Raw genomic sequence first — 114,306 nt, forward strand, 5'->3', positions numbered from 1 at the left:
GCAGGTTGCGGCCTGACAGCTGCACGGCCCAGCGCGGGTCCGGCGTCGTCCAGGTGATCGAGCCGTTCAGGAAGCCCTGGGCCGGCGCCTTGTCCTGCGGGCGTTGCAGCGCGTTGAAATAGGCCTTGCCCTGCCATTGGGCGTTCAGGCCCAGGCGCACGGAGCCCGGAATCTCGATCGGCACGTCGTAGGTCAGACCGCCGGATAGGCTCCAACGCGGCGAGTTCAGCAGGCGGTGTCCGTCGGCGTTGACGCCCACCCCGCCGGCGTTGCGGTATTTGTCGTAGACCGCGAACAGGTAGCCGACCGAGGCTTGCAGGCCGAGCCGCTCGGTCGGGCGAACGTCGCCCTCGATCTCGACGCCGTATGTGTGGGCCTTGCCGGCGTTGCCGCGGATCGAATTGCCCGGATAGGCCGGGTCGCTGTAGCTGACCTGCAGGTCCTTGTAGTCGTTGTAGAACGCCGCCAGGTTCAACCGCGCGCGGCGGTCGAACAGCTCGGTCTTCAGGCCGGTCTCGTAGCTGTCGACGTTCTCGGGGGCGAAGGGCCGGGTGGCCAGATCCAGACGCGTGGCGCGGTTGTCGAATCCGCCCGATTTGAAGCCCTTCGACCAGGTTACGTACTGCAGGACCTCGTCGGACCACTGGTACTGGGCCGAGACCTTGGGCGTGATCGCCGAGAAGGTCTTGTCGGCCTGGCCGGCGATCGACTGGCCGACGACCTGGCCGGCCAGGTTCAGCACCTTGTTGTCGAAGACGAAGTTCTTCTTCTCGTTGGTCCAGCGCAGGCCGCCGGTCAGGGAGAGGCGGTCGGTCGCCTTCCAGGTCGCTTCGCCGAACACGGCGTAGGCGTCGGTGTTGGTGATGTTGTGGGCCCGCGCGAAGCTGTAGTTGCCGGGCGTCGTCACCGGGTCGGTGTTCTGGGCGTTGCGGCGGCTGTAGCCGTCGCGCTGCACGAAGAACCGCTCGTGCAGATAGAACAGGCCGCTGGTGAAGGTGACGTCGCCGAAGTCGCCGTTCAGCTGGACTTCCTGGGTGGCGTACTGATCGTTGTAGTGGATCAGGTTCTTCTGGATCAGCGCCGCCTCACCGTCGTTGTCATAGGCGACGGGATTGAGGTTGAAGCCGCCGTAGGCGGTGATCGACTTCAGCTTCAGGTGCTCGGAAAGCTCGTACTGGACGCGCAGGGAGCCGCTGATCTGGTCCAGGTCCTGGACCGGCTCGACCTCGGCGTATGAGCGATCGTTGCGGAAGATTCCGCCCGGCTGGTTCACCGGGATATAGCTGCGCGTGTCGCTGCGGTCGCGCAGGGCGTTGACGGTCAATTGCGCGTCCAGGCGTTCGGTCGGCGTCCAACGCAACTTGGCGCGGAAGGCGTCCAGGTTGATGCGGTTGACGTCGTGGTTCAGCGTCGGATCGAAGGTGACGCCGTCGCGCTCGTGATGGATGTACGAAAGGCTGCCCGACAGCTTGTCGGCGACCAGAGGTCCTTCGATCAGGGCGCGGACGTCGACGGCCCCATAATTTCCCAACCCGACCTCGGCCTTGGCGCGCAGATTCTGGCCGGGATCGCGAGTGATGATCCGCAGGGCGCCGGCGCTGGAGTTGCGGCCGTACAGCGTGCCTTGTGGGCCGCGCAGCACTTCGATGCGCTCCAGGTCGTTGAACTCGACCATCGAGCCGATCTGGCGCGGGATGTAGACGTCGTCGACATAGACGGCCAGCACCGGTTCCTGGATCGGGTCGGCCTCGCCGACGCCGCGCAGGGCGTAGGTCTGGGTGGTGTGGCTGATCGTGACCCGGCTGATGCTGAGGTTCGGGATCTGGCCCGACAGGTCGCGGATATTGTCGATCTTGCGGTCGGCCAGGACCTGCTGGCCGAAGGCCGAGATGGCGATGGCGGTCTTCTGCAGGTCGGTGGCGCGTCGCTCGGCGGTGACGATGACCTGCTCGACCGCGGGGGCGGCCCCGTCGGCGCTGGAAGCCGGTTCGGCGGCCTGGGCCGCGCCGGCCATCGCCAGGCTGGAACTCAAGAGCAGAAGATCACGCGAGCGAAATTTAGGCATTCGACCTATCCCCGATTTATCTTGTAGGGATTTGTCATCTGCGCGATCTGTTCTCAACGAATATAAAATCTGGAAATCGATAGATTTGCTTATATCAAGAACGCTGCGGTTCTATATTTGTGCGGCAAATATCACTTCAGGAACGACGTCAGCCGGTCATCCCACAGCGGCTTGACCTGGACGGCGCTTGGTATGACCTTGGCGGTCGCGAAGGTGTCGGCCACGGCCTGCTGTGAGGCGATCGCCGCCTCGCTGATCGGGCCCAGGATCGAAGGCGAGCTGCGCTCGCGGAACTCCTGCTCGTAATAGGCCTGCTTGACCCCGGTGGCGGCGGCGCGGATCTTGGCCCAGCGGACGCCGTCGGCGTTGATCCAGTCGAACACCTGGCGATAGCGTCGGACGTAGTCGCCGATGGCCTTCAGCCGCTCCTGCTCGTCCAGCGCTTCGGCGGCGGCGGTGATCAGGTAGTTGCCCGACAGGATCCCCTGGGCGGTGGTCAGCACTCGGGCCCCGGCTTCGCGGGCCTGGTAGACGATGACGCCGTAGATGATCCAGGCGTCCAGCGCTCCGCTCTGGAAGGCGGCCAGACCGTCCTGAGGGCTCAGCGCCACGGGCGTGATGTCGGCCCAGGTCAGGCCGGACTTCTCCAGCAGCCGCAGCAGGATGTAGTGCGAGGTCGTGGCCTTCACATAGCCGATCCGCTTGCCCCTCAGCGCCTTAAAGTCCTGGGCGGGCGAGCCCTTGGGCACGAGCACGACTTGGTTGTTCACGTCGCCTTGCAGCACGCCGACGATGCGGACCTGGTTGCCCGGATGGTCGGCCACGAAGATCGGCGGGATCTCGCTCATGCCGCCGAAGTCCAGCGCCCGGGCGTTGATCGCCTCGGCGATCAGGTTGCCGCCGGCGAACTGGGTGCGAGCCAACTTGTAAGGCGGAGCCTGGATCCCCGCCTGGTCGAAGAAGCTCTCGGGATTGCCGCGATAGGTGGCGACCCGCAGGGTCAGGTCAGAAAGGTTGCCGGTCTTGGCGGCGGGTTTGGGCGAGCAGGCGGCGAGACCGGTCATGGAGAGGCCGGCGATCGACACGCCGCCGACCATCAGGCCGCGCCTGGACATCGTGAAACCGGTCATCAGTCGAACAGGTCCGGTTCTTCTTCGGTGACGACGTCCCAATAGGGCTGGAAGGCCCAGAGGCCGCCGGCCTCGCTGCCGACCTGGCTGGCGGTGTGCGCGGCCACCTCGGGCGGCATGGGCTTGGTCGGACCGGCGGCCTCGGCCAGCAGCTGGGTCTGGCAGGCGTTCTCCAGGGCCAGGTAGCGCCAGACGGCGGCCTCGACCGATTGACCAACGGTCAGGATGCCGTGGTTCTGCAGGATCACGGCCTTCTTCGGGCCCAGCGTCCGCGCGATCTTCTGGCCCTCGCTGGTGTCGAGCACCACGCCGGAGAATTCCTCGAACAGGGCGTGGTCGTCATAAAAGGCCGCCGAGTCCTGGGTCAGGGGGTCGAGCAGGCGTCCCAGGGCGGACCAGGCCTTGCCGTACAGCGAGTGCGAATGGGCGGCGGCCACGACATCCGGACGGGCCTCGTGCAGCTGCGAATGGATGGCGAAGGCCGCGCGGTTCAAGCGGGCAGGGACCCTGGCCGGCGGCTCGACGACGCGGCCGTCATGGCTGACCAGCATTAGGTCCGAGACCTTGATCCGGCTGAAGTGAACGCCGAACGGGTTGACCCAGAAATGGTCCGTCAGTTCCGGGTCGCGGGCGGTGATGTGACCGGCGCCGCCCATGTCGAAGCCGTAGCGGCCGAACAGGCGATAAGAGGCCGCTAGGCGCTGCTTGCGATAGAGGCGCTCGGCCTCGACGGTGGGCTGGCGCGGGATCTCGCGGGTCCCGAACTCGGGCAGGACGGTCTCGATCTTGGCGGGATGCGGCGCGGCGGGCGCGAAGCTTCTTCCCTCAAAGGCTTGGGGCGCGGGAATGGCGGTCATGGCGTTGATCTCTCAGTAGCCGCGCGACAGGTCGACGACGCCGGCCAAGGGCGCGCCGGACCGGAAGCGGGCCAGGTTCTCGGCGAACTGGGTCGCCAGGTTGATACGGGTGTCGGGCGTATGCACCGAGGTGTGCGGCGACAGGCGAACCTTGGGATGGCCGTAGAACGGGTGGCCGTCCGGCAAAGGCTCGGGGAAGGTGACGTCTAGGCTGGCGCGGCCGACGCGGCCCTCGTCCAGCGCCGCCAGCAGGGCCTCGTCGTCGATCAGGGCGCCGCGGGCGATATTGATCAGGTGCAGGCCGGGCTTGGCGTGCAGCAGGAGGTCGCGGTTGATGATCCGCTCGGTCTGCGGCGTCGCCGGCGCGGCCAGGACGACATGGTCGCTGCGCTCGAACAGGGTCTTGAGGTCAGCGACGCGCTCGACGCCGGGCACCGGGATCGGGGCGTCCGAGCGGCGCACCGCCAGCACGTTGATCCCCAGGGCCTGGGCGCGCGGGGCCAGGGCTTCGCCGATGGCGCCGAAGCCGACCAGGCCCAGGGTCGAGCCGGCGACCAGTTTCAGCTGCTGCGGCGCCCAGCGCGAGGCCTGGTCGATCCAGATGTCCGGCAGGCGCTTGGCCTCGGCCAGGAGGGCGGCCAGCGCGAATTCGGCCAGGGCCACGGCGGACGAGCCGCGCGCCGAGGTCACGACGGGACCGTCGAACAGCCAGTCCGGATAGAAGTCGATGCCGACCGAAACCAGCTGCACCCAGCGCACGTCGAAGGGCCAGCCGGGCGGCGGGCGGTCGGGCAGAACCCCGCCGGCCTTGCGGAAGGGCGCGGCGACCAGGACCTTGGCCTGGGGCGGCAGGGGCGCGGTCAAGCCCGGCGGCACGGCGACGATCTCGGCGTCGGCGACATGCTGGGCGAAGACGCTGTTGAACACCTCGGGCAACTGGCTGGCGACGATGAGGCGGCTCATGCGCCCAGTCCCGCTAAGGCGGCGCGGCCGGCGCTGGTCAGGACCACGTCGGCCTGCGGCGTGTGGACCCGGCCGCAGAGGACGTCGCGATGGTGGCGCTCCAGCGGATTGGCGCGGGTCAGGCCCGGATTGCCGGTCAGTTTCAAGGCCCTTTCAACGGCCGAAATGGCGTTTTCGGTGACCAGATGCTTGACGAGACTGGCCTCGACGCCGTCGACCTCGCCCCGCGCGGCGGTGTCCAGCAGGACGCGGTTGGACAGCAGCAGGCCGTCGATCTCGCCCACGGCTTCCTGGAACCGCGGCAGGGTCGAGAGGGCGGCGCCCAGGTTGGCCGGCTTGCGGTTGGCCAGGAATTCGACCAGCCAGTCCCGCGCCGCACGGGCGACGGCGTCATAGATGGCCGAGGTCAGCACCGCCGACCATGTGGCGAAGCTGGCCGGATAGGGCGGCGGCGCGCCGACGGGCTGGGGATCCAGGGCATGGTCCAGCGGGACCAGGACGTCCTCGAACACCACGTCATGGCTGGCGGAGGCGCGCAGGCCCAGGTGGTCCCAGGTCTCCTCGATCGAAATTCCGGGGGTGTCGGCGCGGACCAGCCAGCCGCCGACTAGAGGTTCGGGGTCGTCGCTTCGGGCCCAGACCACGAACCAGGTCAGGTTGGTGGAGCCGGTCGAGTAGATCTTGCGGCCGCTGAGCCGCCAGCCTTCGGGCGTGCGGCGGGCGATGGTGGCCGGCAAGCCGCCGCGGGCGGGCGTGCCGAGGTCCGGCTCAACCCGCAGGGCGTTGATCAGGGCGCCGTGCTCGATCGCCTCGCCGATGACGCGCTGCTTCAGATGCTCGGGCCAGCCGGAGCGGCCTTCGACCGAGGCGTGGAACAGGTACTGCATGACCAGGACGAGCGCCGTCGCCGGCTCGCCGCGCGCCACGGCCGAGATCACCTTCAGCGCCGTCGGCAGGTCGGCCTCCAGTCCCCCCAGCCGCGCGGGCGCGGTCAGGGCCAGAAGGCCCGCCTCGTGCAATTGGCGGAAGTTGTCGGCCGGAAAGCTGGCCTCGCGGTCGTGTTGGCCGGCGGTGGCGGCGAAGGCCTTCGTCAGCTCCAGCAGGATCGCATCGAGATCGGGCAGGCGCGCTTGAGCCTCGAAGCGACGGACGGGGGCGTTCACAGCACGACCTCGCCGGTAGGGAAGGCGAGCAGGTGACCTTCGCCATGGGCGGGCCCGGACTCGACGCCGAGCTGGCTCAGCAAGCGGCGGCGGATGGCCTGGAAGCGGGCGTCGAGCGTTCGCGGCCGGTCCAGCGTGATGCGCTCTTCGGCGGCGATACGGCCCTTGTCCAGCACCAGAACCCGGTCGGCCAGGGCGATGGCCTCGTCGACGTCGTGGGTGACCAGCAGCACGGCCGGCGCGTGCTCGCGCCACAGCGACAGCACCAGATCGTGCATCTTCAGGCGGGTCAGGGCGTCCAGCGCCGCGAACGGTTCGTCCAGCAGCAGCAGGCCCGGCGCGCGGACCAGGGCCCGGGCCAGGGCCGTGCGCTGAGCCTCGCCGCCCGAGAGGGTGCCGGGCCACGCGTCGAGGCGATGGCTAAGGCCCACCTCCTTCAGCGCCGCCTCGGCGCGGGCCCGGACGTTGCCGCCGGAAAGGCCAAGGGCGACATTGCGCCAGACCTTCTTCCACGGCAGCAAGCGCGCATCCTGGAACACGACCGCCCGGGCGTCGGGGGTCTTCACGTCCTGCCCCCGGGCAGGGTCGAGCCCGGCCAAGGTTCGCAGCAGGGTTGTCTTGCCTGAGCCGCTGGCGCCCAGCAGGGCAACGAACTCACCCGGGGCGATCGACAGGTCCAGGCCGTCGATGACGGTGTTGTCGCCGAAGCGGCGGACGAAGTTCGAGAGCCGTACGGCGGGTTCGGCGGCCTGCTGGAGGGGGCGGGTGACGGCGGGGCGAGAGAGTCGCGGTTGCGAAACGGCCATGATCATTGCTCCACAAGGCTGGGGCGCCACGCCAGCGCCTTGCGCTCCAGCGTGCGGACAAGGGCGTCGGCGCCGAGGCCGAGCAGGGCGTAGACGACCAAGCAGACGACGATGATGTCGGTTCGCATGAAGTCGCGGGCGTTGTTGACCAGATAGCCCAGCCCGGCCTGGGCGTTGATCTGTTCGGAGATCACCAGCACCAGCACCGCAACCCCCAGGGCGTAGCGCAGGCCGACGAAGAACGAGGGCAGGGCGCCGGGCAGGATCACCTCGCGCACCAGGCTCCAGCCCGAGAGGCCAAAGCTGCGGGCGGCCTCGACCAGGCGCACGTCGACGCCGCGGATGCCGGCGAACAGGTTCAGGTACAGCGGAAAGGTCGCCGAGACGGTGATCAGCAGGATCTTCGGCGTCTCGCCGATGCCGAACCACACGATGAACAGCGGCGTCAGGGCAAGAACCGGGATTGTCCGCTTGATCTGCATCAGCGGATCGACCAGCGTCTCGCCCCAGCGCGACAGACCCGAGATGAGGCCCAGGGTGGTGGCCAGAACCAGGGCGACACCGAGTCCCGCGCCGGCGCGGGCCAGGGAGACCAGAAGGTTGCGGGGCAGTTCGCCCGAGACGGTCAGGGACCAGAAAGTCTCCAGGACCGTGGATGGCGCGGCCAGCACCCGGGGCGGGACCACGCCGGTGCGCGCCCCCAGCTCCCACAAGGCCAGCAATAGGACCGGAGACAGCCAGCGGGCGCGGGCCAGGCTGGGCCAGCGCCATGGCCTAGGTTCAGAAATTCTGTAGGTCGTCGCCAGAGACACTGCGGTCCTCTCTCGTCGGAAACCGTTGCGACGCAAGCGCCGTGGGTCCAGAAAGAAGGACGTTGAATTCCTACTTGATCAATAGACTTATCCTCACAGGCCTTATTAGCATTTCTCAAGAGGACGCCCATGGTCACCAACCTGCCGACCGAACTGCTGCGGAGCTTCGTGGCGATCGTCGACTCCGGTTCGATGCTGCGGGCGACCGAGCGGGTGTTCGTCACCCAGTCGGCGCTGAGCCTGCAGATGAAGCGCCTGGAGGAGACGGTGCTGACGCCGCTGTTCCACCGCGAGGGGCGGCGCCTGGTGCTGACGCCGGCGGGTCAGACCCTGCTGCCGAGGGCGAGGGAGATCCTGGCGCTGAACGATCGCGCCGTGGTGGCCCTGACCGGCGACGCCCTGGCTGGACCGGCGCGCGTCGGCCTCGTGCAGGACTTCGCCGAGACCCTGCTGTCGGGGGTGCTGGCGCGGTTCGCCCAGCTCAATCCCGACACCCAGCTGCAGGTGCGGGTGGCGGGCTCGCCGGAGCTTCTGGGCCTGCTGGAGGCCGATCGGCTGGACGTCGTCCTGTGCATGGGCGCGGCGGACGATCCGCGGGCCGCGCGCGTGGTCCCCATGGCATGGCATGGCGACGCCGCCCTGGCTGAGAGCGACGTCCTGCCGGTCGCCATCCTGGAGTCGCCCTGCCGCTTTCGCGACGCCGCCCTGGCCGCGCTGGAGCGGGACGGGCGGCCGTTCCGGGTGGCTCTCGAAACCCCGAGCCTGTCGGCCCTGCGCGCGGCGGTGCAGGCGGGTCTGGCGGTCACCTGCCGCACAGCCCTGTTCCTGCCCGAGCGCGCGCCGCTGGCCAGCAATCACTTACCGTCGCTGCCCGACGTGGCCTATGTCCAGCGGATCAACGACACCCCGCACGCATCGATCGTCAAGCTGGGGCAACTGATCCACGCCGCGGCGTTGGATCTCTAGGTCAACGCCGCCATCACCGTCTCGGCCACGGCGGCGACCTGGACGCGGATGTCCGGCACGGCGGTGACCTCCCACGAGGTTCCGCGCGTCGCGGGACCAACGGCCAGGAGGGTCGGCGAGGCCTGGCCGGAGAGGTCGCGCAGCCGGTTGTCGTCGTCGACATCGAAACCGAGGCGTAGCGGATCAGGTCGCGCCAGGCCGCGCCGAACCAGGTCCAGGATCAGAGGATCGGTGGAGTTCAGGACGTCTCCGGTCGGACCAGTGCAGTTGATGACCCGGGCCGCGCGGAAGGCGTAGCCCTTGTCCTGACCACGCCCGCGCCAGCGGCACAGGGCGAAGCCGTCGGCTTCCAGCGTCAGGCTGCGGATCTTGCCGGCCGCCAGGACCAGTTGACCGGTGGCGCGCAGGGCGCCGATCCGGCCGGCGACCAGCGGGGCCAGGCGGTGACGGTGAATGTCCCAGAACGGACGGGCATGACGCAGGAAGGCTTGTTTCTGCGGCGCGGACCAGCTGCGCCACAAGGCCTGTGTCGCCGGTCGGATGGCGTCGATCGCGGTACGCCAGCCATGGTCGCCGGCGGCCGTACGCAGCCAGCTGAACGCCTCGAGCGGCGAGAGATCGTTGGCCGGCGGCGTCGGCAGGACCAGCGGCGGCGCGCCGTCGTGCTCCAGCGGCGCCAGGCCACGCCGCGACAGCGCCAGCATGGGGCGGCCCGGTTGCGCGTCGTTCAGCGACAGCGCGACGTCCACCATGGTCAGACCCGTACCGATCAACAGCACCGGACCCGCCGGCAACTGGGTTGCGTCCCAACGCCAGGGATCGGCGACATAGGCCTGCGAGGCGGCGAAGGCCTCGTCGACCCCAGGGGGGCGCGCCGGCGGCGGATTGCCCAGGGCCAGGACAACGGCATGGGCCGTGACCGCCCGTCCCATGGCGCACCGAAGGCGCCAGCCGTCGCCACCCGGCTCGATCCCGACCACCGCGTCCGGCGTGACCACCAGGCGGCCGGCGCCGGCGGCTCCCTCGGCGATCTCGACGACCTGCTGCTGGATATAGCGGCCATAGTCCGCGCGCGTGGCGAAGTCCGCCGGGCCCAGGGCAAGCCTCTCGCGGTTCAGCCATCTGACGAAGTGTTCGGGGTCGTCCGGCCAGGCGCTCATATTGCCGGCCCGCACGTTCAGGCGATGATCCGGATTGTGTGAGGCGTAGGCGGCCCCAAGGCCGACGGGTGTGCGCCGCTCGAACAGGATCACCTTGGCGTCGGCCGAGCGCTTGAGGATGTTCAGCGCGGTCGCCACCCCGCTGAACCCAGCGCCGACCACGGCGATGACAGGTGCTGACCTAGCGCGCATGGGAAAACTCTATAAACTTAATAGGGTTTTCTCGACCATCGCCCGGCATTCTGCAAGTCGCCTGGGCGATCTGTGTTGCGCAGGCGTCGTGGATCGTTCGAAGGTTGTCGGTAATATATTGAAATTGTTATATAAAGCTGCCGATTTCATCGGCGCGGCAGGCATAGCCGCCCGCGCGACGTCTGTCGCGAGAATGGGGCCTCGACAGGCGAGCCACCTTTAGACGGCTCCTCGGAGGCGGCACGGCCTTAGCTTGTGCAAACGCCGGGCGGCGCGTTCCGGTACGACGGATGGTCCGGGCCGGTCTTCCCGCGGCGCGGCGTCATTTCACGAGGAGGCGCACCGCGTTCGTAGTCGTCACCAGGATGCGTGGCGCGGCGTCCTGGGTTTGAACGGTAAGCTCGGCCGCCTCGTTCGTGGTCAGGACCTTGTCCTCGGCGCTCACGAAGGTCGCCGACAATCCCCGGGCCGCCAAAAGCGTGTCGGCCTGGGCGCCCTTCAGGCCACGCACGTCGGGCATGGGCGCCGCGTCGTCGAGGGCCTGGGGAGGCGGTACCGGAAGAATCTTGAAGGTCAGCTTTGCCGCGCCCTGGCCTTGAAAGGCGTAGCGCTGCTGAAAACCCGCGTCGACCGGAGTGACGTAGGTGCGCGCCTGCCCGACGGCTCCGGGCTGGTTCGCGCCGCCAGCGCTGCCGTCCGCGCCGCCGGTTCCTCCGACATGCATCGAGACCTGCACCTCGCAGGTTGTCTCGGGCAGCACGTAGAAGGTGGGGCGGTAGCCAATGGCGCGCAGCGCCTGGACGCCCTCGTCGCCATCGGTTTCGTACATGGCCAGAGTCGCGGCTAGGGAGGCATGGTCGAGCGCAGCCTGGGCTTCGGCGACACCGCGGCCGACTGCCGCGATGACCTCGCCGAGCGGGGTCGCCAGGCTGTCGCTGAGGAAATCGGCTGCATCCTGGGCCATCTCAAGTTTCCTTTTTCACATCGGCGGCGAAGATCACCAGCACCCTCGCGCCGCGCCCGCTGACTGCGCCCGCGACGGGCGACTGCACCATCGCCTGTCCCGGCGCGACGGCCGGGTTGAGCGCGAGCGGGCCCACGCTGGCGTCCAGAGTCAGGCCGACCGAAGCCAGGACCCGCCTCGCCGCGTTCTCGGTCAGTTGGCTGACGTCGGGCACGCGCGGACCGCCCTCGGCGGACGCCGTTTCCCCCGGAAGGAACTCCATCCTGATGTCGCTGAGCGCGCCCGGCGGCACGGTCTTCAGATCTTCCTTGCCCAGCAGTTCTAGGCGGCCGCCGTCGTCCTGCAGCACGGCCTTCGCCGTCACCTGGATCGCCCCCAGGGAAAAGCCGCGCGGCTTCAACGTGGTTTGGGCGTCGTCGAGTTGGCTGGCCACGGTGGTGGCCAGATCGACCATGCCCACCGCCTTTCCGCCAACCGCCGGCCTGACCGTCGCCGCGGCGATCGCCTGTTCCTGCTGGGCGACCGTGGCGCGCAGGCCGGCGATGACGGTCTCCTGGTCATCGATGACCCGGGCCCGGTCGGCCAGCAAACCATCGCGTTCGGCCAGGTCCTTGTCGCGCTGGGCAAGGCGGGTGGACAAGGCCTGAGCAGCCTCCTCGGCGGTCTGGGCGCGCGCGACGGCGACATCGGCCTTGGCGACGACGTCCCGCAGATTGGCGATTTCGGCGTCGCGCTGGACCAGGTCCTTGTCGCTCTGGGCAAGGCGGATCGACAGGGTCTGGACGGTTTCTTCCGCGGTCTGGGCGCGCGCGGTGGCGAGATCGGCCTTGACGGCGAGGTCCCGCAGGTTGGCGATTTCGGCGTCGCGCTCCGCAAGGACCCGGGTCTGGTTGGCGATCAGGGTGTCGCGTTCAGCCAGATCACGGGTGACCGTGCTCGGCGTTTCCGACGCGGCGACCCCGCCCACCATCAGCGTCTCGCCGCGCAAGCCGGCGGTCGCGAAGGTGCGGGGCTGGGCGAAGCGCTCCACCGCCGCGAGGTGCTGGACCTGCCCGAAGTCGACCACCAGGCTTCCGCCCCGGGCGGCGCGCGCGATCGCCGGGCTGACCGACATTATCGCCGCGCTCTCCACGAGCCGGAAGGCCGGGGCGAGGGGGAGGGTGTCGTCCTCGATTGTCCCCGATCCCTTGGCGCGGCCGTCGGCTCCTGTCTTGGCGGTCGATCTGGTCGTCCAGGCGTTGGCCTGAAGATCGAACAGCTGGACCTCCAGGGCCATGCCCGCGACGGGGGCGCCGGCGGCGTCGGCCAGCCGCGCCGACCAGGTGAAGGTCGTGCTCATCCCACGACCTCCAAACCGACGATGGCCCGCGCGCTGAAGGCGCCGATCGACGCAGCGACGGCGACGACGGCGCGCGCCGGCTCGCCGTCGGCGATCGCCAGCGTGGTTGCGGCGCGGCCAGCCGCGTCGGTCCGCAGCAGGGCGGCCGCGAGGCGCGTTCCCGGCTTGCGCGCGAAGCCCGCAACGCCCCGCGCGGCCGAAAGAATGGCCGACGCGCCGTCGTCGATATTGAGTTCCACCGGTTGATCGGCCAGCACCTCGCCCGCGCTGTTGGTCACGGTCACGGCCAGGGACGCCTCGCCGCCGATGTTCTGGCCCACGGCGAAGGCGATGCGCGGCGTCGGCAGGCCGTCGCCAGGCGGCGTGGCCACCAGGCGGCCGCTGATCGTGCTGCTGACCTGCTGATTGCTCGCGCTCGGCGGACGGCCGGTGAACAGCAGGGCCACGGGACGCCCTCCGGTATCGACGCGGGTTTCCATGTCGACCTGGATCGAAAAGTCCAGATAGGGCAATTGATAGCCGCCCAGCGGACGGCCCGCTGGATCGATGCGCGGACCGCTGTTGAGCGCAATCTGGGCTTCACGCACCCCTTCGGCGAGCGCCACCAGCATTTCCTCGATCGAGTTGCCGACGAAGCGGCTTTCGGCCGGCATCAATCGCCTCCCTCGGATTTGTCTCGAGCGTCGTCGGCGCGCTTGGCCTTCAGCCGTTCCAGCGCCCTGTCGCGACGAGTGTCGTCATGGGCTGCGTCAGCCTCGCGCAACTCGCGGACATCCCGCGCCATCTCGCGCATCTGGTCGGCCTTGTCAGTGAGTTCGTCGATCGTGCCGACTGCGACCGCAAGCTTTCGCGCGGTGTCCCGGACATAGGGATCGGCGCGGCCGAGACCGGGAATCCGTTCGCGCGCGCGTTCGACCCAGTCCTGGGGAATGGCTTCACGGGCGGAGTCGAGCGCCCGTCCGGCGGCGGCGTAGGCGCGACGGCCGCGGCTCAGCATGTCGCGAGCCCGTTCCAGTCGGCGATCGAGCGGATCGCCGGGGCCGTTCCGGGGACGCTCGTCCGGCGTCCGCAGAGCTCGTCCGGCGTCGCGCAGCGCCCGGCCGCCGCCGGCGACCGCGGCCAGGCGACGGACCGCCTCGGCGCGCGGATCGGCGTCGCGATCGGCGGCTCCGGGGGACCGTTCGCCCGACTTTTCACTCGTGCGGGGCGGGGTGGGACGCTCGAACATCTCGGGGAGGGACGCCGCGGCGCGCCTGAGGTCCGGAGGCAGGGCGCCGGGCGTCGGGCGCACCGCCTCGCCGGGCGTAGGTCTCAAGAGCGGGTTGGACGCGCCGCGAGGCGCCTCGCCCGGCGTGGCGCGGAGGACTGGGAAGGGGATAGGCGGCGGCGCGACCCGCCCCGCCGGAACGGGCAAGGCCGGGACCGCACGGGCCGCGTCGCGTCCCGCGCTCCAGCGGGCGAGCTCGGCCCGCCGCTGATCCAGCGGTGTCACCGCGTAGCGCGGATCATTCGGCCCGGGCGCGGTCAGGCCCGCCATCCGCGCCTCCAGCGCACGCCGCTCGTCCATCAGCCGCGCCAGCTCAGGCGACAGCGTCGCCGGATCGGGGGACGCGGCGGTGGATGGCGCCGCCGCGATCCGTGTCGGGACGGGCGTCGGATCACGTGCGCGCTTCAGCGCGTCCTTCCAGGGCGCGTCGGACATCAGGGCGTCGGAGCCCGTCGTTGCGCGATGAGCTCGCGTACGCGTTCCTCGAACAGCGCGGGCGCCGGTATCGGCACCACCTTAGTCCTCATGAGGCTCGAGCCCTCGGCGCTGTACTGGTATTTCGCCGCGAAGCTGGCGCTGACGCTGCTGGAGCTTACCGAACCGCCGCCGCCGAACGGCGTCCAGAAGGCGCCGCCCTTGCTCACCGAGCTGCTGCTGCTGTGCTTGATCTCGGTCTCGGACTTGAATGAGATCGACATCTTCAGTTCGATCACGGTGTCGACGAACTGATAGAAGGTCGGCGAGAAGCCCAGCTCCATCAGGCTGTATTCCTGCCCGTCGCCGAACTTGACCAGATAGTTCGTCGACTTCGCGCCGTCGCCCTCCTTCTCTTCGTCAGCCTCTTCGTCAAATCCGGCCATCAGGCGGGCGATGCGCAGGGAGACCAGATCAAGCTGCAACTGCGCCTGGGCGATGCCCACGCCCAGGCGCTGGACCATTTCGGGGAAGGGGACGGCGAGAAGTTCTGTGCCGACGCTCATGGCTTGGCCTCCGTGCGGGGGTTAGGGGGTCACCGGCGGGGCCAGCTTCTTGTCGAGCACGCGGCGGCGGCGCTCGACCTCTTCATCCATCTGCCGACGGATGCGATCCTCGAGGATGGCGGGCGGCGGCAAGGGGACGAGCTTGGTGCGCAGCAGGCTCGATCCCTCGGCCGAGTAGCTGTATTTCGAGGCGTAGGTCGCGTCGACCTGGCTGGTCGTCACCTGGCTGTTGGTGTTGGTGCCGAACCGGCCGCCGAAGAAACCCCAGCCCATGTTGAAGCCGTTGCTCTTGGACGTGCTGGTGTTGTGTTGGCCGTAGCCGGACTCGCTGGTGCGGGTGATCTTGATGGCGATCTTCACCTCGATGATCGTGTCGACGAACTGGTAGAAGGTCGGGGTGAAACCCAGTTCCAGCATCGACAGCCGGGTCGGCACCCGGATCAGGGCCGTGTCCTTGTCGGCCTGGGGCACTTCGTCCTTCTGGGCGTCTATGAGCGCCTTGAGGGCGTTCTTGTCGCCGCCGGTGATCGCCTCGTCGGCGGCGATATAGGCCTCAGCCTCCTTGATGGTCATCATGTCGTAGCCAAAGAAGATCCGGCTGTCGTCGAAGGTCTGTTTGCCCTCGGCGTCGGTGATGACCTTGAGGCCGCCCATCATCTCGGCGACCTCGATGCTGCTGCCGTCGAGCTTGACCTGGCCTTCGGCGATGGCCAGCGCCATTTGGCGGATCATGTCGCCCATGGGGACGTTGAGCAGTTCCTGTCCAATCGCCATCGTATTCTCCTGTCTAGGGTGTGGGCGGAGCCTGGGGCTCGCTCATCTTGCGAAGTATGTTTTCCAGGATTTCCGGGGGCGGCAGGCTGACCAGCCGGGCCGCGATCGAGCTCATGCCCTCGGCGCTGACCGAGAATTTGCGCGCGTAGCTGACGTTCACCGAGGCGGCGACCATCACGAAGCCGGCGTTGACGCCGACCGTCGCTCCGGCCGAGACGCCCAGCTCGGTGCTTTCCGTCATGCTGAAGCTGAGCTTCGCCTCCACCGTGGCCTCGGTGAAGCTGTAGAAGGTGGGCGTGAAACCCAGGGCGATGAGGTTGTACTTTTCCGAGCCGAGTTCGATCTCGGTCGTCGCCATCGCCTGGGCCGTGGCGATGCTGTTGCGGTCGAGCGCATGCTGGGCGTCGGCCACGGCCACGCCCAGCCGCTCGATGATCTGCGGCAACGGCGCGGAGAGCAGCTGCCGGGTGACGGCGGCGGTTTCGCTCATGGCGTCGGCGTCGGAGCAGGGCTGGCTGCCGGCGCCGCCACGAAGGTCTTGATCTCGTCGAGGAACTCGACGGGCGCGGGGACGGCGACGATGCGGGCGGAGATGCTGCTGTTGCCGTTCACCGACTGTTCGAATTGCCGGCTGGTGCGATAGTCGACCGCCAAGCCGACCGCGACCGAAATCTTCGGCTTGTCGGCGCTGGCCGTCGGTCCGGCCGCGATCTTGGCCAGGGCCTTGGTGACGCTGGCGCCCCCGTCGGCCGACAAGGCGATGTCGTTGGCCGACAAGGTCACCAGATTGACGACGACCACGTCCTTGGCGTCGACGAACGTCACCACCCCGCCCTGCCGCACCGCCCGGACGCCGTGGGTGGCGCTGCCGGCGTTGACATCGCGCGCCAGGTTGAAGGCGAAGGCTTCCGGCGTGTCGACGGCAAACGGGCCGCCGGTGGCGACAGCCGTCCCGCTGATCGCCACGGAGGTGTCCGACGCGCCGACCTTGACCGCGGTGGCGTCGACCGCCTGGGCCGCGAAGTGGCGCACGATGATGAAGCCGTTGCCGGTCGCGCCATTGCCTGTCTTGTCCGGGGTTGGCGTCGCCTGCAGTTGGGTCGCGGCGGAGTCGACGACGATCAGCAGATCGTTGGAGTCGGCCAGCAGCACCTCGGCGCGACGGAACTGCTGATTGGCGACCTCGTCGGTGGCGCCCTTGGCCTTCCAACTGGCCTCGCCGCGCGTCTCGACCTTGCGGATCTGGCCGGCCGGGACGCCGTTGTCGGTGAGATACTTGGCGACGGCCTGGGCGCGCCGCTTGCCGAGGTCAAGGTTGCTGGCGTCGGTGAACATCGTGTCGGTGAAGCCGACGACGTCGACATTCGACCCGCTGTCCTTCAGCGTCCGCGCGACCAGGGCGAGTTCTTCGATCGCGGCGGGCTTCAGGGCGGCGCTGCCGGTGTCGAACAGCGCCAGACCCAGAGTCCCGCCGCCGATCGGCAGCGTCGAGCCCACCGGGTCGCGCAGGAGCTTGGCCTTGAAGCCGCCCAGGGCGTTGATCTGGTTGACCACGGCCCGGGCGTACAGCAGCTCGTTGGACTGGCTCTTGACCGTGACGACCTTGCCGGTCGCCAGGGTGAAATCCTCGCTTGTGTTGGCCGTGGGCGTAGCCACGATGCGGATGACGCCGACGCTGGCTTCGCCCGCCGCGTAGAAGGCCACGCCCGTGTCCGTCTTGATCGGGTTCTTGGCGGTGTCGGGATCGAGCTTGAACGGCGCCTTGGTATGCTGGGCGTCGACATAGGCCCGCTCGAACTTGCCGTCCGGCGTGCGCAGAGCCTTGGCTAGCGTCTCCGCCGCCGCCTCAAGGTCGGCGCCGGTCGCGTCGGACTTCTTGCCGTCGACCGTCGCGCTGGCCGGCAGGCTCTTCAGGGTGATCTGGGCTTCCCGCGCGTTGGCGGGCGCCTGGGGACCGCCGCTTCCGAAGCCGAGGTCAAGCTTGCCGCCAATGCCGAAGGCGCTGGCCTCGCCGACCTTCATGGTCAGTTGCATCGACACGGTCAGGTCGGCGTGCTGGTAGTGATAGAAGGGCGGAGACAGTCCCAACTGCAACAGGCTCTTGTCGCCCAGGCCTGGCCGTTTCTCGGCATAGGCCCCCACCTGCGCGAGGCTGTTGATGTCGAGCGCCTTCTGGGCTTCGGCGATCGACAATCCCATGGCCTTGATGAATTCGGCGACGCTCGCATCGGCCAGGATCTGGCCCGGCGTCATCTTCTCGATCGGGTTCTCGTCAGCCATCCATCGGCTCCTTCGTCAGCACGGCCGGTTCCCGGGCGCGTGCGCTGTTGACCGTTTCGGAACGGACCACCCAATAGCCGTGCGTCCGCTGGGCTTGCGCCAGTTGGGCGGCGCTCACGCTCAGGCCGCGCTCGGTCCAGCCGAGCAGGCGGCGGGTCAGCGGCAAACCATCGTCCAGAGCCAGGGCCGCCTCGAGGCTTGCTCGCGCGGCGGTCGTCTCGCCCGCCTTGAGCAGGTTGACGCCCTGGCGCTCCAGAAGACAGGCGCGGTCACGTTGCTGGAAGGCGCTGGGCTCCAGATCGCCAGTCTCGTTGGCGGCGCTGCTGGCCGCCTCGCCCGCCAGGGTCGCGGCCTGGCCGTGCGCGCCCATCCGCTCCAGGCTCTCGAGCACGCAGTGCAGATAGTGGCGGGCGAAGATCTGTGGAGCGCGGACGCCCTGGGCCAGCCGCAGGGCTTCGCGATACTTGGCGAGGGCCTCGGGATGGCGGCCTTTCAGGGCCAGCACCTTGCCGGCCTCGGCTATGCTCGCGTGCAGGCCGTGGACGTCGGGGCGGGTCATTGCGCGGGCTCGGCGAACAGCACCTCGGCGCCGGCGGCCTCTAGTCTGTGACGGAGCAGTTTCGCGCGGGGGCGGGGCATCGGCGCCGTCGACAGCGGCGCCGGGGAGGGCAGGCCGACCTCCGCCAACGCCTCGGGGCGGGCGGACAGGATGTCGAGACCGACGTGCGAGAAGGTTTCCATCTCGGCCCGCACCGTCAAGCCGGCCGCCGCATAGAGCGCCATCCGGGCGGAGACCGCGTCGAACGCGATTCCGACTTCCACCGTCACAGGCAGGGCGTTGCATATCAGGGGGTAGTCCTCGAGCGGCACGCCCGCGAGCGCCTGAAGTGCGCCGGCGCTGGCACCGGTTGCCGGCGCCGCCGTCAGGTCGAGGGAGACGCGCAGGAAAGCCTGGTTGACGACCTGAACCCGTTCCGGCGCCTTCAACCGCCGCCACAGGAGGTCGGCCTCGGCGCGGCCCAGGTCGAAGATCGTGGCCGAGCCGCCAGGCGTAACCACGGCGTCGACCGGCAGATGCGGGCGCAGGACGCCGATCTGCAGAGCGGACAACTCGCTGGCGAACAGCGCGAACCGGGCCTCGTCGGGGCGGCTGGCTGTCAGCCGCGCCGAGCCGGCGGGGAGGGCGGCGTCCAAGGCGCGAACGGTCGCTTCGGTGACGGAGCCCAGGATCACGCCGGGCGGCGTCAGCAGCAAGTCTAGCGCTTCTTGCGGGCTCATGCCGAGGAAACGGCCGAGAACCTGGCCGACCTCGTCGGCGCGCGCTGGGTCGAGCAGTTCGCCAGCCAGGTCCAGGGTGGGGCTGCGTGCGATCGGGGCGCCCGCCGGGATCACTTCGACCTCGACGCCAAGTGTTCCGATGATGGCCGCCAACCGCGCCGCGTCAGGACCGGGAAGGCCAGCCAGCAGACGGGCCGGCGCGCGATAGAGGGCGTCGACGACCGTTTCGATCGGCAGTTCGAGCGCCTGGCTCAGCACCGAGGCCGCCCGAGGCGACGCCGCGCCGATGCCCACGACGAGCACGTCGACGGCCTCGTGGGCGATGCAAGGAGGACCTGCCAGCTCCATCACAACACCCCTTCCAAGGCGGGTTACGACACTCAATTTCTCGCGGCGCTTTTGGTGTCGAATGGACTCGTGTCAGAGTTGCAAGGCTTTGTAAAGCGACCGACGCGTTCAGCAACTCAAACTTGCGTATTGAGCCATAACATCCATGGGTGAGGCGGGCGCGGGCGCGAAAAGAGGTCGCTTGGCGAACCGACGGCCGCTGCTGTCGCCGCGAGGATCGCCCCGCGGGCGAGGCACGGTTTTCATTTCCGCGACAAGCCGCGTCAAAGAAGGAAGCGTCGGTCCCCTCCCGAGCAGCGGTTCGGCGGGGCGGTGGGCCCTCGACCGCTGGCTACGGTGTTTTCCAACGAAGCGGGCGCCGGTTCGTCGTCGGAAAATGCGTCAAAACAAATATCTAAAACGCCGGCCTGACACAGTCAGGTCCGGAAAAGCTCTAGGCGTCCAGCCGCACGGGGCTTTCGGAAATCGGCTGAAGCGGCGCCTCAATGCGGCACACAAGCCCGGTCGGGGCGAAGTCCAGCGCCACCGCGCCGCCCAGGTCCTTTTCGACGCTCACCTTGATCAGGCGAGAACCGAAGCCGGCCTTGGTCGGTGGCGAGACGGCGGGCCCGCCGGTCTCGCGCCATTCCAGGACCAGCATCGGTTCAGGGCGCTCGATGTCGAAGGTCGCCCATTGCACGTCCAAGCGGCCGTTGGGCGTCGAGAGCGCGCCGTACTTGGCTGCGTTGGTGGCGAGCTCGTGGAGGACCATTCCCAGCGCCAGGGCGTGGCGGGCGGGCAGCCGGAGCGATGGGCCGACCAGCGTGACCTGTTCGGCCGGATAGGGCGCCATCTCCTGCGCCAGAAGGTCGCCGATCTCCGCCGCCTCCCAACTGGCCTGCGTCAGCACGTTGTGGGTGGCCGACAGCGCCATCAAACGGTCCTCGAAGGCCCGCCGAAACTCGCTCAGCGAGGCGGCGCCCCGCGCCGTCTGGCTGGCGATCGACTGGATGGTGGCGAGGGTGTTCTTGACCCGGTGATTGAGTTCGTTGGTCAGCAGGCGATGGCGTTGTTCACTGGCGGTGACGGCGGCGAACGCCTCATGCCGATCGGTGACGTCCAGCACCACGCCGATCATCCGAACCGCCCGGCCGCGCTGATCGTAGATCACCTTTCCACGAACATTCACCCAGCGGTCCTGCGCGAGCAGCTGGTATTCGTGGTCGTAGTCGCCGCCCGTGCGCTGGGCGCTCTCGACGGCGCGATCGCGGCGGGTCCGGTCCTCCGGGGAGAGGGCGCCAAGCCAGTGCTCCAGCGTCAGGTCCTCGTCGCCGCGCAAATCAAACAGCGCCTTGACCTGACTGGAAGCCTGCAGCGACTGACTGCGCAGGTCATACTCCCAATAGCCGACGCCGCCGGCGTCAAGGGCCTGAAGGATGTTGCCGCGCTGGTCGTAAAGCGAGGCCATGATGGCCAGGAACAGGACGAGCAGGGTGCCGGCCGCTACGCCGACACCGAGCAGGAACGGCGGAACGCCCATCGACGCCATGGACGCCGCGCCTGGAATAGGCGTGAGTTCAAGCGCGGCCATGGCGGTGTAGTGCATGCCCACGACGGCGACGCCAAGCAGGCTGGCGGCGAGCAGGCGAGAGATCGCCGTCCTGGGTTGGCGCGCGACGAAGAGGCCAATGGTGGAGGCGACGATGGCGATCGCCAGGGAGAGCGCGACGAGACCTGGACGATAGTCCAGGGTCATGGCGGTCCGCAGGGCGGCCATGCCAACATAGTGCATTGCGCAAATGCCCAGGCCCATGGCTGCACCAGCCAACAGCACATGACCCGACCGTGCGCCGGGCCGGGTCGCGGCGATGAAGGCGCCCCAGGTCGAGCTGATCGCGAGAACGAGCGAAAGGGCGGTCAGTCCTGGCGCGTAGACCACCGGCACGCCGGGGTCGAAGCCCAGCATGGCGATGAAGTGCATGGACCAGATCGACAGCCCCATGGCGATGGCCGCCGTGCTGGTCCAGGTCAGCCTGGCTCGCCCCAGATGAGTTTGGACCCGGCTGGCCAGGTCGAGCGCCACCCAGGAGCCGAACACCGCCACGAGCAGGGAAAGGCAAACAAGGGTCCAGTCGTGATGATGGTGGTGCAGAATGGCGAGACTCTCGGCCAGGCGTCCTTCTGACGAGTAGAGGGCTGCAGGGCGGCGCTGCTGGCAAGCCTGAATTTTCCACGGGTTCAATCGGAGCGTGGATTTCAGCGGGTCTTGTCTCGGCCGCGGCGCTCGGTGACCGCCAAAGAGGGAAGCGCCAAGACCACCGAAACGACGGTCCGGCCGCAAACGGCTTGTCGGTTGACTGGAGAGGCCTTGAATTTCCGCCGCCAGGGGACGAGGGGGATGAGCGCGTGGCGCGTAACGCCCTTGGAGATCGCGTTGCGGCCCATTACGGCCCTTCGCTGCACGCCATCGTCAAAGGGCAGTCATGCGTCAAACGGGTACGGCGTTCGATCGCCGTCGATTCCTGCAATCCTTCGCCGTTCTGGGCGGCGGGGCCGCTTTGGCGAGTCTGTTGCCCGGCTGGGCCCGCGCCGCCGGGCGTGGCGATCACGGCGACGAGCATGGCCAAGGCCCGCCGGCGCTCTCGGGCGAGGACATCAGGCTGTCCATCGGCCACACGCCCGTCATGGTGGACGGCGTGAGCGCCCATGCCGTGACGATCAACGGCACGGTTCCTGGACCTCTGATCCGGCTGAAGGAGGGCCAGAACGTCCGCCTGTCGGTGACCAACACGCTGGACGAAGAAACCTCGATTCACTGGCACGGCCTGTTGTTGCCCTTCCAGATGGACGGCGTGCCCGGCGTCAGCTTCCCTGGCGTCAAGCCGGGCGAGACCTTCGTCTATGAGTTCCACGTCCGGCAGTCGGGGACCTATTGGTACCACAGCCATTCGGGTTTGCAGGAGCAGATGGGCCACTATGGACCCATCATCATCGACCCGGCCGGCGACGACCCGGTGGCCTTCGATCGCGAGCACGTCGTCGTCCTGTCGGACTTCACCCGCTTGCACCCGCATCAGATCTTCAAGAAGCTCAAGCAGCAGGCCGGAGCCTTCAACTACCAACACCAGACCATCGGCGGCCTGATCGCCGGCCGCGACCAGACCCTGGCCGAGCGCTTGGACTGGGCCAGGATGCTGATGGACCCGACCGACATCTCGGACGTCACCGGCGCGGCCTACACCTTCCTGATCAACGGCCATGGGCCCAAGGACAACTGGACCGCGCTGTTCTCGCCAGGCGAGCGTGTGCGCCTGCGGTTCATCAACGCCGCGGCCCAGTCGGTCTTCAACGTCCGCATCCCGGGTCTGAGGATGACCGTGGTCGCCGCCGACGGTCAGCACGTCCGTCCGGTGCAGGTGGACGAATTCCAGATCGGCAACGCCGAGACCTATGACGTCATCGTCGAGCCGGCCGAGGACAAGGCCTTCACCATCGTCTCGGAGTCGGTCGACCGTTCGGGCCTGGGGCGCGCCACGCTGGCGCCCCGGCCGGGCATGAGCGCCGACGTCCCACCGCTACGGGGGCGTCCGCTGACGACCATGCGGGACATGGGGATGGACATGGGCGGCATGGACCACGTCGCCATGGACCACACGGCCATGAGGCATGACGCCATGGCCGCGAGCCCACCGCCCGGCCTGGCGCCGCCCAGAGCGCGCGGAAGCGACATCATGGGCAAGGCGGACATGGGCGGCATGGATATGTCCATGCGTAATCCCGAGAACGCGCCGCAGGTCAAGCTGGGGCCAGGGGTGCAGACGATCGCCCCGATGCCTGTGGACCGCACCGGCGAGCCGGGGCAGGGCCTGGAAAGCGTCGGTCACCGGGTGCTCGTCTATCGCGACCTGGCGGCGCTGGAGCCCAACGCCGATACCCGGCCGCCGCAGCGGTCGCTGGAAATCCATCTGACCGGCAACATGGAACGGTTCATCTGGGGATTCGATGGGCGCAAGTTCAGCGACCGGCCGCCGCCCTACGCCTTCCGAAGCGGCGAGCGGGTGCGGGTCACCCTGGTCAACGACACCATGATGGCCCACCCGATCCATCTGCATGGCCATTTCTTTGAGCTGACGTTCGGGCCGGCGGGACATCTGCCGCGCAAGCATACCGTGATCGTCCTGCCGGGCGGGCGCGTCAGTTTTGACCTCACCCCCGAGACCGGCGACTGGGCCTTCCACTGTCACATGCTCTACCACATGCATGCCGGGATGTTTCAGGTCTTCAGCGTGCGCGACACCCCAGGGGAGGACGCGCGATGAGGCCCTCGCTGATCGCCCTTTTTACCATGCTTTGGGCTGGCCCGGCGTTGGCCCAGCACGCTGGCCACGACATGAGCGCCATGCCGGAGACGGCCCAACCACAAACGGCGCCGGCGTCGGTCAGCGCGGATCCGCACGCGGGACACGACATGTCCGGCATGGCCAATCCGAGCGCCGCGCCGCGGGATGGACAGGTCCAAGCCATGGGACCTCCGCCGCTTCCGGACCATGAAACCCCCGCGCCGACGCCGCCCACCGATCATCTGGCAGACAGGGTTTTCGATCCCGCCGCCATGGATCGCGCCCGCGCCGTGCTGCGCCAGGAGCACGGCGGCGCACAGGTCTCGCAGGTCATGGCCAATCTGCTGGAATACCGGGCGCGCTCGGGCGGCGACGGCTACCATTGGGATGGCGAAGCCTGGTTCGGTGGCGACCTCAACCGCCTCGTCCTCAAGTCCGAGGGCGAAGGTGATCGCCATGGCGTCGAATCCGGCGAGATCCAGGCGCTCTACTCCCGCGCCGTCGGTCTCTATACCGACCTGCAGATCGGGGTGCGGCAGGACGTCGAACCCAAGTCGCGGACCTACGCCGCAATCGGATTCGAGACACTGCTGCCGTATTGGATCGAGGCTGGCGGCGCGCTCTTTCTGTCCAACAAGGGGGATGTCCTAGGACGAGCGGAGGGGGCGATCGATTGGCGTCTCACCCAGCGCCTGATCCTGCAGCCGCGCGCCGAGCTCAATTTCGCCGCCCAGGATATCCCCGAGACCGCAATCGGATCGGGCCTGTCCGACGGCGAGCTGGGCTTGCGGCTCCGCTACGAAGTCCGTCGAGAATTCGCGCCCTATGTCGGCGTGGCTTGGACCAGACGCTTCGGCCGCACCGCCGACTATGCGCGAGCCCAGGATCGCGAGGTCTCCGACACGAGTTTCGTCGTCGGCCTGCGCGCCTGGTTCTAGCCCGCCGCCGCGAACCCGCTGCCGGGCAGGAACGAGGCGCGGCGGTGAGGCGGCGGGTCGTCGCTCACGACCCGCCGAGCGCGATCCCAGGCTCAGGTCGCCAGCACCTCGGGATCGGTCTTGGAGGCCGACCCTTCGCCGCGACGGTCGTCCTTGATCCGGAACCACATGGCGTAGAGCGGCGGCAGGAAGGCGAGGGTCAGGATGGTGCCGCCGATGGTGCCGCCGATCAGGGTGTAGGCCATCGAGGACCAGAACACCGAAAGAGTCAGCGGGATGAAGGCGAAAACCGCGGCCAGGGCGGTCAGGATGACCGGCCTGGCGCGCTGAACCGTGGCCTCGACGACGGCGTGGAAGGGATCAAGACCATCCTCCTGGTTGGTGTGGATCTGGCCGATCAGGATCAGGCTGTTGCGCATGATGATGCCGGCCAGGGCGATCAGGCCAAGGATGGCGTTGAACCCGAACGGCTGGTGGAAGATCAGCAAGGTCGGCGCGACCCCCACCAAGGCCAGGGGCGCGGTCAGCAGCACCATGAACATCGCCGACAGTGAGCGAACCTGGAAGATCGTCACCACCATCATCAGGATGAACATCAGCGGGAAGACCGCGGCCAGGGCGACGTTGGCCTTGGCGGCCTCTTCGATCGACCCGCCCATCTCGATCCTGTAGCCCGCCGGCAGCGCCGCCTTGATCGGCTCAAGCTGCTTGAGCACCTGGGTCGAGACGTCGGGCGGCTGCAGCCCCTCGTCGATGTCGCCCCGCACAGTGATCGTGGTCAGGCGATCGCGGCGGCGCAGGATCGGATCCTCCATGCGGATTTCCGCCTTGCCGATCTGGTCGAGCGGGATCCGCTCGCCCGCCGCCCCGACCAGGGTGAAGGCGCCGAGCCGGGACGGGTCCAGGCGATCCTGGCCGCTGGTCCGCGCGACGACCTCGACCGAACGGATGTCCTCGCGCACCTGGGTGACGGGAACGCCGGTCAACAGGAACTGGAGCTGCTGGGAAGCGTCGCTGGAGGTGAGGCCGAAGGCGCGCAGCCGGTCCTGGTCGAGCACGAAGTGAACGGTCGGAACGCGCTCGCCCCAGTCGGTATTGACCTGGCGCATGCCTTCGTTGCGCAACATCACGCCCTTGACCTGCTCGGCGATCTCGCGGACGCGGTCGGCGTCCGGACCCATGACGCGGAAGGCCACGGGGAAGGGCGAGGGCGGACCGAACACGATCTGGGTGGCTCGGATCTTGGCCCCCGGGATCGTCCCCGAAGCGGCGAATTGGCGCAGGCGTTTCTTTAGCGCGTCGCGGGCCTTTTCGTCAGGCGTCAGCACCACGATCTTGGCGAAGGACGGGTCGGGCAGTTCCGGCGAGATCGCCAGGAAGAACCGCGGCGCGCCTTGGCCGATATAGCTGGTGAAGATCTTGGCCTCGGGCTGCTTGCGCAGCCAGGCCTCGACCTGGCTCACCGCCTGGCTGGTCGAGCTGATGCTCTGTCCCTCGGGCATCTGCACCTCGATCAGCACCTCGGGACGGTCGGAGAGGGGGAAGAACTGCTGCTTGACCCCGCCCATCATCACCACGGCCGCGACCATGGCGGCGCCGACGCCGGCGGCCACCTTGAAGCGGTTGTCGATGGTCCAAACGACCAGCGAGCGCAGCCGGCGATAGCGCGGGGTGTCGTAGATCGCGCCATGTCCGCCCTCGACCGGCTTGATCTTGGGGATCATCAACACGCCGAGATAGGGGGTGAAGATCACCGCCACGAACCACGAGGTGATCAGGGCGAAGGCCACGACCCAGAAGATGTTGCCGGCGTATTCGCCGGCCGTGGACTTGGCGAAGCCCACCGGCATCAGGCCGATGATCGTCACCAGGGTGCCGGCCAGCATCGGGGCGGCGGTATGGCCCCAGGCGTAGGTGGCGGCCGTGACCCGGTCCTTGCCTTCCTCCATCTTCACCACGATCGTCTCGATGATGATGATGGCGTCGTCGACCAGCAGGCCCAGCGACAGGATCAGCGCGCCCAGGGTGATACGGTCGAAGTCGCGGCCCGTGACCAGCATGATCACGAAGACGCCAGCCAGGGTCAGCGGCACGGCCATGGCGACCACGATGCCGACCCGGAAGCCCAGGCTGATCAGGCTGACGACGATGACGACCGCGAGCGCCACGAAGAACTTCAGCATGAACTCGTTGTAGGCCTCGACGATGTTCACCGACTGGTCGGTGATCTTGTCGAAGCTCATGCCCAGAGGCATTTCGGAGGCGATCGCCTTGGCTTCCCTGTCGAGGTTCTTGCCCAGCTCCAAGCCGTTGTAGCGTTCCTTCATCACCACGCCGAGCACGATGGCCGGTTCGCCGCCGTTGCGGATCAGGAAGGTGGCGGGATCCTCATAGCCGCGCTTGACCTCGGCGATGTCGCCCAGTTTGAGGGTGCGGCCGCCAACGGCGATCGGCGTTTCCTTGATCTTCTCCAGGCTGTCGAGCGCCCCGTCCAGACGGATCTGCACCTGGGGGCCCTGGGTTTCGATCGAGCCGGCCGGGGTGACCAGGTTGCGGTCATTGAGCGCGGCGAACAGCTCCCTGGGGCTCACCCCCAGCGTCGCCAGGCGGGCTTGGGTGAACTCCACGAAGATTTTCTGCGGTTGCTCGCCGATGATCTGGACCTTCTTGACGCCCGGCACGTGCAGCAGGCGTTGGCGCAGGGTCTCGGCCTGGCGCACCAGCAGGCGCTGCGGCTCACCCTTGGCCTTCAGCGCGTAGAGGGCGAAGGTCACGTCGCCATACTCGTCGTTGACGAACGGACCCAGCACGCCGCGCGGCAGATTGGGGGCCTCGTCGGCCATCTTCTTGCGGGTCTGGTAGAATTGCTCCTGAACCTCCTTGGCCGGAATCTGGTCCTTCAGCGTCAGGGTGGTGAAGGCCAGGCCGGGGCGCGTGAAGGTCTCGGACCGATCGTACCACTTCAGCTCCTGCATCCGCTTCTCGAGCGGCTCGGCCACCTGATCCTGCATCTCCAGTGCGGTGGCGCCGGGCCACGCGGTGACGATCGTCATGACCTTGATCGAGAAGCTGGGGTCCTCGGCGCGGCCTAGCTTCATGAAGGCGAAGGCGCCGGCGAACGTGATCGCGACGATCAGGAAGAGCGTGATCGACCGCTCGCGGACCGCCAGGGCGGAGAGGTTGAGGCTCATTGCGCCGCTCCGGCCTGGATGCGGACGCGCTGGCCCTGGTGCAGCATGTGGGCGCCCAGGGCGACGAAGCGCTCACCGCCGGCGAGGCCGCTGGAAATCGTCGCCGTCTCCGCCCCGATCGCCGCCAGGCGCACGGGCCGCCACTGGACCGTGGAGGCGCGCGGCTCGACGACCCAGACGCCCGGTCCCTTGCCCGCGTCATAGATGGCGCCGATCGGTGCTTCCACGCCGCCGGATCCCCGATCTGCGCCCTGCGGGGAGAGGGCCACCACCACGGTCGAGCCCAGCGGCGCCTGGGCGGCCTGGCCGTTCAGGACATACTTGGCTTCGTAAGTTCGGGTGCGAGGGTCCGCGGCGTCCGACAACTGCCGCAGGCGCGCCTGACCGGCCTCGGCGCCGTCGGAGGCGAAGGCCTGGGCCAGCGAGCCCAGCGCCGGGCGAACGGTCTCTGGCAGGGTGATGGTCGCCTCCCGAGGTCCAGCCTGGGCCAGGCGCACGACCGGCTGACCGGCGGCGACCACCTGGCCGGGCTCGGCCAGGGTCTCGACCACGACGCCGTCGGCGTCTGCGACCAGGACCGCATAGCCTGCGGTGTTGCGCGAGACCCGGGCCTGGGCCTCGGCGGCTTCCAACTGGGCCTTGGCTGCGTCGGCCGCCGCCTTGGCTTGGTCATAAGCGAGGGCTGAAACCGCGCCGGCCGAAACCAGGCTGCGATAACGCTTCTCGTCCGACGCTGTCTGCACGGCACGGGCGCGGGCGGCCTCCACCAGTTCGGTCTGGGCTGAAACGGCCAGGGCGTAGTCGGTCGCGTCGATGCGCATCAAGGCCTGGCCGCGACGGACGGTCTGGCCGGCGTCGACCAGCCGCGCCACGACCTTGCCGGCGACGCGGAAGCCTAGATCGCTTTGGACGCGCGCCGTGACGACGCCGCTGAACCTGCGCTGGCCGTCCGTCGCGGGACTGGCCACGGCGACCCGCACCACCGGCGGCAGGGTGCGAGGATCGTCTGCCCCGGATTTGCCGCCGCAGGCGACGAGTGGCGTGAGGCCGGCCAAAAGCAGGGCGGCGGCGAGGGGACGAGGCGACATGGCTTAAGGGTCCTGCCTTGGCGGAAGAACCTTAGCTTGGTGTTTAGTGACCAATCTGTCAACTCGTCACCTCGTTTTAGGGGGCAAGGCTCCGCAGCACCAGATTGATGGCCTTGGTCGGCGCGTCGGGCAGGTCGTCCAGGTTGTGCCTGAGCATCAGCGGGTTCATGAAGCTCTGCATGACCAGCAGGATCGCTTCGCAGACCTCGTCGATCGGCGTTTTGCGCTCGAACTCACCCGTCTCGCGGCCTAAGAGAATGATCTCCTTCAGCAAGGCTTCGGATCGTTCCAGATAGGCCAGGGCCGACGGCCAACGTTCCTCGGCCGAATGGGCGGCGATGTCGTAGAGGAGCTTGTCCTGGAAGAAGAGCTCGGCGCTCGTGGCCACTATACCATTGAAAAAACGCCTTAACTTCTCCGAGGCGGTCCTGCCGTCGGCGATCCCGGCCTCACCCGCCGCCAGCACCTTGTCCAGGCACTGCACGCAGATCGCCTGGCCGATCGCCTGCTTGGAGTCGAAGAACTTGTAGATGTAGGCCTTGGAGAAACCGATCGCCTTGGCCAGGTCGGCGACCGTGGTCTTGCCATAGCCGAAGCGGCTGAAATGGGCCTCGGCCGCGGTGACGATCTGATCCCGGACGTCGTGTTCGAGGGGGCCTCTCTGGCCGGCGGCGGGAGGCGAAGAGTCGATTGTGCTCATGACAGCACGCTAACATCGGACGTCTCGATTGACAAACTGGTGACGATATTAGAATTTAGTCACAACCAAGTTTCGTCATTCGTAGCGAGTGGTCCCATGCGCTCCGCCGTCTTCCCGGTTCTTTCCATCGCGGCCAGTTCCGCCCTGTTCGCCGGATGCGCGGTCGGCCCAGACTATGTCGCGCCGAAGATCGCCTCGCCGCGGGTCTTCATGGGGGCCAAGGCCGTCGAGGCCCGGTCGGCCGCACCGGCGACGAGCGCATCGACCGATGCGTGGTGGCGCGGCTTCAACGATCCGGTGCTCGACCGCCTTGTCGATCGGGCCTTGGCGCAAAACCTTGATCTGGCTCAGGCGGGCGCGCGGGTCGCCCAGGCGCGGGCGGGCGTGCGCGCGGCGACCGCGGCCCTGCTGCCGTCCGCCTCGGTCCAGGCCAGCGGCGCCAAGGTTCACGCTTCGACCCAGACCCCGACGGGGCGACTTCTCGCCGCCACGCCGAATTTCGACCGCGAGGGCGAACTCTACGAAGGCGATCTGGTCGCCGGCTGGGAGCTCGACGTCTTCGGCGGCGGCCGCCGCGATCGCGAGGCGGCCCTGGCGCAGTACAGAGCGGCTGAGGCCGGGGTGGCCGCCGCGCGCCTGGCCGTCGCCGCCCAGACGGCGGACACCTACGTGTTGGTTCGTGGGCTGCAGGAACGGCTCGCGATCGCGCGCGGCCAGGTCGAGACCCAGACGCGGCTGGTCGAGACGGTCCGCCTGCAGCGCGAGCAGGGCGTCGCCGCGGACCTGCAGCTGCAGCAGGCCGTTGGCGCGCTGGAACAGACGCGCGCCAGCCTTCCCGTCCTCGAGGAGGGACTGGAGGCGGCGCTCAACGCCATGGACGTCATTCAAGGCGCGCAGCCAGGAACCTATCGGGCCGAACTGGCCACGGTGACGGCCATTCCCACGGCGCCCGGCCTTGCCGACGCGGGAGGCCCCGCCGAACTGCTGCGCCGTCGCCCGGACCTCGTCGTCGCCGAGCAACGGCTGCGCGCCAGCAATGCGCAGGTCGGTTCGGCGATTTCGCAATATTTCCCGAAGTTTTCGCTCAGCGGCCTGGTGGGCACAGCCACCACCAGCAGCAGCGCCCTGTTCGAAGGGCCGGCCAACCAGGCCCAGGGCGTGCTTGGCCTGCGCTGGCGATTGTTCGACTTCGGCCGCGTCGGCGCCGAGGTGGCCGCGGCGCGCGGCCAGAAGGCGGAGGCTCTGGCCGCCTACCAGCAATCGGTTCTGCGCGCGACCGAGGACGTGGAGAGCGCCTTCTCCAGTCTCGTCAAGCGCGAGAGCCAGGAGCGCACCCTGGCGGCTGGCGAAGCGTCACTGGCTAAGGCCAGAGCCGCCTCGCAGGCCGCCTACGGCGGCGGCGTTGTCAGCCTGATCGAGGTGCTGGACGCCGATGCGCGCCTGCTCGCCGTCCGCGACGCCAGGGCCCAGGCTCGAACGGAAGCCGCCCGCGCGGCGATCCGTTCCTTCCAGGCCCTGGGCGGCGGCTGGCGCGATCCTTCCGGCGCGGACGCTGGGTAGAGACGCCACGGCGTTCGGCGCGCTTCGCTACAAGACACCATCGATCCTGAGCGCGATCCCGAACGGATGCAGGGCGCCGTCGGGCAAGGTCACGTGCAGGCCCGTCCGGTCTTGGCGCAACGGCAGGGGCGTCTTGTCGCCGGCCAGGGTTACACGCCGCACTGGACCCTTGGCGTGCCCGCCGTCCTTGGCCAGGCTGCGGACCACGACTTGCCCGCCCTCCGGTCGCCCCAAGGTAATGGCGTATAGCGCGGCGTTCTTGGTGGTGAACCGAATGTCCTGCGGCGTGAAAGGCTTCTGCTTGCCCTCGCTGAACATGCCGGCGGCCACGGCCGTCGGCCCTTCGCCGAAGATCGTCCAGGGGCGTGTCGCGTAGATGGCGTCGGAGAAGCGACCCATCCAGACGCCGATCTCCTCGACGATCCGCCGCTCCTCGGAGTCGATCGTTCCATCGCCGCGTACCGGAATGCTGAGCAGCAGATTGCCGTTTTTCGAGACAATGTCGCAGAGCCGATGAATGACCTCGGCCGCGGGCAGATAGCGCTTCTCCTCGAAGAGGCGCCGATTGTAGTGCCAGTCGCCGATGCAGGTGTCGGTCTGCCAGGGCTCGGGGCTGATCTCGCTGCGCATGCCCCGCTCGACGTCGGCGACGATGCCTGGGCGATGGGCGTCGTGGGGCTTGATGTTGATTACCGCGTCGAGTTTCCCGCGCCACTGAAGCGACGCGTTGTAGTAGTGGGCGGCGATGTCCAGGCCCGCCTGTTCGAGCGGCAGGTCGAAATTGTCGAAATAGACGAGATCGGGCTTGTAGCTGTCGATCAAGTCCTTGCACCTCAGATACCATTGGCGCGTGAAGGCTGGATTGTTCAGCGGGGCCTTTTCGCTCCAGACCCGATCGTTGGCTTCGTGCCATTTGTTGGCGTCGGCGATCGTGTCGAAACCGTCGGGCAACGGCATGACCGGGCCGCCATAGAGCTGCTGCGGATCCAGCCCCTCCCACCATTTACCGCGACCGTCCGCTGCGAAGCGCTTGAAGGCGTCGTAGCGTTGCCCCTTGCGCGGGCCCTCGGGGTCGTAGCCGTAAGCCGTCTGGAACCAGTGCCAGGCGTGGGCGGAATGGTTGGAGACGCCGAAGCGCAAGCCCCGCTTGCGAGCGGCCTTGGCCCACAGGCCGATGATATCCTTCTTGGGACCCAGGCGGACCGCGTTCCAGTCGTGGAACCTGGACTGGTAGGCGTCGAAGTTGTCGTGATGGTTCGCCATGGCCACGAAGTATTTCGCGCCGGCCTTGGCATAGAGATCCAGCAGGTCGTCAGGATTCCAGTTTTCAGCCCGCCATTGGGGATAGATGTCCATGAAGCCGGTATCGGCCGGGTGGCCATAGGTCTTCAGGTGATGGTCGTAGGCGGGCTGGCCGGGCATGTACATGCTGCGGGCGTACCAGTCGCCCGCTTCCGGCACGCATTGGGCGCCCCAGTGGGCCCATAGCCCGAACTTGGCGTCGCGAAACCAGTCCGGCGTTCGATATCCAGCCGCGAGCGAATCCCAGTTGGGCTTGAACGGGCCCTTGGCGATCTGGTCAAAGCCTGTCGGGACCAGGTCCGAGGCCAATGCGGGGGCGGCGCCGATCAGGCTGGCTGCGGCGCTGCCCTGGAACAGCGCACGTCTTGTCGGCGTCATCGTTCCTCTCCCTTGGTTTTTATCCTTGAATAGAATTTCAAATATGATTTGTCTGAGTTGTCAAGGCGCGGGCCGAGGCCCAGGGTGCGTTCAAGCTTTGTCATGTGCAAACCACCCGGCGCGCGCCGTTCCAAATGTGCGTTGATGACGCCTGTGGGGGGAGCCTTGGCCAGGCACACCGAGGTGCGATATAGTCAGACAATATCTCTTGATGACGCTATCGGTCGGCTGTAGCTCTTGCGCCATCAGATAAAGGAAGGGCGTTGCCCCCAGGCATTGCGCCCCTTCTGCAGGACGCCGAGGAAGCCCAAATGAACAAGAACTTGAGCCGTCGCGGCTTGCTGGGCGCCTCCGCGGCGCTAGGTGCGGCGCTGCCCGCCGTCGCAGCGACCAAGCCGGCCCCGAAGCCGCCGGCGGCGAAGAGGCCGCTCCTGGCGCCGACTCCGCCGATGGGCTGGAACAGTTGGAACAGCTTCGCCACGACGATCAACGAAGCCCAGACGCTCGAGCAGGCGACGATCATGGCTCGCGAACTGCGGCCCGCCGGCTACGACATCCTGACCGTCGATATCCAGTGGTACGAGCCTGGCGCCAGCAGCTATACCTACGCCGCCAAGCCGGTCCCGACGCTGGACGATCACGGCCGGCTGCTGCCCGCTCCGAACCGCTTCCCGTCCAGCGCCGACGGCAAGGGTTTCAAGCCGCTGGCCGACCAGGTTCGCGCTCTCGGCCTGCGATTCGGCGTTCATCTGATGCGCGGCGCCCCGCGCCTGGCGGTCGAGCGCGGCCTGAAGGTCCTGGGCACGAACATCAGCGTGGCCGACATCGTCGACAAGCACAGCACCTGTCCGTGGAACCCCGACATGTACGGGGTCGACATGAGCAAGCCGGGCGCCCAGGCCTATTACGATAGCGTCTTTGCATTGCTGGCGTCGTGGGGCGTGGACTTCGTCAAGGTCGACGACCTCAGCCGTCCCTATGACTCCCACATGGCCGAGATCGAGGCGATTCACCGCGCCATTGGCCGGACCGGCCGACCGATGATCCTGTCCATGTCGCCAGGCGAGACCCCGGTCGTGCGCGGCGCCCACGCCCGCCAGCACGCCCAGATGTGGCGGATCTCGGACGACTTCTGGGACGATTGGAGGATGTTGGACGCCCAGTTCACCCGGCTGGAAAACTGGTCGCCCTACATGGGTGACGGCGGCTGGCCCGACGCAGACATGCTGCCGTTGGGCCGCTTGGCCTTGGGCGAGCGCGACACCAAGTTCACCCCCGACGAACAGCGCACCCTGATGACGCTGTGGTCGATCGCCCGCTCGCCGCTGATCATGGGCGGGGACCTCCGCCACCTCGACGCGCCGACCAAGGCCCTGCTGACCAATCCCGAGGTCATCGCCGTCAATCAGGCTTCGCGCGACAACCGCCCGCATTTCGTCGAGGACGGCATGCGCGTCTGGACGGCCAAGGCGAACAATGGCGACGCCTATCTGGCGCTGTTCAACACGGGCGAGACGCCGCGCGAGGTCGGAGTCGATCTGAAGATCGTCGGCTTGCCGGCCTCGGCGACGGTGCGGGATCTCTGGACGGGCCGCGATCTTGGCAAGGCCGCGGGGCGCTTCTCGGTGCAGTTGCCTTCGCACGGCGCCGGCCTGTATCGCCTTGGCTGAAGGCGGTCCTGATGGGGAGCGAGCACGGCCGTGATGGCCAACTCGCTTCCCATTCGCAACTCCGCTAGGCTGCGATCATGCAAAGACGAGGACCGAAGGGGGAGGGGGCGGAAGGCGTCACGATCGTCGACATCGCCCGGGAGGCGGGCGTTTCGATCAAGACGGTCTCCCGAGTGATCAATCGCGAGGACGGGGTCGGGCCGGAGGCTCGCGCCCGGATCGAGGCGTTGATCGCTCGGCTCGGCTATCGGCCCAACGTGGCCGCTCGCCTGCTGTCCAGCCGGCGCAGCTACCTGATCGGCGTGATCTTCCTGAGGATGGGCGCCTACCATTATATCGGCGAGATCCAGGCGGGCGCGATGCGCGCCTGCCGCCGGGCCGGCTACCAGCTGGTGGTCGAGCAGGTCGGGGAGGGCGTCGACGGCGCCCGCGAGACGCTGATCCAGACCCTGCGCGCCGGCCGCTTCGATGGCCTGATCCTGACGCCGCCCGTCTGCGACGATCCGGAACTGCTCAACGTCGTCGAGAGTCACGGCCTGGCCTATGTCCGCATCGCGCCCGGCGGCGACTTTGGCCGTTCGCCCTATGTGTTCATGGACGACATGTTGGCGGCCCGCCAGATCACCGATCGGCTCCTGGACCTTGGCCACAGGCGGATCGCGTTCATCGACGGACCGCCGGAGCACACCGCCGCCACCCGCCGCCGCCACGGCTATCTGGCCGCCTTGGGCGCTCGCGGCGTTACGCCCTGCGCCGACTTGATCCAGTCCGGAGACTTCGAAAGCCTCTCCGGCTTTGAGGCGGCGGAGCGGTTGCTGGACCTTTCCGATCCGCCGACGGCGATCTTCGCGGCCAATGACGGCATGGCGGTGGGCGTCCTAGCCGCCGCCGCCAAGCGCGGGCTGTCGGTGCCCGGCTCGCTCTCTGTTGTGGGATTCGACGACAGCCCCGTCGCGGCGTCGGCGTGGCCGCGATTGACGACGGTTCACCAGCCCGTAGCGGAGATGGCGGAGGCGGCGGCCGACATGCTGATCGATGGTTTCGGAGACAAGCGATTCCGTGGCCGAACCCTGGTGCGGCAGCTGGACTACCGTGTCGTGGACCGCGCCTCGACCGCTTCCCCGCGTAAATCTACTTCTGGGTTGTAGTACTTCGTTGCCGTGTGCGGCTGAATCCTAGAAGTACAACTCCAAGATCCCCTTAATTCGGGAACTAAAATTCCAGACAGCGGTGTCTTTGAAAAATCGATAGACAACGTTGTCGTAGCGTGATGTCTAATTAAGACAACGTTGTCGTACGCATTCAGTGCATTGCGATCATGTCGATCAAAGCCCCGGGACAGGGGCGGAGGAAACAATCGGTCGTCGCTCGCGACGTCCGTCAGGAGGCCGGTTCACCGGCCGACGCATTCGCGTCGGCTCCGGACGGCCTCGCGCAGGAAAGGGGAACAACATGCGCATCATGCTTTTCGCTTCGACCGCGGTGGCGATCGTCGGGCTTCACGCGCCGACGGCGTACGCTCAGGATACAGCCCAGGTTCAGCTCGACGAGGTGGTGGTCACCGCCCAGCGTCGCAGCGAAAATCTTCAAAAGACGCCGCTGACCGTGTCCGCTGTGACCGGCGAGAAGCTGGAGTCCCAAGGGATCAAGTCGGTGGTCGACCTGGGCAGCCAGGTGCCGGCCCTGCAGATCACCTCCAGCGGCGGCGGCGCGGCCCAGATCTTCCTGCGCGGCATCGGCAGCACCAACACCACCGAGGTCGGCGACCCGGCGGTGGCGTACCACATCGACGGCATCTACATCGCGCGCTCCACGTCGGTGGGCTCGCTGTTCTACGACATCGACCGGGTGGAAGTGCTGCGCGGCCCGCAGGGCACGCTGTACGGTCGCAACGCCACGGCCGGCGCGATCAACGTCATCACCAAGAAGCCCAAGCTCGGCGACTACGAAGGCTATGGATCGGTGGACGTCGGCAACTACGGCGCCCTGACCACCAGCGGCGCGGTCAATATTCCGGTCGGCGAAACCCTGGCGGTGCGCGCCGCCTTCCAACAGAGCCGTCACGACGGTTATGTCACCGCTCTCAACAGCGGTCCGGGCACGGGCGGCAACGATCGCTACGACCAGGACGATAAGTCGGCGCGGGTGCAGGCGCTCTGGAAGCCCAGCGACGTGTTCTCGGTACGGCTGACCGCCGACTACCTGCACCAGGGCGGGGCCGGCGGGGGCGACCAGACCTACGGCACCGCGCGGGTGACCGGCGATCCGTGGACCTGCAACTGCTCGGTCAACCTCTATCGCAACAACCGGTTCTTCAGCACCGGCGGTGAGGCCAACTGGGACCTGGGCTTCGCGACCCTGACCTACCTGATGGGCTACAACTTCTCGCGCCTGGACCGCAACGGCGAGAACGCCAGCACCGGCGCGCCCAACTACTTCAAGGGCAAGGACCACACCTGGTCGCACGAATTGCGGCTGGGCGGCGAGACAGGCGACCTGAAGTGGGTGGTGGGCCTGTACCGCTTCACCGAAGACAACAATGTCGACTTCCGGGTGTTCCTGGCGACCAATTCCTACCTGTCCTTCATCCAGCCGGAAGTGACGGCGGAATCCTGGGCGGCGTTCGGCCAGGGGACCTATGCGGTGACGGACCGCCTGCGGCTCACGGCGGGCCTGCGCTACACTGAGGATCAGAAGGCTCGCAACGGCGGCACCTTCCTGACCAACGCGGCCGGCGCCATCACCTCGACCGTGGTGCTCAACGTCGCCGACGCCAAGTGGGACGCCACCAACTGGAAGCTCGGCGCCGACTTCGACCTCACGCCGGACTCGATGCTCTACGCCAATGTCGCCACCGGCTATAAGGCCGGGGGCTACTTCGACGGCGTCGGCCAGAACACCTACGAGCCGGAGAAGATCACCTCCTACGAGGCCGGGGTGAAGAACCGCTTCCTCGACAACCGCCTGCAGTTGAACGCCTCGGCCTTCCTCTACGACTACAAGGACTTCCAGGTCTCGGCGGTCGGGGTGATCGCCGGCCAGAACGCCACGGTCACGCTGAATGCTGACAAGGCGCGGGTCTATGGCCTGGAGCTGGAAAGCAACCTCGTGCTGACCGAGCACGACCGGATCGACGCCACGCTGGGCTGGATCCACGCCGAATACACCGACTTCGTGCTGCCGCTGGGCGACGCCTTCGCCAACAACAACACCAACGCTTCGGTGGTGGGCTGCTACACCGCCAACTTCGCCGCCGCCGCCCCGCGCTCGACCGATTTCTCCGGTTGCCGCATGGCGCGCACCCCGGCCTGGACGGTGAACTTCGGCTATCAGCACGTCTGGGATCTGTCGTTCGGCGGCACGCTCACCGGACGCGTCCAGACCCACTACGAAAGCGGCAAGAACCTCGAATATCACGGCTTCGCGCAGAACCATCAGGACAGCTTCACCAAGAGCGACGTCAGCCTGACCTACGCCAGCGCCGACGACCGCTGGACCCTGCAAGGCTATGTGCGGAACATCGAGAACGAGGACGTCCGCACCGCTTCATCGCCGAACGCCACCACCGGCCTGGCCACGAACGGCAACGCGGACTTCTACGCGCCGCCGCGCACCTACGGCGTGCGCCTGGGCGTGACCTTCTAGATCACCACCTGTCACCCCCGGCGGACCTGCCCGCCGGGGGCTTTCTTCTTCTTTGAGCGTCCGCATGCCCCAGCTTCGCCGCCTGCTCCTGACGATTGCCGCCGTCGCTCTGGGGCCCGCCGCCATCGCTGCTCCCGCTCAGCCCCTGCTGGGCTCCCGTAGCGGCGCAACGATCGTGGCCGACGGGCTGAAGTTCCGCGACCTCGACCGCGACGGGAAGCTTTCGCCCTACGAGGACTGGCGGCTGGATCCCGACCGGCGCGCCGCCGACCTGACCGCCCGCATGACGCTGGACGAAAAGGCCGGCGCGATGATGCACGGCACCGTACCGGCGAGGGGCCCGCTGGGCGTCGCCGGGATCGGCGCCGGCTACGACCTCGACAAGGCCGCGCCGCTGATCCAGTCGCGCCACGTCGAGACCTTCATCACCCGCCTGTCGGGCGCACCGGCGACGCTGGCCGAGCAGAACAACGCCCTCCAGGCCCTGGCCGAGGACACGCGCCTGGGCATACCGGTGACGATCAGCACCGATCCCCGCAACCATTTCCAGTTCACCGCCGGCGCCAGCGTGACCTCTGGGGGCTTCTCGCAATGGCCCGAGGCGACCGGCCTGGCGGCGATCGGCGATCCAGCCCTGACCCGGCGCTTCGGCGAAGTGGCCCGGAAGGAATATCGCGCGGTCGGCATCCACCAGGCGCTGTCGCCGATGGCCGACCTGGCCACCGAGCCGCGCTGGTCGCGGATCAACGGCACGTTCGGCGAGGACCCTGTACTGGTCGGGACCATGGTCAAGGCCTACGTCCAGGGCTTCCAGGGCAGCGACACGGGTCTGGCGGCCGACGGCGTCTCGGCCGTGGTCAAGCACTGGGTCGGCTACGGCGCCTCGGCCAAGGGCTTCGACGGCCACAACCACTATGGCCGCTACGCCGTGTTCCCGGCTGGCCAGTTCGACCAGCACGTCAAGCCGTTCGACGAGGCCTTCGCGGCGGGCGTCGTGGGCGTTATGCCGACCTACGCGATCCTCCAGGGCGTCACGCTCGACGGCAAGCCGCTCGACCCCGTCGGGGCGGGCTTCAGCCGGCAACTGCTGACCGACCTTCTGCGTGGCGAGCACGGCTTCAAGGGCCTGGTCATCTCGGACTGGGCGATCACCAACGACTGCGGCCAGACCTGCCGGAACGGCTTTCCGACCGGTCAGGCGCCCAATTTCGAAGGATTCTCCACCGCTTGGGGCGTCGAAGGGCTGAGCAAGGTCGACCGCTACGCCAAGGGCGTCAATGCCGGGCTCGACCAGTTCGGTGGGGTCGAGGACACCGCCGAACTGGTCGCCGCCGTCCGGGCCGGCAAGATCACGCCTGCGCGGATCGACCAGTCGGTGCGTCGCATCCTGACGGTCAAGTTCGAGCAGGGCCTGTTCGAGAGCCCCTATGTCGATCCGAAGGCCGCCGAGGCGGTCGTCGGGGCGCCGGCCTTCGTCGCCGAAGGCCGCGCCGCCCAGAGCCGGGCGCTGACGCTGCTGGAGAACCGCAACGGGCTGCTGCCTCTGAAGGGCGCCGGGCGTAAGGTCTGGCTGATGGGCGTCTCGGCCGAGGTCGCCAGGGCCCACGGCCTGACGCCGGTGACCGACCTGGCCCAGGCCGACCTGGCGATCATCCGCACGGTGACGCCGTTCCAGACCCTGCACCCGAACTACACCTTCGGCAGTCGCCAGCATGAGGGCGACCTGTCGTTCAAGGACGGCGCCGCCGACTACGAGGCGATCAAGGCCGCCTCGGCCAAGGTTCCGACCATCGTCAGCGTCTATCTCGACCGCCCAGCCATCCTGACCAACGTCAGGGACAAGGCCACGGCCCTGGTCGGCGATTTCGGAGCCAGCGACGACGCCCTGCTCGACGCGCTGACCGGCGTGGTCGCGCCGCGAGGTCGCCTGCCGTTCGAACTGCCCTCGTCGATGGCCGCCGTCGAGGCCCAGGCCGAGGACGCCCCTCACGACTCCGCCAAACCGCTCTATCCGATACACTATGGCCTGACCTACTAAGGAACGCGCCCCATGCACCGCCATGCCCTGATCGCCTTCGCAGCCGCCAATCTCGTGTCGACCTCGGCCTTCGCCGCGGATCCCGTGGTCAAGACGACCCACGGTCCCATCGCCGGCCGGCAGGCCGACGGCGTTGACGCCTTCAAGGGCGTGCCGTTCGCCGCGCCGCCCGTGGGCGAGCTGCGCTGGCGCGCCCCCCAGCCGCCCGCCGCCTGGACGGCCGTGCGTTCGGCCGCGGCCTACGGCCCGGACTGCATGCAGAACCCGTTCCCCGGCGACGCCGCGCCCCTGGGCGTCAAGCCGGCGGAGGATTGCCTCTACGCCAATGTCTGGACGCCCGCCGGGGCTGAAAAGGCCAAGGCCAAGCGGCCGGTGATGGTCTGGATCTACGGCGGCGGCTTCGTCAACGGCGGCTCCTCGCCGGCGGTCTATTCCGGCGATCGCTTCGCGCGCGACGGCGTGGTGCTGGTCAGCTTCAACTATCGGGTCGGGCGCTTCGGCTTCTTCGCCCACCCGGCCCTGACCGCCGCGAACGCCGACGGCGGGCTGCTGGGCAACTATGCGCTGCTCGACCAGATCGCGGCGTTGAAATGGGTGCGCGACAACATCGCCGCGTTCGGCGGCGACCCGGGCAACGTTACGGTCTTCGGGGAATCGGCCGGCGGCGTGTCGGTGCACGACTTGCTGACCTCGCCGCTGGCCAAGGGGCTGTTCCACAAGGCGATCATCCAGTCGGGCGGCGGCCGGCCGAGGCTGCTGCCGACCCTGCCGCTGCGGGCCGCCAATGGCGAGCGCTCGGCCGAGAGCGCGGGCCTGGCCTTCGCCGCCAAGGCCGGCGTCAGCGGGGAGGGGCCCGAAGCGCTGGCGGCCCTTCGCGCCCTGCCGGCCGACGCCGTGGTCGACGGCCTGAACATGGCCACCGCGGGCACCCCCACCTGGGGCGGCGGGCCGATGATCGACGGCAAGATCCTGGCGCGCGAGCCGCTGGCCGCGTACGCCGCCGGCGCCTGGAGCAAGATGCCGGTGATGGTCGGCGCCACCGGCGCCGACGGCTTCTTCTTCGGCGGGACCCGCGACCAGGTGTTCGCGCCGTTCGGCGACCAGCGCGCCGCCGCCGAGGCCGTCTACGACCCGACCGGCAAGGAGGACATCAAGGTCTACGGCTGGAAGGCGGCCGGCGACCGGATGTTCATCGAGCCGTCGCGAAAGATCGCCCGCACCCTGTCAGCCCAGGGCGCGCCGGTCTGGCAGTACCGATTCTCCTATGTGGCCGAAAGCCAGCGCAAGGACTGGTGGGGCGCGCCGCACGCCACCGAGATCCCGTTCGTGTTCGACACCGTCGACGCCCGCTATGGCGCGGCCCTGACCCCGGCCGACGCCGCGGCGGCCAAGGCCGCCCACGCCTACTGGATCGCCTTCGCCGCCAAGGGCGAACCGGAGGTCGCGGGGCAGCCGGAATGGCCGAAGTACGACGCCCCGAGCGATACGATCATCGACTTCGCCAATGACAGGGTGAAGGTTGGCCCCGATCCGCTCAAGGCGCGGCTGGACCTGGTGGAGGCCTCTATTCCCGGAGGCTAGGTCCGTGAGCGTGTTCCCGGCGCCACCGGCCGCCACGGAGCGCTCTTGACCGGAGGGACTATCGCGTCGGCGGCTTGGGACGCACCTCGAGGATCGAGCCGTCCGGCGCATAGCTCAGCGGTTCGATGGCGATCGAACGGCGATGGCTTCCGCCGCCGGGCAACAAGGCGTCGTGGTAGAAGAACCAGGTCTTGCCCTTGTCCTGCAGGATCGCCTGGTGGTTAGTCGAGATCTTCAGGTAGTCGAGGATCACGCCCCGATAGGCGTAGGGGCCCTTCGGGCTCTTCGACGTGGCGTAGACGATCTGGCCCGGCCAGCCGGTCGAGAAGCTGAAGTAGTAGACGCCCTGGCGTTTGTGCAGGAAGGGCGCCTCGCCATACTTCTTCTTTGGATCGTCCGACGGGAAGCCGGTGACGGCGATGTCCTGGATCGGTCCGGCCAGGCTCTTCATGTCCGCGCCCAGCTTGACGATCTTGGGCACACGGGTGCCGAACACCATGTAGGCCTGGCCGTCGTCGTCGATCAGGACCTGCGGGTCGATCGGCTCGGCCCCGGCGTTGGCGTCCCGCGCCTTGTCGACCAGCGGGGCGCCGATGGCGTCGTGGAACGGCCCCTCGGGGCGGTCGGCCACGGCCACGCCGATCTTGTCGCCGCCGACCGGGGCATAGAAGTAGTATTTGCCGTTGCGATAGGCCGCCTCGGGCGCCCAGGCCTTGGCGTCAGGCTTGGCCCACTTGAACACCGATACGCCCAGGAACGCGCCGCCGTCCTTCCAGGTCTTCAGGTCCTTGGAGGTGTAAAGCCGCCAGGTGGTCGAGTCCCAATAGGTCCCCGAATTGGACGCGTCGTCGGTGGCGTAGAGATAGTAGCCGCCCTTGAACGCGTGCGGCGAAGGATCGGCGTTGAAACGTGGGCTGATCGGCTCGCCGGCCAGAGCCGGTCCCGCCAGCAGGGCGGCGAGGAGGAGGGCGAAACGGTGCATGGGGACTCCTTGAACTCGGCGACTGCGGTGATGGACCATAGCAGGCGATGCGGCGGATGGACCGCTATTGCGGCGGCGTCGCCTCGGCGGTGCGGGCCTTGTCGGGCGAGGTTCCATCGCCGGCGAACGGCTCCAGGCGGAAGCTGACCCGGGTGGGCGCCAGCCTGGTGCGGTATTTCATGTGCGGCAGGCCGAAGCTGTTCCAGGTGGTGTCGCCGCCGATCCCCCATTGGGCCGAATCGACCAGCAGGGTCCCGTCCCCGTGGGGAACGATGTCGGTCGATTTCCAGGTCCCCGGCGCGCGGCGGTAGAGGTCCTGGTAGGGGAAGGCCAGGGCCGTCATCATCAGGGGCTTGTCGGCGGCCACCCGCACGCCACGCCCTTGGCCGCTCAGTTCCATCCAGCGGATGTCGATCTTGTTGCCGGTGTCCTGGGGCCGCATATAGTCGTGGTTCTGCTCGGCGATCGCCCCGCGCCACAGGCCAATCGGGGCCGAGGTGTAGCGGTCGACATAAGTCTCGTGCGGACCGCGGCCGTACCACTCGACGGTCTTCAGGCTGGCGGAAACCGAATACCAGAGCCCGACCCGCACGGGCGGCGGCAGGTCGTCCTTCAAGGGCGTGAGCTCGCCTGCCACCGCCACGCTTCCATCTCCGGCCATGGTGTAGGTCGTGACGAACCGCGCCGCGCCGGCCCCGAGCGCATGCTCCACGACGATCTGGCCGCCACCATCAACAGGACGGACAGTGACGGACCGCACTTGGCGCTGCTCGGTCATCGCTTGCCAGGGGCGTTGCTGGGCCGTGAGGCCGGTCCCCGTGTCGTTGTCGGTCTCGGCGCGGAAGAAGTTGGGCTGGCCGCCCTTGGCCAGGACGAGGCCGTCCTTGGCGTAGGCCTCGACCAGGCCGGTGGTCTTATCGATGGTCAGGGTCGCGCCGGCCGCCGAGGCGGTGATCGCCGCGCCGGTCTCGGCCAGCGAGACCGCGCCCGAGCGGGCCACGGCCGGAGCCGGCGTCGCCGAGACGGCGAACTGCTCCCAGCCTACGACGTGGCCGGCTGGGGTCAGGGGCACGGCGCCGGCCTTGGCCTTGGCGCGCACGGTGACGAAGTACTCCGCGCCGGGCTTCGCTGGCAGGGCCGGTAGCGGCAGGGCGAACGTCTGGCTGGCGCGGGCGGCGGTCGCCAAGGCCGGCAGCTGGCCCGAGGCGATCGCCACGCCGTTCTCTTCCAGCGTCCAGTCGAAGTCGAAGCCCGACAGGTCGCGGAAGTCGTGGCGGTTGGTCACGGTGATGCGGCCGGTGGCCGGTTCAAAAGCCGAGAACTGGATCGGCGAGAGCACCTTGCCGACTTCGTAGAACTGGGGATTGGGCGTGCGGTCGGGTTGGATCACGCCGTCGCCGAACTCGACTTCGCCGCCGGGGTTGGGTCCGTATTCGCCGCCGTCGCCCCAGTAGCGCCGGCCGTCCTTGGCGTAGCGGTACATCGACTGGTCCACCCAGTCCCAGATGAAGCCGCCCTGCAGCTTGTCGTACTTGTAGATGGTGTCCCAGTAGTCTTTCAGGTTGCCGCCGGAATTGCCCTGCATGTGGGCGTACTCGCATTGGATCATGGGCTGGGTGCGGCTGGGGTCGGTGGCCCAGTCGACCATCTTGGTCACGTCGTCGTACATCGGCGCATAGATGTCGACATAGGTGTTGGGCACGTGCTCCCAGGGCCGCGCGCCCCAGCCCAGGTAGGAGATCAGGCGGCTAGGATCGCGCTTACGGGCCGCGACGGCGGCCTTCTCGAAGTTGGGGCCGATGCCGGCCTCGTTGCCCAGCGACCAGAAGATCACTGACGGATGGTTCTTGTCGCGCTCGACCATGTTCATGACGCGGCTGACATGGGCCTGTTCCCAGGCCGGGTCGAAGCCGATCTGGCGCTTGTCACGCTGTGACGGATCGGCGTTGCCCCAGCCCATGTAGGCGTGGCTCTCGATGTCGGCCTCGTCCATGACATAGAGGCCGTATTCGTCGGCCAGGGCGTACCAGAGCTCGGCGTTGGGATAGTGCGAGGTGCGCACGGCGTTGATGTTGTTGCGCTTCATCAGCTCGATGTCGCGGCGCATGCTGGCCTCGGAGATCACGTGGAAGGTCTCCGGATCGTGCTCGTGGCGATTGACGCCGCGGATGACGATCGGCTTGCCGTTGACCGCCACCCGGCCGTTCTTGATCTCCACGGTGCGGAAGCCGATGCGCTGCGGGGTGGCCTGGATCACCTGGCCCTTTGTGTCCAGCACCTCGACCAGCAGGGTGTAGAGGTTGGGCGTCTCGGCCGTCCACGGGCGCACGCCGGGAACCGTGGCCGCCAGGGTCTGGGCCCTGGCCGCGCCGGCCGCGACCTTGGCTTCCTTGGTCAGGACGGTCTTGTCGCCGTCCAGCAGGCTCATGCGCACGATGACCGGCTTGTCGCGCGCGGCCAGGGCCACGTCGGTCGACAGCACCCCGTCGCGATAGGCCTTGTCCAGGCCGGCATGGACGAACAGGTCGCTGGCCGCGACCTTGGGAACGGCCTTCAGATAGACCGAACGCTCGATGCCCGAGACCCGCCAGAAGTCCTGGTCCTCCAAGTAGGAGCCATCCGACCAGCGGTGGACCTGGATGGCGACGATGTTGGCCTGGCCCGGCTTCAGCAGCTTGGTGACGTCGAACTCGCTGGGCAGCTTGGAGTCTTCCGAATAGCCGGCCTCCACGCCGTTGACCCACACCTGGTAGGCCGAGCCGGGCTTCAGCAGCTTGGTGACGTCGAACTCGCTGGGCAGCTTGGAGTCTTCCGAATAGCCGGCCTCCACGCCGTTGACCCACACCTGGTAGGCCGAGCCGGCCGCGCCGATGTGCAGGATCACGGCCTGRCCGCTCCAGCCGGCCGGGATCTCRAAGCTGCGCCGATACGASCCSACCGGATTGGTGGCGTGGGGGATCAGCGGCCGGTTGGCCGGGAACGGATAGGTGATGTTGTTGTAGCGCGGCTGGTCATAGCCYTCGGTCTGCCAYAGGGCCGGGACCTTGATGGTCTTCCAGCTGGAGACGTCATAGTCSGGCTTCTCGAARCCTTCGGGAACCGCGTCCGACGACGGCGAAAAGCTGAACGACCACGGCCCGTCCAGCGACTGGTAGCGCGCCGASCGGGTCATGTCGCCGGCCAGGGCCGCCTCGCGGCTCTCGAACGCAAAGTGCGTGGCGCTGGCCGCCAGCTTGCCCCGCGCGAACACCGCCGGGTTCTCCCAGTCCGGACGCGACGCATCCACCTGCACCGGCTGNCGGCTCTCGAACGCAAAGTGCGTGGCGCTGGCCGCCAGCTTGCCCCGCGCGAACACCGCCGGGTTCTCCCAGTCCGGACGCGACGCATCCACCTGCACCGGCTGAACGCGGGGGCCGTCGTCGGCGTGCGCCGCCGTCAGCAGTCCGAACGAGGCGAAACCCGCCAATAGAACCCGTCGCATGCGAACCTCTTCTCATGGGGCGCCCCGCCCCGGCTGTCAGTCAAAACTCAGGTGAAACTTCAGGCGAAACTCTGGATCAAACCGCCACCGGCGCGCCGGCCTGGCCATGGGCGCGGATGAAGTCGGCCTGGGCGGGCATCCGCCGGACGGCCTGGGCCGTCGCTTCGGCGATCCGCGCCAGCCGCGCTTCGACCTGGTCGAGCGGCAGGCCCTCGGCCAGCGGCTCGACGCCCTCGACCTCAGGCCCCTGCCCGTCCAGCACCGCCAGCCAGCTGGTCTTGGTGAAGAGCTCATCACTCTCGCGGAACACCCGGCCGGTCGCGCGATAGATGCGCAGCCGCTCGAGCAGGGTGTCGGGAACGGACATCCCGGCCAGCTGCTCCCAGTAGGGCGTGTCGCGTCGTTCGGTGGCGTGGAAGTGCAGGATCAGGAAGTCGCGCACGCCGTTAAACTCGGTCGCCATCAGCCGGTTGTAGCGGCGGGCGTCGGCGGGTTCGAAGGCGCGGGTCGGCAGCATTTCCAGCAGCCGGGCGATGCCGACCTGGATCAGGTGGATGCTGGTGGATTCCAGCGGCTCCAGAAAGCCGCTGGCCAGGCCCAGGGCCACGACGTTCTTGACCCAGCCGGCCGGACGGCGGCCGGCCTGGAAGCGCAGAACCCGGGGCTCGGCCAGGGGCTCGCCGTCGAGATGGGCCAGCAGGGTGGCGGTCGCCTCGTCCTCGGAGACATGGCGGCTGGAAAAGACATAGCCGTTGCCGGTGCGGTGCTGCAGCGGAATGCGCCACTGCCAGCCGGCCTCGCGGGCGGTCGAGCGGGTGTAAGGGGCCGGGGGGCCAGCGTTGGCGGACGGAACGGCCACGGCCCGGTCGTTGGGCAGCCAGCGCGCCCAGTCCTCGAACGGGCTCTCCAGCGCCTGGCCGATCAGCAGGGCGCGGAATCCCGTGCAATCCAGGAACAGGTCGGCGGCGATCCGCTCGCCGTCCTCCATCGTCACCGACTCGACGAAGCCGTCGCCGCTCCGCAGGTTGACGGCGGCCACCTTGCCTTCGCGGCGAACGACCCCGGCCGCCTCGGCGTGGGCGCGCAGCAGCTTGGCGTAGAGGGTCGCGTCGAAATGGAAGGCGTAGGCCAGTTGCGACAGGGGGCCGGCGCCCGGCTGGGGACGGGCGAAGCGCCCGGCCGCCGCGGCCTGGGCGCAGATCGAATAGGTCTCCAGCGGCTGCCCCAGGCCAGCCTGGCGCAGCCTTCGCCAGGCGCCTTCGAACGGTGTGGGGCCGAAGTCGGGGCCATAGACCCCGAACGGGTGGAAATAGCGGTGGCCGCGCTGGCGCCAGTCGACGAACTCGATGCCCAGCTTGAACGTGCCCTTGGTCTCGCGGACGAAGACGTCCTCGTCGAGACCGATCATGGCGTTGAAGGCGCGGATGGGCGGGATGGTCGCCTCGCCGACCCCGACGATGCCGATCTCCTCGGATTCGACCAGGGTGATCGCCGGGCCTCGAGGGCCGAGCACGCGCGCCAGGGCCGCGGCGGCCATCCAGCCGGCGGCGCCGCCCCCGATGATGGCGATGCGCCTTAGCGGTCCGTTCTCGCGCGAAGTTTCGGTCAGCATCGGATCGATCGAACCATGTCTTGCGTGCGGACCGAAGGTGTTTGTCGAAAAAAGCGCCGACGTGGCGCGTCGAGGCGCCACGTCGGCTAGCTGGGGAGGTTAGTAGGTGATGCGCAGGGCGACGCCGAAGCGGCGGTCGTTGAGCTGGTACTGCAGCGGCGCGGCGGGCGTGCCGATGTAGAGCACATTCATGCGGTTGTTCAGGTTCACCGCATCCACCGAGAACGCCACGTGGTCGTTGATGTCGACGCTGAGCGACGCATCCAGCGAGGCGTAGGGCTTGGCGTATTGCGGGATGCCGTTGGCCCCGCTGCCGGTGGTCTGGTCCAGATAGGCCGAACGCCAGTTGTAGGCGACCCGGGCGCTGACCGGCCCCTTCTCGTAGAGCCCGATCAGGTTGTAGCTGTTCTTGGACAGCTTCTCGAGCGGCAGCTGGGCCGGCGCCGCCGAACCCGCCGTGGCGAAGGGGTTGCTGACGCTGCTGTCGACATAGGTGTAGTTGGCCTGGACGCCCAGGCCGCTGAGCAGGCCCGGCAGGAAGTCGAAGAATTGCTGGTAGCCGAGCTCGACGCCCTTGACGGTGCCCTTGCCCGAATTGACCACCGTGCTGACGTCGTAGGTCACCCCGTTATAGGAGCCCAGAACCGTGCCGCCGGCCAGGAAGCCGTCGACCTTCTTGTAGAAGACGCCGGCGGTCAGCGAGCCGGTGTCGTTGAAGTACCACTCCGCCGTCAGGTCATAGTTGTCGGACTCGATCGGACGCAGCATCGGGTTGCCCGAGCTGGCGCTGGGGTGGCCGGTGACCGGATTGACCTGGTTGGGGTTGTTGAGGGTCAGGTTGGTCGAAAGCTGGTCGAAGTTGGGACGCGCCAGGCCCTTGGAATAGGCCAGGCGGGCCTGGAGCGTGTCGGTCAGCTTGGCGCGCAGGTTGAAGCTGGGCAGAACGCGCGTGTAGCTGTTGTCGACATCGATCGCGGTGGTGGTGCCATCGTTGTTGAACTGGGTGCCCGTCGAGGTCGCCTCGGTCTTGATCACTCGCACGCCGAGACCGCCGTCGATCTGCACGCCGGCCACCTCGCCGGCGTAGTCGGCGATCGCCCAGCCGGTATAGGTCTTCTCGGTCTGGCTGTTGAGGTCGCCAGGCGTGAAGGCGTCCTTGGTCTGGGCGCCGAACAGGGCGTAGAGCGCCTTGGTCTGGGCCCAGACGCCGTCACCCTGCGGGAAGGCCGGATAGAGCAGGCCGCCCTTGACCGTGTTGCCGTCGAACCAGCGCATCGACGGACCCGGCATCGACAGTTGCGGGTGGGCCGAAAGCGGCACCAGCGGCGTGCCGGCCGGCGCCGAACAGTTGGCGTCGGGGCCCAGGGCGGTGATGCAGACCCCGTGCCAGGTTCCCCGCAGGTCGATGCTGTTGTCGGAATAGCGGGCGCCGCCGCGCAGCTTGTCGAAGAAGCCGCCTTCCAGGTCGTACTCGACGTCGGTCGCGAACGACAGGGTGTCGGCGTCGTTGCGCTGCAGGGAGTCGGCCATGTACGGCGTGGTGTAGTTGGCCGGGTTGTTCAGGACCGAGGCGTCACGCACCTCCCACCGCGGATACTTGCCGGTCAGGTCGAAGTCGACGATCGACTTGTGGGGCGCGGTCAGCCCGGTCTGGCCCGACTGGGAGTACAGCGACAGCACGTGGCCGTTGCGGTCGGCGTTGTAGTAGGACTTCAGGTACTGGACGTCGAAATTGGCCTTCAGGCGGTCGGTCGGGGTCCAGGCCGCGTTCAGCGTGAAGTTCTGGCTCTGGCTCCACAGCTGCTGGTCGTAGCGCCCGGTCTCGAAGGTCTGGTTCTGCAGCGAGCCCTTGGTGGCGTAGCCTTCGTCATTGAACGTGAAGGCCGCGCCCGGCAGCGGATCGGTGCCGTAGCTGGTGACGTTCCCGTTCGCGTCCCGGACGTTGGAGCGATTGTTGAAGTCGTAATAGTAGGCGCCGGTCCGGTTGAACCAGTACTTGGTCCGCTGGTACTGGGCGGTCAGCAGCAGGTCGTCGCTGGGCCGCCACTGCACCGCCGCGGCGATGCCCAGGCGCTTGCGGTCGCCGGTGTCGTCATAGATCTCGAAGCCGTAGGGCACCTGGGCGTTCGCCGGGCCATTGGCGATCGAACCGGGCGCCACCGTGTCGAAGGGCCCGGCCAGCAGGCCGTCCTGGCGATAGCGGCTCTTGCTCAGCACCGCGTTGAGCAGCACGCCGACCTCGCCGATCGAGGTGTCGAAGCGGTCGCTGTAGAGGCCCGAGATCGAGCCGCCGTTCTTGCGCACCCGATCGTAGTAGTTGCCGCGGAACGTGGCGCTGAGGACGCGATCGGGCGAGTCGAACGGCTTGCGGGTGCGCAGGTTCACCGCGCCGCCGACGCCGCCTTCGATGATGTTGGCGGGGGCGTTTTTGTAGACGTCGGCGCCGGCCAGCAGTTCGGGCGGCACGCCTTCCAGATCGAAGGCCCGGCCGCCGGACGCCGAATAGACCGCGCGCCCGTCGAGGAAGTTCTGCACCTGGGTCAGACCGCGGATGGCGATCGCCGGCTGGGTGCGGTGGTCGAAGTCGGTGGCGCCCTCGCCATAGCGGCGCTGGATCTGGACGCCGGTCACCCGTTGCAGGGCCTCGGTGGTGTTGGCGTCGGGCAGCTTGCCGATGTCCTGGGCCTGGATCGAATCGACGACCTGGTCGGCGTTGCGCTTGATCGCCTGGGCCGAACGCAGGCTCGCGCGGACCCCGGTGACGACGATTTCGGAAACGGCGGCCGTGTCGGACGGCGCCTGGGCCGTGGCCCCGCCGGCCGCCTGGGCCGTGGCCGAGCCGGCGGCCGCGCACACCCCGAGGGCCGCCACGGACGCGCTCACCATCAACCGGAACTGAATACCCCTCATCTCGTTTTTCCTCCTGCTCTCACCTTGTCACGCTCTCGTACGGCGCGACTTCATGTCAGACATATGCTGCTACCATTTGTACTACAAGTACGATTTTAAGCGGTCAGGCCACTAAATGACGCCCGCCTCGGCGTGAGCGTCCGCGGGAGGCCCGTGAGAGAAATGAACCGCGCTCCGGACCGGGCTGGCGAACACGGGAGTCGAAGCTCAGCCGTGGCCGAACGGCCGATGCCTCGCCGCCGCAGTCTCCGAGCGCGATGGATGGGGTTTGCGAAATACTCAAGCTTAACAATGAAAACCGGGGTCCTCGACGAAGGCCTCATCCCGGAAGTCGCGACGAAACCGCTCGTGAGGCGAAGCTCCGTTGACGCTCGCCGTCCCGGCCGCGCTGTGCTTGGGACCGCCCTGGAGGTGTCCAGACCAGTTCCGGCTCAGCGGGCGGGAGAACCGCCTGATCCTCACGCTGCAGCCTCTCGACGCCGGTTTGCTTGATGTAATGTATCAATTATTCTACAAAACTAGACGTAGTATGGTCGGACTTTTGGGGGCCTCATGATGTTGTCGCGACGTGGAGCCCTGGGCCTGCTGGCGGGACTGGCGGCGGCCCCTCGAGCCCTCGCCGCGCCACCGGCTCCGGCGGTGAGCGTCACCCTGCGTCCGGCTCTGGAGCGCGCCGGCCCGGCCTTCGAAGGCTGGGGCACGGCCCTGGCCTGGTTCGCCAATGTCACCGGAGGCTGGCCCGAAGCGGAACGCCGGCGGCTGGCCGACCTGTTCTATGGTCCGGGCGGCCTGGGCTGGACGATCGGGCGCTACAATATCGGCGGCGGCGCCAGGCCCGGCGATCCGCCGCACCTGCGGACCGGCGCGGCGGTTCCGGGCTTCTGGCGCCAGCCGGCCGGGGCCGCCGGCCAGGACTGGTGGCGTCCCGAGGACGAGTCGATGTGGGACTGGTCGGCCGACGCCAACCAGCGCTGGTGGCTCGACGCGATCAAGGCCAGGGTCGACCAGCCGATCCTGGAGGCCTTCTCCAACTCGCCGCCCTGGTTCATGACCGTCAGCGGCAAGGTGTCGGGAGCCGTGAAAGGCACGGACGACAATCTGCGCCCCGGCCTGGAGCCGCTGTTCGCCGCCTATCTGGCCCGCGTCGTCGACGAGCTGCAGCGGCGTCACGGGATCGCCTTCCGGACCCTGTCGCCGGTCAACGAGCCCAACACCGACTACTGGTTCGCCGCCAACACCCAGGAGGGCGCCCACTGGTCCCCCGCTCGCCAGGCCGCCATGATCGTGGCGTCGGCCGATGCCATGCGGGCCCGGGGGCTGAAGACGGTGATCAGCGCGCCCGACGAAACCAACTCGCACCTGTTCCTGGCCGACTGGGAGGCCTATCCGGACGCGGCGCGCGCGGCGATCGGCCAGCTGAACGTGCACAGCTACGGCGTCGTCAACCAGACCGGCGTGCGCGACGTGGCCCGCGCCTCGGGGATTCGGCTGTGGATGTCGGAGAACGACACGCCGCTGGACAAGGACCCCGAGAGCCTGGACGGCATGAACTCGCCGCTGGCCTTCGCCGAACACGTGGTCATGGACCTCAAGCGGCTGGAGCCGGCGGCCTGGGTGTTCTGGCAGGCGGTCGAGGACCTGAGCACGCGCGAGGGCAAGCCCGGTTCGAACTGGGGCCTGGTCAAGGCCGACCTGCGCGGCCCTCCCGAGGGTCCGCACGCGATCCATGTCACGGCCAAATACCACGCCATGGCGCACTTCAGCCGCTACATCCGGCCCGGCTATCGGCTGACGCCCGTCGACGACCTGGACACGGTCGGCGCCCTGTCTCCCGACGGGGCCGAGCTGGTCCTGGTGCATGTCAACGGCGGGATCATGCCGCGCGACCTGGTCACGCCCCTGACGGGCTGGTCGAGCCGGATGGCGGTCACCGACGCCACGCGCCGACTGCAGCCGATCGCCGGAACCGTCGCCCCGCCCCGCTCGATCGTCACCCTGGTCCTTCGACGCGGCTAGTCATGCCGTAGCGCCTTGCCGGGCTCGGCCGACGCGGCCGACCAGGCCAGGCCGCCCACCGCCGCCAGGCCGATGACGATGGCCGCCGCGGCGCCGGCGAGGAAGATCGACGGGCCGACGGCGACCGGGTCGTCGAACTGGGAAAGCCAGCGCCGCAGCATCCAGTAGGCCAGCGGCCAGGCGATCAGGCAGGCGACGGCCACCGGACGCAGGAACTGGCCGACCAGCAATCGGGCCACCTGGGCGCGGGTCGCCCCCAGCACCTTGCGCACGCCGATCTCCCGCGTTCGGCGCGAGGCGTTGAACGCCGCCAGGCCGTAGAGCCCGATGCAGCCGATCCCCGCCCCGACCATCGCGCCGAGGCTGAACAGGTTGGTGCGGTCGCGCTGGGGCTTGTAGTAGCGGTCCAGGTTGACCAGCGCGGTCTTGCCCTCGAACGGGACGTCCGGCGCCGCCTGGCGCCAGGCGGCTTCCAGGCGCGCGCGGACCTCGGCCTCGCTCAGGCCCGAATAGCGCACCAGCGTGATGGGCCAGCCCGCCGGCCAATAGGCCGGGTAGCCGTTGAACGTATAGAGCTTGGCCGGCGTCTTTTCGGTGGGACTGTAGAAGCGCGTGTCCTCCACGACGCCGACGATGCGGGTTTTCCGCCCGTTGTAGTCAAGCAGCTTGTCCAGGGCGGCCTCGGGCGAGGCGTAGCCCAGCTGGCGCACCGCCCCGCGACTGATCACGGCGTTGGTCACCGTCTCGGGACCCGCATTGGCCACGTACTGCTCGTCGCCGCCATGGGCGAGGTCGAGCAGCCGCCCGGCGACCAGACGAATCCCCAGCGTCTGGAAATAGTCCGGACCGGTCGCGGACCAAAGGAGCGTCGGCGCGAGCGCGGGACCCACGGGCCGGTCCAGCCGTATGGCGCTCGTATTGACGTTTATGGCCTCGTCGGCCGGGGCCGTCGTGCTGGCCGTTACGCCGCTCACGCCGGGAATCCGCTGGGCGGCGCTCCAGAAGGCCTGGCGCTGTTGCGGAGTCACCCCGACGCCGCGCGTAGCGGTGACGAGATAGAGCCCGTCGCGCCGGAACCCGAAATCCAGGCTCTGCATATGATGGACCTGGCCCAGGAAGCCGAGCATCAGCACGAACGCGGCGACCACGGCGGCGAACTGGACCATGATCAGCCCCTCCCTCAGCCGCGCCCCGAACCGGCCGCCCGACGGCGTGCGGCTCGACGCTAGGACCTGGGCCGGCTGGTAGGCCGAGAGCATGAAGGCCGGATAGATCGCGGCCGCCAAGCCGACCGCCAACACCAGGGCGAAGGCTCCGGCCACCCACGCGCCGTCCGCGCGATAGTCCAGACCCAGCGACAGCCCTCCGGCGGCGTTGACCAGCGGCAGGGCCAGCTCGACCATCGCCAGGCCGATCAGGAAGGCCAGGGCGAGGGTCAGCGCTGCCTCGCCCAGGAACTGCAGCCGCAGGACGGCGGCTCCGGCGCCCAGGGCCTTGCGCACGGCCACTTCGCGGGCCCGCAGTCCCGCGCGAGCGGTCGCCAGGTTCACGTAGTTGATCAGGGCCAGGCCCAGGGCGACCCAGCCGACCAATCTCAAAGTCTCGATCGCGGCGCGCTGCTTGGGGTCGACCAGGTGAACATCGCCCAGCGGCACGAAGCTCAGCCTCAGCAGGTCGTGCGGCGTGACGGCGTCGCCGAACGACTTGCCCACCCGGCGATCGACGAAGGCCGGCAGTTGCGCCTCCAGGGCGGAGACCGCTGCGGGATCGTCGAACTTGAAATAGGTTTGCAGAATAACCCCGCCCCAGCCGTGCCAGGGGACCTCCGGCGCGACGTCCCGCGGCGTCAGCAGACGAACGAAGTCCAGCTTCAGATTGCTGTTCTTGGGCAGGTCCTTGAGCACGGCGGTGACGGTGTAGGCGTTGCGCCCGACGAGATCGCTGATCTCAAGACGACGGCCGACCACGTCGACGGCGCCGAAATACTTGCGGGCCATGGTCTCCGACAGCACCAGGCTGGCTGGGTCCCGCAAGGCCGAGGCGCGGTCGCCGGCGACCAGGGGGACCTGGAAGAAGGCCAGGAAGTCGGCGTCGACCAGCTCGATCTGTTCGCTTGAGACCGTGGCGCCCCTGTGGACCACCGCCGCCTGGTTCCAGTCCCGCACGCCGCGCACCTGCGGATAGTCGAGCTTCATCTCCTCCAGCAATCCGCCCATCGACCCGACCCGCGCGCCCGGTGCTATGCCCGGGACGTTGAAGGCGATGCCGGCGGCGTAGATCTTGTCCCGCTCCGGCGTCCAGCGGTCGTAGCCGGTCTCGAAACGGTGCAGCAGGCTGAGCGTGACGAAGGTCGCCACGCCCAGGCTCAGGCCCAGCAGGTTGAGGGCGGCGTAGAGCGGGCGCCGAGTAAAGGAACGCCAGAAGGCGGTCAGGATGGACTGCAGCACGGCGCGCCTCACAGAGCCTGGGCGACGGAGGCCACCAGCCGTCCGTCCAGCATGTCGATGCGCCGGCTGGCCTGGTCGGCATGGCTGGGCGAGTGGGTGACCATGACGATGGTGGCGCCGGCCGCGTTCAGGCCCTTGAGGATGTCCATGACCTGGGCGCCGTTCTCGGTGTCGAGGTTGCCGGTGGGCTCGTCGGCCAGGATCAGGTCGGGGTCGCCGACGATCGCGCGGGCGATCGCCGCCCGCTGTTGCTGTCCGCCCGACAGCTGGTGGGGAAAGTGCCGAGCCCGGTGGCCGATGCCGACCCGGTCCATCGCCGCCTCCACCAGCGTCCGGCGCGAGCCCGACCGGCCCTTGCGATAGATCAGGCCCAGCTCGATGTTCTCGGCGATGGTCAGGTCGTCGACCAGGTTGAAGCTCTGGAAGATGAAGCCCAGATGCCGGGCCCGGTGCTGGGCCAGGGCGCCCTCGCCGCGCTTGGCCAGGTCCTCGCCCTCGAACAGGTACTGGCCGGACGTCGGGCGATCGACCGCGCCCAGGATGTTCAGCAAGGTCGACTTGCCGCATCCCGACGGTCCCATCACGGCCGCGAACTCCCCGCGCCGGATCGACAGCGAGATCCCGTGGAGCGCCGTGGTCTCGATCTCGTCCGAGCGATAGAGGCGGGAGATGGACTGCAGTTCGATCATGGTCGTCCCTTCGATCGGATCCGGAGAATTTTCGCCTTGGCCACGTCCTGCGCGCCGGCGGTGACGATGCGCTCGCCCGGCTTGAGGCCGCTCAGCACCTCGGCCTGCTCGGGATTGCGGCGTCCCACCACGATCGCCCGCCGCTCGGCCTGTTTGCCGTCGGCCGTCAGGACAAAGGCCCACGCTCCGCCGGTGTCGTTCAGCCAGGCGCCCGACGGCGCGATCACCGCGGCCTGGGGCCGTCCCAGCGACAGGCGCAGGTCGATCGTCTCGCCGCGCCGCAGACCGCCGGGCGCGGCGCCGTCGAACGCCAGTTCCAGAGTCGCCCGTCCTTCGGCGATCTGCGGGAACACCTTTGTGACCCGCGCCGAGACCGCATGGTCGCGGACCGTCGCCTGGGCGCTCTGCCCGACCGACAGCCGGGGCAGGTAAAATTCGTCCAGCTTGGCGCGCAGCTTGTACGCCCCCTCGGCGTCCACCTGGCCCAGCGGGTCGCCCATCCGCACGGCCTGGCCCGGCTTGAGATCGAACGCGGTGAGCCGGCCGGCCGTCGGCGCGCGAACCACCAGGGCCGAACGGCCGGCGCGGGTCTCTTCGAGGCTGCGGCGAAGGTCCTGGGCGCTGCGGGCGGCCTGGGCGCGCTGCTCGGCATAGAAGGCCGCGTCCGAACGCTGCGCCGCCCGCAGCGTGGCCAGCCGATCCTTCTGATAGTCGACTTCCTCGAGATAGGGCTGCACGGCCGAGGGGCTCAGCATCGCCTTGGCCAGCAGGATCTGCCGCCGGTCCAGGTCCTGCCGCGCCCGGCTCAGGGCGTGGGCGGTGTCGGCCAGGGCCTGCTCGCGGCTCTCCTCGGCGCCCTTGAGGCTCATCAGCCGGCCGGTGTTCTCGCTGAGCCGGGCGGCGATGTCGGCCTCGCGCGCCGTCACCTCCAGGCTCAGCTGCGGATTGGACAGGCGGGCCAGCTCCTGGCCGGCCGCGACCAGGTCGCCGTCGGCGGCCAGGACAGCCTCCACCCGACCGGAGGTTTCGGCGGCGATGAACGTGGTCTCCGCCGGCGCGACCTCGGCGCGCAACGGCGCATAGTCCAGATAGGGCGCACGGACCACCTGGCCGAACGACAGGGCCGCGGCGTCCACGTCCACCGTGCCCGCCTTGGGCGACAGGCCCCAGGCCAGCAGACCGGCGCCGGCCAGGACCGCGAGGCCCGCCGCCCACAGCCGGGCGGGCGTGAGCCGCCAGCGCCGTTCGACGTGACGGTCCATGCCGCCGGGGGCAATCGAGGAAGTCGAGGCGAACCTGCTCATGCTCTCAGGCTAATACGAACCGCGCAATTTCAATAAGTTACTGGTTTTATTTGACTTATTGTCAGTTTGGCGTGAGTTTTGGCCTCAATGACATCGCCAATGTGTCCGATTCCGAACATGTCCGACGGCCGTCGCCCGTGCGCGCTATTCCTCGACGACGACCCGGACATCCTGGCGTCGGCCGAGCTGATCCTGGTGCGTGGCGGGTTCGATTTCGTGGGCGTCGAGACCCCCGACGCGGCGCATGAGCGCCTCGACCGGGCGCCGGTCGACGTGCTGCTGCTGGACCTCAACTTCCGGCGGGGCGACACCTCCGGCGAAGCGGGGCTGGCGTTCCTGCAGAAGCGGCTTACGGCGCGGCCGGACCTGCCCGTGGTGGTGGTCACCGGCCATTCGGGCATGGCCATCGCCGTTCAGGCCATGCGGCTGGGCGCCCAGGACTTCGTGGTCAAGCCCTGGAACAACGAGCGCCTGCTGGCCTCGGTGCGGGCGGCCATCGACACGCCCGCGCGCGTGCCGGCCAACCTGCCGCCCCAGGACCTGAACCTCGAACGTTCGGAGAAGACGCTGATCCAGGCGGCGTTGACGCGGCGGCAGTTCAACGTCTCGCAGGCGGCCAAGGACCTGGGCCTGACCCGCGCGGCCCTCTATCGCAGGATGGAGAAGCATGGGCTCTAAGGCCTTGGCCCTGCGCCTGCTCGCCCAGGCGTCGATCTTCGCGCTGGGCGTCCTGGCCTGGCTGTCGGTCACGCACGGACTGTACGCGACGGCGCTGCTCTGCGCGCTGGCCGGCGCGGCCCTGGCCGTGGACCTGGTCCAGAAGCTCGGCGTCTGGCGCGCCGCGCGGCTGGTCCCGGTGCAGGCCGCAAGCGGCTTCGCCGCCGAGCTGAACCGCCGGCGGCTGGAGCTGCTGCTGGACCAGACCCCCTCGCCGATCCTGCTGGGCGCGGGCGACGACCGGATCATCGCCGCCAATCGCGCCGCGCGCCGGGCGTTCGACACCCCGCACCTGCTGTCGGACGCCGCCCGCCTGGCCCTGACCGGCGGACGATCGCTCTCCGACCTGGCCTCGCCCCTGCGCTGGCGCGACGCCAGCTATGCGGTCAGCCGCGCCGAAATCGTCGACGAGGCGGGCCAGGCCGACCTGGTCGTGCTGACCGACATGACGGCCGACGTCCGCGCCGCCGAAGCCGCCGCGCTGCGCGACCTGCTGCGGGTGCTGAACCACGAGCTGATGAACGCCCTGACGCCGGTGGCCTCCATGAGCCGCAGCGCCCTGGACCTGCTGCGCGACGGCGGTCCGGCCGCGACCGGCCAGGCCATTTCGGCGCTGGAACGGGCGGTGGCCCGGACCGAAGGCCTGCGTGACTTCATTGACGCCTACCGCACGCTGACCCGCCTGCCGCCGCCCGCGCCCCGCCTCGTCGACCTCGCGGCCTGGCTGGACGTGGCGCGGGAGAGCTTTCTGGCGCAGTGGACCGCCCGGGGCGTGGCGCTCGACTGTCCGCCGCCGCCGGCTATCGAGATCCGGATCGACGCCGACCAGATGTGGCTGGCGATCGGCAACCTGCTCAACAACGCCGCCGAAGCCGCCTTGGAGCGCCCCGATCCCCGCGTCCGCCTGGGCGTCCGGCAGATCGAGACCGAGATCCGGTTCGTGGTCGAGGATTCCGGGCCGGGCGTGCCGCCGGCCCACGCCGACCAGGTGCGCCTGCCGTTCTTCACCACCAAGGCGACCGGATCTGGCGTCGGGCTGATCCTGGCGCGCCAGATCGCCCAGGGCCACGGCGGCGCGCTGACCCTGCTGGCCGCCGCCTCCGACGCCGACATCGGCGCCGACGCTCCGCTGGCCGGCGCGCGGTTCTGCCTAGCCGTCCCGATCTGAAGCCGCCGCGCCATCCGCCGTGGCGATCCCGGTCAGGACGCCGGTGGCGGTCGACCTCACGGCGTGGGTCAATCGGTCGAGCAGCCGCGCCGTCAACCGCGTGCGCTGCCAGTAGAGCGTCACGGCGATGCGAACGCGCGGCGGCAGTTCCACCAGGCGGCCGGCGGCGAGGTGCGGCGCGGCCAGCACCACGGGCGTCATGGCCCAGCCCAGTCCGGCCAAGGTCATGTCCAGCATGCCCGGCGTGGACGGCGTCCAGTGGGCGGGCGGGCGGATCCGAACGTTCCAGGCTTCCCAGGCCCATCGCGCCTGCAGCTGGTCACGGCGGTCGAAGCGGAGGATCGGCGCGGCCGCCAGGCCGGCCGGATCGACCCCGTCCGGGAAGAAGCGCGCCAGGAAGGCCGGACTGGCGACGGCCGCGTAGTCGAGGGCGCCCAGCGGGTAGGTCTTGCAGCCCGGGACGGGCGCGGGATCGGCGGTGACCGCGGCGATGACTTCGCCCGAACGCAGGCGGTCGGCCGTGTGGGCCTCGTCCTCGAGGACGAGATCGAGCATCGCCCCCGTGTCGGCCGCGAACAGCGCCGCGGCGGCCGGGAACCAGGTGCTGACGCTGTCGGCGTTGACCGCGACCCGGATCGTCGGCGGCCCGGGCGCCGGGCCGGCCAGCCCCGGAAGATCATTCACGACGTCGCTTTCGAGCAACCGGACCTGCTCGACGTGAGCGCAGAGCTTGGCGCCGATCTCGGTCGGCCGGCACGGAACGCCCCGCGTCAGCAGGATCGCGCCGACCCGCTCCTCCAGCCCCTTGACGCGCTGGGACACCGCCGACGGCGTCACGCCCAGCGCGGCGGCGGCCCTCTCGAAACTGCCTTCGCGCGCGACGGCGGCCAGGGCGGCGAGCGACGCATAGTCGAGCATTAGAACACCTTAATCAGCATAAGGGATCTTAGCTGTACTACATCACGCGACGCCGCCATCAAAGGCGACATGACCGCCTCCCTGATCTCCGCCTTCCTCAAAGGCTTCGCCCTGTCCGCCGGCCTGATCATCGCCATCGGCGCGCAGAACATGTTCGTCCTCCGCCAGGGCCTGAAGCGCGAGCACGTCTTGCCCATCGTGCTGTTCTGCGCAGCGGCCGACGCCACGCTGATCGTGGCCGGGGTCAACGGCCTGGGCGGGGTCCTGGCCTTGCTCCCGGGACTGTCGCTGGCCCTGAGCCTGGGCGGCGCGGCCTTCCTGGCCTGGTACGGGATCTCGGCGCTGCGCCGGGCCGCCAGGCCCTCGGTGCTGATCGTCGAACACCAGGCGTCGATGACCCTGGGCGCCGCCCTGGCCGGAACGGCCGCCTTCACCTTCCTCAACCCGCACGTCTATATCGACACCGTCATGCTGATGGGCGCGGTGGGCGCGGCGCTTCCGCCGACGGAGCGGCCGCTGTTCATGGCCGGCGCCGCCCTGGCCAGCCTGGCCTGGTTCTCGTCCCTGGGCCTGGGCGCGCGGTTCCTCGCCCCGCTGTTTTCGCGCCCGGCGGCCTGGCGGGTCCTCGACCTGGGCATCGGCGTCATGATGCTGGCGCTGGCCGCCAGCCTCGTCCACGGCGCCCTGTTCCCATAGCCCCGCCACAGGCCTTTCCACTCTTCAAGCCAGACGGATCGCCATGTCCCTGATTCCCGCCATTTCGCCGACCGTCTTCGCTCTGCGTCCGGACTTCACGGCGCTGAGCATCGTTGCCGAGAACGTCCGCAACAGCCAGAGCGACGCCTACAGCGCCGGTTTGCTGGACGCGGCCTGCGCGGCGCTGGACGCGCCGTGGGCGGAGGCGCATCTGGAGGCCTGGCGCGAAGCCTACCGCGCCTTCGGCGCCAAGCCCCAGCGCACGCCCTGTTCGGCCGAAGCCCTGCGACGGCGCGCCGCCCGCGATGGCGGCCTGCCGACGGTGAACGCGGTCGTCGACCTCTATAACGCCGTCAGCGTCCGCTACGCGGTCCCGGTCGGCGGCGAGGACGCGGGGGTCTATGCCGGCGCGCCGTCGCTGGTCCGCGCCGTCGGCGGCGAGCCGTTCGACACCGTCCAGGACGGCCAGCCGAAGGTCGAGCCGGTCGAAGCCGGCGAGGTCGTCTGGCGCGACGCCCTGGGCGTCACCTGCCGACGATGGAACTGGCGCCAGGGCGTCCGGACCCGCATCGGGCCCGAAACCACCGGCATGTGGTTCGTCCTGGAGCGCCTGGATCCGATGCCGATCGACGCCTTGCGCCGGGCCGGGGCCGAACTGATCGAAGGCTTGAAGCGGCTGAGTCCGGACGTCCGGACCTCGACTCTGCTTCTAGCGCGATCGAATGGGGGGATGGCGGAGACGGAGCCCGCCAGAACCATCTAAATTATCGTTTATATTCAATAATCCCCTTAGAATGGAGACTTTCTACCCACACTCCTACCCACACTTTTTGCTGAATTTAACCTCGCGTCCAGCCTCGTCCACCTGCGTTCGCAGATGGTTTTCAAGGCACGAAACGACAGCTTAGGGCCTGCCTTCGGCAACTGACCGTGACTACAATAAAAGACGGATGCACCGGTCAATCAGGCCGCTAGCGCCGGCATCAGGGAACCGCACCCCGGCGAGTTTGCGGCATCCACAAACTACATATGCGGCGTCACTGCCTATAGCACTTGCCTTATGGAGTTAAGCTCGCTTGCTCAGGACATCGCGCGGAAATCCGGCCGCGAGATGATCGATCAGCGCTCGGACGGCCGGGGAGAGACCACGGCGTGTCGTGAAGACCAGATGCACGATGCCCTGAAACCCGCGCCAGGCCGGCAGCACCCGCACCAGATGCCCGGCCTCCAAAGCCTCGAGACAGACGTGATCGGGCAAGATCGCYACGCCGAGGCCGTCGATCGCTGCGTCCCGTATGGTCGTCATGGCCTCGCAGCCCATGCGCGGCTGGACGCGGACGACATGGGCRCGGCCATCATCTGATTCCAGATGCCACTCGAGATCGTCGGCCGAGTCGCTCGTCGCCAGCGCCGGCAGCGTGGCCAGTTGCTCGATGGTCGCCACTTGGNCGGCCATCATCTGATTCCAGATGCCACTCGAGATCGTCGGCCGAGTCGCTCGTCGCCAGCGCCGGCAGCGTGGCCAGTTGCTCGATGGTCGCCACTTGGCTGGCCACTTGCGGGCTGGCGACCAAGATACGGGTCGAGGTGCCCAGCGAGCGCATCGTCAGCGCGGCGTCGCTGGTCAGGCTTGTGCGCACGCGCAACGCCAGATCGATGCGCTCCTCGATCAAGTCCACCGCACGATCGGTCGCGACGAGTTGCAGYCGCACGCGAGGATAGCGCGCAAGGAACGACGAGATCAGGCCATTGATCGGCTGCAGCATGCCCGTCGGGCAGCTGAAACGGATCCGTCCATGCGGCTCGGCCTGGGCCTGCAAGACAAGCGCCTCAGCCTGCTCGGCCTCGGCGAGCATGGCCCGGCATCGYTCATAGAACGCAAGGCCGGTGTCGGTGACGCGAAACCGCCGGCTCGACCGCTCGATAAGGCGTAAGCCTARTCGCTCCTCCAAGCCGGAGATCCGTCGACTGAGCTTGGACTTGGGCTCGCGCAAGGCGCGCCCGGCGGCAGCGAAGCCGCCGTGCGCCACGACCTCGGCGAAGTAGGCGTAGTCGTTGAGGTCGATCCGCATCAGCGTTCCTCCAGTAGAACGCTAAGTGCCATATTCGCTGACTACACGCATCATCGTTCTGACTGCATCTATTCSTCATCACCGGCGCACGGCCGGCCCCAAGGAGACAGACGATGACGAACAAGTTCAGCAACAAGGTCGTGGTGGTGACCGGCGGCTCCAGCGGCATCGGCTTRGCCGCCGCCAAGGCCTTCTCCGCCGAAGGCGCTTYKGTGTTCATCACCGGCCGCCGGCAGGAAACGCTCGACGCCGCCGTCAAGCAGATCGGCGGCAAGGTCACCGCCGTTCAGGGCGACATGTCGAAACTGGCCGACATYGACCGGCTSTACGACGCCATCCAGCAGAAGCACGCCCAGATCGACGTGCTGTTCGCCAATGCYGGCGGYGGCGAGATGGTCCCCCTCGGCGCCATTTCCGAGGAGCACTATCAAAGCACCTTCGACACCAACGTGAAGGGCGTGCTGTTCACGGTCCAGAAGGCGCTGCCNCGAGATGGTCCCCCTCGGCGCCATTTCCGAGGAGCACTATCAAAGCACCTTCGACACCAACGTGAAGGGCGTGCTGTTCACGGTCCAGAAGGCGCTGCCCCTGCTCAAGGACGGCGCGTCCATCATCCTGACCAGCTCGACCACCAGCATCTCGGGCACGCCTGCGTTCAGCGTCTATTCCGCCACCAAGGCCGCGGTGCGCAACTTCGCCCGCAACTGGATGCTCGACCTGAAGGATCGTCATATCCGCGTCAACGCGATCAGCCCCGGTGTCACCGACACCGCCGGCCTGGACGACCTGTTCGGCGGCGGCGACCAGGCGCAAGGGACCCGGGACTATCTGGCCGGCCTGATCCCCGCCGGCCGCGTTGGCAAGCCCGACGAGATCGCCAAGGCGGTGCTGTTCCTGGCCTCCGACGAAGCCAGCTTCATCAATGGCATCGAGCTCTTCGTCGACGGCGGCCAAGCCCAGATCTGAGCCATCATAGAGCCTGCCTCGGGGCGATGTCGCAGCCCGAGGCCGGGCTCCCTTCCAAGGAGACCATCATGATCCAGTCCACGGAATCGGCGGAGCGTATCCGCGAACTGCTCGATCGAAACCTCCAGGAGGTCTTCGGCGAGGGCGATGACAACAAGCGCCGCGCGGCGATCGATGAACTCTGGGCGGAGGACGCGGTCCTCTACGTGCCGCCCGGCGCGATCGTCGGGCGCGAGGCGATCGACAAGTTCGCCGGCGACCTGCGCGCGACGCATCCGCACTACGTCTACACGCCGCACGGCGACCCTCAGGTGCTCCACAACGCCGGGCGTCTGGCCTGGGGGTCGGGGCCGCGCGGCGCGGCGCCTGAATACACCGGCTGGGACGTCCTGATCGTTCGCGATGGCAAGATCGCAGCGCTCTACGTCTTCCTGGACGAGACGTCGGATGAGTTTCGACGGGCCACCGCCCACCCCGCGGTCTGATCCGCATTCCCGACAACACGCTCGCCCTCACCAGGGCGAGCCCCGGCAGCAAGGAGTTGCCCTGTGTTCACGCCCCTCTCCCCCAACCTGCCCTCAGCCTCGCGCCGGCAAGCCCTGCGCGGCCTGGCCGAAGGGCTTGCGGTTGTCACACTGGCTGGCCTCTCATCGGAGGTCCGCGCGGACGTCGGCGCGCCCATCACCCCGCCCGCAACAGCCGCCATCACCCCGTTTCGCGTCGCTGTTCCGCAAGCGGCGATCGACGATCTCAAGCAACGCCTGCGCATGGCTCGCTTCCCCGAAAAGGAGACCGTGACCGACTGGACGCAAGGCGTGCCCTTGAACAAGGCCAAGGCGCTGGTCGCCTACTGGCGTGACCACTATGACTGGCGGCGCTTCGAGCGGCGTCTGAACGCGGTCCCGCAATTTCGCACCGAGATCGACGGCCTGGGCATCCACTTCATCCATGTGCGGTCCAAGCATCCGGGCGCGCTTCCCATGATCCTGACGCACGGCTGGCCGGGTTCGGTCGTCGAGTTCCTGAAGGTGATCGGACCGCTCACCGACCCCACCGCCTACGGCGGTCGCGCCGAGGACGCGTTCGACGTCGTCATCCCGTCGCTGCCCGGCTTTGCCTGGTCGGACAAGCCCACCGAGACCGGTTGGACGGTCGAGCGGACGGCCCGCGCCTGGGCCACCCTGATGCAACGCCTTGGCTATACTCGCTGGGTTGCCCAAGGCGGAGACTGGGGCTCGGGCGTCACGCATGCGCTGGCCCATCAACGGCCCGAAGGCCTGGCCGCGGCGCATGTGAATTGGCAGTTCGTCATTCCCGAGCACCTGCCCGAGCACCCGACGGCCGAGGAACGGGCCGCCATCGAGGCCTTCCAACGGTTCACGGGCGATGGCCATGGGTACTTCCGCGAACAAGCCACCCGCCCGCAAACGATCGGGTATGCGCTGGCCGACTCGCCGGTCGGGCTGGCGACCTGGATCTACGAGAAGTTCCAGGCCTGGACCGACAATCGCGGCGACCCGGAAGACGCCCTGAGCCTGGACGAAATGCTCGACGACATCTCGATCTACTGGTTCACGGACTCGGCGGCCTCCTCCGCCCGGTTCTACTGGGAGAATGCGCGCAACGGCCGTGGCGTGAACGCCGGGCGCATCGACTTGCCGATGGCGGCGACCGTGTTCCCGCGTGAGATCTTCACGACGACCAAGGCCTGGGCGCAGGCGCTGTGGCCCAACCTGATCTACTGGAACAGGGTCGATCGCGGCGGCCATTTCGCCGCCTTCGAGCAGCCGGCGCTTTTCGCCAGCGAGATGCGCAAAGCGTTCGTCACTATCCGCGGCGGCTAAGCGCGCCACCGCGTTTCGGCTCCCGCGCTCCACACACCTTCCAACAGCCTTCGTGTCGCCGGGCCCGTGTCCGGATCGGCGGCATGCCCCCTCACGCCCGGACACAACCCTTGCAACCCAAATCAAGGACTAAAGCCATGAATACCCAGACCCTTGCCGATGCGCCGAACGCTACGGCTTCCAACCTGACCTCGACCCTGGTTCCGCTCGTCGGCCGCGGCATGATCAGCGCCATCTTCCTGCTGTCGGGCCTATCGAAGATCGCCGCGCCGGCCATGACCATCGGCTACATCCAATCGGTCGGCCTGCCGATGCCCAGCGTCGCCTTCGGCCTTTCAGTGTTTGTCGAGCTTGCTGGGGGCCTGGCCCTGCTGCTGGGCTATCGCACCCGCGCCATCGCGGCCGTGCTGGCGCTGTTCTCGCTCGTCACCGCGGCGGTCTTCCACAACGCGCTCGGCGACCAGAACCAGTTCATCCACTTCTTCAAGAACATCGCGATGGCCGGCGGCCTTCTGCACGTCGTCGCCTTCGGCGGCGGCCGCATCAGCCTCGACGCTCGCCGCGGCTGAGGAACAGGCCGGAGCGGCCAGCACCGTTCCGGCCAGCATCATTAAGGAAACTTCCCAATGCTCGAGATCCACGCCTTCGCGACGCCCAACAGCGTCAAGGTCGCCATCGCCGCCGAAGAGATGGGCTTGTCCCACAGCCTCGTCCCCGTCGATCTTCGCCAGGGCAAGCAAAGAAGCGACGCCTTCCTGGCCCTCAATCCGAACGGCAAGGTGCCGGTCCTGATCGATCGCGCGCCGGCCGGGGACGCCGACGTCGTGCTCAGCGAGTCCGCGGCGATCCTCGTCTACCTCGCGGAAAAGACCGGCCAACTGCTGCCGATCGATCCGGAGCGTCGGGGCAAGGTGTTCGAACAACTCTTCTTCCACGCTTCGGCCGCCAGCCCCGCCTTCCTGCTGGCCTTCCTGCTCGAGATGCGCAAGGCGCCCGAAGGCGACGCCCGCACGGCGGCGCGCAAGGAAGTGGAACGCGTGCTCGGGGTTCTCGACGGCGTCCTCCAGCGCCACCCTTACGTCGCGGGTGACGCGTACACGATCGCCGACATCGCCCATTTCGGATGGATTTGGCGCCACAAGGCCTTCGGCGCGGACCTCGCCCCGTTCCCGGCCGTTAAGCGCTGGCACGACGAGATCTTGTCGCGTCCAGCGGTCGCCGCTGCGATCACCAGCACGCTGGCGCTGGCGCATTGACTGGCGCGTAGCGGCGCCAACTCGCATAGGGAATGTTCGGCCTCAACAAGGTGGGGCCGAACATCCTCACCTAAGGTTTCCTGTGCTGCGTTTCAGACGCATGGGGATTTTCAGGACGTTCGAATGAGAGACCAGACTGTCGAGCCGCGCGTCTACGGAGATGACTGCGACGGATGCGAAGGCCCCGAGGCGACCGACATCCTCCGATTCCAGCGCACGATCCGCGCCATCACCGGCAAATGGAAGATCGAGATCGTCTGCACCTTGATCCAGGGCCCGACGCGCTTCGGCGCCTTGCGGCGCGCGCTTCCCGGCGTCACCCAGCACATGCTGACCGAGCAGCTTCGGAACCTCGAGGCCAACGGCATCGTGATACGCAACGCCTATCCGGAAATACCGCAGCGCGTGGAATATGAGCTTTCCCAGGCAGGGATAGACCTAATGCCAACGCTCAGGGCGATGCTGGACTGGTCTCTGAAGTATGATGGCCTGCTCGGAACCGGCCAGGACATCGCTTCATAGCGGTCTGCTCTTCCAGACTAGGTCTGAAAATCCATCCTACTTGATGGAACCGGCTTGGCGGACGACCTTGTCGCCATGCAGAAAACCTTGATCCTCACGCTGGCGGCGGCCGGCATCTTGACCGCGACCTATGGCGGGATCGTCGGCCTCTTCTACAAGGCGCTGGGCGACCCGTCCGCGAGCCTTCCGCTCTATGTCGCGCCCGATATTCCGGACGCGCGGCAACACCGAATCCCGTCGCCGTTTGGTCATCGCACCAAGGCCATGGAGGTCGTGAAGGGCGTCGATCTGCGCGGCAAGGTCGTGGTGATCACAGGAGGCCATAGCGGCACGGGTCGGGAAGCGGTTCGGGCCCTGGCTCGCGCTGGCGCACGCGTCATCGTCCTGGCCCGCGATGTCGATCGTGCGCGGCGCGGACTGTCTGGCATCGCCAACACCAGCGTCGAATATGTCGACCTCCTGCAGCCGGCCTCGATCGATGCCTTCGCCGACCGCTATGTCCAGTCCGGACGACCGCTGCACATCCTCATCAACAGCGCCGCCATCATGGGCACGCCGCTCGAGCGTGACGATCGTGGCTACGAGCGACAGTTCGCGACCAATGTCCTTGGGCACTATCAGCTGACCGTGCGGCTTCTGCCGGCGCTGGAACGGGCGAAGGGCGCCCGAGTGATCAATGTCGCCTCCCGGGGTCACCACGCGGGTGGCGTGCTGCTCGACGACATCAACTTCCATCACACGCCCTACACGGGAATGCGCGCCTACGCGCAGTCCAAGACGGCGCTGATCCTCCTGTCGATCAAGGAGGACGAGCTGTGGCGAGACAAGCAGATCCGGGTCTTCGCCACCACGCCGGGCCCGGTGCCCACGTCGGACCTCTTTGCCGCGGGCGGTGTTGGCCAGAAGCCAAGCCGCCAGGTCGCGCTCGGGCGCCTCGCCGCCGCAACGCTTCGGGCCCTGCATGTCACCGAGGCTCTCAACCTCAGGCGTCGCCCCAAGAACGGGGGCGACCTCTACAAGACCGTGCAGCAGGGCGGCGCGACGGCCACATGGGCGGCCGTCAGTCGAGACCTGGACGGCAAGGGCGGCGTCTATCTGGAGGACTGCGATATCGCGCCGGTCGTGCCCGACGAGGGTCGTGCGCCCTACGGCGTGAAATCCTGGGCCCTCGACCTGAGTGTCGCCAATCGACTTTGGTCGTTGTGCGAGACCATGACGGGCGTGCGGGTCGCAACGAACGGCGCGTGAAGCCGGTCCTCCGGATGCGCTGAATACCGATTGAGACTGCCGCATCGTCGGCATTTTCAAGCCAGCGCCATGCGCGTTGGCGGTCTGCGACCAATATCAGTAAATGGAGTTTGAAGTGATGACCGTGTCGAAGTCGAACGACGCTCGCGATCTTCTGGTGGATGCCGAGACCGACGAGGGTTTTACGACAACATCTTGGGGCGAGACCTCCCGGACACGCCTGTCTCCCGACCACACCCAAGGCGCGCTTGCGATCATGGACTATCGGGCGCCGCCCGGATTTGGGCCCCCGCGTCACTTCCACCACAAGGACGACGAGATCTTCCTGATCCAGTCGGGCGACATCGTGCTCTGGACCCCGACAGCCTGCCGTACGGCAGGCCCCGGCGATGTCATCCTGCTGCCGAAACTCATGCCGCATACTTGGCGCGCCTATAGCGATGCGCCGGTACGCTTCCAGGTGACGGTGGCGCCGGGGGAGTTTGAGACTTTCTTCGGGCGGATCGTCGCCAGAAATCTCACGATCACCGACGTCGAGGCGCTGATCGAATGCGCCAACGAGGCGGGGATGGACATCGTCGGGCCTCCGCTCACCGATGACGAAGTCGCTGCCATCGTGCGGGGCGAGACGGTCTGAGGTAAGCCGCCGCGCCCACGAAGCGTCGCGGCGGCCGGGCCGCGCCATAAGCGGAAATTGGCCGCACCGCGGAAGCCGGACATTCGGCACGCCGTGACCTTGCCTCGCTGGTACAGATGCTGAGGAGAACTATGAGTGGCTACTAGCGATCTAAGCTGACCAGGCGACGGAACCGTCACCGCGAGACCCATAAATCCGGGTCAGCCGCCCGCCGCAAAGCGCACGCCCTAAAGAGGGCTGACGACGTCGCGGACGATGCGCCAATGACCCTGCCGGTCACGCTTCCAGATGACTTGGTAGTTGGACCTCTTGGGATTGGCCGTCCCGTCGTCGGCGTCGAAGCTCGCCACGCCGTTCTCCACCAGCACGCCAGCACCGAGGGCCTGCACCGACTGCGTGCGCAAATCCATCTTCGTGACGTGCCTGGCCATTTGGGCGAGCGCCGCCTTGATCGCGGCTTTCCCTTTCACCGGCGTTGCGCCGGGGACCACGAGCCAGGCGTCGGCGACATAGAGCTCGACGACGTGGTCGATGTCGCCGGCGTTGAACGCCCCCGCCCACTGCGCCTCCAGGGCTTGGATGTCCGGGCCGGCGGCCTGGGCAGCGAAGGGTGAGGCCGTCGCCAGGGTCATGCTGGCGAGGAACGCGAACCTGTTCGTCAATGGGGTCTCCGGGACTTTGGGGTTTCGGTCAGGGGTGGGCGATCGCCTGCGACGCGGTCACCGCGGTGGGCCTTGCCATCGTGGACGCTGCGCGCAGACCCGGCACAGTTCGCCTGAGCCAGGTGCGCGGGGTTATTGCCCAGCCCCCCGGCGCTGCGCGGTAAAATGAAGTAAAACGGCGGCGCGCCCGCCGGCTGCTCAGGCGCGCTTGCGATAGAGTAGGATCTCGCGATCCGACATGCTCACCTGGACGTCCATCGCCGTTTCCAGCGCCCGGAGAAAGCCACGCGGATCGTCGGCGTCGAACCGTCCGCCGACGTGCAGGTCCTTGAGGCGAGGATCGGCGATTATGATCTTTCGAACGAGGTGGCGATTGTACTCGACCACCGCAGCGGGCAAGGGCTCGTCAACGAACAGGATGGCGCCATCACGCCAAGCCAGGGTTTCGGCGATGTCCTGGTCGGAGAGCCCACGGACCAGTGGCTCACCAGACCCTAGTAGCAGGGCGCTCGGTTTCTGGATGGCCTCGCCGCCGCCGGTTTCGTCCACTACGGCTTGGCCACGCAGGATCGTCAGATCGAGCAGATCTTCCCGCAGTCGCGCGTTGTAGCGCCCCGGCCCCAGGCGCGCGCCGCCTCTTTTGCCTCGAAGGTGCACCGGCCCAGCGCCATCGGTCAGGTCTAGCGCGGCCTCGCCGCGTTCGAGCCACAGGCTCAGACCTTGACGGTTTCTCCGCCAGGACGCGGCGCTGTCGGTGTTGAGGATGAGATCGCCGGCGCGTGGGAGCACGATCCGCTGGGTTCCGCCGACGGGGGTTGCGGCGCGGTCGCGGGCGCTGACCTTGCCGGCTACAAGAGCGCCACCGCCCAAGGCTAGAACGCCAAGGCCCGCGGCGACAGCGGCTCGGCGCGAGACTTGAAACTCGTGAGTGGCGGCGCGCCCATCTTGGCCTGCGAAGGTCGCCTTCCGGGCCGCATCGGCCACACGCGCAAAAGCCAAAGCATGACGTGGATCGGCCGCGCGCCATTGCTCGAAAGCAGCCTCGTCGAGCGTTCCAAGGTCGGCACGCGCCAACCACTGCGCGGCCTCAGCGAGTGCGGGATCCGCCTGGCCCCTGAGGGTTGATCGCCGATTCTTGAACACGCCGGAACAGGGCCCTTCATCCGCATACAAAGGAAGACGTTTACGCCAGCCAACACCACCACATTTGTGTTCGCCAACCTGTCCTTTTCCGCACGCAAGCCGCGGATCCGGACTTGGCGCCCCCTAGAACAACGTCATCTGAAATCCAGCCCAGACCGTACGGCCGTTCCTGCGGACCTGATAGGCGGGCCCATACCCGGTCACGCCCGCGCGATCGATCTCGCCGTCGTCCAGGAGGTTTCGGCCCTCGACGAGGAGACGCAGGGCGCGACTGACCTGCCAACTGGCCTGCAGGTCGACGAGCGCGCCGTAGGCGGTGCGGCGATCATTGGTCGGATCATAGGTGAAGGTGGGCAGGGACGAGATTTTCTGGACGGCGAGGTTGGCGGCGAACGGACCGCGGTTGTAGGCCAAGCTCAGGTTCGCGAAGCCGTGCGGCGCGGCCGCGACGAGCCGCACGTCGGTGGGCGCCACGCCACCGCCGCCATTAAGCGCCGTCACCCGATAGTCCAGATAGACGTAGGACAGGGTCACGCCGAGATTGCCCAGGGCCTGCGGTAGCACCGAGAGCCGGGGATTGGACCAGGCGACCTCGACCCCTCGCACCCGGCCGAACACCTTCTTGCCGTTCACCTCGCGCACGTTGCTGGTGTAGGTGGTGACCTCACGTACGCCGTCCGGGGCGATCGTCTGGCTGCTGCTGGCGGCGGGAATGTCGCGCAGGTCCTTAGCGAAGGCGCCCAGCGACAGGTAGGCGCTGCGCCCATAGTAGTACTCGACCGAGGCGTCGTAGTTGGTCGAGCGGATCGGCATCAGATAGGGATTGCTGTAGCTGATCGAACGCGTTGCGGGCGCATCGTAGCTCGTGATCAGCCGGCGTCCGGCGCTGGTAATGGCGGGCCGCTCGAGGGTCTTGGTCATCGCCGCGCGCAGCTTCAGGGCCGAGGTGACGTCGTAGTAGCCGTAGAGGCTCGGCAGGACGTGCCAGTAGGTCTGCTGGTAGTGCGACAGGCTGTAGCGTCCGGTGCTATCGGGATCGTATTCGTCCAGCTCGCGATGGGTGTGGGCCGCCCGCAGCCCCCCGGAAATGCGCCCTCGCGTCCAGCCGTAGGAGGCGATGCCGTAGCCGAGCGCGATCACTTCAGACCCATTGAAGTTCTGTCCAAAGCCATCGGCCGGATCGCGCGCATAGAGGCCGCCGCCGTCGGGTGCGGGCCTACCCTCAAGGGCGAGGTGGTCCAGGACTGCGGCGGGGTCCCAAGTCACGGGCTCCAACAGCGTCACCGATGTGGCCGCCGAGACGCTCGAAAGCTGAAGGCCAGCCATGGGCGCGAGCACGGAAAGACCGCGCTGAATAGTGCTGCGGTCCTGGGTCTTGAGTTGCACGCCGACCTTGACCCCAAGGCCTTCGTCGGCGGCCGAGGCGTTGTGCGCGTAGTCCGCGCGCGCGAAGTAGTTTTGGTCGCGGTTGAGGGCGTCGCCAATCGTCACTTTCGAGGCCAGGCGATAGTCGCTCACATCGCCGGCCGGTGCGACGCCGAGCGGCATGAACGAAAGCGCGCCGTGGTCGAAGGCGTAGACCAAAGGGCGACTCAGAAGGGCCGAGGGCGCTGAAAAGCCGCCGCTCAGAGTGATCGGCTGGGCGGTCACCCGATTGTGGGTGACGCCCAGCCGCACGAGCACCGCGTCCCCGCCAGGGGTTTCGTAGTTGACGCCGAGCTGGACGATGTGGTCGGTCAGTTTGGGGTGGCTACGGCCAAACCCGTAGTTCACCGCGCCAGCGCCGATCTGACCGCCGCCCGCCGTCGCGTCGATGGCCTCGCCGGCGACGATGCTCACCGTGGCGGTGCGTTGGTCGGCGATGAAGTCGTGCTGAAGGAAGAAATACTCGCCGAACAGGGACAGGCGTGGCGAAGGGCGCAGGTCGAGCCTGATCATCGCCGATCGGCGCTCGGTGCGCGTGTGGGTCTCCCCGCGGCCCAAGGCGCCTATCGGCACGAGACGACCTCCGCTCTGGTCGTACCCTGTCACCGATACGGCGTCCTGGCGCGATTCCAGCCGGTCGAGATTGGCGCCGAGCGCAAGGCCGATGCGGCCGTCCTGGTCGAGCGCGCCTCTCCAGGTTCCGACGATGCGCAAAGGTCGCAGGCCCCCCCCAAGCTCACCGGCGCGGCTGGCTGCGCCCGCAAGAACACGCAGGTCGCCGACGCGGCGGCCCTGGCTGTCCAGGCCGGTGATCGAGGTGAAAGCCACGTGGGCGGAGTTGGCGTTCTCGTCGAGGTCGGGCGTTACCGTCGTCGTCACGGTCGCGGTTTTGATGAAGTAGGCCGGGAGGAGCTCGGTCGAGGTCGCGTGGGAGGAATTGACGTAGTCGCTTAGCAAGACCCCGTCGATCGACTGGGAGGCGGCGGCGTTGTTGAGCCCCCGGATTTGGACATATCGGCTCTCGCCGCTTTGGGTCTCGTTGCGCCGCACGCCTGGCAAGCGCGCCAGGACGTCAGAGGCGTCGAGGTTGGGCAGGCGCTGGATCTCCAGTTGGGTGACGGTGTCGCCGACCGTGTCGCCATGGCGCTTGAGGTCCGCCGAACGCATGCCCGCGGTGACGATGACTTCCTCGAGCGGGGACGCCGTGTCGCCCTGCGGCCTCTGGGGTTTTGACCGCCGAGGCCTCGTCTTGGCGACAACCGGCTCGGCCGGCCGCGCGCCGACGCGTAGGATGATGATCCGCCCGTCGTCCTGCGCCACCTCGAGTCCCGCTCCGGCGATCAGCTTGGCAAGCGCCAGACGCGGCTCCATGCGCCCCTTGAGACCTGGAGTACGACGTCCGACCACCAAATGCCCCGGAAAGAAAATCTGCACGCCGGCCTGCCCCGCGAACAGGTTCAGCGCCTCGCCGAGTGCACGCGGCGGAATGTCGAAGTCGCGCGCCTGGGCGAGGGCGGCGGTCGGGGCCAGCATCGTCAACGTGACAAACAACGCCAACAACGGCGTGCGCGATGCGAAGGCGCCCGGCTTCATGGTCTTGGCTTCCATGTCCGAACGCGCCTTGCCCCATACCAAGGATGATCGGCAGCCTCGTACGATTGCATTTCCAACAACAGCGTTTTTCGCGACCACCTTGCCGTCGCACATTTGGGCACGTCGAGGCCCCTAGCGCAGGGCGGCCTTACGCGACGCGCGCGAGCCGCCGTCGGCCTTGGCGACGGGAGCGGCTCGGGTCTCCTCCACCGCCGGGACCAGCGCCTGGGCGATCAACAGGTGAGCGCGGGCCAGGCGCTTTTCCAAGGTCGAGACGCTGACGCCAAGGCGTCGGGCGATCTCCCCAGGGGAATGGTCTTCGATCCGGCGCATCACGAAAACCCGTCGGCAACGCTCAGGCAGTCGCTTCAGCGCCGCGTTCAGGGCCGCCATTTGCTGGCGCCCGACCAAGACCCGATAGGCGTCGGGCGCCTCGTCGGGGACCTCGAAACCTTCCAGTTGGGAGAGTTGATCGAAACGGGCGATGCGGGCGCGCCGTAACCGCTCGATCGCCAGGTTGCGCATCATGCGCAGCATGTAGGGCTGCGGCGCCTCGATACGCGCCCACCCTTCGCTGGCCAGCACGCGCACGAAAGCTTCTTGCACGAGGTCCCCGGCCGCATCGGCGTCGTCGACCAGCTTGCGGGCAGCGGCCAGCAGAACCGGTTCGAGCGGCAGCACCTGCTCGATGAACCAGGTATCGATCGGCCGAAGGTGCGACACGGGCCTGGCGGGTCCTGCAGCAAGAGGCGCCGTCATTGGCGCGTCGACGCCGGCGGGGACGTGGCCGGCCATCCTGTTTACCCGATTTCACCAGCTCGCGCGAACAGCGCTGTCGGCCTTCGGCGAGATATGTGTGGAAGGTGATCCTGCCCTGGATATCCGGCATCGCAAAAATTCTTTGCGCGACTTGGAGGCAGGGCGCGCCAGGACCGTCCTTTAGAGGCACCCGCACGGCGCGGTCTTGCAGCTCCACGTTGGCGACGTGACTTTGGAAACCGGAAACCAGGCGAGCGAGGCGACGACCTCAGGGACCTTGGCCGATCGACAGGCGGCCGAACGCGTCTCCTGTGGCGAGCGCGTCCTCAGTTTCGACGACTACGATCTGGTGCCTCAGCGCCGGTTGCTGCTGCACGCCGGAAGCCCGGTGCGGGTCGGCACGCGCGCGCTCGACATCCTGTGCCTGCTGGTCGAACAGCGAGGCGAGCTCGTCAGCAAGGAGCAGCTGATGAGCTTTGCTTGGCCGGACACCTACGTCCATGAGAGCAATCTCAAGGTCAACATCGCCGCCCTGCGGCGGACCCTGCCCTCCCCGAACCCGCAGTTGCCCTATATCGCCACGGTCCCAGGCCGCGGCTACCGCTTCACCGCCCAGGTTCGGATCGGTACGGAGGTCAGCGCGGCTGTCGTCCCGCACTTGACCCTGCCGTCGGACCTCGTCCTGCCCGCCTCGCCGGCGATCATCGGACGGGACGACGATGTCGCCGCCCTCACCAAAAGCCTGGCCTTGAGCCGCTTCCTGACGATCGTCGGCCCCGCGGGCGTGGGCAAGACCGCCGTCGCCCTCGCCGTGGCCCGCCGCGCCGCCGAGCGCTTCGACGGCGGCGTGGTCTTCGTGGACCTGTCGACGATCGGCGATCCTCGTCTTGTCTGTCCGGCGATCGCCTCGGCGCTCGGCGCGGGCGGGCACGCCAGCGACCTCCTCGCAGGCATCGTCGAGGCTCTGCGCCATCAACGTCGACTGCTGATCCTCGACAATTGCGAGCATGTCGTCTGCGCCACCTGCGTCGTAGCGGATCATCTTCGCTCGCTGCTTCCGGAGATCGGCATCCTGGCCACGAGCCGCGAGCCGCTACGCTCGCAGTACGAAAGCGTTCACAGCCTAGCGCCGCTGGCCTACCCGCATGAAGGACAGAGCCTTGGGCGGGACGCGGCGCTGGCCTTTCCGGCCGTCGCGCTCTTCGTGGCGCGGGCCAACGAGGCGGTCGGCTATGAACTGGACCAGGCCGATGTCGCCGCGGTCGCCGCGATCTGCCGGCGGCTCGACGGCATACCGCTGGCCATCGAGCTGGCCGCGCCTCGCCTGGCCTCGCACGACGTCCGGGGTCTGTTCGAGCGGCTGGAGCAGAGCTTCGAGTGGCTGAACTACGGTCCGCGTAACGCTCCGGCACGCCACCAAGCCCTGCTGGCGACGCTGGACTGGAGCTACCGGCTGCTTTCGGATCGCGAAGCCATGGTGCTGCGGCTCCTGTCGGTGTTCGCCGGGAGCTTCTCCCTGGAAGACGCCGTCGGTCTGGCGGGCGACAGCCAGCTGCTCGACGCCGACCTTGCCTGGTGCGTTGGCAATCTGGCCGCCAAGTCGCTGCTCGCGGCGAGCTTCGCCGACGGGCAGTTGCGCTACCGGCTCTTGGAGGCGACCCGCAGCTATGCGGCCGAACGGCTACGGCAGGCGGGCGAGGAGCCCTGGGCCCTAATGCGCCACGCCGAGCTCGTCCTGCAGTTTTTCGAACGCGCCGAGCATGACTGGCGTTGGCGCCTGCCCAGCGACTGGAGCGCGGTCTATGCCGCGCGACTGAACGACCTACGCAAGGCCGTCGATTGGGCCCTGAGCGCGCCGTCGACGGCCGGGATCGGCTTGCGCCTGACGGCGGCGGCGATCCCGCTGTGGGAGGGTCTGTCACTGGTGGGTGAAAGCCGGCTGCGCGTCGGTCGGGCGCTCGCCTGCGCTCATGACCTTGATGATCTCGATCCGGTGCTGCGCATGAAGTTGAGCCTGGCTTATGCCTGGGCGCTGACCTTCGCCGAGCAGTTGGGACCGCAGGCCGACGAGACCTGGCGCGACAGCCTAGTCCTGGCCGAGAACGCAGGCTCGGTGGAGTATCGACTTCGCGCCCTTTGGGGTTGGGCGGTGCTGCAGTCCTTCACCGGCAGACACAGCCAGGTCCAGGCAAGGCTCGAGGCGTTCGCGGCGATCGTACGTGACGAGGACGAGCCGGATGCGGGTCCGGACGGTGAGCGCCTGGCGGCGATGACCGCCTTCTATCGCGGAGATCTGGACGGCGCCTACGCCAGGCTCGGCGCGCTGGCGCGCGAGCACCGGGAAGCGGGTCATCGCCCGGGGATCGCCCGCTTTCAGCTCGACCGTTTCGTGGCCATTCGCGCCTCTCTGGCGACCGTGGCCTGGATACGCGGCGACGCGGCGCAGGCCCGGCGGGTCGCCGCGGTGGCCGTGAGCGGCGCCGTCGAGATCGGTCACGACGTCTCTCTTGCCAACGCCCTGGCTCTGGCGGCGCTACCGGTGGCGCTGTGGAGCGGCCAGATCGACGAGGCGCAAACGCACCTGGCGGCGCTGATCGAGAGCCATCACCGCCGCGACATCGGCGTCTTCGGCCCGGTGAGCCGGTTCTTCGCCGGCGCGATCCAACATGCGCTCGGCGACGCCGACGGCGTGGACGTCATGCGCTCGGCGGTGGAGGCGCTGACGGCGAGCAACTTCCTGGGTCGCCTGCCCTATTACGCCCTGACGCTGGCGCAGGCCGCGCTCGACAGCGACCGAACCGAAGTGGCGCTGGCCGGCATAAACCTCGCCCAGGATCATGCGCTGCGCCAAGACGAACAGTGGTGCATGCCCGAGGTTCTGCGTGTCCTTGGCCTGATCCAATGGCGCGAAGGCGATCACGACAAGGCCGAAGCGACGCTGCGCCAGGCCATCGGCCTGGCCGAAGCCGTTGGCGCCTGGGCGTTCGCACTCAAGGCGGCCGTCTGCCTGGTCGAGCGACGGCGCGGAACGGGCGGCCTTCCGGACGCGGCAGTCTTGTTGCGGGACCTATGCGCGCGGGTCGATCAGGATGGCGCCAACCCCGATCTGACCCAGGCGTTCGCACTGCTCGGCGCGCTCGACGGCGCCTTGGCCAGGCAGGTGGCCGCCCGCTAGGTCAAGGCTTCAACCAGGCCTCCACGCGACGACTGTTGGCGCTCATCCACGCCCGCGCGGCTTGCCTGGGCGTGCAGGCGTCGAGGCTGACGAGGCGATCCATCTCGATGACGCCCTCGAGACCGATCGTCATGCGCTCCAGGACCTGGCGAACCCGCGGGGCAATGTCGGCGAGCCGCCCACGCGGCGCGGCCAGCACCCCGTCGTTGAAGCCTCCCAGAACACGTTGAGGATCGGACAAGGGGCGCAAACGGCCGTCCCGGTTCAGATATTGCGGCGTCCAGCACGGAAAGACGAACCACCGTCGCTCGGCGGTCGCCGCGTCGAAGGCGGCGATCCAGTCGGCTTGCGACCCGGCGCGCAGCGTGTAGCCAAGATCATCCAGGCCGTAGGCGATGATGGCGCGCTGGGACATGGCGTTGATCGCCGCCATCGGCGCGCCGCCCTGGATGAGCTTGGTCATCCGCGCCGCCACGGACGGGCGCGCCAGGTCGGCGATGGATGAGACCTCCGTCTCGGGGACGTAGTCGGGACTCGCCCAGAAGAACCGCGCATCTCTGTAGAGGGTGGCCACCACCTCGGCGGCGGGACCATACCGCGCCCATTGGGTAGCGTTGGCCTCCGGCAGCCATGCCGTGACCATCAGGTCGATCGCCCTTTCGCCGAGCCGTCGGAAGATCGTCTCGGACTCGTCGGCGACGACGCTTACGCGATGACCCAGCCGCGCCAGAACCTCTTGCACGACTGCGGCGACCACGTCGTGGAAGCCGATGTTGATCTGCCCCAGGATAAGGACATCGCGGTCGTCGGCCCCGGCGCCCGCGATATCCTGGCTCATCCTGGCGAACTCCAGTCGCAAAGACCGCGCGGCGGATTCTGGCGGCGGTGGAAGGGCCTGCACGCGACGCGTGGAGGCCGTCGGGGACGCGGGTTTACGGACCGTAGCTTATTGGGTCGCCTGCGGGGGGCGAGTAAAGCCTTGTCAATTGCGGTGAGGATCAGCGGCCAGCCAGCCACGGTTGCGCAGGGCAATCGCCCGCCCGGGTTCTTGTCGAAATTTCACCGCGCTTAATTTCAGGCGCTCGCGTCGGACCGTTAGCCTCCGCCAACAAGGCGGAGGCGCGAGATGAGTTTCTTCGAGAGCATGGTGGCGCTTTTGTCGGTCGCGATCCTGCTTCTGCAGCTCGCGCGGCGGACCAAAGCGCCCTACCCGGCCATGCTGGCGGCCACGGGCGTGGTTCTGGCCTTGCTTCCGCAAGCGCCCCGGATCCACCTGGATCCGCATACAGCCTTACCGCTCTTCATCGCGCCGGTGCTGGTCGACGCCGCCTTCGACTTTCCGCTCACGGCGCTTCGCCGCTACTGGCGCCCGCTGGTCGCCTTGGTGGTGGTGGCGGTCCTGCTCACGGCCGCGGCGGTGACCGCGGCGGGTGTGTGTCTGGCTGGCCTGCCGTTCTGGGCGGCTCTGGCGCTGGGAGCGATCGTGGCGCCGCCGGACGCCGCGGCGGCCACGGCGGTTCTCAGCCAGGTCAGCATGCCCAGGCGATCGGTGACGGTTCTCAAGGGCGAGAGCCTGCTCAACGATGCTTCGGCGCTCCTGCTCTTCAGCGTCGCGACTTCCGCCCAGACCCATGGCGCGGTCGACGGGGTGCTGGCGTTGAAGATCGCGCTGGCCGTGCCCGGCGGGATTGTCTTCGGGATCGTGGTGGGCCGTCTCTTCCGCTGGTTCACGCCGCATCTGCACGGCACGCTGGGCGGCAATCTCCTGGATCTCGTCAGCACGCTGGCCGTCTGGCTGATCGCCGAGCGCTTGGGCCTTTCGCCCATCCTCTGTCTCGTGGCCTTCGCCATGACCATCGCGCGGACGGCGAGCCTGTCGACACCGCCGCGCTCGCGCATCCACAGCTATGCCGTCTGGGACACCGCCGTCTTCCTGCTCAACGTCCTGGCCTTCCTGCTGATGGGGCTGCAGGCGCGCACCATCGTGGCCGACATGTCGGCCGCGCGGCTTGAGCAGGCGGCCTGGTTCAGCGCCGTGGTGGTGGCCTGCGTCATCACTATCCGCATGGCCTGGCTCCTGACCTACAACCGTCTCGCCGCGCGCTACCGGTTCTTCCGCGGCTCGCTCGAGCCCGCGCCCTTCAAGCAGGGAGTGCTGATCGGCTGGTGCGGTATGAGGGGTCTGGTCACCCTGGCGACGGCTTTCGCCCTGCCAGCTGCTTTCCCGCAACGCGATCTTATCGTCCTTTGCGCCTTCGCCGTGGTTCTGGCCACGCTCGTGGTCCAGGGCCTGAGCCTCGCGCCCCTCGTCAAGCTCCTGGGTCTCAACGACCAGAGTGACCTTTCGGTGGAGTTGGCCAGTACACGTGCGGCCATGGCAAGCGCGGCGCTCGAAACCTTCGCGCAGGAGACCGGGCCCGCCGCAGAGCACTGGCGCTTTGCGCTTCAGGCGCGCGAGACGGCGGCGAACTTCGAAGCTCCCTGCGTGAAGCTGGCCCAATGGCGGGCGCTGGGCCTCAAAACAACGCGTCGCCAGCGCACGCGGCTAGACGAACTCTGCCTTGCTCAGGCGGTCGGCCCCGACGCCTTCCTGATCATCCAGGAAGAGCTCGACTTCACCGAGGTCGCCCTGGGCAACGATCGCGAGCGTCACATCGAGGAGAACTGACGCCTGGCCAAGCACGCCGAAGATTCACCAGAACTTACTGGCGAAGCTGGCCCCAACCTCGAACCATCCCTCGTGAACCGGAAGAGCCCGCCCCAGGCCCCGCCGGGCCACTTTGCGACCGTCTCCATGCCGGAGGGCCGCCAACGAGGAAGGACCGACCAGATGAAAGGCAAGCTCTCCGCTCTCACCCTGGCGCTGCTGGCGAGCGCCGGCGCCGCCTTGGCCGGCCCGCCCAACCACTCGACCAGCGTCGTGCTGGTCCACGGCGCCTTCGTCGACGGCGCCGGCTGGAAGGCGGTCCACGACGAACTTACCAACGACGGCTACGAGGTGCTCGTGGTCCAGAACTCGACCGAGACGCTCACTGGCGACGTGGCCGCCACCAAGCGCGCCATCGCCGATGCAAAGTACCCGGTCGTGCTGGTCGGCCACTCCTATGGCGGGGCGGTGATCACCGAAGCCGGTGGCGATCCCAAGGTGCGCAGCCTGGTCTATCTCGCCGCCTTCGCGCCCGACGCGGGCGAGTCCGTCCAGTCGCTGCTGGGCGGCTTTCCCAAGGATGCCCCGCCCGTGCCGATCGTGGCCAAGGACGGCTTTCTGACCTTGGACAAGGACAAGTTCCTGGTCCAGTTCGCGCCCGATGCGCCCAGAGACGTGGCCGCTTTCATGGCCGCCTCGCAGGTGCCGTGGGGCCAAGCCGCGCCGGCGACCAAGATCATCGTTCCGGCCTGGCGCGCCAAGCCGACCTATTATGTCGTCACCGGCGACGATCTGATCATTCCGCCATCGGCCCAACGCGACATGGCCAAGCGCGCTTCGGCCAAGACCACCGAGGTCAAAAGCAGCCACGCCATCATGATCTCGCACCCCCACGAGGTCACCACCGCCATCGAGACGGCGGCCGGGTCGGCCAATTGACCCGGCGCCCCGGGGGCTGGCGACAGCCCCCGGGGCTTGTGTCCCCACCCGCCAGACAACGGATCGAAAGGAGTGACCAGCGCGGTGATGCCCTCTCTTGATGATCGGTTCGGGGCTGACACACACCTTCATCCTCCCCGCGAGTGGGGCGATCTGCGGGTCGAACATCGACGGATCGACCCCGGTTCGTTGAAGCCCGCCTCGATGCAATGTGTTGTCGCTACAGTTGCTTTGGCAGGTCGCGCCCCGTTTGAGCGGGAAGCAAACGGGGTGCTCCGTCGGGGGTTCATCGAACAGGGGATGGCGTCGATCGATCCCATCGGGCTTCAGGAGACGGTGTCGCAGATCAAGGCGCCGGTCGAGTTCCTGCACATGTACCTGGCGCCGGCGGCATTCGATCTCAGCGCGGAGGCAGACTTCGACCTCGATCCAGCCAAGACCCGCCTGGCCTTTGCGGGCGGGATAAGGGACCCGCTGTTGGTGCAAATCGCGCTCGCGTTGCGGGCGATCGTGTCGCGTCCAGAAGAGGTTACAGATAGGCTTTTCGTCGATGGCGCACGCTCGATGCTCGTCGCCCATCTGCTGTCAAAGTACGGATATGACCGATGGCAGCGTCACGGCGCCGAACCGGACCTTGATCCCCGAAGGCTCGCGCGGGTCATGAACTACATCGAGAGCCACTTTGCCGAACCGCTAGCACTGGCAGAATTGGCCGAGCAGGCCTGTCTCAGCGAGTATCATTTCTGTCGTCTGTTCAAGAAGGCGACGGGTCTCTCGCCGCACAGATATGTCACCGAGCGGCGCATCCGGGATGCTCAGGTCCGCTTGGCGCGGGGCCGCGCGTCAATGAGCGAGGTTGCGCTTGAGGCGGGGTTCGGTTCGCAGGGCAACTTCAATCGCCTCTTTCGCCGGCATACGGGAATGACGCCGCGTCAGTTCCGGACCGAGCAGCGCGATTGAGGGTGGTTTTTCCCATTCAGCAGGAAACGCACGAAAATGCGCAGGAACGGCGAATACTGCCGGGCCACTTCGGAGGATAACGCTTCCGCATCACCGAGCGGGTGTTGCCACGGCAAGGCTCGTCGGAGCGAAAGACCTCTCAGGTCAACGCATGAATCTTTTCAACCGGCTGATGCCTAAAAGCCTATATGGAGCGTTTCGATGTCCACGATCACTACAAAAGACGGCGTAAACATCTTCTACAAGGATTGGGGATCAGGTCAGCCGATCGTTTTCAGCCACGGTTGGCCGCTGACGGCGGACGACTGGGATGCCCAGATGATGTTCTTCCTCAATCACGGGTATCGGGTGATCGCCCACGACCGGCGCGGCCACGGCCGGTCCGACCAGCCCAGCGCCGGCAACGACATGGAGCACTGGGTTGCCGACCTAGCGGCCCTGACCGAACACCTCGACCTGCGCGACGCGATCCATATCGGGCATTCGACAGGTGGCGGTGAGGTGGCTCGCTATGTCGCTCGCTACCCCGAGCGCGTCGCCAAGGCCGTGCTCGTCGCCTCCTTGACGCCGAACATGTACAAGAGCCAGGACAACCCGTCCGGTCAGCCGCCGGAGTGGTTCGAAACCATTCGCGCGGGGATGCTGGCCAACCGTGCGGAATTCTTCCGTTTCGTCCCGGAAAATCCGTTCTACGGCTACAACCTCGATGGGGCCGAGCCTTCGGAGGCGATCATCGCAAACTGGTGGCGCCAAGGCATGGCCGGCGGCGCGCTTGCTCACTACGCGACTGTCGCCTCTTGGCTCGAGGATTATACCGAAGACCTCAAGAAGATCACCGTGCCGGTCCTGGTGATGCATGGCGAGGCTGACCAAGTCGTCCCGTTCGCCAGTTCCGTGCCGCGTGCGGTCGACGTGCTCAAGAACGGGTCGCTGAAGACCTATCCCGGCTACCCGCATGGCATGCTGACCACGCATGCGGATGTCCTGAACGCCGACCTGCTCTCGTTCATCAGGTCTTGATGACATCTCTCCCCGGTCATCGCCTATGGTGAAGACCGGGGGGCGTAAATTGAGGAGGGTTCGAGTTTCGTCTTAGTGACGAAGGACGAACAAGAAGCTCAAACTCTCCTCGATGCCGGCAAATCGCAGTGAAAATGCCGAGGCTCCCGATGGGCCTCACCCCGTCGAGCGTCACGCCGGCGGCTATCCGACGGCTTGGTCCTGGGCGGGCTTTTCGGGCCCAAGACCAAGCCGAAGAGGATCACCGGCGCATCGGCTGCCGGCGCCAATAGACGAGCGAGCGCCACATCCATTCTAGCGGGCCATAGGTGAAGGCGCGCAGCCACAAGGCGCTGACCACGAGATTCACCGCCCAGACGCCCAGGATGGCGTAAATCTGCTGATAGTAATCGAGCGCCCCATAGAGCTTCCAAGGCCCCCAGGCGAACAAGACCTGACAAAGCAGGCTCGTCAGGATGTAGTTGCTGAACGCCGTGCGTCCGACATTGGCCAGAGCCGCCGTCATGCCCCTGAGCCACCCGCTCTTGACGACCAGCAGGACGACCGAAGCGTTGGCGATCGCGCCAGCGAAGATCTCCACGGCGTAGGGCTGATAGATCCAGCGGGTCACCGAAGCCACGGTGAAGCCCTTGGCGACGACCATCGCCACCCCGGTCAGCACGATCGGCGCGGCGACGCCATAGCCCACTAACGCCGTCGTCAGGTAGGTCGCTCGGGACCGCGCGCCGGTCAGGAAGCCGGACTTGAAGAGCCCCATGCCCAGCAACATGCTGCCGGTGACTTCGAGGATCCAACCCGAGCGGAATAGCATGACGACGAAATCGAAATAGCCCGAAGCTCGCGACGGGACGCTATCCAGGTAAGGCTGGCGACCCTGCGCGATGCTCCGCTCAATACCTGCAGGTTCGGCCGCCTTGGCTTTGGCCTCGTCTTCGATGGCCGCCTTTTGCGCCGGCGACGGCGCATAGCCCTCGGCCAGCGCGACCGCGCCCTCGGCGCGCAGACGTTCGGCGCTCAGAACCTGCGGGACGTCCATGGCCCGCACGACGCCCAAGGTACCGCCCAGCACCCCGATGACGAGCCCCACCACGATCAGGCGTTTGGCGGCCACGTGGCGGAGCGGAAACATCACTAGCAAGGCCACTAGGGCGTACTGCGAGAGAATATCGCCCTGCCAGATCAGCGTCCCGTGCACGATACCAAACAGCAGCAGCCACATGTTGCGACGACAGAAGATGTCGGCGGCTTTGGCGGAGGGACCGCGCGCCTCGATGCGGCTGGTGATTAGAACGATGCCCGCGCCATAAAGGATCGAGAACAGCGTGCGCATCTTGCCTTCGAAGAACAGCCACTTGATCGCGAAGATCACGAGGTCCAGCGTCGCGTGCCAGCCGACGAAGGCGGGCTTGGCCACGCCAAGGGGCACGTCGTGAAGGGCGGCAGGGCCGCTGAAGCTCTCGATGTTCAAGACCAGGATGCCCAGCAGGGCGAAGCCGCGCAGGACGTCGAGCGCGGCGATGCGCTGGGTCGGCGCGACCGGCCCGTCCACGGCGGCGCTCGGTGCCCCGCCCGCTTCTAGGTCTGTCGCGATCTCATGTGATGTGTACTGCACCATAATACTCCGGTTCGCGCGACGAGCTCGTGGCGCGTTGACCGCCAGCAGGGCCGACGACGTCGGAAAGCAGCTGGCGGATAGGCGGCGCTGGCTAGCGCGGTCGGTCCGGCAACGTTGGTAAAATGTCGTGAAATGGCAGGCAGCACCGAGACTTGCTCCGTGGTGTAGCTTGGGCAAATCAAGCGCCGCTCCCGGTTTTGCCCGGCGTGCGCCACGGTGTGTGATGAGCCACAGCCCCTCGGACCGGCGTCGGCCCTCAGCATGCGAATTTCCGCGCTTACCTCCGCGGGCCAAAGCGGATTAGAGCCGCTCCATGCCTCTGCCCGCCGCCCTCGCCGCCGCCCTCATCGCCTGCACCGCCCCGACCGTTCACGATGGCGACACCCTGCGCTGCGGTTCCGAGCGGGTGCGGCTCTTCGGCGTCGACGCGCCCGAGGTGCGCCGCGGCCAGACCCCAGCCGAGCCCCTCGCCTACGAGGCCCGGGATGAGTTGATCCGCCTGACCCGTGGCCGCGTGGCCTGCCGGTTCGTCGAGCGCGACCGCTATGGCCGGTTCGTCGGCAAGTGCTGGTCCAGCGCCAGTCCGGACGTCAACGCCGCGCTCATCCGCTCGGGGCTCACCACCGAGTATCGTCGCTACAGCAAGGGCGCCTACGCCAAGGCCGAAGCGGACGCCAAGGCGGCCGGTCGCGGGCAATGGGCCAACGGCGCGACCTCGGCCAAGCCATAGAGGCGTAAGCCCGAACCGCGCCTTCGAGGACAGGACGGGCCGCCCCGGGCGACGCCTCAACCGGGCTTGGGCAGACCCGCGGCCAGCAGTTCGTCCTGGGTCACGTACCGTCCCGAACCATAATAGGCCTTCAAGCGCGCCGGGTCGTTCTGACCGGGATCCATCAGCCAGCGCGTGTGCCAGGTCATGAACCACAGCCAATCGGCCTGGGGTCCGAGCAGGGCTGGATCCGGGACTGGCCCGTTCTCATGCAGGCAGATCGGCACGCTGTCGCCGACGATCGCCTTGACCGCCCCGAACATCGGCTCGAGCGCGCCGTGGTCCTCGACATAGATGTCGGCGCCGGCGACATCGACGCGCTCACGCCCCGGATACCAGGCCGGATCGACGTTCTGGCCGGCCCAGCCCAACACCCAGATCAGGTTGTCCAGGCCCCGGCGGCGGGTGAACTCGTCATGCATCAGCGCCCACAGCGCCTTGAAGGCCGCCGGCCCGTGCTTGCCCCACCAGAACCAGTCGCCGCTGAACTCGTGCAGCGGCCGCCAGAGCACCGGCACGCGTCGGTCGCGCAACACGGTCAGGAGGTCGGCGATCGCGTCCAGGTCGCGATGCAAAGCCCGGTTCTGCGGCGTCCCCGGCTTCAAGGCGGCGACCAGGTCGAAGTCCTTCTTGGAGTTCTCGTACCCCGTCCCGACGTCCGGCGCCCCCCAGTGCCAGCACAGGGTGACGATCCCGCCCGAGCGATGCCAAGCCGTGGCCCGCTCGTTGACCGCGGCGTTGTCGCGCGGATCCATGTAGTCGAGGCCGAGGATGGCCGGCTGGCGGCCGGTCACCCGCGCCAGGTAATCCAGCTCGACCCGAGGGCCCGCGCGGGCCACGCCCAACTCCTGCTGGCCGGTCAGTGTCTTGCGGCCGTAGAGGCTCCAGAGAAAGTCGTAGAGGGCGCGGGCCTGCGCCGAAGGCCGAGGATTGCTCAGGCGGCGTGAGGACGCCGCCTCGCCTGCCCCACCAACCGCCGCCAGCGCCAGGCCCGTGGCCAGGGTCGAGCGCCTGGAAACCCTCATGCCGTTCCCCTCTTGTCCCTGGCCCCTAGCCACGCTCGGAGAACCGGTCATAGGCGTCGATGCGCCGGGCCAGCAGGTCGATCTCGCCGCCGTAGATTTCCTGGCGCAGGAACAAAAGCTCGGCGTCCTTGTCGGCCTCGGCGACATCGACATACCAGCAGCGCGAGGGCACGGCGTCATCGCCGTTCCAGCGATAGCCGCGAGCCTTGAGCCTGTCCTTCATGGCGAAGGGCGAGTTCTCGGCCCAGATCCGCCAGGTCGGAAGGCGCGCCCGCTCCAGCAGGGCGGCCAGGGCCGGAACGCCGCTTCTGGGCAGGTCGGTCGCCAGCAGTTCGATGGCCGCGGCGCAGTCATTGACCGCCCGGTGACGGTCGTAGAAGAACCCGGCCCCGGCGGCGAGCCAGGCCAGCTTTACGCCCTCGTGCCCCTCGGCGGCCCAGTCGACCTGGCTCATCGAGCAGGCCCAAGGCTTGGTGCGGAACACCTCGCAGAAGCGCTCGAGGAAGCGGCGGTCGAAGGCGGCGTTGTGGGCGATGACCAGCGCGGCCGGCGCCGCGGCGGCCGTCACCGCGTCCAGGTCGAGGGTTTGGCCGGCGACCATGGCGTCATTGATGCCGGTCAGGGCGGTGATCTCCGGCGGGATCGGCCGGGCCGGCTGGCGAAAGCCGTGGAAGGCCTCGCCGATCTCGTAAATCCGCCCGTCCATCCCATAGCGGAACGGGACCATGGCCAGTTCGATGATCTCGTCCTGGCGCCAGTCCAGGCCCGTGGTCTCGACATCGACGAACAGGCCCGTGCGGACGACGACGCCGTCGGGGATCGCCACCGGCGGCCGCGGGACCAGCCGGCGCAGCACCCGGTAGTCGCCGCTTTCCTGCAGCGCCGCGGCCATCGCTTCCAGATCCAGAGCCGGCTCCTCCATACCGCCCGCATAGCATCAGAGCCGTTTCCCAGGCCAGCCAAGGCCTCATGCGGATCGATCCCCACTTCGCGTTCCGGTCGATTGACTCCCGGCGGCCAGTGAGAACAATTAGAGAACAACCTGGACATCCGCCATGCCCCCTCCCCCGCGTCGCGGGCGCCTCGCCGCGCCCGCCGGCCAGCCGCCCCGTGTCTGGCGCAAGAGCATCGAGAAACTGACGCGAAAGCGCGAACACACGGGCGATCTTTCGAGCCGCACGCTCTACTTCACCTTCCCCGGCGCCCGCCGCGCTTCGCGCAGCAACGTGACCTTCGTCTCGCCCGAACACGTCCCCGAGTTCGACGGCGAGGAGGCCTGGTTCGAGATGGCGCTGACGGCCGGCGTCCCCTGGTCCTATTGGCGCGCCGTGCGCCAGGTCGATCCGCCCGCGACCGCCGGACGAGACGACGAGGCGCGGCGATGAGCGTCCAGCCCAGCCTCTTTGACCTGCCGCCCGCGCCGCGCCGGCCGATGCCGCAAGGCTTCGCCTACCAGCCCGACCTGATCGGCCCGGCTGAGGAGCGCGACCTGGTGGGCCGCTTCGACGGCCTGGCCTTCAAGCCCTACGAACACCTGGGCTATCTGGGCAATCGCCGGGTCGCCAGCTTCGGCTGGCGGCGGGACGACAGCGGCCAGATGATCGAGACCGGCGAGCCGATCCCCGACTTTCTGCGCCCGCTGCTCGACAAGGTCGCCGCCTTCACGGGCCTGCCCCGCGACAGCTTCCGCCACGCCCTGGTCACCGAGTACGCCCCCGGCGCCGGCATCGGCTGGCATCGCGATCGGCCGCCGGCCGTGGCCATCGCCGGCGTGTCGCTGGTCTCGCCCTGCAGCTTTCGCCTACGGCGCAAGACCGGCCAGACTTGGGACCGGGCCACGATCGAGGCCCAGCCGCGCTCGGCCTACCTGATGAGCGGCCCGGCGCGCAGCGACTGGCAGCACAGCATCCCGCCGGTCGAGGCGCTGCGTTATTCGGTGACGTTCCGGACCGTGCGCACGCCAAGGCCAAGCTACTGACGGATACGTGTTGGCCCCTGGCGAAACCCCAAACGGCGCGACAGCGTTGGGGCCGGGGACGGAGGACCCAGCATGATCGAACGAACCTACCAGCAAGGCGACCAGGTGCTGCGCACCGGCGTCAACCTGCCCCATCTGGGCGTCTACAGCGGGCAGGTCTACGAGGTCGAGGACTTCGAGCGCCATCATGCCGAAGGGCTCTATGTCCGCGGGGTGCCCGAGGGCCTAGACCCGGACAGCTTCCAGCCTATCGAGGCGTGATGTCCGTGAAGGTCGGCGCCGCCGCGTGAAGATCGCCACCTTCAACATCAACAACGTCGTCAAGCGCCTGGACAACCTGATCGACTGGCTGGCCGAGGCCGAGCCAGACGTCGTTTGTCTCCAGGAGCTCAAGGCCGAGCAAGGCGCCTTTCCCGCCGAGCCGCTGGCCCAGTTGGGCTACAACGCCGTCTGGAAAGGCCAGCGCAGCTGGAACGGCGTGGCGATCCTGGCGCGCGAGGCCGAGCCGATCGTCACCCGCACGGCCCTGCCTGGCGATCCGGCCGACACGCAAGCCCGTTACATCGAGGCGGCGGTCAACGGCGTGCTGGTGGCCAGCCTCTACCAGCCCAACGGCAATCCTCGGCCGGGCCCCAAGTTCGACTATAAGCTGGCCTGGTTCGAGCGCCTGATCGCCCACGCTGAAGACCTGCGATCCAGCGGCGCGCCGGTGGTGCTGGCCGGCGACTACAACGTCGTGCCCACCGAGGCCGACATCTATCAGCCGCACTCGTGGGCCGACGACGCGCTGCTGCAGCCGGAGGTGCGAGCCGCCTACCAGCGCCTACTGGATCAAGGCTGGAGCGACGCCCTGCGCCAGCTCCATCCGACCGGACCGCTTTGGACCTTCTGGGCCTATCTCCGAAACCGCTGGCCGAGCGACAAGGGCCTGCGGCTGGACCACCTGCTGCTGACGCCGGATCTCGCCGATCGCCTGGTCGAGGCCGGCGTCGACCGCTGGGCGCGCGGCGAGCAAGAGGCCAGCGACCACGCGCCGACCTGGATCCGGCTGGCCGACTAGCTGCACACGTTCCCCTTTAGTTCCAAACCCGCTAGACTGCGACCATGGGCGAGCCCGGGATTCGCAAGATCATCCATATCGACATGGACGCCTTCTATGCGTCGGTCGAACAGCGCGATGATCCCAGCCTTCGCGGCCATCCTCTGGCGGTCGGGCACGGGGCCCGGCGCGGGGTGGTCGCCGCCGCCAGCTACGAGGCCCGCCAGTTCGGCGTTCGCTCGGCCATGCCCTCGACCACGGCCCTCGCCAAGTGCCCGCAGCTGGTGTTCGTCCCGCCCCGCTTCGAGGTCTACAAGGCCGTCTCGCGCCAGATCCACGCGATCTTCGCCGACTACACCGACCTGATCGAACCCCTGTCGCTGGACGAGGCCTATCTCGACGTCACCGCCAACCGGCGCGGTCTGGAGACGGCCTCGCAGACCGCCCGGGAGATCCGCGCGCGGATCCTGGAGGCCACGAGCCTGACCGCCTCGGCCGGGGTGTCCTACAACAAGTTCCTGGCCAAGCTGGCCTCGGACCAGAGGAAGCCCAACGGCCAGTTCGTGGTCCCGCCCGGCAAGGGCGAGGCCTTCGTCCAATCCCTGCCGATCGGCCGCTTCCATGGGGTGGGCGCGGTCACCGAGACCAAGATGAAGCGGCTGGGCATCCATACCGGCGAGGACCTGCATCGCCAGAGCCTGGCCTTCCTGCAGCACCATTTCGGCAAGTCGGGACCCTGGTACTACGCCATCGCCCGCGGGCAGGACCACCGGCCGGTCAATCCCGACCGGGTGCGCAAGTCGTCGGGCTCGGAGACCACCTTCGACCAGGACCACACCGCGCCCGAGCCGATCGAGGCCGGCGTCCTGGCCATGGCTGACGACGTTTGGGCCTGGTGTGAGAAGACGAGCGCCCGGGCCCGCACCGTCACCGTCAAGATCAAGTGGGCCGACTTCCAGCAGGCCACGCGCAGCCGCTCCCTGCCCGCGCCGATCGCCGATCGCGAGACCCTGCGCCAAACCAGCCTGGATCTGATCCGTTCGGTCTATCCGCCGCGCCTGGGCATCCGCCTGGTGGGCGTGACCCTATCGAACTTCGACCAGGCCATCGCCCTGAAGGACGAACAGCTAGGCCTTGGCCTTGACGTGGCGCCCAGCGGCGTGTCGATGGCCCTCAACCCTGCTTAGGATCCAGACCATGTCGTCCCGCCGTCGCCCCAGCGCCCGGATCCTGACGCCCGCCGGCTGGGCCGGGATCGCGGCGATCATCGGACTGGCAGGCGGGGCCGGCATGGCCCTGTTGACGGTGTTCACGCCGCGTTAGGTCCAAGCGCCTTGGCGCGACACCACCGACCCGAATGTCCGCGCATTATCCTTCACCCGCCCAGGCCAAAGCCGGCGCGAGCCTGGCGACCGAAACCGCGATCGCCAGAAACGCCCTCGATGCGCCTTAGGCCGGCTTGGCGCCCGGCGTCCCGCACTTGGCGAACTTGCCCTTGGCGTCCTTACACTTGGTCGGCTTGGCCGGGGCGCTGGCGGCCGGGCATTTGATGAACTTGCCTTTGGCGTCGCGGCATTGGGCGGCGAAGGACGGGCTGGAAACAGCCAGGGTCAGCAGGGCGGCGGCGGCCAGGGCCAGGGTGCGGCGCATCGATCAGTCTCTCCGGTCGGGGAATCCGACGGCCAAGCCTGACTGAGGATCGGTGACGCTTTGATGGCGCCGCACCACCGCCGCCGCGCCCATCTGCGATCGCCCGGGGCGGACGCTCCTGGAAATAGTCGGGACCGCCGCTACCGGACAGCGCCGCCGCGACCAGCCTGAGTTTCAGGCCGCGCGACCCTCTAGGCCGCGCAGCGGTCCAGCGGCTCGAAGGCGGCGATCGCCGACCCCTGCGCCACGGGGCGCGCCACGGATGCGGTGCTCGGGGCCGGCTTGCGGCGCATCAGCACCACCCCGCCCGCGAACACGGCCAGGGCCGCGACCACCAGACCGACCTGAGCGACATCCAGGCTCGGCAGGACCGACAGGCCCTTGCCGGCCAGATAGCCTGGCGAGACCAGGGCGCCGACCCACACGAAGGCCGAGGCGACATTGGCGACCTGGAAGCTGTGGGCCTTCATTCGCGCCATGCCGGCCATCACCGGCACGAAGGCGCGCAGCGGGCCGAAGAAACGGCCCAGGAAGATCGAGGCGACGCCATAGCGGCGCGAGAACAGCCGCGTGCGGGCGATCGTCCGGCGGTGCGGCCGCAGGAACGGCAGGGCCAGGACCCCACCGCCCAGGCGCCGGCCCAGGCCATAGGAGACCGCGTCGCCGAGCGCCGCGCCGGCGACCGACCACAACACCACCGACACCGGATCCAGGGCGCCGGTGGCGATCAGACAGCCGGCCAGCAGCATCAGGGCGGTGGCCGGCACGAAGGCGCCGATCAGCACCAGCGACTCCAGGAAGGTCGCCAAACCAAGCACCAGGCCGGCCCAGGCGCGGTGGTCGGAGATCAGGGCGGACAGCGGGGCGAGATCGAAATGCATGGCGGATTTCCTTGGACCCAACCAACATGGGAAGCCGCGACGCGGTTGCGAGACCGATCGGTATCATCGGGCGCTAAAAACGGCCTCTGTGGCCGATCCGCATCAGCAACCAAACGGCGCCAGAGACTCGCCCCCGGCGGGTCTTGCGGCCCCAAGGTGAAACCCCGGTCAGTCTCCATGAACCTGGCCAGCACCGACGCGATCAGCGTGACCGGCTCGGCGACCTTGGTTCCGGTCTCGGCGTCAACGCCCTTACGCTACTGGGTCACCTTCAGAACGGTTCGTCCCTCCCGCCGAGACTTAGGCGGCAAGCAGTCCTCCGCTAGCGCGTCCAGAACACATGCACCTCGTCATGGCCGGTCTCGACCGTGAACACCTCGCCGCCCAACTGCGCGTCACGGGCCATGGCCTCCCAATCGATATAGAGGCGCAAGGCGTCCGGAATGACCGTGGTCTCCTCCGTCAGCTCCTGAAAGCTGTCGGCGAGGCTGGAGAACAGCCCGCGATATTGCTCGTCCAAGGCGCTCGTCGCCGCCTCCAGGTCGCCGCTGAAATGCTCGAGCACCAAGGCGCCGAGATGGCCGCGCTCGCGCAGGAAGCCGGCGATCTCGACGAGGTGGTCGAGATCGGCATATTCGCTGACCTCGACGCCGCCGAAATCCTCATGGTCGTGAATGGCGTATTCCTCGGCCTCCGCCACCGGCGAGGCGGCCAGCATGGCGGCCACCGCCTCGCGCACGGCCTTGGCGTCATCCTCCACGGCGATCCAGGCGCCATGCAGCCGGCCGCTACTATAGGCCGCCAGGCAGGCGACATAGATGCGAGGCTCCAGCTTTTCAGCGGCTTGTCCCATCTTCCTCATCCTTCAAGCAGGGGTTCAGCATGAACCCTTGCCCGTCGGCGAGACCGGGGGTGCAAGCGGAGGGGCGGCTTCGCGGGGACCCGGCTGCAGGGCAAAGCCCGAAGCTGGGCGGAAGGCGATCCGAAGCGCGCCGGGGGCGGAGCCCCAAGTCTCGCTAACCGGCGGCGAGCCGCCCCTTCCAAACCCGGTCTGAAATATTTTCATCGGCGCCGGTGCCCGAACCGGTCTGCTCGGTCGTCACCGAACAGCACGACGCCTATCGTCGGCTTGGAGTTCGGACCCCATTGCTAGTGTTTGCGTTTTGCCGCCGCTTCCGGGTCGCCGGCGCCGCCCCCCTCCGTGTGTCGTCGCCCCCGCCGATCGACCGGGTTCGCCTCGCCTGATGTCTCGACCAGACAAGACCGAAGACGGCGCAAGACCACGCCGCATCGCGCCTCGACGCGTTCGAAGCTCAGGCTTTGGCCTCTTGCCGCGAGCCCTCTGGGATACCTGGGACGACCCGCCAAGCTTCGGGGACGCGTTCGACCTGCATCTTCGACGCCACGACGAGGACTGCGGCAAGGTTCGACGCATGCTCTGTCGGCGCGGCGAAGAGATCGAGCTTTCGACCCTGCGCGCCTGGCGGCAAGGACGTTCGCTGCCGCGCGGCGCGATCGCGCTGCAGTTTCTGAGTGCGCTCGAAAGGCGTTACGCCCTACCGGCGGGCTACTTCAGGGCCAAGGCCCGAAACGAAGACGCCGACGTCCCTTCGGCCGCCCCACCTACCGCGCGCGCCGAACCCAGACCGCAACCCACGCCGAGATCGCTCCGGGTTCGGTCCAAACGGCCCGCGCCGCCGGCGACCGCGTTTCCGCGGCCCTTGTGGACCGACTGGATCGATCCTCCCGATTTCCCCGCGGCGCTCGACCTGCATATCCGCCGCCACGGCGACACCGGCCACGGCCTGGCCAAGATTATCTGCGAGCCGGGCGAAACGATCGCGGCGTCGACCTTCTATGTTTGGCGTCGCGGCGAACACGCGCCTCGCAGCAGCAAATGCTTGCGGATCCTGGCCGCCCTGGAGAGGCGCTATGGCCTGCCGAGCGGTTATTTCGCGACCAAGCTCCCCCACCCGGGACGCATGGTCACCAATGCGGAGATCTTGCCCCGCTCCGTATGCCAACGACGACGGCTAGCCTGGCACCTGCCCGACGATTTCGATCGCCTGCCCTTGGCCAAGCGCGAGGAAATCGTCGAGTGGGTCGAGACGGTCGTGATCAGCGGCACGACCGATTATCGCCGCTATCAGGCGGCCGCCGTGAAGCAGCGCTATGCGGTTCAATTCGGAGACGTGGCCGCTCGCCCCACCGCCGTCACTTTATCGGCGAGCCCATCGCTGACCGAGAGATTGGCCGATCCGGGCGCGATCGAACGTGATCGGCCCGCCGGCGCGATGACGGCGCCGCCGGCCTTGGCGGAGGAAGCCGCGGACCTATTCGAGTTCAAGACCGCCACGTTGTCGTCACGTGGTCGACGACGCAACGGCATCTGGAATGGCGAGACGGCCGACCAGAAGATGGAACATTTTGGTCTTTTGCTCGGGGCTCTGGCCGCTTCTCCAGACGGCCCGGTCAAGGGCTACGGCGCGCCGACGCGTTGCCTGACCTTCGCGCTCCTGGTCTTTCCATCGGTTTGGGACTGGTACCTTCGATGGCGCGAAGCCAGGCGCGGTTTCTACACGCAATGGGAAACCGAGATGTTGACCATCGGGGCTAGCCTGACGCGGGCGGAGACGGGCTGGCTTCGCCAAACGCCCGGCCTGGCCGAACGCCTGCGGCCGATCGAGGGCCTGATCACCCCCAAGGACGTCCAGGCGGCGAACGACGACTGGGAGGGTCTATGTGATATCCAGCATCGGCATGCGCTTCTAAGGGCCAAGGAAATCGCACGGGTCAGCCGAATTCACCGCGACCCGTTCGAACCCATCTTGCCCATTCTCGAGGCCGAAAGTCCGGTTGGGGAATATCGCAAGATCACCGAGGAGATCCTGCGCCGGCGCCCCCAGGCGCGGCTCTATCCCCAGTCGGCGGCCGAAGCGACCCGGGCCTTCTTGATGTTGAGGTTGGGCCTGCATCTTGGCCTTCGCCAGAAGAACCTGCGCCAGCTCTTGGTGAAACCGCGCGGCCAGGCGCCGACCAACGAGCGGCAGCTGGAAGCGCTAAAGCGCGGCGAGCTTCGCTGGAATTTGCGCGAGGGCGTGTGGGAGGTGCTCGTGCCGGCCGCGGCGTTCAAGAACGCCGGCTCCTCCTATTTTCGGAAGAACCCGTTCAGATTGGCGCTTCCCGATCTCGGCGGCCTCTATCGCGAGATCGACGATTGGCTGCTCACGCACCGCGCCGTGCTTCTACGAAGCGCCGACGATCCTGGCACCTTCTTCGTCAAGACGGTCAAGGCCAAGAGCCGGAGCGCGGCTTACGACTCGACGAGCTTCTACGAGGCCTGGCGGCTGGCGATCCAACGCTACGGAATCTACAATCCTTATACCGGCCACGGCGCGATAGAGGGCCTGCTGCCGCACGGGCCGCATAACGTGCGCGACGTCCTGGCCACCCACGTGCTCAAGCAGACGGGCTCCTACGAGCAGGCCAGCTACGCGATCCAGGACACCCCCGACACCATCGTCGAGCACTACGGCCGCTTCCTGCCGCAGGACAAGGCCGCCCTCGCCGCGACCGTACTCAACAAGGTTTGGCTCGACGCGTGACGGACCCGGCCTCAGGCGCTTTCCAAGAGCTTGGCCGCTTGAAACAGGCCGGTCTTTGAAAGCCCCGTCTTCAGCTCGCCCACCAAGTGCGCGCTCTGGTCGGCGGCCACGGTCAGCGCCTCCGGAGTCAAGGCCTTCTCCAGATCATTGGCGTCCCAGCTCTTGACCCGCTGCTTGGCCAGCGCGTGAACGACCACGCTGCCGATGTGCAAGGCCATGTCGGCTCGAACCTTTTCCAGGACGAGATCCTGAACCTGCTCCCAATCGAACCCGCCTCGGTAATGTAGTTCAAGATCAGAGATCTTGCCGGCGACCGCGTCGTAGAGGCCGTTGAGGTAGAGGACGTTGGTCGTGCGGACGTACTTGGCCGCGCGATCTACGAGGCCCTCGCTCTCGATCTGGTCGGGCAAGTCCAGCCAGGTGATCTCCGGCGCGTTCGACACCAGCTGCACGGCCCTGCGCTTCTTGACCGGCTTGGCCGGCGCGGGCGCGCGGTGCTCGCTCGAAGTCGTGCGCGGCTTGCGCGGCACGTCGGGTTCCGCGTCCGGATCAGGTTCCGGCGACGCATCGGGCGGCACGTCCTCGTCCACGATAAACATCTCGGGCTCGGGACCAGCCTCGCGGGGCGCAGGCGCCTCCACCTCGCCGAGTTCGTCGTTTACGTCGTCGGACGGCTCCAAGGCCTCGGCCAGACGCAGGGTCGCGCCCGACTTCGGCTCGGCCGGCCGCTTGGAGCCGGGTTGATCATGATCGCCAATCTTGATCAAGGCGGCCTTCAGGAGCCTTTCCAGCTCGAGGCGCACCGACGTCATGTCGGAGGCTCGCTTGGGCCGCGTGGCGTCGTCGACGATCGCCCGGAGCCAAGGGGGCATGGCCTCGCGGACTTGAAGCTGGAAGTTTTCGACCTCCACCCGCGACCCGTCTTCCTCCCAGTAGAGGTCGAGCCGATAAGCCCCTTCCTTGACGGGTGCGTCGTCGGGCAGGTGTACGAGCACGGTCACGTTGGTATGGACGTACGGCAGCCCGTAGCCCGCCCCGATCTTCTTCCAATCGACGCCGATCTTGGCGTCGTACATTTCGCCCTGCCAGACGATCGCCGCCCGGCTCGGCTGACCAGCCAATTCGTGGCCACCAAAGACGTTGTTGCTGCCGCCCAGCGTGGGCAGGTAGACGAACTCGATCGCGACGCCATCGTCGAGCTCGACACGTTCGGCGCGGAGCTTGGCATGATCGCCGCCCCAATGGGCGATCCCGTCCGACAGCAGACGAAGGCGGCTCGAACCCTTACGGCCGTGCAACGACACGTCGGCTTCCAAGGAGACGTGATCGGGGATCGCGTAGAACCGGTTGAAGATCTCGGTCAGCACTTCGCGCTGGGTGCCGCCGCCGGTGTTGGCGCCATACGGGAACTTAGTGGTGTCTTGATCGGGCGATTGGCCAAGGCAAACGACCTCGGTCCAGTCGATATCGACTCGGCCGCCTTCGTCCAAGACCTCCTGGGTCGCGTCCCACACCGAGTCGTAGTCGCTCTCGCCGTCGTCGGTCTCGATCTCGGCGCGCACTCGAACGTAACACTCGCCCACCCGCTTGAGCAGCGTCTCGCTCACCTGGCCCTCGCGGCAGGACCGAAAGCGTACGCCCTCGTGGTTCCAGGGCAGCGAAGCGACCTTGGCGCCCTCGCCGCGGTTCTTGCGGCCTTCGAGGCCGTGGTCCTTGCGGATCGAGGAGGATAGATCGGTGGCCTGTCGCAGCTCCTCGCCCGTCATGCCACGTCCGGTGTTGAAGACCGAAAGCTTCCGGACGCCGTCGACCATGATGGCTCGCAACACGATCCGGCGCTGCCCGTTTTCTTCGGGCGTGAGCTCGGCTTCGATGCCGTTCTTGACCAGTTCGCGCTGCTGCAGACCGCGAGGGCAGGTGTCGATGCTCTTGGTGACGTGGAAATTCAAGTCATGCACGCCAATAGCTTCGTAACGCTCGTTCTGGTTCACGCGTGTTTCCTCCGAACCAATTCGGCCAAGTACGCTACGCTTTCGGGTACTCTCCTCAGACGCTTGAGCTGGAGATCGTTACGTACGCGGTAAACCGCGCCGATCCGCTCGCCGCCCAACAGGGCGACATAGGACTTGCCGCTCGAAGCAATGCCGACCGCCTTGGCTTGCGGCGCTCCGGGCGATTTTAGAAACGCTACCATGGCCCGGCGAGCAACGTCGGCTTCGACATCGACAACGCTGGCCTTGTCGGCAGCGTCACGAAGATCCGAGAGCGTCATGCCGGAAAGGTCGATCATCGGGCCAGACCAAAAGTAGAACATTCACACAGTGTTTCTACACACATAGGCTCCACGGCCACGCTCGTCAACCGCCGGTCTTCGAAACACCACCGAGAGATGACCAGGCGACATCAGGGAACGACCTCTCGACGTAGCCACACGGGCGACCGACCGCCGTGCGTCCGGTTTGGACGTCCCGTGCGTCTAGTTCGGCAAGCCGTCGGCTTGAGCCGTGGTTAACCGGGCGAGCGTGCTAGGCTCGTCCGTGTCGAATCGGAGTGGGAATGAAGGTCGCGGGACTCTTTGCAGGCGTTGGCGGATTCGAGTCCGGAATGGCGGCCGCCGGCCATCACGCCGAGCTGCTGTGCGAGATCCTGCCTTCCGCCCAGGCGGTGCTGAAAGCACGTTTTCCAGACGTCGAAATCAAGGACGACGTGCGGAGGCTGAAGTCGCTGCCGGCGGACGTCGAGGTGCTGTGCGCGGGGTTTCCTTGCCAAGATCTCAGCCAGGCCGGCCAGACCCGGGGCCTGGACGGCGAACGCAGTGGCCTGGTCGACCACGTCCTGACGCTGCTGCGCACCGAGCGCCCAAAATGGCTGGTGCTGGAAAACGTGCCCTTCATGCTGCAGCTGAATGGCGGCGACGCCATGCGGCGGATCGTCGAAGCGATCGAGGACGTCAAAGGTTATCGGTGGGCTTGGCGCGTGCTGGACACCTTTGGCTTTGGCCTGCCGCAGCGTCGTGAGCGCGTTTACCTGGTCGCCTCGCGCGTCGCCGACCCGGCCGACGTTCTGTTGTCCGACGACGTCGCGTTTGCTCGACCACAGACCGCGATCGGCAAGCTAGCCCACGGCTTCTACTGGACCGAAGGACGTGGCGGCCTGGGTTGGGCGGTCGACGCCGTGCCGACGCTGAAGAACGGCTCGACGATCGGCATCCCCTCCCCACCAGCCATCCTGTTGCCGTCGAAAGAGATCATCAAACCCGATATCCGCGACGCCGAACGCCTCCAAGGCTTCGAGGCGGACTGGACGCTCGCGGCCGAAACCGTGGGAAAGAAAAGCGCGCGTTGGAGTCTCGTCGGCAGCGCCGTTTCCATACCGGTCGCCAAATGGGTAGGCCAGCGCCTGGCCTCGCCCGGCGCCTACGACATGGAGCGCGACGGTATTTTCCCCAACGTCGGCAAGCTGCCTAGAGCGGCGCGCTATGACGGTAAGACCCGCCACGCCGTGTCCATCGGCGCCGACCCGCTCGGTATCGTCGCGCCTCACCTGGCCGACTTCCTGCAATATCCCGGCGAGCCCCTCAGCCAGCGTGCGACGGCCGGCTTCCTGGGCCGCACGCGCGTGGCCAAGCTCAGGTTCCAAGACGGCTTTATTCGAGCGGTCGAACGACATCTGGAGCGCGTCTCCGACGCCCCGCCGCCGGCGAGACGAGCAGCCTAGAAACCGCCGAAACCCAATCCGCGCGTGACCGCGGTCACCAGGTCGTGACGGCGGCGCGCCGAGACGACGACCAGGTCGGCCCCGACGTCCCAGGCGATCGGCTTGGGGCCCGCGTCCAGGGGCGCGAACAGAACGATCTTGGGCGACTGATCCTCGGTCCACATGGCCCCGAAATCGTGCAAGTAGCCAAAGGCCTTGTAGATCGAGTCACGGAGGTAGGCGGACGGCTCTTGGGAGCCCGGCAGTTTGACCTCGACGAAGAGCACCTGCCGTCGATGGTCCGAGCGGGTTCTGACCAGACAGATATCGGGCCGGCGATCGACGCCTCGACCCAGGCCTTCGTGGCGAGCAAAAACCTCGGCGTAGGGCGTGGCCGCTTCCAGCAAGAAGGCCGGCGATCGATCGAAGAACACGTCGACGGTTCCGCCCTGCCCGTCTTCGAACCGCGCCACCGGCCCGCTCCGGGCGTTCGTCCCGATCCGCATCCAAAAGGACGTCGGCGCGCCCAAGGCCAGATCGGCTTCGAGAACGTCCAGCACGGTGGCGAGCGCCAGAAGCTCGAAAATCTCCTCGTCCTCTAACGGCATAAATTCGTATTCGCCCAGATCGGCGACGAACGCCCCACGCCGCCAACGCGATAGATCGTCCACGGCCATCAGACCGAGCCGGCGTCGAAGCAGCCGCCCGGCACGGCGATAGCCGGAAGCGGCGGCGTTCTCGGCGGCGGCGATGGTGCGCTCCGAAACGCCGCCCACGTCGGGAATGGCCTGGATGAGCGGATCGGCCAAGGCGCGCGCCGCCAAACCCGAGATCGTCCTGACGGTCTGGTGCGCGCGTGATCCGAGCCTGCGCAGAATTCCGACCGAAGCCCACGAAAGTCGCTGAAGCAACATGCGAAGCGCGATGTTTTCCGGAACTTCCAGCGATCGGACGACGGTTCTGGACATCATGCGTCCAGGCGCCAGCGCGCCCGACGTCCAGCCCAGAACGGTTCGCCCCCAGTCGGGCTTTCCTTCTAGCGCCGGCCCCACCTCGACCAGGGCGTCGACACGCGTCGAGCGCAGCTCGTCGAGCAGGCGCGGCAACTCTTCTTTCAAGAACAAGTCGTAGCCGCCAACGACCAGGTCGAGGCCTTCGACGACGAGCGACCGATCGGCTTGCCGAAGCTTCGAAAGAAAAACGTCCAAGTCCGCTCGCTCGGCCTCGCCGCCGACGACGGACGCCGTCGCCGGCAGCAGCCGCGTCGCGAAACTCGGCGATCCTCTCAGCTGGGCCAGCCAGTCGTTGGTCACGTTAGTAAATCACCGCTCCGCCGGTCCAAGCCGCCAACGCCTCGTCGAACGAGGTGACCGCCTCCTCGTCGTCGACGAGGTCGCGCGCCAGTTCGACAAAGTCACGGTGCTTGGCGCCGGCGCCTTGGAACTGCGGCGCGACATAGAGCTCGAGCGCCGACAGAAAGGCGCGTTCGCCACCTCGCGTAGGGTCCTTGGACAGTTCCGCCACGGCTTGCTCGCCCACGGTGAGAGCAAAGCCAGGACCAAGCGGCGCGCCGAGCGCGGCGATGCCGGTGGTTTCGGCAAAGAAGGCCACCACCAATTCCGACACCCGAACGAACGACGGCGACATCGAGTCCACCGCCAAGCGGTCGGCCTCGGTACGCAGCCGGCTCTCGATCAGCCCGGCATAGACGTCGCGGGCGGGCGAGCGAACCGGGATCATGGCAAAGCGCCGGGCGAAGGCGAGCGAGAAGCGCTTCAAGCTCGCCCGGTCGGCGTCGTTCATCGAACCGATCAAACGCCAGCCGGCCGGGATCTCCACGCGCGCGCCGCTCCCGCCGAGCACCGGCCCGCCGCGGGCAGCGGCCTTGGCGATGATCAGCTCTTCGAGCTCGCCTTCATCGTTCTCGACCTTCATCGGCAGCCGCAACTCGACGGCCTCGACAGAGCCGAACACCGTGAAGAGCTCGCCGAACGCCTTGTCGATGTCGGCCCGATTGATCTCGTCGATGATCAGGCCCCGTCCGGCCACGATCGACTCCAAGATCGCGCCACGCCGAAAGACCAGGCGCTGGCCTCCGTCCTCGTTCGGCTCGGGAAAATATCCTCCGATCGTGTCGTAGGTGGTCCAATGGTCGCTGGCGCAACGGACGTCCGTCGTCACGTTCGCGGCCGCGAAGATCGCCCTGGCCAACGAGGTCTTACCCGTCCCGGGCGGCCCGACGAAGATGACGTTCATTCCCGACGAGAGCGCCGCAAGCGCCCGAAGGATTGGCTCCTCGCTTCCATCTATCCGCGCCTGGGCCATGACCTGCGCGACGGTGATCTTCGACCAATCGATGTCGTCCAACTTTCCAGCCGGCCGAGCACGACCGACGTGAATTGCTCGATCGGAAATGATTCCTTCGACCTGCTGGCTCCCGCGTCGCGGCAACAGATAGGGTTCGATGAGCGGCAGTTGGACCCCTTCGTCGGACAAGGCCTCCAGCAAAGGGTCCTCCCCCTTCAGCCCGTAGTCGATCAGCCTGAAGCCGCCGATCGCCGTATCGTCCGGCTCGAAGAACAAGACCGAGACGAGCTCGGGCCTGTCTTTCATCACGCCGACAATCGCCTTGCGCGCGTCTAGACCCACTTCCTCGGGGCGAACGAGCCAGATCAGTCGCCGGTGGTGCTCCTTCACCGAACCGGTGCGGGCGGTGTATCCCTTCCGACTAAGAACCAGGACGTTGGTTTCGAGATCACCGGTCAGCGCACGCGTCCGCTCGACCCAAGCTCGCAGTTCGGCCACGTACTTGGTGGACTGGGGCGTGTCCTCGAGCTTCATACGCAGAATGCTGGCCAGGCCCTGCCCGCCGTCGTCCAACCAAACGCCCGTCACGCTTTCATTTCCTTCTCGACGAAAGGCGACGCGGCCACGCAACGCCGAGGCCAACGCCTCCAGCAAGGGACGTGGGGCACGCGTCAAATATTGAAGTTGAGGTTCGATCCCGTCCGCCTTGAAGGCGAACGGATAGGCCGACGCCGTCTTGGCGGCCGTGACCTCGGCGCGGAAGTCCTTGACGAAGGCGACCAGAGGCAGCGGCTCGTCCAGCCGCTCGAAGCCTTCCAGTTCAATGACCGCGAACGGTCCCCGCGCTTCCCATTCCCCCGCGCGAGGCGGGATCTCGTCGTCGACCCGAACGGGCGCAGACACTCGCGAGACGCCGAGCAGGACGCGACCGCCGCGCTTGGGGCCCATGTCGATGAAATGGAGCACGAGATCGCCTTGATTCGGCTCGCGCATGGTCTTGTAGCGATCTCGATTGCCGCGGGCGCGCTCCGGACTCCACAGCCGTCGGCCCAGATCCCAGGCGCTGCCGGGCTCTTTGTTCTTGAAATCGCTAATCTCTACCCAAGCGAACGGCGCGCCCGAGAGAAGTTGCGCGATATGTTCGCGACTGGCCAATCCGAACCCCCGACCCCAACTGGGAGTCGAGTCAGCACGACAGCGCGAGGCCGGCAAGTCCAACGAAATCACCAAGTTGGATATTGCCGCGCCGACGTCCGGAGCGCAGGGCGCGTACGACGAAGAGCGCCAAGCCCAGCGACGCCCTCACGGCGTTGACTCCATCGGTCTCGGCTAGGTCACCGCGGTCGCCGGACCTCGCCCGCTCCCGTACGCTATTGCATCGCCTTTAGAAGATTTCGGATGCGCGCCTTTATGTTTTCGTAGGTCATGCTGAGGTGATTTTTCGCCACCTGGTTCAGCAGACCCGTGTGGCCCACGGCGTTTCGAACGGGCTTGTAAGAAACGGCGTCTCGCCAGAGAGAGGGCCCGACGTTCATTTTCCCTCCCTCGATCGTTTGCGCGAGCTCGTCCATGCTCAAGTAATCGATGTCTTCTTCCGACTTCCTCAGGCCGAAACTTATATTTGCCGCGGCCTTGCCGACCTCTTCCCTGGAACGCCACTTCTTGGCCTCGCTTTCGATCGGGCCTTTCAGTTTCTCCCCACGATAGGTGATGTATTTCCGCGCGAGATTTTCCGAGAGGAAGCAATCGACATAGGCCTGGAGGTTAAACTCGGCGTCTCCTCTCAGATCGCCGATCCATTCGGCGACCGCATCCTTTCCCGCATCGCCGTCGTCAGGCGTGAAGTCCTCGGCAGTCAGGTTGTAGAGGTCACGCGCCTTTCGCTGCTTCTTCGTCTTTCGCGGATTTTCGTCATCACCCTCTAGATCACGCTCGAGACGGAATTGGTCCCACTGGTCGATGACCATGGGCAGCAGGTCTTCATCGAGGAATTTCATCAGCGCCTTGAACTGAACGTCATCCTCGACGACGCCCTCTCGACTGCTGGTGAAGGGGTCAACACCCTCGCGATCCAGTATGTCGAAATGAAGCTGCCCGTAGACGTAACTCTCGACGATTTTTTGGGTCGGAATGTGCCGAAGGATGTTCTTCTCCCTCAGCCGGCCATTAACGAAAAGATCGATCGTGGCTCTCTCGTCGGTTCCGGTTATTTTTAGATGTCGGGGTTTTGTCACGGTAGCGGCGAAACCTTTTACATCCAGCTCCGTCGTCACCATCACCGGCTCGCGCTTTAACTTCGTCAGCGCCTGTATGTATTTATCCTCGTACTTGTTCACCAGCCATAGAAATTCGGTGGACTCAGCAAGATCCTTGAGATCGTCTTCGCCCACGGCGCTCCCGTTTATGTAGATGTTGAAGTCTTCATCAAGAACCGAGAATTTGAAGCTGAGCGCCAGCATCTTCTTGATGTGCTGCGGCGAGCTCTTCAATTGCTCCTTCATTCCCTGAAACACGATGATCGTCCCGTGTTCGTGGTCGTCGGTCAGCTTCTCGATCAGCGAGAGGTCCAGGTTTTCCAAAGGATATTGGTCGGCGGTGTTGTCGCTCTTGATAGCCTGGTCGAGGCCAGCGTTGTCGATCACGCCGCCCGTGTAGGCGCCGCCTTCGGTTTTCGAGAACACCGACACGCGCTGAGCGCACGAAAGCAGCGCCAACTTTCCAATGCCCTTGGCGCCGATGTAGGGCCGACCGCTCTTGGTGCCCTGCCCGCCTTCCCTGCGCTTCGAATAGCCGATCTTGAGAAACTTGTTCTGGAAGTCGTCCGGCGACATCCCGATTCCGTCGTCCTTGATCGAGAACTTCGAGTTGGCCGCGTCGATGTCGATCCACACGTTGTTGGCTTCGGCGTCCCACGCGTTGGAGACTGCTTCGGCCAGGACGGTGACGAAGTTTCGATAGAGATTTCGGCCCAGATGATTGAGAACGCTTAGTGAAATCTCGAACTTGTACGGTTCCGACATTTCCTCCCCCCTTGCCCCCGTGGCAGCGCCAGTCGCGGAATGGTGGTTCTCCGCCCAGGATGCACTTCGCAAACTTGACCGTTACCCGGCAGTGGTTGGCAAGAAAAAATTAACCAGTGCCCCGGCTCATTTTGCGTGACGCCCTGCCCTGCGAGGCGCCCCCCCCTCGCAGCTTCGGGCCGAACGCATCCGTCGACCGGACGCGATATTGATCGTGCGGCAACCGCCTTGCGCGGCTAAAACAGGAGGCAAGGCGGGCGGAAAACACGAGCAAAGCACGGCCTTGGATATTTTGACGCCTGCAGGGCGATCGGCGCGCATGGCGCGGGTCCGTCAGAAGAACACCAAGCCGGAAGTCCGGCTACGCCGATGGCTACACGCGTTGGGATATCGTTTCCGGCTCCATCGCAAGGATCTTCCCGGAACGCCCGATATCGTCTTGCCCAAATATCGGGTGGCCCTCTTCGTTCATGGCTGCTTCTGGCATGGACACGACTGCCGAGCGGGGCGCCTGCCCAGCACGAACACGGCTTTCTGGGAGGCGAAAATCAGCGCCAACAGGAGCCGCGACGCGGCAGCCGTCGACTGCCTCCGGTCCCAAGGCTGGACACCGCTCGTGGTCTGGGAATGCGACCTGCGCGATCGACAGGGTCTGGAAGCTCGGCTCGTTGGAGAAATCGCCGGCGCCGCCTCGCCAGACTAAGCCTCAACCGAGGCCGACGCGTCTAAAACCATGCTTTTTCCGCTCGCGCGTCGAGCGTCGGTATCGTTAAGCTTAGCGCGGAGGGCGTGGCATGGGCTGGTACGACGACGAAGAGAAGACATGGTGGCCAGATTGGGCGCCTACGCCGATGGCGTGGATCGGCTGCCTTCTGGTGGCGGTGCTACCGGCCGGAGTGTTGCTGTCATTCTGGAACGTCATGCTGTCCGATGCGTCGCCCCTCGTTCGCCTGGCGGTTTACGCCCTGTCGTTGGGCCTGATGATCGCCGCCATCAAACCCTGGACCATTCGCTAGGGCGACCAAGCTGCCATGCCGGGAAGGGCTTGGCTCGCTGCTACGCTCAGGAGCACCAAATGGATCGTCGTGTCATTCGTGTCAGCGTTCCCACCGTCACCGAATATGACGTCGTCTTTGAAGACGACCGTCCAGTCTTCGTCGGAGCGGCGATCCGCCGAGAAGCCTCGGCCAAGGGTCCCGACGCCGGTAAAATCGTGGACACTCACCGGATGACCTGGGACGGCCGTGGCGGCGCCGAACCCATGTTTCGCCATCCCGCCACGGGCGAGCCCCTCTCGCTCGCATCCAAGATTATCGACCAGGCCATGCAGACGCTTGCTCGCTCGCCCGACGCGGGCCGCGGCGTCAAGCCGCCCAACCAGCTAAGCCGCTCGTTCGAACGTGTTCGGCCGCGCCATGGACGATGAGGTCAGCGCAGCGACGCGGACTCTCGAAAGCATGAAACGGGACACGGCCTTCGACTTGATCGACAGCGCCAACGCCCTTCCCGCACCCGACGGTTTGGCGCTCGTGCTCCACGCGGCGCGAATGGCGCCGGAGATCGGCGAGATCTATGCGGCGGCGGCCGATCAAATGCCCGCGGACAGCGACGAGGCGCTACTCCTGTGGCTGGCCGCCAAGGGCATGGCGTTCATGCTCGCCCGTTCACGATTAGAGGAGTTGGACGGCCATGCTTGGGATCATCTCGACTGCCGGCCGTTCATTCGCGCCAGCATCGGCTACGCTCGATGCTGCTTTCGCCGCGGCGAGCACGATACGGCCATCACCGAACTGGAGCAGTTGCTGAAGTACGACCGGGCCGATCATGCTGGCGTCCGCTATTTGCTCGCGGTGATCCTCTTGGCGGCCCCGCGGTTCAAGCGTTTCGAGAGTTTGCGTGGTGAGTTCACGAGCGACGGCAAGGCGTTTTGGCTCTGGCTTGACGCCTATCACGCAATTCGGACCAATAGGCGCTCGGCCGAACGGAAGGCGTGCGTCGATCGAGCTCTGGAAGCCAATCCTCACGTTCTGCCGCTTCTGAACAGCGACCAGGCGTTAAACGAGCGCAAAGTCGAGTACTACCAGATCGGATCCTTCGAAGAGGCCTACGCCTTCGCCGCCTCGGAGGGCGGCCGGCTCTGGCGAATGGACTGGCGCACGCTAGGGGCGCTAAACCGTCACCGACGGTCCTAGCCGGCTACCAAGTCTCAAGCCTCGCCCGGGTTGCCCAAAGTCACCGCCCGATCCAGCGACGCCGCCGCCACGATCGCCCGAAACTCGTCTAGAATCTCAGGATGTCGGCCGCGCAGATAGCGCTCGATCTCGGCGTTGCCGACCAGCCGCGACAGATAACCCGACGCGATCACCAGGTGCAGGACGTCATCGCCGTACGATGTCTCGAGCGCTTTGAAATCCTGGGTCAACGACTCCATCTCCCGCTCCATGCGGGCCATCTGGTCGCTGGTCATGCCGCCGACCTTCTTGGGCTTGTGGGCATGAACGAGATCAGTCTGGCGGGTCGCCGCCAGCAGCGCCTTGGCATAGGCGGAAGTGAAGTTGCCGGCCGAGATCATCAACTCGGCCACTTCGATCTGCCGCATCGGCTTCATCTTGCGCAGAGCGTCGAACGAGACCGGATTGACGGCCCTGTCCTTCAGTAGTTCGACCACTTCGGGCGTGACGCCCTCCAACAGGCTGCGCCGACGGCGGATGGCCTTGGCGTCGACATTGAGGGCGCGGGCAAGCTTCTCTTCGGAAACGCCGCGCTCGATGGCGCGAACGATCATGTAGTGCTCCTGGATGGTGGCGAGGCGATTGACCCGCTTGTTGTAGGTGAAGGCTTCGTCGTCGTCGGAGATCAGGCACCGGGTTTCCCGCTCCCCCAGATCCTTCAAAATCGCCAACCGCACGTGGCCATCGAGCAGCATGTAGGGTCCGCCACCAGGTGAGCGGACGACGACCAACGGCTCGATGACGCCGACCTCGGCGACCGACTGGGCGATGCGCCGAAACTTCACCGACGTCAGGACCTTCTCGGGCGTCTTGCGCATGGGCAGGATCTCGTCGAGCCGAACCATGACGAGGTCCTGCTCGAAGGCGGCGCGAACAGGAGCCATGTCAGGCCTCGTGCACGCCGAGGCGCTCGGCCAAGGGCTTGGGCAAGGTGTGCATGGCCTCGGCCCGCAGCAGGGTGACGAAATGGTCGTCGTCCAGAAGCCGGCGAAGACCGTTGACCACGAATAGCAGGCGGCTCTGGGCGAGCGACGCCTTCTTGATCAGCAGCTTCTGGCGATCGGTTTCCTTGCGATAGGCCCGCACCAGGGCGTCGGCGGTGACCCGAACGCGCCCTGCCCCATGACCACGCGCGCCGCTATGACCGGCCTTGCCGCTGGTTTTGCGCTGCTCGATGATCCTGCGGATCGCCACCACTTGGTTGCCCGGCAAGGCCTTGTTCTCGTAGGCGTCGGCCAAGGCGCTCTGGACTTCGCCGTCGCCGGCCTTGGCGATCTCCATGGCGATGGTGTGGGGAATGACGCCGCGCTCGACGGCGTTGATCAGGCGCACCTCGCCGTTCTCGAGCAGGAAGACGATCGCCCAGATATATTCGGGGCTGAAGTCTGTCTTGCGGGCGATCTCGCTGACGGAGTAGCCGCGCTCCTTCAGCGCGCCGATCTCATGCACCAACTCCATCGGGCTGTGTTGCCGACGCGCCAGGTTCTCCACCAGGCTCATGACGAAGCAGTCCTCGACGCTGGCCTCCATGACCACGGCGGGAATGTCGGTCTCGCCCAGCGCCATGAAGGCCTCCAGCCGCCCCTGCCCGCAGATCAGGTCAAAGCCGCCGTCCTCGCGCGGACTGACCGTGATCGGCTTCTTCAGGCCAAGATTGGCGATGCTGGAGACCAGTTCTTGGAAGATGCGCTTGTTGCGCGAGCGCGGATTGAGAACGGTGATCGCCGCGATCGGCACGCGGCGGATATGCTGTTCCTGCTCGCTCATGCCGCGCTCCGCAGGCGAAAGCGCCGCGTCAGATCGAAGAACGGCTCCAGGTCATCGAAGCGGTAAGCGTCGAGGAAGACGCCGTTGTCCTCGGCGAGCTTCAGCCTCGATGCTTCGCCCAGATCGATCCATGGCAGAAGATACCAGTCGCGCACGGTGGCGTTGTCGGCGTTCATGCGCGCGGCGATGGTGATGTCGGGCCGCAGGCCTGCGTCGAGCCGGATCTTCCAGCGACCACCGCTCGGGGTCGGCGCGCAGCGAGCGATCGCTAGCGAGGCGGTGAACTCCTCGTTGATCGTCATCAAGTCGGTGGCGGGATCGACCCGCACCGCGCCGCCCAGGCCGCGGATGGCCCCGAGCGTCTGTTCGACGATCTTCGGGTGCAGGGCTCGCAAGGCGCGGTTGGTCTCCAGATAGCGATAGTCCCGAGGGATCGCATAACCGACCAGTTCGTAGGCCCGGACAAGGCTGCCGAACCGATGCCGGTAGGTGGAGCTTGAGGGCATGTCCTCGACCTCGTCGATGATCAGCCCCGACAGACAGCCGCGCTCGCTCAGCAATCCGTTGAGCCGTTCCAGCAACTCCTCATTGGTGAACCGCCGCGTGCGCTCCTCGATGATCCGCCGCGCGGCCAGGAAGAAGTCAGGGTCGACGATGGCGTCGAAGGCGCCGTCGCCCCGCACCCAATGGTCGGGCTCGTTGACCACCCGCTTCTTCTTCAGCTTGAAGGAGACGCGATTATAGACGTTGTTGCCGACATACTTCTCGTTGCTCAATACCTGGTGGACGACCCCGCGCGTCCAGGCGCGGCCAAGATCCGTCACCAGCCCCTCCTCATTGAGCAGAATGGCGATCTCCCGCTCGGACCGCCGGTGCAGCACGAACATTCGGTAGATACGCTGAACGATCTCGATTTCTTCGGCCGGTCCCGGCGCTAGAACCACACGGTCGGTTTGCAGGCTCTTCTGCTCGCCGCGGTTCAAAACGCCCTTGGGCTGGCGATGCTCGTCGACCAGCACGCGGCGAAGACCAAAGCCGGCCGGCCCGCCCTGGCGAAAGCCCAGAGTGATCAGCCGGCACTGGCCCGTGAAGACCTTGGCGGAGAGCTCGCGGCTGTACTCACCCGCCATTGCCCGCTTCATGCTCTTGATGATGGTGGCCGAAAGGCTGCCATCGTTCTCGAACTGCTCGGCGCAGTAGTGGACGATGATGCCGGCCTCCCGGCACTGGAACTCATAGTAAGCGCTCTCGTCGGCGTCCTGAAAGCGGCCCCAGCGGCTGACGTCGTAGACAAGGATCGCCTGGAAGTCGGCCCGGCCGGCCTTCACGTCGGCGATCAGGCCCTTAAGCGCATCGCGGCCATCCAGCCGCAGGCCGCTCTTGCCCTCGTCGGCATAGGTCTGAACGATCTCGAAACCTTTGCGCGCGGCGTACCGGGCAATGATCTCGGCCTGGTTCTCGGTCGAGTACTTTTGGTGCTCGGTGCTCATCCGAACGTACTGCGCCGCCCGCACGGTAGCGCCGGCGGGTTTTTCATCGCCGGTTACATTTTCCATCTGTCTTAAGTCCCCACGCCAAACGTCACCGAGCCGGAGCACCGTGGCTCTGGCTGCGACCCTAGGTCGGGGATGGTGGGAATGTCGCGTTCGCAGAAAGACCGAAAACTTCGGTCAGATTCGGGAAAAACTTTTCCGCAAAGTCCCGACCCACATCGTATGGATTTCGTCGAGGCGATCGCCCAAGCGCTGCGGCGCGAGTACGGCCAAAGTCCCGCGGCGGTGAAGGTCGTGGTTCGCCTGACACGCGCCAATCCCAGGGCCGTGCGCAACTGGTTCGCCGCCAACAACGGCCCGAGCGGCGAAAACTTGGTCGTCCTCCTGCGCCACTCCGAAGAGGTCCTGGAAACCGTCCTCTTCCTGGCCGGCCGTCACGACCTGATCACCGCCCGCAAGCTCGCAGGCGCCCGCGAGAAGCTACGGGAAATGCTAGAGATGATCGACGATCTGCAGGGTGGCTGACGCGGCAAGCGGCGGAGAAGGCAATTTAGCCGAGAGACACAATACGGGATCACGAAGCTCCCGTACGGTGTCATGATGGCCGTGAACGGGAACATCACGCTCCCGTACGGGCTCAAATTTATTGACTCTTGGGCCCGCAAAGCCAATATCCGTTCCCGTACGGGAACGCCACGATGGTCAAATCAAAGAACATACCTCCACGAGCCTTGTCGTCCCGCCTCCTCAAGGCCGTGGAGGGCGCGCGCATGCCTCCGACCTACGCCGGCGGCGAGGTGACCACTAAAACTGTTTCCGCGCGTAGCCTTGCGGGCCCTACGCGCGCCACCTTTTACGGTGGCGATAAGGCCGAGCCGATCGGCAGCGTGGTGATTAAGGCCTCCCCAAAGTCCATGACCTTTTATGGCGGCGGCAGAGCCGAGCCCATTGGCAAAGCACGCGAGACGACGAGCTCGCCGACAGCGGTACCGGCGATCAAGGTCAAGACCGACCGCAAGCGCGTCATCAAGACCTCGACCGCTGGCGACGCTCTGCGTCGGCACCTAGCCCAAGCGATAGAGACTTTCGACCACGAGTCGCCCCGAAGACTCGTCCAGATCAAGGACAACGATCGCCTTGAGCCCGCGAACATTCCGGAGATCATCCGCCGAAAAATTGCGCCTTCGTCTGGCTCTCCTGTCATAGAGCCTGTCGGTGGCGGTTATCGCGTCGATACGCCGGCGGATCTCGGGCGATTGATCCGGCAAGCGCGCGATCGCTTTGGCATGACCCAGTTAGAACTGGCGGACGCGGCCGGCACGGGTCGCCGCTTCATCTCGGATTTGGAGGCGGGCAAACCGACAGTCGAGTTTGGCCGCGCCCTGAGCGTCTGCGCGGTCTTGGACCTGAACCTTTTCGCCACGGCAAGTTCATGAGCGACGACGACGTCCTCGTTGTATGGATGGATGGCATACGGGTTCCGGCCGGCTATCTTTACAAGGCCGATACCGGCGCGATCGGCTTTGCTTACGAGCAAGCCTACGTAGAGGCTGGGGGTCTTCCCCTGTCGCTGGCCTTGCCTTTCGACGCGAGCGAATTCCCCGACGGACCGGCCCGGGCGTTTTTTGGCAATCTGCTGCCCGAGAATACTCAGCTGCAGCGGATCATGGAGCGCGAGGGTCTTGAGCGCCACGACGTCGTGGGTCTTCTTCGTCATCTCGGCGCCGACTGCGCCGGCTCGGTGTCTTGCTTGCCGGTCGACGCGCCGCCGGTGAAGACGCCGGGCGATCTGACGAGCGACTACGCCATCCTCGAAGACGAAACCTTGGCGCTCATCGTCAAGAGTTTGGCCGAAATGCGCCGCTTGCCGGTAGAAGTCGGCGACCCCTCTCCCGTCGCCGGCGTACAAGGCAAGATCGCCTTGACCCGCCTGCGGGATGGTCGCTTCGCCTTGCCCAAGTCGGGCATGCGCGTTCCCACGACGCATATTCTCAAGGTGCCCGAGCGAGGCCACGGCCGCGACGCCCGCCTTGAGGAGGCTTCTGCCTTGCTGGCCAAGGCCGTCGGTCTGGACGTCAGTATCCCGACAGCCATCAAGGTCGGCGACTACGAGGCCTTGCTGATCGAGCGCTTCGATCGCCGGGTAGAGGGCAACATCGTCACGCGCATCCACCAGGAAGACTTCGCCCAAGCGCTGGGCTTTCCCTCGGATCTCAAATACCAGCGCCGCGGCCGCCCCGGGCGACGGTTCGACGTCGAGGCGATCGTTTCGGTGCTAGACCAAACGGCCGACCCGGTCGGCGCGCGCCTGGCCTTCGTCACGGCCACGCTCTTCAATCTCTGCATCGGCAATACCGACAACCACGCCAAGAACCACGGACTGCTCTATGCAACGGGAGCCACGCCGCGCCTGACACCGCTCTATGATCTCCTGCCGATCCGGCAGGACAACCGCTATACGCACCAGCTGGCGTTCAACATCGGTGCGGCCGAGTATTTCGACAAAATGGCTCCCGAGGATATGACGGCGTTTCTCGCCGCATTCGGCGTGGAGGATGTCGCGGGCTTCGTCGAGGAGGTCGTCGAGCCGATGGTGTCGAGACTGGAAGACGCAACCAAGCCGCTGCGGACGAGCCTCAAGGCGTTCGACGACTTGATCGGTCAGGAAACGGAAAAGCTGGTCGACGTCTTCAGCGTCGCGATCGACGTGCGCGAGCGCGACGCTTTTTACGCCAACCCCGGCGGCTGGGGATCGGGAAGCTAGGGCTCGTCGCGGCGCCGGACAGGGCCGCCAAGTGGCACTACGAGGACGTGCCCGCGATCTTTCTCCTGGCCGAGATCTTCGTCGGAGGGTTGGCGATTCACCTCACCGACGCTTTATGGCGCTGGGCAAAAGGCTGAAGAAGTAGCTTCGAGATCTCGCCGGCGCAGTTCCGCGGGGCTTGACTGTCGCTCACCTGCTAAGCGGCCCGGCCTTCGAAAGAGAAATTGCGCCCATGGACTACGAGCTCCCCGAGGACCTCTTCGACCCGCCGGGGCCCGAGCTCGACTGGCCAGACGATCCCGAACTGCGCCGCGCGGTCGTCTGGTTTCGGAACATGATGTCCGACGAGGATTGGAAGCAGCGGCGACTTGCGGCCGCTTACAAGCTCTATGACGCGATCCTTAAACCCCCTGTCGGTAAGGGGCGGTTCTTCGCCGAAAAGGACACCTTCGGTTGGTATTTGTTTTTGGCCGAAGCAATTCTCGACCATCCAACGAACTACGAGCCGGTCTATGGCTCGCGCGTCGTGCCGATCTTCAAGGCCATTGGTCGAAATCTCGATCTTCTTCTAGAGGTCGATGGCGTGGCGGAGCGCGCGAAGAGGATAGTTAGCTCTGAAAAATCCCAACCCAACGGCGGATTGTTCGAACTTCTCGTCGCCGCTGCATACAAGCGCGTCGGCGCCAAGGTGGCCTTCGTCGACGAAGCGCCGGGCGTGTCGAGGCGTCACGACATCGACGTCAAACTGAACGGGCAGAGCTGGGCAGTCGAATGCAAACGGCAGGAAGTGGGCGACTTCGGAGACCGCGAACGCACGCGCATGCGCGAGCTTTGGAGTCCATTGTCCGGTGCGTTGATCCAGGCTGGCCGCAACCTGACGGCCAAGGTCTCTTTCAAAAAACCA

96 protein-coding genes and 2 pseudogenes (2 of these 98 only partly in view) are annotated in these 114,306 nt (G+C 67.3%); 45 read left to right on the top strand and 53 right to left on the bottom strand.

Annotated elements, in window-relative coordinates; translation table 11 throughout:
• From ASD47_RS19820 to ASD47_RS19850, 7 genes are all read right to left on the bottom strand, one after another.
• Window positions 1-2,065 carry the 5' portion of a TonB-dependent receptor gene (locus ASD47_RS19820; RefSeq protein WP_056760181.1) on the bottom strand. Its footprint begins 110 nt before the window's first position, so the window shows 2,065 of its 2,175 coding nt (coding positions 1-2,065); it begins with the start codon at window positions 2,063-2,065; its stop codon lies off the left edge, out of view.
• A gap of 131 nt (window positions 2,066-2,196) precedes the next feature.
• Window positions 2,197-3,195 carry an ABC transporter substrate-binding protein gene (locus ASD47_RS19825; protein ID WP_056760183.1) on the bottom strand — a complete coding sequence of 333 codons (999 nt, stop codon included), beginning with the start codon at window positions 3,193-3,195 and terminating at the stop codon, window positions 2,197-2,199.
• Window positions 3,195-4,052, bottom strand: coding sequence for a class II aldolase/adducin family protein (locus ASD47_RS19830; protein WP_056760185.1), 858 nt, complete (start codon window positions 4,050-4,052; stop codon window positions 3,195-3,197). The genes ASD47_RS19825 and ASD47_RS19830 overlap by 1 nt, the downstream gene beginning before the upstream one ends.
• Window positions 4,053-4,064: 12 nt before the next feature.
• A complete protein-coding gene (locus ASD47_RS19835) occupies window positions 4,065-5,015 on the bottom strand; it encodes a D-isomer specific 2-hydroxyacid dehydrogenase family protein (protein ID WP_056760187.1) in 951 nt (316 codons plus the stop codon).
• The gene (locus tag ASD47_RS19840) at window positions 5,012-6,178 is read right to left on the bottom strand and encodes an acyl-CoA dehydrogenase family protein (RefSeq protein WP_056760189.1); all 1,167 of its coding nucleotides are present in this window, start codon (window positions 6,176-6,178) and stop codon (window positions 5,012-5,014) included. The genes ASD47_RS19835 and ASD47_RS19840 overlap by 4 nt, the downstream gene beginning before the upstream one ends.
• The gene (locus tag ASD47_RS19845; protein WP_056760191.1) at window positions 6,175-6,984 is read right to left on the bottom strand and encodes an ABC transporter ATP-binding protein; all 810 of its coding nucleotides are present in this window, start codon (window positions 6,982-6,984) and stop codon (window positions 6,175-6,177) included. The genes ASD47_RS19840 and ASD47_RS19845 overlap by 4 nt, the downstream gene beginning before the upstream one ends.
• Window positions 6,985-6,986: 2 nt before the next feature.
• On the bottom strand, window positions 6,987-7,796 hold the full coding sequence (locus tag ASD47_RS19850) for an ABC transporter permease (protein ID WP_056760193.1): 810 nt from the start codon (window positions 7,794-7,796) through the stop codon (window positions 6,987-6,989).
• Window positions 7,797-7,925: 129 nt separating this feature from the next.
• Here ASD47_RS19850 and ASD47_RS19855 point away from each other — a divergent pair, with 129 nt between their 5' ends.
• Complete coding sequence (locus ASD47_RS19855) at window positions 7,926-8,762, top strand: LysR substrate-binding domain-containing protein (RefSeq protein ID WP_056760195.1); 837 nt, start codon at window positions 7,926-7,928, stop codon at window positions 8,760-8,762.
• On the opposite strand, the gene ASD47_RS19860 is transcribed toward ASD47_RS19855, so the two are convergent.
• The 12 genes from ASD47_RS19860 to ASD47_RS19915 form a co-directional block, all read right to left on the bottom strand.
• Window positions 8,759-10,114: an FAD/NAD(P)-binding protein gene (locus tag ASD47_RS19860; protein ID WP_056760197.1), complete on the bottom strand. Its 1,356-nt coding sequence runs from the start codon at window positions 10,112-10,114 to the stop codon at window positions 8,759-8,761. The two genes, ASD47_RS19855 and ASD47_RS19860, sit on opposite strands and share 4 nt — an antisense overlap.
• A 322-nt stretch (window positions 10,115-10,436) precedes the next feature.
• On the bottom strand, window positions 10,437-11,078 hold the full coding sequence (locus tag ASD47_RS19865; protein ID WP_056760199.1) for a hypothetical protein: 642 nt from the start codon (window positions 11,076-11,078) through the stop codon (window positions 10,437-10,439).
• Window position 11,079: 1 nt separating this feature from the next.
• Window positions 11,080-12,417 carry a Stk1 family PASTA domain-containing Ser/Thr kinase gene (locus tag ASD47_RS19870; protein WP_056760201.1) on the bottom strand — a complete coding sequence of 446 codons (1,338 nt, stop codon included), beginning with the start codon at window positions 12,415-12,417 and terminating at the stop codon, window positions 11,080-11,082.
• Window positions 12,414-13,070 carry a hypothetical protein gene (locus tag ASD47_RS19875; RefSeq protein ID WP_056760203.1) on the bottom strand — a complete coding sequence of 219 codons (657 nt, stop codon included), beginning with the start codon at window positions 13,068-13,070 and terminating at the stop codon, window positions 12,414-12,416. Before ASD47_RS19875 ends, ASD47_RS19870 begins: the two co-directional genes overlap by 4 nt.
• Window positions 13,070-14,119, bottom strand: a complete 1,050-nt coding sequence (locus ASD47_RS26745; RefSeq protein ID WP_156402332.1) for a hypothetical protein — start codon at window positions 14,117-14,119, stop codon at window positions 13,070-13,072. Before ASD47_RS26745 ends, ASD47_RS19875 begins: the two co-directional genes overlap by 1 nt.
• Window positions 14,119-14,664, bottom strand: a complete 546-nt coding sequence (locus ASD47_RS19885) for a hypothetical protein (protein ID WP_056760207.1) — start codon at window positions 14,662-14,664, stop codon at window positions 14,119-14,121. The genes ASD47_RS26745 and ASD47_RS19885 overlap by 1 nt, the downstream gene beginning before the upstream one ends.
• A gap of 21 nt (window positions 14,665-14,685) precedes the next feature.
• Window positions 14,686-15,438: a hypothetical protein gene (locus tag ASD47_RS19890; RefSeq protein ID WP_200945280.1), complete on the bottom strand. Its 753-nt coding sequence runs from the start codon at window positions 15,436-15,438 to the stop codon at window positions 14,686-14,688.
• Between the two features lie 13 nt (window positions 15,439-15,451).
• A complete protein-coding gene (locus ASD47_RS19895) occupies window positions 15,452-15,928 on the bottom strand; it encodes a hypothetical protein (protein WP_056760209.1) in 477 nt (158 codons plus the stop codon).
• Window positions 15,925-17,718 (bottom strand): OmpA family protein, encoded by a 1,794-nt coding sequence (locus ASD47_RS19900; RefSeq protein WP_056760211.1) that lies wholly within the window; start codon window positions 17,716-17,718, stop codon window positions 15,925-15,927. Before ASD47_RS19900 ends, ASD47_RS19895 begins: the two co-directional genes overlap by 4 nt.
• Window positions 17,711-18,277, bottom strand: a complete 567-nt coding sequence (locus tag ASD47_RS19905) for a hypothetical protein (protein WP_056760213.1) — start codon at window positions 18,275-18,277, stop codon at window positions 17,711-17,713. Before ASD47_RS19905 ends, ASD47_RS19900 begins: the two co-directional genes overlap by 8 nt.
• Complete coding sequence (locus ASD47_RS19910) at window positions 18,274-19,344, bottom strand: hypothetical protein (protein ID WP_056760215.1); 1,071 nt, start codon at window positions 19,342-19,344, stop codon at window positions 18,274-18,276. Before ASD47_RS19910 ends, ASD47_RS19905 begins: the two co-directional genes overlap by 4 nt.
• A 433-nt stretch (window positions 19,345-19,777) precedes the next feature.
• Window positions 19,778-21,565: an MHYT domain-containing protein gene (locus ASD47_RS19915; protein ID WP_156402333.1), complete on the bottom strand. Its 1,788-nt coding sequence runs from the start codon at window positions 21,563-21,565 to the stop codon at window positions 19,778-19,780.
• Between the two features lie 241 nt (window positions 21,566-21,806).
• Here ASD47_RS19915 and ASD47_RS19920 point away from each other — a divergent pair, with 241 nt between their 5' ends.
• Both ASD47_RS19920 and ASD47_RS19925 read left to right on the top strand, forming a co-directional pair.
• Window positions 21,807-23,642, top strand: a complete 1,836-nt coding sequence (locus tag ASD47_RS19920) for a copper resistance system multicopper oxidase (protein WP_056760218.1) — start codon at window positions 21,807-21,809, stop codon at window positions 23,640-23,642.
• Window positions 23,639-24,601, top strand: coding sequence for a copper resistance protein B (locus tag ASD47_RS19925; protein ID WP_056760220.1), 963 nt, complete (start codon window positions 23,639-23,641; stop codon window positions 24,599-24,601). Before ASD47_RS19920 ends, ASD47_RS19925 begins: the two co-directional genes overlap by 4 nt.
• Window positions 24,602-24,693: 92 nt before the next feature.
• On the opposite strand, the gene ASD47_RS19930 is transcribed toward ASD47_RS19925, so the two are convergent.
• The 3 genes from ASD47_RS19930 to ASD47_RS19940 form a co-directional block, all read right to left on the bottom strand.
• Window positions 24,694-27,792 carry an efflux RND transporter permease subunit gene (locus ASD47_RS19930; protein ID WP_056760222.1) on the bottom strand — a complete coding sequence of 1,033 codons (3,099 nt, stop codon included), beginning with the start codon at window positions 27,790-27,792 and terminating at the stop codon, window positions 24,694-24,696.
• Window positions 27,789-28,880, bottom strand: coding sequence for an efflux RND transporter periplasmic adaptor subunit (locus ASD47_RS19935; protein WP_056760224.1), 1,092 nt, complete (start codon window positions 28,878-28,880; stop codon window positions 27,789-27,791). The genes ASD47_RS19930 and ASD47_RS19935 overlap by 4 nt, the downstream gene beginning before the upstream one ends.
• 76 nt (window positions 28,881-28,956) lie before the next feature.
• Entirely contained in the window at window positions 28,957-29,580 is a 624-nt protein-coding gene (locus ASD47_RS19940) for a TetR/AcrR family transcriptional regulator (RefSeq protein WP_056760226.1), read from the bottom strand.
• Window positions 29,581-29,676: 96 nt separating this feature from the next.
• Here ASD47_RS19940 and ASD47_RS19945 point away from each other — a divergent pair, with 96 nt between their 5' ends.
• Window positions 29,677-31,140 carry an efflux transporter outer membrane subunit gene (locus ASD47_RS19945; protein ID WP_056760228.1) on the top strand — a complete coding sequence of 488 codons (1,464 nt, stop codon included), beginning with the start codon at window positions 29,677-29,679 and terminating at the stop codon, window positions 31,138-31,140.
• Between the two features lie 27 nt (window positions 31,141-31,167).
• Here the strand turns inward: ASD47_RS19945 and ASD47_RS19950 are convergent, their stop codons facing one another.
• The gene (locus tag ASD47_RS19950; RefSeq protein ID WP_056760230.1) at window positions 31,168-32,820 is read right to left on the bottom strand and encodes an alpha-L-fucosidase; all 1,653 of its coding nucleotides are present in this window, start codon (window positions 32,818-32,820) and stop codon (window positions 31,168-31,170) included.
• A gap of 311 nt (window positions 32,821-33,131) precedes the next feature.
• Between ASD47_RS19950 and ASD47_RS19955 the strand changes: the two genes are divergently transcribed.
• The 5 genes from ASD47_RS19955 to ASD47_RS19975 all read left to right on the top strand — a co-directional run bounded on the left by ASD47_RS19955 (window position 33,132) and on the right by ASD47_RS19975 (window position 41,754).
• Window positions 33,132-34,490 (top strand): glycoside hydrolase family 27 protein, encoded by a 1,359-nt coding sequence (locus ASD47_RS19955; RefSeq protein WP_082564706.1) that lies wholly within the window; start codon window positions 33,132-33,134, stop codon window positions 34,488-34,490.
• Between the two features lie 77 nt (window positions 34,491-34,567).
• Entirely contained in the window at window positions 34,568-35,638 is a 1,071-nt protein-coding gene (locus ASD47_RS19960) for a LacI family DNA-binding transcriptional regulator (RefSeq protein WP_056760233.1), read from the top strand.
• Window positions 35,639-35,942: 304 nt separating this feature from the next.
• Window positions 35,943-38,135 (top strand): TonB-dependent receptor, encoded by a 2,193-nt coding sequence (locus ASD47_RS19965; protein WP_056760235.1) that lies wholly within the window; start codon window positions 35,943-35,945, stop codon window positions 38,133-38,135.
• A 64-nt stretch (window positions 38,136-38,199) separates the two neighbouring features.
• The gene (locus tag ASD47_RS19970) at window positions 38,200-40,173 is read left to right on the top strand and encodes a glycoside hydrolase family 3 protein (protein WP_056760237.1); all 1,974 of its coding nucleotides are present in this window, start codon (window positions 38,200-38,202) and stop codon (window positions 40,171-40,173) included.
• A gap of 12 nt (window positions 40,174-40,185) precedes the next feature.
• Window positions 40,186-41,754 (top strand): carboxylesterase/lipase family protein, encoded by a 1,569-nt coding sequence (locus ASD47_RS19975; RefSeq protein ID WP_056760240.1) that lies wholly within the window; start codon window positions 40,186-40,188, stop codon window positions 41,752-41,754.
• Window positions 41,755-41,812: 58 nt separating this feature from the next.
• Here the strand turns inward: ASD47_RS19975 and ASD47_RS19980 are convergent, their stop codons facing one another.
• The 4 genes from ASD47_RS19980 to ASD47_RS19995 form a co-directional block, all read right to left on the bottom strand.
• A complete protein-coding gene (locus tag ASD47_RS19980; protein WP_056760242.1) occupies window positions 41,813-42,736 on the bottom strand; it encodes a family 43 glycosylhydrolase in 924 nt (307 codons plus the stop codon).
• A gap of 64 nt (window positions 42,737-42,800) precedes the next feature.
• Window positions 42,801-46,034 (bottom strand): glycoside hydrolase family 2 TIM barrel-domain containing protein (locus ASD47_RS19985; protein ID WP_156402343.1); only part of this gene is annotated, 3,234 nt, incomplete at its 5' end.
• Between the two features lie 259 nt (window positions 46,035-46,293).
• Window positions 46,294-47,829 carry a tryptophan halogenase family protein gene (locus ASD47_RS19990; RefSeq protein ID WP_056760246.1) on the bottom strand — a complete coding sequence of 512 codons (1,536 nt, stop codon included), beginning with the start codon at window positions 47,827-47,829 and terminating at the stop codon, window positions 46,294-46,296.
• A 99-nt stretch (window positions 47,830-47,928) separates the two neighbouring features.
• Entirely contained in the window at window positions 47,929-50,739 is a 2,811-nt protein-coding gene (locus tag ASD47_RS19995) for a TonB-dependent receptor (RefSeq protein ID WP_056760248.1), read from the bottom strand.
• 555 nt (window positions 50,740-51,294) lie between these two features.
• Here ASD47_RS19995 and ASD47_RS20000 point away from each other — a divergent pair.
• On the top strand, window positions 51,295-52,755 hold the full coding sequence (locus tag ASD47_RS20000) for a glycoside hydrolase (RefSeq protein ID WP_235525962.1): 1,461 nt from the start codon (window positions 51,295-51,297) through the stop codon (window positions 52,753-52,755).
• Here the strand turns inward: ASD47_RS20000 and ASD47_RS20005 are convergent.
• The 3 genes from ASD47_RS20005 to ASD47_RS20015 are packed head-to-tail and all read right to left on the bottom strand — an operon-like array spanning window position 52,752 to window position 57,195.
• Window positions 52,752-55,202, bottom strand: coding sequence for an ABC transporter permease (locus tag ASD47_RS20005; RefSeq protein WP_056760250.1), 2,451 nt, complete (start codon window positions 55,200-55,202; stop codon window positions 52,752-52,754). The genes ASD47_RS20000 and ASD47_RS20005 overlap by 4 nt on opposite strands.
• Window positions 55,203-55,210: 8 nt before the next feature.
• Window positions 55,211-55,891, bottom strand: coding sequence for an ABC transporter ATP-binding protein (locus ASD47_RS20010; RefSeq protein ID WP_056760252.1), 681 nt, complete (start codon window positions 55,889-55,891; stop codon window positions 55,211-55,213).
• A complete protein-coding gene (locus ASD47_RS20015; RefSeq protein ID WP_235525963.1) occupies window positions 55,888-57,195 on the bottom strand; it encodes an efflux RND transporter periplasmic adaptor subunit in 1,308 nt (435 codons plus the stop codon). Before ASD47_RS20015 ends, ASD47_RS20010 begins: the two co-directional genes overlap by 4 nt.
• Before the next feature lie 117 nt (window positions 57,196-57,312).
• On the opposite strand from ASD47_RS20015, the gene ASD47_RS20020 reads away from it, so the two are divergent.
• Both ASD47_RS20020 and ASD47_RS20025 read left to right on the top strand, forming a co-directional pair.
• Entirely contained in the window at window positions 57,313-57,873 is a 561-nt protein-coding gene (locus ASD47_RS20020) for a response regulator (RefSeq protein ID WP_235525964.1), read from the top strand.
• On the top strand, window positions 57,863-59,080 hold the full coding sequence (locus ASD47_RS20025; protein ID WP_056760255.1) for a PAS domain-containing sensor histidine kinase: 1,218 nt from the start codon (window positions 57,863-57,865) through the stop codon (window positions 59,078-59,080). Before ASD47_RS20020 ends, ASD47_RS20025 begins: the two co-directional genes overlap by 11 nt.
• On the opposite strand, the gene ASD47_RS20030 is transcribed toward ASD47_RS20025, so the two are convergent.
• Window positions 59,063-59,998 carry a LysR family transcriptional regulator ArgP gene (locus ASD47_RS20030; RefSeq protein ID WP_056760257.1) on the bottom strand — a complete coding sequence of 312 codons (936 nt, stop codon included), beginning with the start codon at window positions 59,996-59,998 and terminating at the stop codon, window positions 59,063-59,065. The genes ASD47_RS20025 and ASD47_RS20030 overlap by 18 nt on opposite strands.
• 69 nt (window positions 59,999-60,067) lie before the next feature.
• Here ASD47_RS20030 and ASD47_RS20035 point away from each other — a divergent pair, with 69 nt between their 5' ends.
• On the top strand, window positions 60,068-60,694 hold the full coding sequence (locus tag ASD47_RS20035; protein ID WP_056760259.1) for a LysE/ArgO family amino acid transporter: 627 nt from the start codon (window positions 60,068-60,070) through the stop codon (window positions 60,692-60,694).
• Between the two features lie 43 nt (window positions 60,695-60,737).
• Complete coding sequence (locus tag ASD47_RS20040; RefSeq protein WP_056760261.1) at window positions 60,738-61,457, top strand: B3/4 domain-containing protein; 720 nt, start codon at window positions 60,738-60,740, stop codon at window positions 61,455-61,457.
• A gap of 303 nt (window positions 61,458-61,760) precedes the next feature.
• On the opposite strand, the gene ASD47_RS27730 is transcribed toward ASD47_RS20040, so the two are convergent.
• Complete coding sequence (locus ASD47_RS27730; protein ID WP_369800322.1) at window positions 61,761-62,015, bottom strand: LysR substrate-binding domain-containing protein; 255 nt, start codon at window positions 62,013-62,015, stop codon at window positions 61,761-61,763.
• 128 nt (window positions 62,016-62,143) lie between these two features.
• Window positions 62,144-62,766 (bottom strand): annotated as a pseudogene (locus ASD47_RS27735) (LysR substrate-binding domain-containing protein); the annotation flags it as partial.
• 113 nt (window positions 62,767-62,879) lie between these two features.
• Between ASD47_RS27735 and ASD47_RS28320 the strand changes: the two are divergent.
• The 9 genes from ASD47_RS28320 to ASD47_RS20095 all read left to right on the top strand — a co-directional run.
• The coding region (locus tag ASD47_RS28320; protein ID WP_369800321.1) for an SDR family oxidoreductase at window positions 62,880-63,253 on the top strand (374 nt) is incomplete at its 3' end.
• Window positions 63,254-63,258: 5 nt separating this feature from the next.
• Window positions 63,259-63,732 (top strand): SDR family oxidoreductase, encoded by a 474-nt coding sequence (locus tag ASD47_RS20060; RefSeq protein WP_162251681.1) that lies wholly within the window; start codon window positions 63,259-63,261, stop codon window positions 63,730-63,732.
• 68 nt (window positions 63,733-63,800) lie between these two features.
• On the top strand, window positions 63,801-64,217 hold the full coding sequence (locus ASD47_RS20065) for a nuclear transport factor 2 family protein (protein ID WP_056760519.1): 417 nt from the start codon (window positions 63,801-63,803) through the stop codon (window positions 64,215-64,217).
• A 63-nt stretch (window positions 64,218-64,280) separates the two neighbouring features.
• Window positions 64,281-65,576 carry an epoxide hydrolase family protein gene (locus ASD47_RS20070; protein WP_082564707.1) on the top strand — a complete coding sequence of 432 codons (1,296 nt, stop codon included), beginning with the start codon at window positions 64,281-64,283 and terminating at the stop codon, window positions 65,574-65,576.
• Window positions 65,577-65,713: 137 nt separating this feature from the next.
• Window positions 65,714-66,145 carry a DoxX family protein gene (locus ASD47_RS20075; RefSeq protein ID WP_056760264.1) on the top strand — a complete coding sequence of 144 codons (432 nt, stop codon included), beginning with the start codon at window positions 65,714-65,716 and terminating at the stop codon, window positions 66,143-66,145.
• A 57-nt stretch (window positions 66,146-66,202) separates the two neighbouring features.
• Window positions 66,203-66,832, top strand: a complete 630-nt coding sequence (locus ASD47_RS20080) for a glutathione S-transferase family protein (protein ID WP_056760266.1) — start codon at window positions 66,203-66,205, stop codon at window positions 66,830-66,832.
• A 123-nt stretch (window positions 66,833-66,955) separates the two neighbouring features.
• On the top strand, window positions 66,956-67,354 hold the full coding sequence (locus ASD47_RS20085; RefSeq protein WP_056051657.1) for a helix-turn-helix domain-containing protein: 399 nt from the start codon (window positions 66,956-66,958) through the stop codon (window positions 67,352-67,354).
• A gap of 54 nt (window positions 67,355-67,408) precedes the next feature.
• Window positions 67,409-68,602 carry an SDR family NAD(P)-dependent oxidoreductase gene (locus ASD47_RS20090; RefSeq protein ID WP_056760268.1) on the top strand — a complete coding sequence of 398 codons (1,194 nt, stop codon included), beginning with the start codon at window positions 67,409-67,411 and terminating at the stop codon, window positions 68,600-68,602.
• A gap of 118 nt (window positions 68,603-68,720) precedes the next feature.
• On the top strand, window positions 68,721-69,239 hold the full coding sequence (locus ASD47_RS20095; protein ID WP_162251687.1) for a cupin domain-containing protein: 519 nt from the start codon (window positions 68,721-68,723) through the stop codon (window positions 69,237-69,239).
• A gap of 227 nt (window positions 69,240-69,466) precedes the next feature.
• Here the strand turns inward: ASD47_RS20095 and ASD47_RS20100 are convergent, their stop codons facing one another.
• The 4 genes from ASD47_RS20100 to ASD47_RS20115 form a co-directional block, all read right to left on the bottom strand.
• Window positions 69,467-69,901: an SgcJ/EcaC family oxidoreductase gene (locus ASD47_RS20100; RefSeq protein WP_056760272.1), complete on the bottom strand. Its 435-nt coding sequence runs from the start codon at window positions 69,899-69,901 to the stop codon at window positions 69,467-69,469.
• Between the two features lie 198 nt (window positions 69,902-70,099).
• Window positions 70,100-71,044, bottom strand: coding sequence for a DUF4880 domain-containing protein (locus tag ASD47_RS20105; protein WP_162251688.1), 945 nt, complete (start codon window positions 71,042-71,044; stop codon window positions 70,100-70,102).
• A gap of 123 nt (window positions 71,045-71,167) precedes the next feature.
• A complete protein-coding gene (locus ASD47_RS20110; protein ID WP_162251689.1) occupies window positions 71,168-74,077 on the bottom strand; it encodes a TonB-dependent receptor in 2,910 nt (969 codons plus the stop codon).
• 117 nt (window positions 74,078-74,194) lie between these two features.
• Window positions 74,195-74,857 carry an RNA polymerase sigma factor gene (locus ASD47_RS20115; RefSeq protein WP_082564710.1) on the bottom strand — a complete coding sequence of 221 codons (663 nt, stop codon included), beginning with the start codon at window positions 74,855-74,857 and terminating at the stop codon, window positions 74,195-74,197.
• Window positions 74,858-75,026: 169 nt separating this feature from the next.
• On the opposite strand from ASD47_RS20115, the gene ASD47_RS20120 reads away from it, so the two are divergent.
• On the top strand, window positions 75,027-77,996 hold the full coding sequence (locus tag ASD47_RS20120) for a winged helix-turn-helix domain-containing protein (RefSeq protein WP_082564711.1): 2,970 nt from the start codon (window positions 75,027-75,029) through the stop codon (window positions 77,994-77,996).
• Between the two features lies 1 nt (window position 77,997).
• Here the strand turns inward: ASD47_RS20120 and ASD47_RS20125 are convergent, their stop codons facing one another.
• Window positions 77,998-78,834, bottom strand: a complete 837-nt coding sequence (locus ASD47_RS20125) for a glycine betaine ABC transporter substrate-binding protein (protein WP_056760283.1) — start codon at window positions 78,832-78,834, stop codon at window positions 77,998-78,000.
• A gap of 288 nt (window positions 78,835-79,122) precedes the next feature.
• On the opposite strand from ASD47_RS20125, the gene ASD47_RS20130 reads away from it, so the two are divergent.
• From ASD47_RS20130 to ASD47_RS20145, 4 genes are all read left to right on the top strand, one after another.
• Window positions 79,123-80,664: a sodium:proton antiporter gene (locus ASD47_RS20130; RefSeq protein ID WP_056760285.1), complete on the top strand. Its 1,542-nt coding sequence runs from the start codon at window positions 79,123-79,125 to the stop codon at window positions 80,662-80,664.
• Window positions 80,665-80,826: 162 nt separating this feature from the next.
• A complete protein-coding gene (locus tag ASD47_RS20135) occupies window positions 80,827-81,582 on the top strand; it encodes an alpha/beta hydrolase (RefSeq protein WP_056760287.1) in 756 nt (251 codons plus the stop codon).
• Between the two features lie 300 nt (window positions 81,583-81,882).
• Window positions 81,883-82,542, top strand: coding sequence for a helix-turn-helix domain-containing protein (locus ASD47_RS20140; protein ID WP_162251690.1), 660 nt, complete (start codon window positions 81,883-81,885; stop codon window positions 82,540-82,542).
• 201 nt (window positions 82,543-82,743) lie between these two features.
• Window positions 82,744-83,562, top strand: coding sequence for an alpha/beta fold hydrolase (locus ASD47_RS20145; protein WP_056760291.1), 819 nt, complete (start codon window positions 82,744-82,746; stop codon window positions 83,560-83,562).
• Between the two features lie 241 nt (window positions 83,563-83,803).
• Here ASD47_RS20145 and ASD47_RS20150 read toward each other — a convergent pair whose 3' ends face one another.
• A complete protein-coding gene (locus tag ASD47_RS20150) occupies window positions 83,804-85,177 on the bottom strand; it encodes a DUF418 domain-containing protein (RefSeq protein WP_082564713.1) in 1,374 nt (457 codons plus the stop codon).
• A gap of 313 nt (window positions 85,178-85,490) precedes the next feature.
• Here ASD47_RS20150 and ASD47_RS20155 point away from each other — a divergent pair, with 313 nt between their 5' ends.
• Window positions 85,491-85,907: a thermonuclease family protein gene (locus tag ASD47_RS20155; protein WP_056760300.1), complete on the top strand. Its 417-nt coding sequence runs from the start codon at window positions 85,491-85,493 to the stop codon at window positions 85,905-85,907.
• A 56-nt stretch (window positions 85,908-85,963) separates the two neighbouring features.
• On the opposite strand, the gene ASD47_RS20160 is transcribed toward ASD47_RS20155, so the two are convergent.
• Window positions 85,964-86,971 carry a glycosyl hydrolase gene (locus tag ASD47_RS20160; RefSeq protein ID WP_235525966.1) on the bottom strand — a complete coding sequence of 336 codons (1,008 nt, stop codon included), beginning with the start codon at window positions 86,969-86,971 and terminating at the stop codon, window positions 85,964-85,966.
• A 25-nt stretch (window positions 86,972-86,996) separates the two neighbouring features.
• A complete protein-coding gene (locus tag ASD47_RS20165) occupies window positions 86,997-87,893 on the bottom strand; it encodes a 3'-5' exonuclease (protein ID WP_056760304.1) in 897 nt (298 codons plus the stop codon).
• Window positions 87,894-88,026: 133 nt separating this feature from the next.
• Between ASD47_RS20165 and ASD47_RS20170 the strand changes: the two genes are divergently transcribed.
• From ASD47_RS20170 to ASD47_RS27980, 6 genes are all read left to right on the top strand, one after another.
• Window positions 88,027-88,356, top strand: a complete 330-nt coding sequence (locus ASD47_RS20170) for a hypothetical protein (protein ID WP_056760306.1) — start codon at window positions 88,027-88,029, stop codon at window positions 88,354-88,356.
• Window positions 88,353-88,949, top strand: a complete 597-nt coding sequence (locus ASD47_RS20175; RefSeq protein WP_056760308.1) for an alpha-ketoglutarate-dependent dioxygenase AlkB — start codon at window positions 88,353-88,355, stop codon at window positions 88,947-88,949. The genes ASD47_RS20170 and ASD47_RS20175 overlap by 4 nt, the downstream gene beginning before the upstream one ends.
• 72 nt (window positions 88,950-89,021) lie before the next feature.
• Window positions 89,022-89,210, top strand: a complete 189-nt coding sequence (locus ASD47_RS20180; protein WP_056760310.1) for a hypothetical protein — start codon at window positions 89,022-89,024, stop codon at window positions 89,208-89,210.
• A 25-nt stretch (window positions 89,211-89,235) separates the two neighbouring features.
• Window positions 89,236-90,009: an exodeoxyribonuclease III gene (locus ASD47_RS20185; RefSeq protein ID WP_056760312.1), complete on the top strand. Its 774-nt coding sequence runs from the start codon at window positions 89,236-89,238 to the stop codon at window positions 90,007-90,009.
• A 44-nt stretch (window positions 90,010-90,053) separates the two neighbouring features.
• Window positions 90,054-91,175 carry a DNA polymerase IV gene (gene dinB / locus ASD47_RS20190; protein WP_056760314.1) on the top strand — a complete coding sequence of 374 codons (1,122 nt, stop codon included), beginning with the start codon at window positions 90,054-90,056 and terminating at the stop codon, window positions 91,173-91,175.
• A gap of 10 nt (window positions 91,176-91,185) precedes the next feature.
• Window positions 91,186-91,311 (top strand): hypothetical protein, encoded by a 126-nt coding sequence (locus tag ASD47_RS27980; RefSeq protein WP_255355531.1) that lies wholly within the window; start codon window positions 91,186-91,188, stop codon window positions 91,309-91,311.
• Between the two features lie 126 nt (window positions 91,312-91,437).
• Here the strand turns inward: ASD47_RS27980 and ASD47_RS20195 are convergent, their stop codons facing one another.
• The 4 genes and pseudogenes from ASD47_RS20195 to ASD47_RS20205 all read right to left on the bottom strand — a co-directional run bounded on the left by ASD47_RS20195 (window position 91,438) and on the right by ASD47_RS20205 (window position 93,372).
• A complete protein-coding gene (locus ASD47_RS20195) occupies window positions 91,438-91,638 on the bottom strand; it encodes a hypothetical protein (protein WP_028040524.1) in 201 nt (66 codons plus the stop codon).
• Between the two features lie 191 nt (window positions 91,639-91,829).
• Window positions 91,830-92,519: a DedA family protein gene (locus ASD47_RS20200; protein ID WP_056760316.1), complete on the bottom strand. Its 690-nt coding sequence runs from the start codon at window positions 92,517-92,519 to the stop codon at window positions 91,830-91,832.
• Window positions 92,486-92,749: pseudogene (locus ASD47_RS26750) on the bottom strand (DUF2274 domain-containing protein); the annotation flags it as partial. The pseudogene ASD47_RS26750 and the gene ASD47_RS20200, both read right to left, overlap by 34 nt.
• 92 nt (window positions 92,750-92,841) lie before the next feature.
• Entirely contained in the window at window positions 92,842-93,372 is a 531-nt protein-coding gene (locus ASD47_RS20205; protein ID WP_056760318.1) for an antirestriction protein ArdA, read from the bottom strand.
• 475 nt (window positions 93,373-93,847) lie between these two features.
• Between ASD47_RS20205 and ASD47_RS27740 the strand changes: the two genes are divergently transcribed.
• Entirely contained in the window at window positions 93,848-96,124 is a 2,277-nt protein-coding gene (locus ASD47_RS27740; RefSeq protein ID WP_235525967.1) for a hypothetical protein, read from the top strand.
• 11 nt (window positions 96,125-96,135) lie between these two features.
• On the opposite strand, the gene ASD47_RS20215 is transcribed toward ASD47_RS27740, so the two are convergent.
• The gene (locus ASD47_RS20215; RefSeq protein WP_056760320.1) at window positions 96,136-98,115 is read right to left on the bottom strand and encodes a hypothetical protein; all 1,980 of its coding nucleotides are present in this window, start codon (window positions 98,113-98,115) and stop codon (window positions 96,136-96,138) included.
• On the bottom strand, window positions 98,112-98,414 hold the full coding sequence (locus tag ASD47_RS20220; RefSeq protein WP_156402335.1) for a hypothetical protein: 303 nt from the start codon (window positions 98,412-98,414) through the stop codon (window positions 98,112-98,114). Before ASD47_RS20220 ends, ASD47_RS20215 begins: the two co-directional genes overlap by 4 nt.
• Before the next feature lie 266 nt (window positions 98,415-98,680).
• On the opposite strand from ASD47_RS20220, the gene ASD47_RS20225 reads away from it, so the two are divergent.
• On the top strand, window positions 98,681-99,841 hold the full coding sequence (locus ASD47_RS20225) for a DNA cytosine methyltransferase (RefSeq protein WP_056760324.1): 1,161 nt from the start codon (window positions 98,681-98,683) through the stop codon (window positions 99,839-99,841).
• Here the strand turns inward: ASD47_RS20225 and ASD47_RS20230 are convergent.
• The 3 genes from ASD47_RS20230 to ASD47_RS20240 all read right to left on the bottom strand — a co-directional run bounded on the left by ASD47_RS20230 (window position 99,838) and on the right by ASD47_RS20240 (window position 105,147).
• A complete protein-coding gene (locus tag ASD47_RS20230; RefSeq protein ID WP_056760326.1) occupies window positions 99,838-101,133 on the bottom strand; it encodes a hypothetical protein in 1,296 nt (431 codons plus the stop codon). The two genes, ASD47_RS20225 and ASD47_RS20230, sit on opposite strands and share 4 nt — an antisense overlap.
• Before the next feature lies 1 nt (window position 101,134).
• Window positions 101,135-103,282, bottom strand: a complete 2,148-nt coding sequence (locus ASD47_RS20235) for a MoxR family ATPase (RefSeq protein ID WP_156402336.1) — start codon at window positions 103,280-103,282, stop codon at window positions 101,135-101,137.
• Between the two features lie 215 nt (window positions 103,283-103,497).
• Window positions 103,498-105,147, bottom strand: coding sequence for an ATP-binding protein (locus ASD47_RS20240; RefSeq protein ID WP_056760330.1), 1,650 nt, complete (start codon window positions 105,145-105,147; stop codon window positions 103,498-103,500).
• Window positions 105,148-105,361: 214 nt separating this feature from the next.
• On the opposite strand from ASD47_RS20240, the gene ASD47_RS26260 reads away from it, so the two are divergent.
• The 4 genes from ASD47_RS26260 to ASD47_RS20250 all read left to right on the top strand — a co-directional run bounded on the left by ASD47_RS26260 (window position 105,362) and on the right by ASD47_RS20250 (window position 107,339).
• Window positions 105,362-105,850 carry a very short patch repair endonuclease gene (locus ASD47_RS26260; RefSeq protein ID WP_235525973.1) on the top strand — a complete coding sequence of 163 codons (489 nt, stop codon included), beginning with the start codon at window positions 105,362-105,364 and terminating at the stop codon, window positions 105,848-105,850.
• A gap of 91 nt (window positions 105,851-105,941) precedes the next feature.
• Window positions 105,942-106,163, top strand: coding sequence for a hypothetical protein (locus tag ASD47_RS26755; RefSeq protein WP_156402337.1), 222 nt, complete (start codon window positions 105,942-105,944; stop codon window positions 106,161-106,163).
• Between the two features lie 59 nt (window positions 106,164-106,222).
• Window positions 106,223-106,573 carry a hypothetical protein gene (locus ASD47_RS20245; protein ID WP_056760333.1) on the top strand — a complete coding sequence of 117 codons (351 nt, stop codon included), beginning with the start codon at window positions 106,223-106,225 and terminating at the stop codon, window positions 106,571-106,573.
• 31 nt (window positions 106,574-106,604) lie between these two features.
• Complete coding sequence (locus ASD47_RS20250) at window positions 106,605-107,339, top strand: hypothetical protein (protein WP_156402338.1); 735 nt, start codon at window positions 106,605-106,607, stop codon at window positions 107,337-107,339.
• Window positions 107,340-107,353: 14 nt separating this feature from the next.
• Here the strand turns inward: ASD47_RS20250 and ASD47_RS20255 are convergent, their stop codons facing one another.
• The 3 genes from ASD47_RS20255 to ASD47_RS20265 are packed head-to-tail and all read right to left on the bottom strand — an operon-like array spanning window position 107,354 to window position 110,701.
• Window positions 107,354-108,262: a plasmid partitioning protein RepB C-terminal domain-containing protein gene (locus tag ASD47_RS20255; RefSeq protein WP_056760337.1), complete on the bottom strand. Its 909-nt coding sequence runs from the start codon at window positions 108,260-108,262 to the stop codon at window positions 107,354-107,356.
• Between the two features lies 1 nt (window position 108,263).
• Entirely contained in the window at window positions 108,264-109,145 is an 882-nt protein-coding gene (locus tag ASD47_RS20260) for a plasmid partitioning protein RepB C-terminal domain-containing protein (protein WP_056760340.1), read from the bottom strand.
• Complete coding sequence (locus ASD47_RS20265) at window positions 109,142-110,701, bottom strand: recombinase family protein (RefSeq protein WP_056760342.1); 1,560 nt, start codon at window positions 110,699-110,701, stop codon at window positions 109,142-109,144. The genes ASD47_RS20260 and ASD47_RS20265 overlap by 4 nt, the downstream gene beginning before the upstream one ends.
• Window positions 110,702-110,860: 159 nt before the next feature.
• Here ASD47_RS20265 and ASD47_RS20270 point away from each other — a divergent pair, with 159 nt between their 5' ends.
• From ASD47_RS20270 to ASD47_RS20285, 4 genes are all read left to right on the top strand, one after another.
• Window positions 110,861-111,163 (top strand): hypothetical protein, encoded by a 303-nt coding sequence (locus ASD47_RS20270; RefSeq protein WP_235525969.1) that lies wholly within the window; start codon window positions 110,861-110,863, stop codon window positions 111,161-111,163.
• A gap of 245 nt (window positions 111,164-111,408) precedes the next feature.
• Window positions 111,409-112,074, top strand: a complete 666-nt coding sequence (locus ASD47_RS26265) for a helix-turn-helix transcriptional regulator (protein ID WP_235525970.1) — start codon at window positions 111,409-111,411, stop codon at window positions 112,072-112,074.
• A complete protein-coding gene (locus ASD47_RS20280; protein ID WP_056760346.1) occupies window positions 112,071-113,402 on the top strand; it encodes a type II toxin-antitoxin system HipA family toxin in 1,332 nt (443 codons plus the stop codon). The genes ASD47_RS26265 and ASD47_RS20280 overlap by 4 nt, the downstream gene beginning before the upstream one ends.
• A gap of 232 nt (window positions 113,403-113,634) precedes the next feature.
• A protein-coding gene (locus ASD47_RS20285; RefSeq protein ID WP_056760349.1) for a hypothetical protein crosses the window boundary here: on the top strand, window positions 113,635-114,306 show its 5' portion. 678 nt of this gene lie beyond the right edge of the window; only the first 672 of its 1,350 coding nucleotides appear in the window; its start codon is at window positions 113,635-113,637; its stop codon lies beyond the right edge, outside the window.

The sequence above is a fragment of the Caulobacter sp. Root1472 genome, assembly GCF_001426985.1.
In the GTDB taxonomy this organism is placed as follows: Bacteria; Pseudomonadota; Alphaproteobacteria; order Caulobacterales; family Caulobacteraceae; genus Caulobacter; species Caulobacter rhizosphaerae.

What these genes read in the sequence shown, in the direction of transcription:
- ASD47_RS20175 (WP_056760308.1), top strand. Translation starts at nt 88,353, where the DNA reads ATGAGCGTCCAGCCCAGCCTCTTTGACCTGCCGCCCGCGCCGCGCCGG.
- ASD47_RS20010 (WP_056760252.1), bottom strand. Translation starts at nt 55,891, where the DNA reads ATGATCGAACTGCAGTCCATCTCCCGCCTCTATCGCTCGGACGAGATC.
- ASD47_RS19935 (WP_056760224.1), bottom strand. Translation starts at nt 28,880, where the DNA reads ATGTCGCCTCGTCCCCTCGCCGCCGCCCTGCTTTTGGCCGGCCTCACG.
- ASD47_RS20040 (WP_056760261.1), top strand. Translation starts at nt 60,738, where the DNA reads ATGTCCCTGATTCCCGCCATTTCGCCGACCGTCTTCGCTCTGCGTCCG.
- ASD47_RS20080 (WP_056760266.1), top strand. Translation starts at nt 66,203, where the DNA reads ATGCTCGAGATCCACGCCTTCGCGACGCCCAACAGCGTCAAGGTCGCC.
- ASD47_RS19875 (WP_056760203.1), bottom strand. Translation starts at nt 13,070, where the DNA reads ATGCCGGCCGAAAGCCGCTTCGTCGGCAACTCGATCGAGGAAATGCTG.
- ASD47_RS20280 (WP_056760346.1), top strand. Translation starts at nt 112,071, where the DNA reads ATGAGCGACGACGACGTCCTCGTTGTATGGATGGATGGCATACGGGTT.
- ASD47_RS20240 (WP_056760330.1), bottom strand. Translation starts at nt 105,147, where the DNA reads ATGTCGGAACCGTACAAGTTCGAGATTTCACTAAGCGTTCTCAATCAT.
- ASD47_RS20075 (WP_056760264.1), top strand. Translation starts at nt 65,714, where the DNA reads ATGAATACCCAGACCCTTGCCGATGCGCCGAACGCTACGGCTTCCAAC.
- ASD47_RS20110 (WP_162251689.1), bottom strand. Translation starts at nt 74,077, where the DNA reads ATGGAAGCCAAGACCATGAAGCCGGGCGCCTTCGCATCGCGCACGCCG.
- ASD47_RS19950 (WP_056760230.1), bottom strand. Translation starts at nt 32,820, where the DNA reads ATGACGCCGACAAGACGTGCGCTGTTCCAGGGCAGCGCCGCAGCCAGC.
- ASD47_RS19865 (WP_056760199.1), bottom strand. Translation starts at nt 11,078, where the DNA reads ATGGCCCAGGATGCAGCCGATTTCCTCAGCGACAGCCTGGCGACCCCG.
- ASD47_RS20095 (WP_162251687.1), top strand. Translation starts at nt 68,721, where the DNA reads ATGACCGTGTCGAAGTCGAACGACGCTCGCGATCTTCTGGTGGATGCC.
- ASD47_RS19900 (WP_056760211.1), bottom strand. Translation starts at nt 17,718, where the DNA reads ATGGCTGACGAGAACCCGATCGAGAAGATGACGCCGGGCCAGATCCTG.
- ASD47_RS20205 (WP_056760318.1), bottom strand. Translation starts at nt 93,372, where the DNA reads ATGGGACAAGCCGCTGAAAAGCTGGAGCCTCGCATCTATGTCGCCTGC.
- ASD47_RS20155 (WP_056760300.1), top strand. Translation starts at nt 85,491, where the DNA reads ATGCCTCTGCCCGCCGCCCTCGCCGCCGCCCTCATCGCCTGCACCGCC.
- ASD47_RS20165 (WP_056760304.1), bottom strand. Translation starts at nt 87,893, where the DNA reads ATGGAGGAGCCGGCTCTGGATCTGGAAGCGATGGCCGCGGCGCTGCAG.
- ASD47_RS26745 (WP_156402332.1), bottom strand. Translation starts at nt 14,119, where the DNA reads ATGTCCGACGCGCCCTGGAAGGACGCGCTGAAGCGCGCACGTGATCCG.
- ASD47_RS20030 (WP_056760257.1), bottom strand. Translation starts at nt 59,998, where the DNA reads ATGCTCGACTATGCGTCGCTCGCCGCCCTGGCCGCCGTCGCGCGCGAA.
- ASD47_RS20265 (WP_056760342.1), bottom strand. Translation starts at nt 110,701, where the DNA reads ATGGAAAATGTAACCGGCGATGAAAAACCCGCCGGCGCTACCGTGCGG.
- ASD47_RS20170 (WP_056760306.1), top strand. Translation starts at nt 88,027, where the DNA reads ATGCCCCCTCCCCCGCGTCGCGGGCGCCTCGCCGCGCCCGCCGGCCAG.
- ASD47_RS19895 (WP_056760209.1), bottom strand. Translation starts at nt 15,928, where the DNA reads ATGAGCGAAACCGCCGCCGTCACCCGGCAGCTGCTCTCCGCGCCGTTG.
- ASD47_RS19945 (WP_056760228.1), top strand. Translation starts at nt 29,677, where the DNA reads ATGCGCTCCGCCGTCTTCCCGGTTCTTTCCATCGCGGCCAGTTCCGCC.
- dinB (WP_056760314.1), top strand. Translation starts at nt 90,054, where the DNA reads ATGGGCGAGCCCGGGATTCGCAAGATCATCCATATCGACATGGACGCC.
- ASD47_RS19970 (WP_056760237.1), top strand. Translation starts at nt 38,200, where the DNA reads ATGCCCCAGCTTCGCCGCCTGCTCCTGACGATTGCCGCCGTCGCTCTG.
- ASD47_RS20025 (WP_056760255.1), top strand. Translation starts at nt 57,863, where the DNA reads ATGGGCTCTAAGGCCTTGGCCCTGCGCCTGCTCGCCCAGGCGTCGATC.
- ASD47_RS20160 (WP_235525966.1), bottom strand. Translation starts at nt 86,971, where the DNA reads ATGAGGGTTTCCAGGCGCTCGACCCTGGCCACGGGCCTGGCGCTGGCG.
- ASD47_RS20130 (WP_056760285.1), top strand. Translation starts at nt 79,123, where the DNA reads ATGAGTTTCTTCGAGAGCATGGTGGCGCTTTTGTCGGTCGCGATCCTG.
- ASD47_RS19910 (WP_056760215.1), bottom strand. Translation starts at nt 19,344, where the DNA reads ATGGAGCTGGCAGGTCCTCCTTGCATCGCCCACGAGGCCGTCGACGTG.
- ASD47_RS19835 (WP_056760187.1), bottom strand. Translation starts at nt 5,015, where the DNA reads ATGAGCCGCCTCATCGTCGCCAGCCAGTTGCCCGAGGTGTTCAACAGC.
- ASD47_RS20225 (WP_056760324.1), top strand. Translation starts at nt 98,681, where the DNA reads ATGAAGGTCGCGGGACTCTTTGCAGGCGTTGGCGGATTCGAGTCCGGA.
- ASD47_RS19855 (WP_056760195.1), top strand. Translation starts at nt 7,926, where the DNA reads ATGGTCACCAACCTGCCGACCGAACTGCTGCGGAGCTTCGTGGCGATC.
- ASD47_RS20220 (WP_156402335.1), bottom strand. Translation starts at nt 98,414, where the DNA reads ATGATCGACCTTTCCGGCATGACGCTCTCGGATCTTCGTGACGCTGCC.
- ASD47_RS20015 (WP_235525963.1), bottom strand. Translation starts at nt 57,195, where the DNA reads ATGAGCAGGTTCGCCTCGACTTCCTCGATTGCCCCCGGCGGCATGGAC.
- ASD47_RS26265 (WP_235525970.1), top strand. Translation starts at nt 111,409, where the DNA reads ATGCCTCCGACCTACGCCGGCGGCGAGGTGACCACTAAAACTGTTTCC.
- ASD47_RS19845 (WP_056760191.1), bottom strand. Translation starts at nt 6,984, where the DNA reads ATGGCCGTTTCGCAACCGCGACTCTCTCGCCCCGCCGTCACCCGCCCC.
- ASD47_RS20270 (WP_235525969.1), top strand. Translation starts at nt 110,861, where the DNA reads ATGGATTTCGTCGAGGCGATCGCCCAAGCGCTGCGGCGCGAGTACGGC.
- ASD47_RS19925 (WP_056760220.1), top strand. Translation starts at nt 23,639, where the DNA reads ATGAGGCCCTCGCTGATCGCCCTTTTTACCATGCTTTGGGCTGGCCCG.
- ASD47_RS20140 (WP_162251690.1), top strand. Translation starts at nt 81,883, where the DNA reads ATGGCGTCGATCGATCCCATCGGGCTTCAGGAGACGGTGTCGCAGATC.
- ASD47_RS20195 (WP_028040524.1), bottom strand. Translation starts at nt 91,638, where the DNA reads ATGCGCCGCACCCTGGCCCTGGCCGCCGCCGCCCTGCTGACCCTGGCT.
- ASD47_RS20060 (WP_162251681.1), top strand. Translation starts at nt 63,259, where the DNA reads ATGGTCCCCCTCGGCGCCATTTCCGAGGAGCACTATCAAAGCACCTTC.
- ASD47_RS19930 (WP_056760222.1), bottom strand. Translation starts at nt 27,792, where the DNA reads ATGAGCCTCAACCTCTCCGCCCTGGCGGTCCGCGAGCGGTCGATCACG.
- ASD47_RS19830 (WP_056760185.1), bottom strand. Translation starts at nt 4,052, where the DNA reads ATGACCGCCATTCCCGCGCCCCAAGCCTTTGAGGGAAGAAGCTTCGCG.
- ASD47_RS19890 (WP_200945280.1), bottom strand. Translation starts at nt 15,438, where the DNA reads ATGGCGATTGGACAGGAACTGCTCAACGTCCCCATGGGCGACATGATC.
- ASD47_RS20125 (WP_056760283.1), bottom strand. Translation starts at nt 78,834, where the DNA reads ATGAGCCAGGATATCGCGGGCGCCGGGGCCGACGACCGCGATGTCCTT.
- ASD47_RS19870 (WP_056760201.1), bottom strand. Translation starts at nt 12,417, where the DNA reads ATGAGCACGACCTTCACCTGGTCGGCGCGGCTGGCCGACGCCGCCGGC.
- ASD47_RS27980 (WP_255355531.1), top strand. Translation starts at nt 91,186, where the DNA reads ATGTCGTCCCGCCGTCGCCCCAGCGCCCGGATCCTGACGCCCGCCGGC.
- ASD47_RS20180 (WP_056760310.1), top strand. Translation starts at nt 89,022, where the DNA reads ATGATCGAACGAACCTACCAGCAAGGCGACCAGGTGCTGCGCACCGGC.
- ASD47_RS20085 (WP_056051657.1), top strand. Translation starts at nt 66,956, where the DNA reads ATGAGAGACCAGACTGTCGAGCCGCGCGTCTACGGAGATGACTGCGAC.
- ASD47_RS19960 (WP_056760233.1), top strand. Translation starts at nt 34,568, where the DNA reads ATGCAAAGACGAGGACCGAAGGGGGAGGGGGCGGAAGGCGTCACGATC.
- ASD47_RS20065 (WP_056760519.1), top strand. Translation starts at nt 63,801, where the DNA reads ATGATCCAGTCCACGGAATCGGCGGAGCGTATCCGCGAACTGCTCGAT.
- ASD47_RS19860 (WP_056760197.1), bottom strand. Translation starts at nt 10,114, where the DNA reads ATGCGCGCTAGGTCAGCACCTGTCATCGCCGTGGTCGGCGCTGGGTTC.
- ASD47_RS20255 (WP_056760337.1), bottom strand. Translation starts at nt 108,262, where the DNA reads ATGGCTCCTGTTCGCGCCGCCTTCGAGCAGGACCTCGTCATGGTTCGG.
- ASD47_RS19990 (WP_056760246.1), bottom strand. Translation starts at nt 47,829, where the DNA reads ATGCTGACCGAAACTTCGCGCGAGAACGGACCGCTAAGGCGCATCGCC.
- ASD47_RS19885 (WP_056760207.1), bottom strand. Translation starts at nt 14,664, where the DNA reads ATGAGCGTCGGCACAGAACTTCTCGCCGTCCCCTTCCCCGAAATGGTC.
- ASD47_RS26755 (WP_156402337.1), top strand. Translation starts at nt 105,942, where the DNA reads ATGGGCTGGTACGACGACGAAGAGAAGACATGGTGGCCAGATTGGGCG.
- ASD47_RS20115 (WP_082564710.1), bottom strand. Translation starts at nt 74,857, where the DNA reads ATGGCCGGCCACGTCCCCGCCGGCGTCGACGCGCCAATGACGGCGCCT.
- ASD47_RS20245 (WP_056760333.1), top strand. Translation starts at nt 106,223, where the DNA reads ATGGATCGTCGTGTCATTCGTGTCAGCGTTCCCACCGTCACCGAATAT.
- ASD47_RS19995 (WP_056760248.1), bottom strand. Translation starts at nt 50,739, where the DNA reads ATGAGGGGTATTCAGTTCCGGTTGATGGTGAGCGCGTCCGTGGCGGCC.
- ASD47_RS19965 (WP_056760235.1), top strand. Translation starts at nt 35,943, where the DNA reads ATGCGCATCATGCTTTTCGCTTCGACCGCGGTGGCGATCGTCGGGCTT.
- ASD47_RS20000 (WP_235525962.1), top strand. Translation starts at nt 51,295, where the DNA reads ATGTTGTCGCGACGTGGAGCCCTGGGCCTGCTGGCGGGACTGGCGGCG.
- ASD47_RS20260 (WP_056760340.1), bottom strand. Translation starts at nt 109,145, where the DNA reads ATGAGCGAGCAGGAACAGCATATCCGCCGCGTGCCGATCGCGGCGATC.
- ASD47_RS19940 (WP_056760226.1), bottom strand. Translation starts at nt 29,580, where the DNA reads ATGAGCACAATCGACTCTTCGCCTCCCGCCGCCGGCCAGAGAGGCCCC.
- ASD47_RS19905 (WP_056760213.1), bottom strand. Translation starts at nt 18,277, where the DNA reads ATGACCCGCCCCGACGTCCACGGCCTGCACGCGAGCATAGCCGAGGCC.
- ASD47_RS19975 (WP_056760240.1), top strand. Translation starts at nt 40,186, where the DNA reads ATGCACCGCCATGCCCTGATCGCCTTCGCAGCCGCCAATCTCGTGTCG.
- ASD47_RS20250 (WP_156402338.1), top strand. Translation starts at nt 106,605, where the DNA reads ATGAAACGGGACACGGCCTTCGACTTGATCGACAGCGCCAACGCCCTT.
- ASD47_RS20200 (WP_056760316.1), bottom strand. Translation starts at nt 92,519, where the DNA reads ATGCATTTCGATCTCGCCCCGCTGTCCGCCCTGATCTCCGACCACCGC.
- ASD47_RS20145 (WP_056760291.1), top strand. Translation starts at nt 82,744, where the DNA reads ATGTCCACGATCACTACAAAAGACGGCGTAAACATCTTCTACAAGGAT.
- ASD47_RS20150 (WP_082564713.1), bottom strand. Translation starts at nt 85,177, where the DNA reads ATGGTGCAGTACACATCACATGAGATCGCGACAGACCTAGAAGCGGGC.
- ASD47_RS19980 (WP_056760242.1), bottom strand. Translation starts at nt 42,736, where the DNA reads ATGCACCGTTTCGCCCTCCTCCTCGCCGCCCTGCTGGCGGGACCGGCT.
- ASD47_RS20135 (WP_056760287.1), top strand. Translation starts at nt 80,827, where the DNA reads ATGAAAGGCAAGCTCTCCGCTCTCACCCTGGCGCTGCTGGCGAGCGCC.
- ASD47_RS19825 (WP_056760183.1), bottom strand. Translation starts at nt 3,195, where the DNA reads ATGACCGGTTTCACGATGTCCAGGCGCGGCCTGATGGTCGGCGGCGTG.
- ASD47_RS19920 (WP_056760218.1), top strand. Translation starts at nt 21,807, where the DNA reads ATGCGTCAAACGGGTACGGCGTTCGATCGCCGTCGATTCCTGCAATCC.
- ASD47_RS20020 (WP_235525964.1), top strand. Translation starts at nt 57,313, where the DNA reads ATGTCCGACGGCCGTCGCCCGTGCGCGCTATTCCTCGACGACGACCCG.
- ASD47_RS19955 (WP_082564706.1), top strand. Translation starts at nt 33,132, where the DNA reads ATGAACAAGAACTTGAGCCGTCGCGGCTTGCTGGGCGCCTCCGCGGCG.
- ASD47_RS20035 (WP_056760259.1), top strand. Translation starts at nt 60,068, where the DNA reads ATGACCGCCTCCCTGATCTCCGCCTTCCTCAAAGGCTTCGCCCTGTCC.